The sequence below is a fragment of the uncultured Sneathiella sp. genome (assembly GCF_963976355.1).
GTDB lineage: Bacteria > Pseudomonadota > Alphaproteobacteria > Sneathiellales > Sneathiellaceae > Sneathiella.
Window position 1 is genome coordinate 55286 of record NZ_CAXBKA010000003.1, and the last position, 115343, is coordinate 170628.

The following is a 115343-nucleotide window of genomic DNA, read 5'->3' on the forward strand; positions in this document are numbered from 1 at the left end:
GGAGGAACCGGCGAATATCAACAAGATATTTTACGCCGTGATCGGGCTCTGTGTGCTGGTCGCCCTGCCCAAGGTTCTGACGCTGCTCGATATTCTCCTGTTCAAGCAGGGCCGGTTTGAATTGGCTGATTTTTTCGTATTCTACACATTTTTTGGCGTGGTTGGTTATGTGATGATGATCTTGCTCGCCAAAAAGCTTCGTGGCTTTCTGATGCGGGATGAGGATTACTATGATTGAAGGCCTCAATCCCGGATTAATCCTGATTTTAGGCGCGCTGCTTGTCCCGCTCACCAGCGGCTTTATCCGCTCGCTTCTTATACTGGCCCTGCCTGTCCTCGCCCTTGTCCAGATTTATACGCTCGGCCTTGGCACATGGGGCCATTTTGAATTTCTGGGGCTGTCTCTCGAGATCACCCGCATCGATCCCCTCTCGCGGATTTTCGGCACGATCTTCTGTATCGCCGCCTTTATGGGGATGGTCTACGCCCTTCATGTTAAGGACACGATCCAGCATTTTGTCGCCCTGATCTATATCGGATCGGCCATCGGCGCCGTCTTTGCGGGCGATATGATCACCCTCTTCGTCTTCTGGGAACTGACGGCGATCTCCTCCGTTTTCCTGATCTGGGCAAGCCGGACAGAACGGGCCTATCGGGCAGGAATGCGTTACCTGATTATCCAGGTGACATCCGGTGTTATCCTGCTCGGCGGGATCATCGTCTATTATCAGGATACCGGTTCGATCGCCTTTGACTATATCGGCCTGACCGGCATTGCAGGCGGCCTGATCCTGATCGCATTCGGCATCAAGAGCGCCTTTCCGCTTCTTCACAACTGGGTACAGGACGCCTATCCCGAGGCGACCGTTACAGGCACGGTCATCCTCTCCGCCTTCACGACCAAGCTGGCCATCTATGCGCTTGCGCGGGCGTTTCCCGGAACCGACATCCTGATCCCGATCGGCGGCGCCATGATCATTCTGCCGATCGTCTATGTGGTGCTGGAGAATGACCTCCGGCGGGTCCTCGCCTATTCCCTTAACAGTCAGCTTGGCTATATGGTCATCGGCGTCGGCATCGGCTCGGAACTGGCCCTCAACGGTACAGCGGCACATGTCTTCGTCCATATCATGTACAAGAGCCTCCTCTTCATGTGCATGGGGGCCGTCCTGTTCCGGACCGGCACCGTCAAGGTGACCGAACTTGGCGGGCTTTATAAATCAATGCCGGTTACCACTATTTTCTGCCTTATCGGCGCCGTTTCAATTGCCGCCTTCCCGCTGACGGGCGGATTTGTCTCTAAAGCCATGATCCAGTCGGCGGCTCTGAACGGCGGGCTTTTCGTTCTCTGGCCGGTCATGCTGTTCGCCTGTGCAGGCATAATGGATCATTCAGGCCTTAAGGTGCCGTTCTTCACCTTCTTCTCCAAGGACCGGGGCATCCGGGTGCAGGAAGCGCCCGCGAATATGCTGATCGCCATGGGCATCGCCGCCTTTTTCTGTATCGGGATTGGCGTCTTTCCGGGTCTGCTGTTTGAGTTATTGCCTTATGCACCGACCTACAATCCCTATTCCTTCGGGCATATCGTCTCGGCATTGCAGCTACTGCTCTTCGCCATCCTTGCCTTCATGCTGCTGATACGCTTCAAGGTTTATCCGTCGGAGCTCAGATCAACAAACCTCGATTTCGACTGGTTCTACCGGGTTCCGCTGAAACGGCTGATACTGGCGATTGGTCGCCTGATACTGATCGTCTGGAACTGGTCACTCGGCATTGCCAATGACGTTCTTCGTTACTTCATCGGACTAGTGAGCGAAACACACAGCAGCGGAAAAGTCATGGCGCGCACAACGGCTTCAAGCACAGCGGTGGTGATTATCGTCGCATTGCTGGGCGTGCTGCTGGTTTTCCTCTATCAATTCCCGCAGTAGCCGTGATTTCGGAGGAAAGGATCAGTTCAGTATCGGGCGCTCCCCGCTGACAATCCGCTTCTTCGGCATCCATCTGGTGACCGAGCGACCATCTGCCGTAAACCGGACTTCCTGCGCGGAATTCGGCGCCGCATCGAGGTCGGAACGCCCGTTTTCATCATAGGGATGAGCCGGCTCAGTCGCCTTGTCCCCTCCGGCCAGTCTAGGGATACCCTTCCGATAGGCGGACGCCATATCCGCCAGCATTATTTCCGCATTCCGCCCCCGTGCGACAGCAGAGCGGATTGCCGTGTCCTGGGACAGGATCAGGTCCAGCTCGATCATACCCTTGTCCTTAAAGCTTTCATAAAATGACTGAAGAAACTTCTCCACCTCCGTACTCGGCGCAAGCGGCTCGCGGATCATGAAGTTGTTCTCAAGCGCCAGAAATATATCCGGCTCAATCGGTCCCGATACTGTCGACAGAAATGTGGAGGGCATCAGCTTGCGCTGCTTATGGGACGCGGCATAAATGGCTTGCGACAAATACAGCAACTTCATCATAAACGGCGTCTCAGACACCTGCCCGGAAGCCCATGTCCGGGTTTTCAACCAATGGATAATATCGAATGTGGAACGGGTGACAGGACGCATCAAGGTTTCTCATCATGTTATCATGACGCCCAAACTAAAGGCGAATGGTTAATCCGGACTTAATGCCGGGCCTCTATGTTGTTAAAAATACAACATAAAAAGACGATTCCCGGGAATCAGCGTCAATACTACCTTTAAGGGTTTATTCTGTTTGTAAAATCCCTCAAATTGCCGTAAGAATACCCTGACTTCGAACTGGAGTAGATTAACTTGCAAAGAGAGAACAATACATCGTCGCTGGCCGATCTCTCGAGTCCTGCCCTTGTTGAGCTTGTCCGATATTGGCAAAACCTCGATCCGGCGGCGACCATCCCGCATCGTCAATATTTCAATCCCGTCGATGTGCCCCACTGCCTTCGGCATATCGTGCTGATGGATGTGCATGAGACGAAACCGCAATATTACATCCGCCTGGCCGGGTCTGCCGTTAATCCGGTGTATCAGAAATCTATCACCGGCTGCTATCTGGAGGACATCGTGAGGGCGGAGGATTTAGCAGATGTGCTCTTCGACTACGATCACACAGTTGCCAACCAGGTGCCGGTATTCCGAGTCAACTCAAGTCGGCTCATCAATGGAAAAATGCGTACCTATGAGAGAGTGATCCTGCCTATGACCTCAAACGGGATTGCAGCAGACAAGTTGCTGGTTGGTATAAATTTTTTCGATGTTGCGGTGCATCTGGTCGACCGCCCCGTCTTCAAGATTTAGTCCTTAGAACATACTTGCCCTGCCCCTCTTTCTTGGAGTAGGCTAATCTGCAACGGGACGCTCCAACCACGGGAGACACATCATGCAGATGAACGGTGAGGAACTGATCAACGCGCCACGGGCAAAGGTCTGGGACGCGTTAAATGATCCGGAAATTCTGCGGCAATCCATTCCCGGATGTCAGACTGTTGAGAAAGTCAGCGATACGGAATTCACAGCAACCGTAAAGGTCAAGGTCGGTCCGGTTTCGGCCAACTTCAAAGGCAACGTCACCTTAAGTAATATTGACGCCCCCAACGGCTATACCATTACCGGTGAAGGCAAGGGTGGCGCCGCCGGTTTCGGCAAAGGCAGCGCGGATATTTCCCTTACGGATTCAGATGACGGGACCCTTCTTTCCTATAATGCGAATGCATCGGTAGGCGGAAAGATGGCTCAGATCGGCTCCCGCCTGATCGACGGTACGGCCAAAAAACTCGCCGGTGAGTTCTTCGCAAACTTCAATGAGCTGGTGAGCAGCGGAGAGAGTGCCGCGAGTGCTTCACCGGAAGATACGCCCATTGAGGCGGCAGCGGAATCTGCGGCGATTGAATCGGTGCCCGAATCATCGACCCCGAAACCTGACACTCCGCCCGCTGCCGAGAAAGCCCCCTCACCCGACTGGATGAGACCCGGAATACTGATCCCGCTCGGCATTCTCGCGGCAATCATTCTATTTTATCTGGCGGGCGGTTAGAGAGAATTCCTGTAAGTGCTTTACTGCTCCGGGCTTCGCGCTAGATCAAATGAAAGTCCGGTAGAAATAAAAAGAAGTGACTAAGAAGTCTAACAATTCGTCAGAAATATTACATGGCGTTTGACCAAGGGAGGAATATTATATGACATCGGTGACCATGACAGTAAACGGGAAGCAGGTGAGCGCGGACGTTGCGCCCAATACGCTCCTCGTTCATTTTATCCGCGACAACCTCCGCCTGACGGGCACCCATGTCGGCTGTGACACCAGCCAGTGTGGCGCCTGCACGGTACATGTGGATGGCGACAGCGTTAAATCCTGCACCATGCTGGCCGTTCAGGCTGACGGTGCAGATATCGCAACCATAGAAGGTCTGGCAAAAGGCGGGGAACTTCACCCGATGCAGGCCGCCTTCCGGGAACACCATGGCCTGCAGTGCGGTTTCTGCACGCCGGGCATGATCATGAGCGCGGTTGACCTCGTCAAACGCAACCCCAACCCCTCTGAAGAGACAATTCGCACCGAACTTGAAGGCAACATCTGCCGATGCACCGGTTATCATAACATTGTCAAATCAGTCAAAGCAGCTTCGGAGAATATGGGAGGGTGATCAATGTCTGTCGAAAATGGAATTGGCGCCTCAGTCAGGCGTAAAGAAGACCAGCGGTTTATCACGGGGAATGGTCATTACCTCGATGATATGAACAGGGCAGGCCAGGCATATGGATATTTCCTGCGCTCCCCGCATGCATTTGCAAAAATCAACAATATCGACCTGAGCGCGGCCAAATCGGCGCCGGGTGTCGTCGATATCTTTACCGGCGCGGATATGGTCGCCGACGGGATCGGCGGGCTGATCTGCGGCTGGGGAATTACCAGCAAGGACGGAACCCCCCATAAGGCACCGCCCCACAACAGTATGGCCGTCGATGCCGTGCGACATGTCGGGGATCAGGTGGCATTTGTCATTGCGGAAACCCTGCAACAGGCAAAGGACGCCGCGGAAATGATCGAGGTTGACTATGATGTCAGGACCCCGGTCACCAGTATCCGCAAGGCGCTTGCTTCCGGTGCGCCGCAAATTCATGAAGAAGCACCCGGAAACCTTTGTTATGACTGGGAACTTGGTGACAAGGCCGCTGTCGACTCCGCATTCTCAAATGCGGCGCATGTCTCGAAGATCGACCTTGTGAACAACCGCCTCTCACCCAACCCGATGGAACCACGTGCCGCCCTCGGCGAGTATGACGCCGGCAGCGGCGAGTTGACACTTCATACGACCAGCCAGAACCCGCATGTGGCCCGGCTGATCATGTCCGCATTCCTCGGGATTGCGCCGGAGAACAAGCTGCGGGTCGTTGCGCCGGATGTCGGCGGCGGTTTCGGCAGCAAGATCTTTGTTTATGCCGAAGAAACCACGACAATCTGGGCTGCAAAGAAAATCAATCGCCCAGTCAAATGGACGGCGGATCGCTCGGAAGCGTTCCTGACGGATGCCCATGGCCGCGATCACGTTACCCATGCGGAACTCGCCATGGACAATGACGGCAAGATCCTCGCCTTCAAGGTCTCGACCCAAGCAAATATGGGAGCTTATCTCTCGACTTTTGCATCTGCTGTCCCGACCTATCTCTATGGCACCCTGTTGAGCGGGCAATATAAAATTCCGAGCATATATGTCGAGGTGCAGGCCGGATTCACCAACACAACCCCCGTCGATGCCTATCGCGGGGCCGGTCGGCCGGAGGCTACCTATGTGGTCGAGCGTATGATGGATACGGCGGCGCGGGACCTTGGCATGGACCCGACGGAGTTCCGGCTGAAAAACTTCATTCAGCCCGATGCCTATCCCTATGAAACACCGGTCATCATGACATATGATTCCGGCGATTATCCGCTTTCCATGAACAATGCGAAAGAGATGATCGACTATGACGGCTTTGCGGCCCGCAAGGCGCAGTCGAAGGCCAACGGCAAGCTGAGAGGTATCGGCACCGCTGCCTATATCGAGGCCTGCGGCATTGCGCCATCAGCGGCGGTCGGCTCGCTCGGGGCCGGTGTCGGCCTCTGGGAATCCGCGGAAGTCCGCTTCAATCCGACCGGCAGCGTGACCGTCTTCACGGGCAGCCACAGCCATGGGCAGGGGCATGAGACGACCTTTGCCCAGATTATCGCAGACAAGCTTGGCGTTCCCATTGACAGTGTCGAGGTGGTCCATGGCGATACCAGCAAGGTCCCCTTCGGCATGGGAACTTACGGATCCCGGTCTCTGGCCGTTGGCGGTTCCGCCATTTCAAAGGCTATCGACAAAATTGTCGAAAAGTCGAAAAAGATCGCGGCCCATCTGATGGAAGCCTCGGTCGAGGATATCGAGCATGAGCATGGCGTCTTCTCGGTTGCCGGAACGGACAAGCAGATGACCATGGGCGAAATCGCTTTCGCAGCCTACGTCCCACATAACTATCCGGCTGATCTGGAACCGGGGATGGCGGAAAATGCGTTCTACGATCCGCTCAACTTCACCTTCCCGGCAGGCACCCATATTGCAGAGGTCGAGATCGACCCGACAACGGGAGAAGTCGAGATTGTCGACTGGGTTGCTTCCGATGACTTCGGCAACATCATCAACCCGATGATTGTGGATGGCCAGGTCCATGGCGGCGTCGCGCAAGGCGTGGGTCAGGCTCTTCTGGAAGGGGTGATCTATGACGATGAGAGCGGTCAGCTCCTCACCGGGTCCTATATGGATTACTGTATGCCCCGGGCGGATGACCTGCCGAGTTTCCGGGTCTCCACGACCAACACCCCCTGCCCCAGCAATCCGCTTGGCGTCAAGGGTTGCGGGGAAGCAGGAGCCATTGCGGCTCCCGCGGCGCTGATGAATGCCATCATCAATGCAATCGGCAAGGATATTGATATGCCGGCGACGTCTGAAAAAGTATGGCGCGCCATCAACAGCAATTAAGAAGGGATAAACCAAATGTATTCATTCGATTATGAGCGCCCTTCAGGGGTAAGTGAGGCCGCCGCCGCCATTGGCGAGGACGATCGTTTCGTTGCGGGCGGACAGACACTGATTCCTACCTTGAAACTCCGTCTTGCAGAAGCCGGCAAGCTGGTTGATCTTGGGGGTATCGCCGATCTGAAAGGCATCTCGGCCAACGGATCGGAAGTGAGCATTGGTGCCATGACCCGTCATGCCGATGTCGCCACCTCCGCCGAGGTCAAGTCGGCTATCCCCGCGCTTGCCCATCTCGCCAGCCATATCGGCGATGCACAGGTGCGCAACCGCGGCACGATCGGCGGATCGATCGCGAATAACGATCCGGCCGCGGATTATCCGGCCGCCCTCGTCGGTCTCGGGGCAACTGTTCATACGAACAAACGGAGCATCTCGGCGGAGGATTTCTTCGTCGATCTGTTTGAAACCGCGCTGGAGGACGGAGAAATCGTTACCAAGGTCTCTTTCCCCATACCGGAGAAAGCGGGCTATGCGAAATTCCCGAACCCGGCATCCCGTTTTGCACTCACGGGCGTCTTTGTCTCCAAATCGGCAAATGGTGTCCGCGTCGCCGTAACCGGCGCAGGGCCTTGCGTTTTCCGGCAAACGGCAATGGAGGCCGCGCTTGAGAGTAATTTCTCTGCTGATGCGGTTTCCGGCATCAAGACGGAGGCATCGGGGCTGAATGCGGACATTCATGCATCCGCCGAATATCGTGCAAACCTGATTTCGGTTATGGCGGCGCGCGCGGTCAAGGCCGCGTCATAACGCGTTATCTCAAGGCATAGCGCAAAGACAAGGGGAAGTTTTGGCTTCCCCTTTCCTGTTCTTTATCTTAACTGCTGATATCAGGGGCCGGATCGGCGGCACATTTATAATCAAAGACCCAGGGGAAAGCCCATAGAAATGCCAGATACGCACCCTCAATCCATCGACGCCGTACAGGAAATGCTGCAAGGGGCCGACTATGTCGCGGATAGAAGCCTTGCGACTGTACTGTTTCTGGCGCTTAAAATGAGGCGCCCTCTCTTTCTTGAAGGCGAAGCCGGGGTTGGCAAGACCGAGATTGCCAAGGTTCTTGCGGAGCAGCTTGGCCGCCCGTTGATCCGCCTGCAATGCTATGAAGGCCTGGACATCAGTTCCGCTGTCTATGAATGGGACTATGCCCGCCAGATGATTGAAATACGGTTGGCGGAGGCAACGGAAACTGCCGACAAGGACCGCCTCAGCAGTGATATATTCTCGGAAAAATTCCTTATCAAACGGCCTCTTCTCAAGGCGCTTGAGAGCAATGTAGGCGGTGCGCCGGTACTGCTGATTGACGAGCTGGATCGGACAGATGAACCGTTCGAAGCATTTCTTCTGGAAGTGCTGTCCGATTTTCAGGTCACCATCCCCGAGTTCGGCACGATCAGGGCAAAGGAACCGCCAATCGTTATTATCACGTCAAACCGGACGCGCGAGATACATGATGCCCTGAAGAGGCGCTGCCTCTATCACTGGGTGGATTATCCCGACGCCGAGCGGGAGAAGGAGATCATTGCCCGAAAGCTGCCCGATATCGACAAGCGGCTGTCCGAGCAGATTGTCCTGTTTATCCAGGCGCTGCGGCAGGACCCGAACTTGTTCAAACTGCCCGGCGTCGCCGAAACGCTCGACTGGTCCTCCGCACTGAAGGAGCTGGATATCATCTCGCTCGATCCCGATGTCATCAACGACACGCTTGGCGTCCTTCTGAAATACCAGGATGATATCGTCAAAATTCAGGGCAGCGAAGCGGCGGAGATCATTCGGAAAATTAATACGGAACTCGGTACAAAATGAGCGACCCGGGAGCACATGCGGGCGGGACTTTCACGGAGAATATCCTGCATTTTGCGCGGACATTGCGCCGTACCGGCCTGCCCGTCGGTCCCGGCCGGGTAATTGAGGCAATCCGCGCCGTAGAGGTTGCCGGTATACGCCGACGGGATGATTTTTACTGGACGCTGCATTCGGTGTTCGTCAACCGCCGCGATCAATGGGATATATTCGATCAGGCCTTCCATGTCTTCTGGCGCAATCCGGAAATCCTCAAGAAGATGATGGACATGATGCTGCCGACAACCTTTCTCGACAGCACAAAACGAGACGATCAACCCGAGCTCAACCGCCGCCTTTCCGATGCGCTCGCTCCCTCACCCGCACCAGACCCTGAAAAGGAAAGCGAGAGCGAGGAAATCGAAATCAACGCAACGCTCACTGCGTCAGACAACGAACTCCTCCAGTCCAAGGATTTCGAGAGCATGACGGCGGAGGAAATGGAAATGGCGAAAAAGGCCATGGCAACCATGCAGCTTCCCATCCTGAGCGTTAAGACGCGGCGGCATCGCGCCGATTTTCACAGTGGTGCGATAGATATGCGCCGCACTCTGCGGGCCAGCCTCAGAAGCGGCGGCGCCAGCATCCCCTTGCGCTTTAAATCCCGCGTCACCCGCCATCCGCCCCTGGTCATTCTCTGTGACATATCCGGATCCATGACCCAGTACAGCCGGATGCTGCTGCATTTCATGCATGCCCTCACAAATGACCGGGACAGGGTCCACACATTTGTATTTGGCACCCGCCTCACCAATATAACGAGATATATGAAGTATCGTGATGTCGATGCGGCGCTGGATGCGGTAAGCGAGAAGGTTGAAGACTGGTCCGGCGGCACGCGGATCGGCGCAACGATACGGGAATTTAACAAATTCTGGTCCCGACGGGTTCTCGGGCAAGGTGCTGTCGTACTGCTTATTTCTGACGGGCTGGACCGGGATGCGGGAGAAGGACTTGGTATCGAGATGGAGCGGTTACATAAATCCTGCCGCCAGTTAATCTGGCTTAATCCGCTGTTGCGCTATCAAGGATTTGAGCCCCGCTCCAAAGGAGTAAAGGCGATATTACCCCATATTGACCAGTTTCGTACGATCCATAACCTCAACAGCCTGAAAGATCTGGCCGATATTCTATCCGAACCCATGGGCGCCCAAATCGAGAGAAGGAGTTTTGCCGCATGACCGATGCCCTTTCCACTCTGCCCGCCGACGATATCCTCAGCCAGGCCCTCGCCTGGAAGAAAGACGGACACGATGTCGCCCTGGCCACTGTCATCAGCACCTGGGGCTCTGCCCCTCGTCCCGCCGGAAGTCAGCTTGCCATCGATGAAACCGGCCAGATGGTCGGCTCCGTCAGTGGTGGCTGCGTTGAAGGCGCTGTTATTCAGGAGGCCTTGGAGATTATCGGCAGCGGCATCCCGAAAACCCTTGAGTTTGGGGTCAGCAATGATGAAGCCTGGGAGGTCGGGCTTGCCTGCGGCGGAAAGATCAGTGTCTTCGTTGAGAAACTCGACTGAGGCGGCGTCATGAAAACGACTCTTCTGGAAGAACTGCAACAGGCGCGCCTGGCAAAGCGCCAGGTCGTACTCGCAACGAACTTAAACTCGGGAGAGCAAAGCCTCCTCTATCCTTTTGAGAATGAAGATAATTCAGAAATAGCGAAAGCAGCAAGAAATGCGCTTCGATATGACAAACCCGCTACCTTCGAAAGCGAAGACGGCCCGGTTTTCCTGAACATCTTCAATCCCCAGCTCAGGCTTTTTGTTGTGGGCGCGGTCCATATCGCCCAGATGCTTGTCCCGATGGCCGCATCAGCGGATTATGATGTTACCGTCATCGATCCGCGGCGGAGTTTCGGCTCCGACTTCCGTTTTCCGAATGTCACGCTTGATGACCGCTGGCCAGACGAGGCTTTTGCGGATCTCAGCATTGACCGCCGATCCGCCATTGTGACGCTTACCCATGACGCCAAGCTTGATGACCCGGCGCTGCAATGCGCACTGAAATCGGATGCATTTTACATCGGTGCACTGGGAAGCGGCCGTACCCATGCCAAGCGGCAGCAGCGCCTGCTCAGTGCGGGCTTTTCCGAATCACAGTTCGCCCGTATACATGGCCCCATCGGCCTTGATATTGGCGCAAAGTCCCCGGCGGAAATTGCCATTTCCATCATGGCGGAAATGACGGCCGTCCTCCGGCAGAAGGATGCCCGATGATTTTCGGCCGCATTCCTATCCGCGAGGCGAAAGGCATTATCCTTGCTCATGCGGTCGAGATAGCACCGGGAAAGCTTCTGAAGAAAGGGCATGTCCTTACCCAGACGGACATTAAATCCATTGAAAACAATGGAGTAGAGACAGTTATTGGGGCCCGGCTTGAAAACACCGACATGGCGGAAGATGACGCCGCCGCTGCGATGGCCGCCCCTTGCGCCGGAGAAAATGTCACCAACAAGCCGCCTTTCACCGGGCGCGCCAATCTTTTTGCCACCATGCGCGGTGTCGCAGTGGTAAATGAGCAGCTCGTGACCGACATCAATCATATTGACGAGGCGATCACGATTGCCACAGTCAAAAACCATGACATCGTAGACAATGGACAAATGCTCGCAACCGTCAAGATCATTCCCTTTGCAGCCCCGAAAGAAAAGGTAAAAGACGCAGCACAGCGGGCGATGCAGGCAACGGCACCCATTCTCTCGGTCCGCCCCTTTCGGAGAAGAAAAATCGGTGTCGTTTCAACCCTCTTGCCGAATACGAAAGACAGCGTTGTCCGAAAGTCCGAAGATATTCTTGAGGACCGCCTACGAGCATGTGAGAACGAAATTGATCTCCGCCGCCAGTGCGATCACCATGAAGAACCGTTGTCCGCGACTATCGCCGAGTTGAAAGCGGAAGGATGCGAGACCATTCTGATCTTTGGGGCCTCCGCCATCATGGACCGGAATGATGTTGTTCCGCTGGCACTAACACTCGCAGGCGGGACGATCGATCATTTTGGAATGCCGGTGGACCCCGGAAACCTGCTGTTGCTGGGGCATCTTGACGAGACATTGGTCATTGGTCTGCCGGGATGCACCCGTTCCCCCAAACTGAACGGTTTTGACTGGGTACTGGAGCGGCTCCTGGCTGATATCCCCGTCACCGCCTCCGATATCATGGATATGGGAGCGGGTGGCCTGCTGAAAGAAATTCCGAGTCGGCCGCAACCGAGAAACCAAAAGATGCAAGCGAGCCGGAAAAACGGAAAGTCAGTTGCGATCCTCATTCTCGCGGCTGGACAATCGAGACGTATGGGGGCCGAAAACAAGCTGTTCGCGGAAATCGGCGGAAAGCCGATGCTCCGCCACACTGCCGAGCAGGCCCTGCAATCAAAGGCAGACGGCGTTTATGGTGTCATAGGGCATGACCATAAGCGGGTTGCGGCCCTTTTCGATGACATGGGAGTCAAAAGCTTCCACAATCCGGATTATGAGGAAGGTTTGAGCAGCAGCCTGAAAACCGGCTTTCACGCCCTTGCCGATCAGTATGATGGCCTGCTTATCTGTCTTGGCGACATGCCTCTGGTAAAATCAAATCTTTTCAATGCGTTAATAGACGCTTTTGATGTAGAGGAGGGCCGCGCGATCATCGTTCCGACGTATCAAGGGAAACGGGGAAATCCGGTTCTAATCGCCAGCAACTTCAAGAGCGACATTCTGACCATAACCGGCGATATTGGCGCAAAATCCCTGATAGTGGAGAATGAGCCACTGGTATTCAATGTCGAAGCCGGGAAGGACAGCATCTTCACGGATATTGATACGCCGGACGCCCTCGCCGCCCTTCAACAGAAATGAGTGAATTGCGTGATTGACGAACTGTATCAGAAAAACCTGCTGCGGCTTGCGGCAAATGCCGTGGGCGATGGCACCCTTGAAAATCCCGATGCGACGGAGACCCTGGACAATCCGACCTGCGGCGACCGGATCACCATGCAAGTCAAGCTGAAGGACGGCAGGATAACTGATCTGAACCATCAAAATCGGTCCTGCGTCCTATGTCAGGCCGCCGCGTCGCTCATCGGCGAAAATGCCATTGGCAGAGAAGTATCGGAGATTTCCATGACGCGGGATAACCTGCAGTCCATATTGCAAGGGGAAACGGTTCAGGTTACACCGGATTGGAAAAAACTGGAGTTTTTTAATGTCGTCTCGGCCCATAAAAGCCGACATAACTGTATATTACTGCCTTTCGATGCGTTGATTAAAGCATTGGAAACGGCGAAAACGAAAGCCTGACATGCGTCGCAAGAACCCAAAAATGAAAAATATCCCGAACCTTCCCTCCCCCTGTACCGGCATTTGCAGCATGGATATGCAAAATCTATATTGCAGGGGATGCTTTCGCACCCGAAATGAGATTGGCGGCTGGGCCCTGATGAGCAATGAAGAGAAGATGGACGTCCTCAAAGAGCTTCGCCTGCGCCGCAGGGAATCCCGCAATACAGAGAGTTTGCCTTAATTTTGCCCCTTTCCAACCGCTTAATGTAGGCGTCGTCTGATATAAGCGTGAGTCTATCCTTGAGTAATGGGGGCGCAAATGTATCTAAAAACCTTGAGCGTACTGACGGTAACCTTTCTGTCTTTGCTATTCCTCATAATGGCGACCTTTATGCCTGCCTCAACGACAATCGTTGCCTCGAAGTCCGATGATCCTGACCTGAAATGCCTGGCGCAGGCCGTTTACTTCGAAGCGCGCGGCGAGCCTTTCAGTGGGCAGATTGCCGTCGCCCAGGTCGTGCATAACCGGGTGCAATTGAAGAGGAAGTCATACTGCGCCATCGTATTCGAGGGCAGTTCGCGGCGCAACGCCTGCCAGTTCTCCTTCGCCTGTGATGGCAAATCGGATACGGCAATGGATAAGTCGTCGTGGCAACGCGCCCTGATGGTTGCCGGTCTTGTGAAAGACGGAAACCTCCGGGATCTTTCCGGCGATGCGACTTTCTACCATGCAACTTATGTCTCACCTGGGTGGTCGAAGAGCCTTAAACAGACAACCAGCATCGGTAATCACATCTTCTACCGGAAAATGTAACCGGCATTACCAGATAGTGATGATATGAAGAAAAGCGGCAAATGAGCCGCTTTTTTTATGCCTGCTAAAATTTTCCACGATTTATTTATTTCGTGACGTCAGTCACATGCCAATCCGGAAGAAAAGGCTATATTGGAATTGCAATTATATCGGATTGATATATTTTCTTCCGAAATATAGAACGGCCTCCGGGATTGCGACCGATACGCGTCCTGAACATCTGACGGAATAAACGGCTTTATGGATATTCGAACCCTATGCCTCGGCGTTCTCACCATGGGAGATGCCTCGGGATATGAAATCAAGAAGACATTCGAGGAACGGCTGGGACTGATGTTCCACGCAAGCTATGGCTCCATCTATCCGGCGCTGAACAAGCTGACGGAGGAAGGACTCGTGTCTTGCCGGGCTTTTGCACAGGAAAAACGGCCCGACAAGAAGATTTACTCAATAACGTCATCCGGCCGTTATACGTTCCTGGATGAAATCATGAAAAAGCCCGCGGCGGATCGCTTTCGCTCGGAATTTCTGGTCACTTTGATGTTCGCCCATCTGTTGCCGGTCTCCACAATTGCCGAGCTTATAGATGAGAGGATTCTGGAAAGTCAGCGCAAGATCGACTCAATGAGCAGTGATTGTGCCGATCTCCCGACAGACCGGGAACAGTTCCTGTGCGGTTACGGCCGCGCCGTATATCAGGCGGAAATTGATTACCTGCAGGAAAACCGCCACCTGCTGGAAGCCGACGCCCTTATGGGGACCCGTGCCGCTGAATAATGTGACCCTGGACATGCTCGATAACAAAGAGGTATCACTGTGAACCGCTCAATCATCATTGCTATTGTCATCGCCGTTGGCGTGACGGCCTGGATTGCGTCCGGACAGATCAACACCGGCGGCGATGAGGCGAACGGTGCGGGAGACGCCTCCGCTGCAACGCAGGAGAATGCCGCCGCAAGCGACAACGAAAATGCGGAAAACCCCCATAAGATCATGGGCGTCCGCTACCTCAACTTCACAGCGCAGCCGCGGCAGCGCGAAATCATTGTCCATGGTCGGACTGAGGCGAACCGGGTCGTCGAGCTTAAAGCAGAGATTTCAGGCAGGGTCAACAAGGTCCATGTCTATGATGGCGACCGGGTTAAGGCTGGCGATCGTATTGTCAGTTTTGATGTAAAAGACAACGAGGCGCGCCTGCAGGAGGCTCAGGCTCTCGTCCGGCAGCGGGAAATTGAATATAACGCTTCCCAAAAGCTGAACAAGAAGGGGTTTAGTGCTGACACCACGCTGGCAAGCGCCAAGGCCCTTCTTGATAGCGCCAGGGCGCAGGTGACGGCGATGAAAATCCGCCTGAACGATCTCGTAATTAATGCGCCCTTCGACGGATATATCGAAGAGAGAAACGCCGAAGTCGGTGATTTCGTCAAGGACGGCAATCCCATAGCCACCATTGTAGAGAGCGATCCGCTGCTGATCACGGGGCAGATTTCCGAGCTTCAGGTCGGCAATATCTCCGTTGGCGGGGAAGGCTCCGCGAAACTGGTAACAGGCGAGACCGTGACCGGTAAAATCAAGTTTATCGGCAGCATGGCGGACCCTGAAACGCGGACATTCCGAGTTGAGCTTGAAGTGCCGAATGAAGGGTACAAGCTGCGCAGTGGCGTGACGGCGGAAATCACCTTCAAAACAAATTCAGTCGAGGCGCATTTCCTCTCCCCCGGATATCTTACCCTGAATGACTCCGGTGTTCTCGGACTCCGGGCCGTAGGTGACGACGATATTGTCAAGTTTTATCCGGTCAAAATACTCGCCGATACGCCGGACGGGATCTGGGTGCAGGGACTGCCGGAGACGGTTCGTTTGATCGTTGTCGGGCAGGATTTCGTCCGCGATGGAGATAAAGTCCAACCTGACCTCTATGTCGCCGAGGCGTCCCAATGAACGCGATTATTGATGCGGCAATCGGCAGGGCCCGGACTGTCATCTCCGCCCTGCTGCTGATCCTTGTCGCCGGGGCCTATGCCTATATCGATATCGCGAAGGAATCGGACCCGGACATCAACATCCCGATCATCTATGTCTCCATGACCCATGAAGGCATTTCCCCGGAAGACGGAGAGCGGCTGCTGATCCGTCCGATGGAGCTGGAACTCCGCTCCATCGAAGGCGTGAAGGAAATGACGGCCATTGCCTCAGAGGGGCATGCGTCCGTCACGCTTGAGTTTGATGCCGGTTTCGATGCGGATAAAGCGCTGCAGGATGTCCGCGAAAAGGTCGATCTCGCGAAGACGGAGCTACCGCAGGAAACGGACGAGCCCACCGTCAACGAGGTGAATTTTGCCCTGTTCCCGGTCATTGTCGTGACCTTGTCGGGCGATGTCCCCTTGCGTACCCTGATCAAGCTGACAAAGGACCTTGAGGATCGGGTTGAGGGCCTCCCGGGTGTTCTGGAAGCCGATATTGGCGGTGACCGCGAGGAAGTGCTGGAAGTCATTATCGATCCCGTCAAGCTGGAAAGCTACAAGATCTCGAACGCGGAACTCGCGAATGCGGTTGTCTCCAACAACAAGCTTATTGCTGCGGGTTCCATGGATACCGGCAAGGGGCGCTTCTCCATCAAGGTACCCGGGCTCTACAAAACCGCCGATGATGTTCTCGACATTCCGGTGAAGGTCAATAACGATGGCGTTGTCACCCTCAGGGATGTGACGGACATACGCCGCACCTTCAAAGATGCCGACAGCTACGCCCGCCTCAACGGCCGGCAGGCGGTCGCACTGGAGATCAAAAAGCGGGTCGGAGAGAATATCATCGAAACGATCGAGGATGTAAAACGCGCGGTCGCCGAGGAGCAGAAATACTGGCCTGAAAATGTGGTCGTCACCTATACGCAGGACCGCTCCGGCGATATCCGGACGATGCTATCTGATCTTCAGAATAACATTATAAGCGCGATCATCCTGGTGATGATCGTCGTGATCAGCGCGCTCGGCGTGCGGACAGCGGGCCTTGTCGGACTGTCCATTCCGGGCTCCTTCCTGATCGGCATTCTTTACATGTATATCATCGGGCTGACCATTAACATCGTTGTCCTGTTCGGCTTGATCCTCGCGGTCGGAATGCTGGTGGATGGCGCCATCGTGGTGACCGAATTTGCCGACCGGAAGATGGCGGAAGGTATTAACAAAAAGGAAGCCTATAGCCTCGCGGCCAAGCGCATGGCCTGGCCGATCATCGCCTCGACCGCAACCACCCTCGCGGTGTTCATGCCGCTGATGTTCTGGCCGGGCGTTGTCGGGGAGTTTATGAAATACCTCCCCCTCACCCTGATCACAACGCTGACCGGCTCCCTTCTGATGGCGCTGATTTTTGTGCCCACCCTGGGATCGGTCTTTGGCCGTCCCGGCTCGACAAACTCAGGGACGCTTGCCGCGCTCGCGGCGGCGGAGACCGGCGATATCCGGTCCATCGGTGGCCTGACCGGCCGTTATGTCAGGTTTCTCTCCGTCTGCCTGCGCCATCCGGTGAAGATTGTTCTGCTGGGCGTCCTCACCTTGGTTGGCGTTCAGGCCTATTACGCAACCCATGGCAATGGCGTCGAATTTTTCCCGAAGGTCGAGCCGGAAATGGCGCTTGTCTATATTCATGCGCGCGGCAATATGTCGACTGACGAGAAAGACATACTGGTCAGACAGGTTGAAAAGGAAGTCCTGAAGCTTGATGATTTCGAGGCGCTTTACACCCGTACGGGCAGCCCGGCGCGAGGTCAGCAGGATATATCGGAAGATGTGATCGGCACTATCCAGATGGAATTCAAGGACTGGCAGGAGCGTCGCTCTGCAGACGCGGTTTTCGAGGATATCCGCGAACGAACCAGTCATCTTACCGGCATTATGGTGGAAACGCGCAAGCCTGATAACGGGCCGCCAACGGGTAAACATGTTCAGATACAGCTGTCGTCCCGCAACCCCGATCTGTTACCGATCGAGGTGCAGAAAATCCGCAATCATCTCGAAGACAATGTGGCGGACCTGATCGATATCGAGGACAGCCGTCCCATTCCCGGCATTGAATGGCAGGTTACGGTGGATCGGGCTCAGGCTGGCCGGTTTGGCGCCGACATCCAGACGGTTGGCAAAACCATTCAGCTTGTCACCAACGGGATCAAGGCAGATGAATATCGTCCCAATGACGCGGACGATGAAATCGATATCCGGCTCAGGTTCCCCGATAACAAGAGAACCATGGACCAGCTCGACAATCTGCGGGTCATGACCGAAAGCGGCATGGTGCCAATCTCCAATTTCGTCAAGCGTGAGGCACGCCAGAAGGTCGGTAACATCAACCGCGCCGACGGAGAGCGGATCATGACCGTCAAGGCGAACGTCGTCGCCGGTGTTCTGGTGGATGAAAAGGTTCGGGAGATTCAGACGTGGCTGGAAAATGAGGCCAATATCAACCCGGAAGTCTCCTATGTCTTCAAGGGCGAGGATGAGGAACAGAAAAAGGCGCAGGAGTTTCTCGGAAAAGCCTTCGCCGTTGCCCTCTTCATCATGGCGATCATTCTGGTGACACAGTTCAACAGCTTCTATCACGCCTTCCTGATCCTGACGGCCGTGATCATGTCCACCATTGGTGTATTCGTTGGCCTTATCATTACCGGGCAACCTTTCGGCATTGTCATGACCGGGGTCGGTGTGATCGCGCTGGCGGGGATTGTGGTGAACAATAATATCGTGCTGATTGACACCTACACGCATCTGCAGCGTCAGGGTATGGATGCGATGGAGGCGGTGCTTCGAACCGGCGCCCAGCGTCTACGGCCTGTTCTGCTGACTACCATCACGACGATCTTCGGGCTGTTGCCGATGACCTTGCAGGTCAATATCGACTTTATCAGCCGCGGCGTCGTGGTCGGCGCCCCCTCCTCCCAATGGTGGGTGCAGCTGTCAACAGCCGTGGCCTTTGGACTTACCTTCGCTACGCTGCTAACGCTCGTGATGACACCGGCACTTCTGTTGCTGGGGGCAAATGTTAGCGGAGCGCTGGAACGGCGCCGCATTCGGAGAGCCGAGAAAAAAAACAGCGCGGCGCAGCCCGAACCGGCGGAATAGCGTCAGCCAGATTGAAGCGGGGACGCTGAACCTTATTCAGCTGTCTCCGTCTTCCTTGTCTTTTTTCCCATTGCTGTCATCAATTGCTTCTTCAGGAACGTCTTCTGTATTGGATGCTTTGCGTGCCTCCTGCTCCTGCAGGCGCCGATGGCTTAGGATGGAAAAGGGAATGGTTGTCATATAGATAATGGCGATCAGCGATAACAGCTGCCAGGGATAGCTCGCCAGTACAGCCGCCAGTCCACCGACAAGCAGTAGGATCAGCATGATAAAGCGCCGGGCGATACGGATCCGCTTTATCGAGAAGGTCGGAATACGGCTCGCCATCATGAAGGCCATGAACAGCATCCAGGCGGCATTCAGAATGGGTGAGCGAAAGAAATCATCACCGGTATAAAAGCTGATGACCATAAAGAGCAGAGAGATAGAAGCTCCCGCCGGTGCCGCGATACCTGTAAAATACCGGCTGGCCCAGGCGGGCTGCTTTTCCTCCAGCATCGAGTTAAACCGCGCGAGCCGGAGGCCGCAGGAAACCGTGAAGATCAGCGCAATAATCCAGCCAACCCCCCCCAGCCCGCTTTCTAGCGTCCAGAGAAACAGAACCAGTCCGGGGGCCACGCCGAAACTGACGAAATCCGAGAGGGAATCAAGCTCGGCGCCGAACTTGGAGGCGCTGTTCAGCAGCCGCGCCATCCGTCCGTCCAGACCATCCAGGACACCCGCTGCCAGAATGGCGATCACCGCCAGTTCCCATTTTTCATCAAGAGCAAAGCGCACGGACGTCAATCCCGCGCAAAGCGCCAGCATTGTCAGGATGTTTGGGATCAGGGAATTGAGCGGCATGACCCGCAGGCGTCGGCGATGCTGTATAGGCATTTAGCGGACCTCCACGGCCATCGGCGCCTCATTTTTCGCATTGAGATCGGCAATGATCGTTTCCCCGCCAACCATCGACTGTCCCAGGCCGACCATGGGTTCTACCCCTTCCGGCAGATATATGTCTGTCCGGCTGCCAAAACGGATCAGGCCAAAACGCTCACCTGTCCGCACCTCCTGATTATCCGTGAGGTAACAGACGATACGCCGCGCAACCAGCCCGGCAATCTGGACAAAGACAATGTCGTTTCCCTTGTCATCTCGCAGGTGAACCGCGTGACGTTCATTCTCTTCCGACGCCTTGTCGAGCGCCGCATTGAGGAATTTGCCAGGACGATAGACCTGCCGGATGATGGTCCCGCCCAACGGCACCCGGTTGACATGAACATTGAAGACATTGAGAAAAATGCTGATACGCAGACGGGCGTCTGGCCCCATGCCGAGTTCCTCCGGCGGAACTGCCCGTTCAATCATCTGGACGACGCCATCGGCAGGGCTGACAATCAGGCCCTCCCTCGTCGGAACATTACGGTCGGGATCACGGAAGAAATACACGCACCACAGCGTCAGGATGACCCCGATCCAGCCCAAAAGCGGCCAGGTGAACAAAAACAGCGCGAGGGTGACGGCCGCAAAGATGGCGATAAATCGATGCCCTTCCTTGTTTATCGGCACCAATACTGACTTCAACGTATCCATAATAGTTTCCCTTCGACACGCGGACTGCTACTGAACCTAGGTCATAACGCATGTCTCCGTCAAAAAGAACAAAAAGATGAGTGCGTTACCAACAGCTGAATTCTAACGCCTATTCCCTGATCTGCTCAAGTTTCTCCTGATAGTTCGCTGCTTCCTGCTGTCGCGCCCACATGGTCGCATATTTTCCGCCTTGTGCCAAAAGGTCGTGATGGCGCCCCCGCTCCTCTATCCGGCCGTTTTCAAGCACGATAATCTCATCCGCTTCGACAACGGTGGACAGACGATGGGCGATGATCAGGGTTGTACGGTCCTTCGATACTTCGGCAAGACTCGCCTGTATTTCCTTTTCTGTATGGGAATCAAGTGCCGACGTCGCCTCGTCAAAGAGCAATATTCTCGGTTGCTTCAATATCGCCCTTGCAATGGCAACCCGCTGTTTCTCACCGCCGGAAAGCTTCAATCCGCGTTCACCCACCATCGCATTATATCCATCCGGCAGTTTCTCGATAAAACCGTCAATACTTGCAAGCCGCGCCGCGGTTTCAATTTCCGCCTCGCCAGCACCCGGCCGTCCATAGCCGATATTATACCGAATCGTGTCATTGAAGAGAACCGTATCTTGCGGCACGATTCCAATGGCCGCCCGAAGGGAATCCTGCGTCACTTCGTCAATTGCCTGCCCGTCAATGGTAACCTTGCCCCGATCAACATCATAAAAGCGGAAAAGGATGCGTGAAATCGTTGATTTCCCGGCGCCTGACGGCCCGACAATTGCGGTGGTCTTGCCGGATGGAACCTTGAAGGACACGCCATGTAGAATCTGACGATCTCCTTCATAGCCGAAATCGACATCATGAAACTCAATTTCACCACCCCCGGAAACGAGTGGTACGGCATTTGGTGCATCGTCAATTTCGCGCGAGACAGTCAGCAATTCAAACATCTTTTCCATGTCGACCAGACTTTGCTTAATCTCCCGATATACAAAGCCTAAGAAATTGAGTGGCTGCATCAAAAGCATCAGGAAACCGTGAATTGCCACAAAATCTCCCACTGTGTACTCGCCGTCAACTACCCCCTTCGCCGAGAGAATCAATACGGCGACCAGTCCGATGCTAATAATCAGGCCCTGCCCGATATTAAGATAGGCAAGCGTCGTGTTGCTCTTAACGGCTGCTGTCTCGTAAGAGGCAAGCGCTCTGTCAAAACGGCGGGCTTCATGTTCTTCATTGCCAAAATATTTTACCGTCTCAAAATTGAGCAGGCTGTCGATGGCCTTGGTATTGGCTTCGCTGTCCTTCTCGTTCATCATTCGGCGGAATTTGAGCCGCCATTCGGTCACTGCCAAGGTAAAGTAGATATAGCCACACAGGGTCACCAGGGTAATCACCGACATCAGCCAGCCATATTCAACCAGCAATATCCCGCATACAAAGATGATTTTCAGGATCGTCGGCACAATGTTGAACAGCATGAAGCGCAGCAGGAAATCTATCCCCTTCGTCCCCCGCTCAATCACCCGGCTTAAGCCGCCGGTTTGCCGGTCAAGATGGAACCGCAAAGAGAGCCGATGCAGATGCCGAAATGTATTGAGCGCTACCTGACGGATGGCATGCTGCCCGACTTTGGCGAACACCGCATCACGCAGCTCGGAAAAGGATTGCGTTAAAACGCGGGCAACGCCGAACGCAATAATCAGTCCGATCGGCATGACGACAATCGGGTTCACATCACCGGTCAGGTCATCAACGATGAATTTCATGAGATAGGGTGTATAAACCGACGCCACCTCGGCCATGACCAGAAGGCTGAAGGCCACAACCACACGAATTTTCAGATCGCGCCGCCCTTCAACCCATAAGTAGTCCATCAGAGACCGCAAGGTTTCAAAGTGACCGCGTCTCTCCTGATGGGAATGAGTATCGAATTTCTGGCTGCTCATAATCTATCCGCTGTGGCTGCTGGTTCCGCTAACATAGCGTAATCACCAACGATAAAAGACGGGAAATCGGTTTTGGTAGAAAAATTGTGACCGCGGCCACATTTCGGGGGAGGAACTGAGCTCTATTGCTTGTCCGGCAAGTTGAAAATCTGCCCCGGAAATATCAGGTCGGGATCGCGAATCTGGTCCTGATTGGCCTGATAGATCACTGTATATTCCATCCCCTCGCCATAGACACGCCGCGCGATCCGCCACAGGCTGTTCCCCGGCTGCACAATCGCGCTCAGACCACCACTTGCCTGCGCAAGGACAACGTCACTGGCCGGCGCCTTCTGAAATGGGAGTTCAACACGCGAAATAACCGTCCCGCCCGTATCCAGTTGGTCAATACGAAGCGTGTGGTTGCCTGCCGGAATGGATTGATCCGGCACAAGCGACCAGTTACCGTCCGCATCGATAATAGCGGTGCCGACTGGCTTGTTATCTACATAAATTATAACACTGTTTCCCGGCTGTCCCCGCCCGGACAGTTCCAACGTGCCCTTGTCGTCATAATTCACCGAACCGAGGGAGAGTTCCTTAGCAGCGGAAACATCGCCTTTCGCCTCGGGAACCTGCAGCAATTTGACAGTTTGACCATTGCCAGCCACCTCAACATCCTCTTTTGGGACCATCATCGCGATGGCGGGCGCGCGCTCTTCAAGGGGAACCGCGCAATCCGGCACATTCATGACGACAAGGGTACCGGATTCGAGCTGTTGTCCGTCCGGATTCTGTGCGCTGAGATTAACCGTCTGAGAGCCGGAAGGAAGCGGCTTGCTGGAGGTAAAGACCCACTCGCCGGAGGCGGAGGCCGTCGCGGCTCCTACTTTCTCACTACCAATGAATATCTCCACTGCAGCCTCCGGGACTGCACGGCCCGCCGCAACAAGGTCACAATTGCGGTCTATACGGATAACATCGAAGCTGGGCCGTAGAAGCGCCATCTGCTGACCTTCCGTCCTGGAGGTATCGTCTAGCTCCTTGTCGATAACCTTAGGGGAAACAGACGCCTGCTCCGTATTTTTCTCGGTGGAGGTTTCAGCCGCGCTATTTTCCGTCGCCGCCTCCGCGCTGTCCGTGCCGGCCGTCGATGAAGGAACTGGCTCAACCGGGCCTTGCGGCGTCGATCCGGAGAACATGTCACTGCGGTAGAGAAACAGACCCGCCACCAAAAGTAGCAGTATTGCCAGGATACCAAATACGCGCACCAGTGCCTCACTCAATTAACCATATGTGACGCTATTATGAACGTCCGAGGCTGTTCACGCAATCTTTAGTAAAATTCATGGAAGTTCAGGGGCCGGAACTCGTCACCTTATTTTCTATCGGCGGAATGCTTTTCAGATATGCGGCAATTGCAGCCCGATCCTCTTCCGTCAATTTGGACAGGCTATGATCGATTGCCTCGGCCATTGATCCCTGGACATTATCGAAATCGGGCATCATGCCGTCACTCATGAAACTGACAATATCCCCTTCTGACCAATCGCCGATCCCGGTGGCGTCATCGGGTGTAATATTGGGAACCAGTTCCCCCTCCGCACCATTTGCCGCACCGGCCAGATAAAGGCTGTTATCCGATCCGCCGAGAAAATTGCGCGGCGTATGACATTCCCCGCAATGGGTCAGAGCTTCCACCAGATATCCCCCGCGTGTCACCTGTTCAGACGCCCGGGCAGGGGGCACATAAGGCCCCTCATCAAAGAAAAGAAGCCGCCATCCCCATTGCAGCCAGCGCCAGGAGAACGGCGGAGACACATCATGGGACCTGTTCTCCTGCACAACAGGAGGTAAAGACATCAGATGCGCCTTGATCGCCAGAGCATCCTCGTCCGTCATCTTGGTATAGCTGGTATAGGGAAAGGCAGGAAAATAGGGATGACCCGATGGTCCTATCCCCTCTTTCAAGGCTTTCAGGAATTCTTCATCCGTCCAGCCGCCGATGCCGGTTTCCGGATCGCCTGTAATATTCGGTGTATAGAAAATCCCGAACGGGGTTTCCAGAGGCCGCCCACCGGCGAATGGCTTGCCGTCGTTCTTGACATCGGTATGGCAGCCATAACACCCTCCGGCCGCCGTAAGATAGGCACCCTTGTCGCTTTCTTCCTGGGCCCGGCTCTCCTGAACCCCAACAGTCAGCAGGAGAGCCGTGGCACCAAATAGGGAAAAAGCGACCCCTTTGATCGAGAACCGCTTTTGTCCAATTCGAAACAACATTCCAAAAACCTGCTAATGTTTATTCCTTCGGCTTGCGGAACTGTTTATGACAACCGCCGCATGTGCCGCCGGTTTCCTTCAATGCAGCTCCGATCATTTCGACATCACCGGATTGAACTGCGGTTACCAGCTGTGCGCTGGCCGCCTGGATTTCCTTTATGTCCTGCTGGAAATCCGCTGTGTATTGGGCATCCCATATTTCGGGCTTGGCACGTGAGGCTTCGACACCGGAACCTTCTGGGAAGAGGTTAGCCATATTCGCCGCGATCTCGGCGATTTCTTTTGCATTGTCGTTCAGGGATTCGGAGTAGTTGGCCTCTCCCTTCACAACCTTCGAGATCGCACCCATATTTCCGCCAAGCTTCTTCATTTCAGCAATCCGGAAGTCTGCTTCCTTATTGCCTGTGGATTCGGAATGCGCGCTGGCAATGCCAAGGAACATGGCACCTCCGGCCAGGACGGCAATCGCGGTTTTGGTGAGCATTACTTTCATCTTTCAACTCCCTTGCAGTTTAAACCTCTAAACAAAATCACAGCATCCGTCCGGCACTCCGAAACGACGCAGTTACTCCGGTACTGTCACAACCATTTCCTCGCCGCCATATCCATGTAGCTTGTCATGCGCCCGGACACGCACTTTTTTGACATTCATTGGAAGGGACAGAGTCATGGAACGGGTGAAGGGTTGTTCTTCCACATGCGGATGCATGAGCACCCGGTTGCCAAGGCTATTTCCGTCCAAATCGAGAACCTCCCATCGGTCCGCATAATGTTCCCATCCTTCGTCGGCATGACGGACGGTCACGCTGAACCGGAAAACATCGGCATCGACCTTCACTACCTTGACGTCGATCACATCCGCCTCTCCCGCGAAAACAGAGCTTGACGCAAAGATCAGGACACAGCAAAAAATGACGGCAAATATATTTCTCATATCCCGTTTTTTACCAATATAGTCTGACCTATGACCAAAATATCTTCCCTTTGCGTTTACTGTGGTTCGCGGATGCCCTCGGACCCTTCTCATATTGACGCGGCAAAAGCCCTCGGACAAGCCCTCGCCGAAAATGGCATCCGGCTTGTCTATGGCGGCGGTCATGTCGGTCTGATGGGTGTCATCGCCGATGCCACGCTGGCCGCCAATGGACAGGTTATCGGGATTATCCCTCGTCATCTACATGATATTGAAGTAGGTCACGAGAAATTGACAGAGTTGCATGTCGTCGACAGCATGCATGTACGCAAGGAAAAGATGTTTCAGATATCCGACGCCTTTGCCGTATTGCCGGGCGGTCTGGGCACGCTGGACGAAACATTTGAAATGATCACGTGGCGTCAGCTTCGCCTGCATGACAAGCCGATCCTGCTGGTCAATCACAAGAAGTACTGGCAACCGCTGCTCGATCTCATGGAGCATATGATCGATGCGGGATTCGTCGAAGCAGAGGCACGCGGGTTTTTTACCGTGGTCGAAAGGCTCGAGGAGATCATCCCTGCCCTTATGAAAGAGCCGGAAGCGGAATTTAAGGCCGATATCTCAAAATTCTAGCGATAAAAGCCTGTTTTTTTGACGGAGAAGCTTGCACAGTTCGCCGTCGGTGATATTTTGCAGCCGCAGAATAAACAACCCACAGTCTAAGAAGGACGTCGATATGGCCAAAATTCAAGTCAAAAATCCGGTCGTGGAGCTGGATGGCGACGAAATGACCCGGATCATCTGGGATTTCATCAAGAGCAAACTCATCCTCCCCTATTTGGATATCGATCTTAAATATTACGACCTCGGGATGGAAGCGCGCGACGAAACCGATGACCAGATTACGGTCGATGCGGCAAATGCTATTATCAAATACGGTGTCGGCGTCAAATGCGCCACAATCACGCCGGATGAACAGCGGGTCGAAGAATTTGACCTCAAGAAGATGTACCGCTCTCCGAACGGAACGATCCGCAACATTCTGGGCGGCACCGTCTTCCGCGAGCCCATCATCTGTTCGAACGTTCCGCGGCTGGTGCCGGGCTGGACCGATCCGATCGTGATCGGCCGTCACGCCTTCGGCGACCAGTACCGCGCAACGGACATGGTTGTGAAGGGTCCCGGAAAGCTGACCATGAAGTTCGAGCCTGCCGATGGCGGTGAAGCCCAGGAATTCGAAGTCTTCGACTTCCCCTCCGGCGGCGTTGCCATGAGCATGTATAATCTCGATGATTCCATTCGCGGATTTGCCCGCGCCTGCATGAACTACGGCCTCAACCGGAACTGGCCGGTTTATCTCTCCACCAAGAACACCATCCTGAAAGCCTATGACGGACGCTTCAAGGACCTCTTCGAGGAAGTCTTCCAGAATGAGTTCAAGGCGGAATTTGACAAGCGCGGCCTGACCTATGAACATCGCTTGATCGACGATATGGTCGCTTGCGCCATGAAATGGTCCGGCAAATATGTCTGGGCCTGTAAAAACTATGATGGTGATGTCCAGTCGGATACGGTGGCTCAGGGTTTCGGATCTCTCGGGTTGATGACCTCCGTCCTGATGACGCCGGATGGCAAGACCGTCGAAGCCGAAGCGGCCCACGGCACGGTGACCCGCCATTACCGAATGCATCAACGGGGTGAGGAAACCTCCACCAATCCGATTGCCTCCATCTTTGCCTGGACACGCGGCCTGTTGCATCGCGCCAAGCTGGATGGTAATGACGATCTGAAGAAATTCGCCGAATCCCTTGAAAAGGTTTGTATTTCCACCGTTGAAGGGGGCGAGATGACAAAGGATCTTGCACTGCTGGTGGGCCCGGATCAGCCGTGGCTGACCACGAACCAGTTCCTCGACGCACTGGATTCAAACCTGCAAAAAGAAATGGCCTGATTAACCTCAAGTTATTCCAAAGAAAAAGCCGGCCTTTCAGGGCCGGCTTTTTTTACATGAGTCAAAATCCCGTGTCAGTCATCCGCCATCAACTCATCGTGACTGGCATCGCTTTCCGGATTACCCTGCAGCGCCTCCGAGAGGACACCGGCATTTGCCAGAATTTTCTGCTCAATCGCCTTCGCCACATCCGGGTTTTCCTTCAGGAAGGCTTTTGCCTGTTCCCGCCCCTGGCCGATGCGCTGACTGTCATAAGAGTACCAAGAGCCGGATTTTTCGACAATCTCCGCCTTGACGCCAAGATCGAGGATTTCCCCGGTCTTTGAAATCCCCTCGCCATACATAATGTCAAACTCGATCACCTTGAACGGCGGAGCCACCTTGTTTTTCACGACCTTGACGCGGGTCTGGTTTCCGACAACCTCATCCTTCGCCTTGATCTGACCGATCCGGCGAATATCAAGACGGACCGATGCATAGAATTTCAAGGCATTTCCGCCGGTCGTCGTCTCCGGGCTACCGAACATCACGCCGATCTTCATGCGGATCTGGTTAATGAAAATCACCATGCAGTTTGAGCGCGAGATGGAACCGGTCAGCTTGCGCAACGCCTGGCTCATCAATCGCGCCTGCAGGCCGACATGGGTATCCCCCATTTCGCCTTCCAACTCCGCCTGGGGAACCAGCGCCGCCACACTGTCGACCACCAGTACGTCAACCGCGCCGGAGCGCACCAGCGTATCAGTAATCTCAAGCGACTGCTCCCCTGTATCCGGCTGGGAAATCAGTAGCTCGTCCACATCCACGCCGAGCTTGCGCGCATACACCGGGTCCAGCGCATGCTCCACATCGATAAAGGCGCAGGTTCCGCCCTGCTTCTGCGCTTCGGCCACCACATGCAGCGCCAGAGTGGTTTTGCCGGAACTTTCCGGCCCATAAATCTCGACCACACGCCCCTTGGGGAGCCCGCCAATGCCGAGCCCGATATCAAGCCCTAGCGATCCGGTCGGTATCGCCGCCACATCCAGGGTCTCCTGCTGGCCAAGCCGCATAACCGATCCCTTGCCAAAGGCCCGATCGATCTGACTTAAGGCCGCTTCCAACGCTTTTTTCTTGTCCATGCCACCTGCTTCAACGAGCTTCAGAGCTGAATTTACCATCGATCTCCCCTTATTCCATAGGTCCGTAGCGTATGCAACTGCCGTAAATGTACATGTTTTGTTCTCATTTGCAAGAACTTTATACAACATTGAAAAATATACTAAATCATAGATAGTTTCTGATTTGTTCTAATCCAGATCATGAATGTCCCCTCCCCCTGATCCGGATTCTTTTATTTTTCATATGAGTATAGATTCGGATGGAGCTATTTTTCCATGAAATGGGGTTAAGCTATTGATATATATGAGGGCTGAAGGGCCCTCAATACGAAATTCATATATTTCAAAGGGTTATAGCTGTTCTACAAGGAAAGTTAGACTAGCGTTATCTCGGTATTTTAATGGACCTGCATGGCAAGGTCACAGCCCAATTGTGTATTGCGTGCGCGGTCGCGGTGGAAATAGCGGTTGGTATTATGAAATCAGACTAGACAGCCTTTCTAACGATATGAAGGAAGAGATAGCTGAAAGAATTGAGCGACATATCCGCTCCCTGTGTGCCGGATTACCGTCGGGCATCAATCCACCGCCCCCTTGCAAAGGCCCCAATATTACGGGCAATGTTTGAAAAGAATTTGCAAATTCCTGAATCCATAATCTGAAACTACCCCTGATCATGATCGCTGAGAGATCCAGATTCGGAATTAGACGAAGATCGTCGGCGGATCGTAACTTCCGTCATCTTGTTTTACAGCCTCAATGCAAAAGAGATCCGTACCCTTATTGGCAGCGGTAGGTCCAAAAGAGAGACTGTCATTATGGCCAAAATCCGAAAAATAAGCTCGCAAAAGTTGTGATTTCATATTTTAAACCTTGCTCACTTGCCATGTTGATAGGATAAAATAAGCTTGGGTCAATCGCGCCCGACTGAGGACCTTGTAAAATAAGAGATTTCAAATCGTTACCAACGGTAGAGCCCGTTTCCGCCCATAAGTTACCAGCATTTATTGGGAAACTTTCAGTCGCCGCAAGACGCCTTTAAATGGCCCTGCGAGCTTTGAGGTGAAATTATCAGAAGTGGAGCATATTTTGCACACGTTGAAGACTGCTTTTAAAAACTAGCTTTGCGTGTCGTCTTTGAACTGAGCCATTCCCATCCTCCCACTTACCGGGAATCTGTGCTATTTGAGGACCCCGGCATCAAGCGGGGGATCATAGGTTCTCAGAATGTATCCCAGAATGCTGTAGAATCCAACAGTTGCAATCAGGTCGAAAACTCCCTGATGCCCAAGGGCAACGCTTAGTTCGCGCTCCAACTCTTCTGACAGACGATAGTCATCAAACAGAGCATCGACCCCACGGGCGATCAGTCCGTCCTCTCCTTCCGTCGGCGTCCCGCGCAAGGCTTCAATCCGCTCATCGCTTATACCGAGCAGGCGGGATCGATGCACATGATGCGTCCATTCGTAAGAAGAGCCAAGGCGATAGGCAGCACGTAGGATCACGATTTCGCTACGCTCCCACCCAAGTGCACTGTCCTTGACAATATGCTGACGAAGCGGCATCCATGCACGCAAAAGAGCTGGATGGTGCGCCATGGTGCGGTACACATTGAGCTGTCCCGCGAAACCGTCTTTCAGGTCAGCGAGTTCGGGCGGCCAGTCGGCATCTGCAATTGGAGGACAAGGAGAGGTCATATAATACCTTTTTTGTTTATTTTGCGTCTCTGTACATTCTACTCTATTTTTCATTGCGTTGGTATAAACATGCGACACACGATCTGCCCAGATACCCGCGAAACAGCGATACGCGTCAATGAGTGATAAATCCAGCTTCACCCTAAAGATATCTTCACAACTATAATCAAGCGCTCCGACATTTTCTCATATTACCGCCGTTCCTGCAGAGGGGTGGAAGGCCAGAGCGCCCGCTTCCGTCGGCGTTGCCAGACCGCTATGGCAGTGGCCATACTTCTTTCAGCGACTGCCATTTTTCCTTCGATGTTGCTTGGACATCGACTTATGGTGCCAGTTTCGGATTGACGATACAGTGGCCAACAATTGTGATGGCATAAACGACAAGGGCAATAGATGGAGGAATAAAGGCACCGAACGTCCCGGCGGCGATCGTACTTGTCGGCAGCGCTTTATCATATCCAAATTTAAGCATTTCCGGAATGGCCAAGCGGCCCTTCGCCGCAGTTGTTGCAAGGCTGGAGCCCGACGCAGCGGCAAATCCCGCCGATGAAAAGTTTGACACCACGGCCAATCCGCCGGGAAGTCTGCTCAACTGCAGTCACGTCGCATAGCGGTCCTGTTAAACCGGCAAGATAGGCAATAGCGCCCATAAACAGGAACATCGGAACCGCGGACAAAGATCGTGATGCTGCAAAATCAAAGGGAAGCGAGCCCCTTGACCTTGGGGTCGCCCTCGTCCCACCCGCTGTTCTAGCCTGTGCGCCAGAAAAAAGCCTAGGAATATGATACCCCTTGATATCATTTCCTAGGCAAGTCAAGCAGTCGAGCAACCGGGAGAGTATGCCTCGACCGCGGGCAATCAAGAAGCGTGTAATTTCCTCGGCCTGCCCTCTCCCTCTTCCCTCGTATCATCGGATGACACGGCATGGGCATATTGGGCCGCCGCGGACTGAATAAACTGCCAAGCAACCCGGCCGGATCTTCCGCCGCGGGTTACGGACCATTCCAACGCATGATGCTTCAACTCATCCTCGTCAATCCCGAGGTTGAAATGCTGCGCATAGGTACGGACGATATCGAGATATGTCGCCTGGTCATGTTTGTGAAAACCGATCCACAATCCAAACCGGTCCGACAGCGAGATTTTCTCCTCATTGACCTCACCAGCATGTACGGCAGCCGCCTGCTCGTTTTCGATCATGTCGCGGGAAAGCAGATGCCGCCGGTTCGACGTCGCATAGAAAAGGACATTCTCCGGTCGCCCCCGCAATCCGCCATCAAGAACAGCTTTAAGGGATTTGTAGCTGTTATCATTCGCGTCAAAGGAAAGATCGTCACAATAAATGACAAAACGCCGGTCACTCGTTTCAAGTATCTCGAGAAGGTCAGCAAGGGAATGCACATCCTCCCGATATATCTCAATTAAAGCAAGAGCGCCGTGCTTCTGGCGGTTAATTTCCGCATGGACGGCTTTCACCAAGGAGCTTTTGCCGGTTCCCCGGGCTCCCCAGATCAGAACATTGTTGGCAAGATAGCCATCAGAGAAATATTTCGTGTTCTCCCAAAGCACCTCCTTTTGTCGCTCTATTCCCTGAAGCAGGGATATGTCGATGTGGCTCGTCTTGTGAACCGCCTTCAACTCCCTTTTGTCGGCAGACCAGATAAAAGCATCCGCAGCCGCAAGATCAATGGCAGGCGCCACAGGAGGCATATGCGCCTCCAGCGCTATCGCGATCCTGTGCAGCAATTTCAAATGCTCCCGTTCCATCGGAATTGTCCTCACGTTTCTTCGAGCGGTCAAATTATGACGTGCGGTAAATTATATATTTAAAAAACTTAATTGTATACAAAAATATTATATAAATATATATAAGAAAGCCAGCGGAACGAGTGCCTGGCCTGCCCTTTCAGCAGATGTCTGGGCGGAAAGGCGAAAATGACAGGACCACTTGAAGGTGTTCGTATATTCGATCTGACAAGAATTCTTGCCGGGCCGAGCTGCACTCAGATACTTGCGGATCTCGGCGCAGAGGTAATTAAAATCGAGAGACCAGGGATCGGTGACGATACCCGTCGATTCGCCCCTCCGTTCATCCGGGATGCGGATAATAATGATACGACGGAAAGCGCCTATTACTTGGCTGTGAATCGCAACAAACAATCCATTACCCTGGACCTTACGCAAAAGGCAGGTCAGGATATTGCGCGGAAACTTATCGCCAAATCAGATGTCCTCGTGGAGAACTTCAAGACGGGTGGCCTTTCAAAATATGGCTTGGGCTATGACGATCTGAAGGATGACTTTCCCCATCTTGTGTATTGCTCCATTACCGGATTTGGCCATACGGGGCCGTATGCAACGCGCCCGGGATATGATCTCCTTCTACAGGGGATGAGTGGGCTGATGAGCTGTACCGGCGACCCCAAGGGTGAGCCTATGAAATCGGCCGTTCCCGTCGCGGATCTAATGGCCGGAATGTATGCGGCGGTGGGCATCAATGCGGCCCTCCGTCACAAGGAAATCACCAATGAAGGGCAGCATATCGATATCGGGATGCTAGACGTCATGGTCGCCTTTTCCTCGGTCATGGGCATGAACTATCTTGCTACCGGCAAATTGCCTGAGCGGATGGGCAACGCGCATCCGAATATTGTCCCCTATCAGGCATTCGAGACAGCGGATGGCAATATCATCCTCGCGGTTGGTAATGACGGGCAGTATCAGCGGTTTTGCAATTTCGCCAGCATTCCAGAGCTGGGCACTGATCCGCGATATGCGAAAAACAGCGGTCGGCTTGCCCACCGCGACGAGCTAGTGATGAAGATCAGGGCTGTGATCAAGGAAAAACCCTCCAACTATTGGCTGGAAGGGTTGCAAAAAGAAGGCGTCAGTTGCGGTCCTATCAACAATCTTCAGCAGGTGTTCGAGGATCCGCAGGTCATCGCTCGCGGGTTAAAAGCCGAAGTGGAGCACCCGCTGACGAAGGGGCGGCCAGTGAGTCTGTTAAGGAGCCCGCTGCGCCTGTCAAAAACACCGGTTAAGGAGCCGATAGCCCCTCCCGTTATCGGGAGTCACACGGATAGCGTTCTGACAGACTTGCTCGGTTTTGGTCGGGACGAAATTGATAATTTGCGCGAGGCCGATGTGATCTAGCGCTTCTTGCCTGCCAGGAGATGGAGCGAACCTCTGCATAAGAGGAAACCGCCGACGCTCCGGCAGAGGATGTTTTTATGCATGCTTTTGAAAATCAATATATACATAGAATATGGCCATTATAATATGAAAGCATCGCATCAAGCCGGATTTCTATGATTGGGTTGGAAAAGTGCCACGTAGTTCAAATGTAAAAGTAAAGGATGTTCTGGAACAGGAAATAATTTCAGGTGCGTTAAAACCCGGAGCGCGACTTGAAGAAGTTGCCCTGACCGAGCGTTTCGGCGTTTCTCGAACGCCCGTACGTGAAGCTCTCCTTCAGCTGTCCTCAACAGGCCTCGTCGAACTTCGGCCGCGGCGCGGCGCCATCGTTGCCACCCTCAGCCTCAAGGAACTGATTGAAATGTTCGAAGTTATGGCGGAGCTTGAAGGGCTTTGCTGTCAACTCGCGGCCACCCGCGCGGGAGCGGAAGATCGGGTTCGTTTACGCGAAATACATCAATCCTGTGAGCCGCTGGTTCGCAACCGGGATTTCGATTCTTACTATGACGCCAATGTTTTGTTCCATGAGACAATTTACGCGGCGGCCGGGAATGAGTATCTGGCGAAGATGACAATGGATCTTCGCACCCGCCTCGCCCCTTATCGCAGGCTTCAGCTTTCTCGGGGAAACCGCATAGAGGAATCCTATGCAGAGCACGGCCAGATACTGGTAGCCATCGAGGCTGCTGACCCGGCCAAAGCCGAAGAACGAATGATGGGCCATGTGAACAGTCAAAGCGGCACTGTCAGTAACTTTATGGCCTCCCTTCCCGTAGAGCTTCTGAAGGCCTGACGGCCTCGTCACCTGCGTCTTGCCTGCACGAGCCATTTTCGGTTGTGGGCGCCGGGAACATTGATTTTCAGCTTAAATCCCTCACTCAAGCTACTCTGATCCCTAGTTTAAAAAGACTGCGGCGAAAATGTGTTTGAAAAGGTGTCGATACAAGTCATGTGTCGGCGCCCCTCATATACTTCCCTCTGAGATATGTATCGCCGCTACTAATTGTCATTCTAGCGGATTGAATGAAGCCGGCATCCTATGCTTGATGCTTCCTCATGTTGATACGGGATAAATATAAATATCATTTTATTTAATAGTAAAAAATCAAATAAAAATATTTATATTTAAATTATATAAATAATATTAAAGTATAAATTAATTAATAAATTAATTTTGAATCATATTAACTTAAACTATATTTATAAGTTCTATAGTATATAAATTTTTATTCTTCTAGGAAATTTAATTATGATGAAAAATATTGGAGAAAAGCCGCATTTGCGGAACCGCTTCAAGAGTTTCAAGGCAAGAAAAATCGCTTTCGCGGCTGTCGGGATTCTAACCTTCCCGTCCATTACATTTGCGGCAACCGCGATAGACCCACAACATATTCAAGACAGCACTCAGGCAATAGCTCCGGGTAATGGGCTGGTTAAAAAAAGTCAGCAGCAACTATTAGTTGAACCACAGCTTAAAACCGGATCCCTCCAACCATCTGAGGCGGCAGTCTCCGGACGTGCGGATCTGTCTATGAATGCAGGATTTACCGTTGATCCTTTTACAGGTTCAGCTCGTCTCAATTTGCCGATTAAAGCTTCAAAAGGACCGGGTAGCTTTCTTCCAAGCTTTGCTCTTTCCTATAATGGAAGCAAGGCAGCAGAAGGAATATCTGCGTGGTCTGTTGCGGGAGCAGAAACCATCGGCAACTGCTTCGCACGCGAGGGCCTTTGCCTCGGAGATACTCCTCTGCTCCCGGTGAAGGGAAGTAAAACAGGAAGTCTTTACCGCCTCGCAGGCGATCCGCTTTCTCTGCTCCGCCAGACGGAAAGCGGTTATGCTCTGACACAATCATCCGGCGAGAAATATGAATTTGTCGCGGCCTCGAAAAAAGCCAGCATTTGGCGCCTGCAAAAAAAGACCGATCCTTACGGCAACTTCGTGGACTACGGGTATCTTGGCGATAGCAACTGGCCCTCTGTAATTTCCTATGGTCAGAAAAATGCCAGCCCCAGTCAGTTACAGACAATTGAATTTACATACAGCACTCAAAAGCCGACTAAACTACTGACAATTTCAAGCAAAGCTGGCAATGACACTGTCCGGAACTATCAACTTTCATACGACAAGTTCGGCAATCCAATTACTTATTCGGAATGCGCCCCGGATGAAGCAACGAAGGTGTCGTGCAATACCCTTTACCAATTCGACTGGATTACCTTTAACTCCTCAACTCCCGTTCTTCACACGGCGACGAATGCCTTGGGTGGCGTTATAGATATCTCCTATACCGACAACAAATCCGGAGCAGCTGTTTCATCCTTTAACAGTAAATCCGGCAAGGTTATCGCTGAGGAAATCCAATATATTTACGGGACAGAAATTCTCGGGAAGAACGGCAAACGGATCGGTTATCAGCAGGTTGCCGCCTATAACCCCGCAAAAGATGCAGTGACTGCCGTAATTTATGGAACGGGAGACCTGATGGGGCACGTGCTCTCTGTTGTGAACGGCCATCTTGGAAACAAGGCGTTTTCGTTAGAGGCTATCAAACCTGCAACCCAGATAAAAAACGACTTCAAAAAGATAACGACAAGCGTTGGAGATATTTTCGTTCTTAGCAAAAAAACACAATTCGCTCAGACAATCGATAATGATTTCGAAGTTCTGGCAGAAACAAGCTTTGATTATGACTCACTTGGACGTTTATCAAAAATTGCAGATAAAGATACGGAAACAGTTTTTACCTTTCAAAAATCAGACATCTATCCAAGCCTTGTCGCGTCAGAGAAAACCATCAATCTGACTGATAAGAGTACTATTAGTGAATCCGTATGGAGCTATACCTTCAAGGATAGCTATCTGGCGAAAATCGATATTACGGAAACAGAAGCTGACGATCCAAGCAGTACAGCCAAGGGAAGTTTCACATTTGACGCTTTTGGCAACGTTGTTTCTTCCGTCATTGGCGGCCGGACAACGAATGTTACGTACGACAACGTCTTTATGGCCTTCCCGACAGAGATTGTCCGGACAAGCGAGGACGGCACCAAGGATTGGTCAAAGGTAGCATATGATACAGCCTCAGGTGAAATTACCCGCCTCGAAAATAACCTGGGTAATATCATCAACGTTACACTGGATAAGTTCGGAATACCGACAAAAACGACGATGACTACCGAGTTGCCGAAAGACAAGGACAGCCCGGGAGTTCTCGTCCAAACGTCAGAACGCAATGAAAGCCAAACGGAAGACGGGCAGGTTCTTTTAACGGACAACCGCTCAATACGCCTTGGCAATCAGAAGGATGCTCATAGCTCTCTCACGCAAAAAACCTACCTCGACGGACTCGGTCGTATAACGAAATTGGAAGCGACAACACAGTCAGCAGACAGCAAGGCGACTACCACCTCGACGGTAACCAAACAGTATCTCAAAGGGTCCGTGATCTCAAAAATGACATTGCCGGATGGCAGTTGGTCGGAACGGGAGACTGACTATCTCAACAGGTTGCTTCGCGAAAAAGATCAAATTCGTGGGGAGGTCAAATACGAGTATGACACCTTCAATCAGGTCTCTGCGGTTATTCGCAACGGGCAAAAGCTCTCCTTTAAATACGATGATCAGGGGCGGCTTGTCGAACGTGCTCTGCCGGATGGAAAAAAATACACCTATCAATATGACGAATTATTTCTAGACCGGCCGACTCAGGTGACGCTTCCTGACGGCGAAGTCATCAAATACGAATACTATACGGATGGAAGCCGCAAATCGAAGGCTGTTGTTCTAAAAGGAGCTGACAACAAATCATATGAGTTCAAGACAAGTTTCACCTATAAAAACGATCAGCTTAGTTCAATCACCTATCCGGATGGATCAAAAATTGCCTATAACTACGATGGTCCGATTTTAGAAGATATACGCTGGACCACCAAACCACCCGCAAACTGGGATGATATTGAAAAGCCACTTGCCAAGTATCAGGGCACGTCGGACAACGATAACAACCTTATTCTTACACGCACACTCCATAACGGCGTTACCGAGCGTCGGCAGTGGGACACATACGCCCGCCTCAGCCATGTAACTGTCTCAAACAAAAAGGGGGGAACGCTTCTCGACCTCGATTACAGCCATGACGAGAAAACCGGCATGATTGAAAAGGTCCAGAGGACACAGGGCGAGCAGCTCCTTACCAAGGAGTTTACCTATAACACCCAAGGCTATTTGAACGATATCCATCGCAGTCTTGACGGCAAGAATGAAAAGTCCAGCTTTGGCTACAATGACGCGGGCAGCCTTATCAAAGATGAAAATGGTCTGCGCAACTACAATCTCGAGGATGGGTCAGCCTATAGGCTGGCGTCGCGATCAGACGGCCTGACCATCAAATATGATGCCAACGGCAATGTGATCGAGAAAAAAAGGGGACAGAATGTATCCAGCTTTACGTTTGATGCGCTGAACCTCCTGCAACAGGCCAACGTAACAAGTAACGGCAAAAATTACGTTTCCTCAATGTCTTATGATGAAACGGGACAACGGCTCATCAAGAAGGTCAAAACTGATGATGGCGAAACAACTACTGCCTATGTTGACCGTCTTTATGAAGTAACCTGGCGCGCAGATGGAACGGTTCAGCAAACCAAATATGTTCCTGATCCGCTCGCCATTATTGCCGCCTATACGGAAACTTTATCCGCCAAGGATTTGCTTGAATTCATTCCGGCAGTAACGCAGTCATTGGGAAATCCGGGCGATAAAAATATCGTTCCCGGCGAGCCGTCTTTACTTCAGAAGGCGATTGCCGAAACCTCTCTCTGGGTACAGCAAAACCTTTCCGGACAGGCAAGAGCGACGCTTGCGCCTGCTCTTATAGCCGCGATGGTTCTTGCCTTAATTATGCTTTTTGAAATGGCAATGCGGCGCCAACGGAATAAGGATGATACTGACCTTATAGTCGGCCGTTTAGCCAATACATTACCTGGCCGGACAACTTTCATGGTCAACCATCGGGTGATGGCGGCCCTCTCTCCGGTGATTATTGCCAGTTTCCTGATGCAGACCCTCATACCGACGGCCCATGCTGTGACTCTGGACGGAGACGGTATGCCTCAACCAAATAAAGCTGTCTATTTTCACGAGGGAAATGTTGGAAGTACACTACTGGTAACGGATGGAACCGGTGCCCAGACAAGCTCCATCGATTATGGTGTATATGGGGAAATACAGAACAATAGTTTCACAAGCGGAAAGGATGTGTTCCGTCCGAAATACGCAAGGATGGAATATGATCAGTCGCTTGCTCTTTACTACGATCATGCCCGTTATTACGATCCGGACATTGGCCGGTTTATAAGCGTCGATCCCGCTGCGGAAGGCAGAGACCCTTATATCTATTCGTCACCCAATCCGGTAAATTTCTTCGATCCGGATGGTCGCAAACCCATGCTGGATTCGGATCTTGTCGTCGAAAGCGGGATACCGGCACGCTCAAACGACCCCACGCAGTCACTTCTGAACACAAATCGTGACCAGGAGATCATTGATACCCCCAACAGCGTTCCACGAAGTGATCTGCCTGCATATCGTCAGCTTCTTTATGATCATGCAACGGCGACTGACAGTGAGCTTACCGACCTGGATGCTCCATACGAAGTTGATGAAGAAGATGTGTCCAACTACACGGTTGTTCCGCCGTCTTTCTGGTGGCTGTTTTGGAGCTTCAAGAAAAAGGTTGTGGACGTCGGCTCCCAAATAATGAGCATCGGCCAGGCAGCCCCGTCAAATGATGAAGCAAACCAAGAATCCGAACTTGCAGTCCGGCACCAAAACTTGATCCCTGTCGATGAGAACGAACAACAGGAATATCTGAATATCGAAAGCGATACCGATAGCGATGATAATAAGGAGAACCAAATTGATGAGGTAAAAGACGAAAACGAAGATAGCCTGGAAGACATACCACTGGATCTCAATTCACTGTTGCTCCCCAGGAAAGACGTATATTTTGATGAAGACAAAATTCTTTATAGTCTGTTGAAAAGAATCCGTCATTCCAACACAACGGCGACGAATACTTACAATATTGATCCGGGTATCCTCAACCTGGTGCAAAGCGATCCGTATCTTTCCATCGTGGACGATGAAACAAGACATAACTCTCTGGCAACACGCAACATGAAGGGGCTATCCTCGACTGGCGCTTTTCTGATTAGCTTGCTGGCATTCATCCCGATGGCTCTCGTGCGCCCGAGCTACAGTCTTTACGAAGATGAAGTGGATGTAAGCAATAATCCGCCCGTATATATCGAGATGATTGTTAACTTGCTGACGATTATCGGTTTCTCCGGCCTCAGCAAGCTCTTTTATTTTAATCAGGCTAACTACTGGAACGAAAATATTCTGAAAAAGGCGAAGGAGACTGATCAGGATGTCGGGTGGAAGGATTATCTGAAACTGGCTGCCCGACGGATGTCGTTTGGCGTCCTTTTCCAAGTGGTCACCTTTACAACATTTGGCATTGCCGGGCACCTCTTGCGTGGATTTACAATGTATACCGGTGTGGAGCTTGCCAGATCAGTACTGACCAACTTCATGATGTCTGTGCTCGGTAATCTTGCATGGATGCCGTTTTATATTTCGCTGAGGTCTGGCCTTAATGAATATCTGCAAGCCCAGAAAATTGAAAAGGCCAGAGAGCTTAACCTCAAAAACACGACGTACGAAAGTTACTCATGGGTCTATCGTTACATGTTCAAATACCGGCGCTTCCTAGGTGGCAAGGAAGGATGGGTGAACAGTAAATGGTGGACGCCGCTCAAGATACTTTCTTATTATTTCGTCTATCATATTGGAAACATAGGGTATTATGGCGGATTCTCATCAATTATGCTCATGAACGTCGGCTCCAAACTCAACTTCGCTTACGTTTTATATATGTATGAAAGAAATATGTTCAGGATATTCCTGTCACCCTCAGACAATTTCTACGGCTATATCACGCGGATTCCTGGATGGGCAAAATCGCTTACGATTACGCAAGAGAAGAGCAAGGAAAACCCCCGGACCAACTTCTTAAAATACATTATTGGCCCGACAAATGGCGTACGGATCTTCAGATATGATGATACGAGCTACCTTCCGCCCGCTCTTTGGCGTCCAAAAATGAAGTCTTTTGAAGTGGAACGGCTGAAACAAATTCTGCGCGATTATGATTTCACGGCTCCGACAGCCTTGCAAAACCAGAATATAGAGGTGGAATCTGAAAACAGTAATTCAAACGATGAGAATGCAGATGAACAATCTGTTCATTAAGCATCCTTTCGCACCTAGGCGCCTCGGTTAGGCGCAAAATAATATCGAAAATAGCGGGCATACCCCGCTATTTTCATTCCAATGTTTTTTACTATACACAGCAACCTAGTCAGCCATAAAAAAACCTTCCAGGCGCTAATGACACGGAAAGATAATGATGAGACCGTCAGCAAAGCAGAAGCAGCGCATATGGGATATCCGAATTTTCAAAATACATTCTATGCAGCTACACTGGAAACATCGGGCTCTTGCGGCGGCAAACCTATATCAACATTTGCTGTATGCGTTATATGCTCAAAGTACCTGGTGCGGCTGGCTACATCACCATACTTCTTAACGGCATCAATCCCGGACGAGAACTTCCTTTACCTTTGTCGCAATTTCTTTCAAGGAGAAAGGCTTTGGCAGAAAGTCAATTTTGCTGACATCAAAATCAAGATCTTTGCGGAATGCATCCTCGGCATAACCGGAAATAAAGACGACCTTCAAATCCGGCTTTTCCGCCAAGATATTCTTCACCAATGTCGGGCCATCCATGACCGGCATAACGACGTCGGTAATGAGAAGGTCGATCTCACCGTCATGATCATGGGCGACCTCTAACGCCATTTCACCGCAGTCCGCCTGCAGCACGGTGTAGCCCTTGTTCTCAAGCGCCCGTGCCGCAAAAAGCCGGACAGGGTCCTCGTCTTCCACCAGGAGGATGGTCCCCTTCCCTGTCAGATCACGGTGAACCGGCTGCTGTAGCGCATCGCCATTCTCCGCGGATTTGACCGCCTCCACATGGCGCGGCAGATAGATGCTGAAGGTCGTTCCTTTACCGTCCTCGTTATTTTCGGCGAAGATAAAGCCACCCGTCTGTTTGATGATGCCATAAACGGTACTAAGGCCGAGGCCGGTTCCCTCACCGACTTTCTTGGTGGTGAAGAAGGGGTCGAATATCTTGCCGATCACTTCCTTCGGAATGCCGGTTCCCGTGTCCGATACCCGTACCAGGCTATAGTTACCAGGCGGGATGAGCTCGTTAAACTCCTTCTGGTTTGGCCGGACCGTCACATTTTCCGTCTCGAACGTGAGCAGCCCATCTCCGGCCATGGCGTCGCGCGCATTCACCGCAAGATTGATAACCACCTGTTCAAACTGCCCCCGGTCGACCTTGACCAGCCAGAGATCACGGGCGTGATTGATTTTAAGCTGAATGGCCTCCCCGATCAGGCGCCTGAGCAGGTTGGACAACTCCGCCAGGACATCCGTCAGGTCCGTTACTTCCGGTCGCAAGGTCTGCTGACGCGAGAAAGCCAAAAGCTGCCGCACCAAGCCGGCTGCACGGTTCGCATTCTGCTTGATCTGATTGATGTCGGAATAGGACGGGTCACCGACCTGATGGCGAAGCAGCAACAGATCGCAAAAGCCGATCATCGCCGTCAGAAGATTGTTAAAGTCATGGGCGATGCCGCCGGCGAGCTGGCCAACGGCCTGCATCTTCTGACTTTGCGCGAACTGCACTTCCAGATTTCGCTGCGCCGATGTATCGATGACATGGACAAGCAGGCGCCCGGCATCAGGATCCTCACCGGCGATAGCGCTGATATAGAAGCTCGCGGCCCTCTCTGTAGTGCCCAGCAACTTGACCTCAACCGAGGGAGCGGCCATATCGCTAGCGCTCGCCTCTATCAGTTTTTGACGCAAAAGCTCGTGGTCACTCTCCTGCACCAGCGTTGTGACATGGCTGCCGATCGCCTTGTTGATCACGGAACCGGTCAGCGCCCGGAAAGCGGGATTTACCTCCTTGACGATACCCTCGCTGTCGAGCAGCAGGATGCCGATGGGGGCCGCCTCGAAAAAGCGGCGGAAATGCAGCTCCGCATTGGCGACACGCTCGCGCCATTCCTGCTCCTGCAAGAGTTCACGCACCACGGATCTTGATCCCAGCACCGTACCTTCGTCATCGCGAACAATTGTCTGGGTAACATGCACGGGGAGCAATGTGCCGTCGCGGCGGCGTAAGGTCAGTTCCCCTTCATAGAGCGGGCCGGTTGCCGAAAATATCTCCATCAGATCCAGCTGGTTCTCATTGATTTTGGCGACCAGATCCGTAAAGGCGACCTTGCTGTCTGTCAGCTCTTCCTGCTGATAGCCGAGCCAGTCGGCAAAGATCCGGTTGGCAAACTGAACTTTCCCCTCTCCATCCAGAGAATAAAAGCCGACAGGGGCATTATTGAAATACTCGGACAGTTTCTCACGGGCAATCCGTTCATCTTCTTCAAGCCGATGCTGCCGCGTCGTTTCCGTGATATACCAGATGATATTATCCGGCATCACCTCCATGGTATGTGCGAGAATGGAAAGCCAGCGCCCGGATTTCGTCTCGATGTCGATCCGCCCACCGGTCGTCCCTTCGTAAACCGCGGTTTTCAGGAGCTTGTCTATTTTTTCACCTGCCTCACTATCCGAGGCAAAATAATCCCCCAATGTCTGCGGCTGCTCCTTCTGAGAAAGTTCCAGAAGCGAGAAATAGGCATCATTTGCGTATACGAAGCGCCCGTCTTTGGTTGTCAGCAGCCGCCCTTCCGGACTGGTGGAAATGATATCGGACAGAAGTTCGAGGTTACCGCTCGCCGCCTGCCGCAGACCATGAAAGATCAGGTACCACAGGCCAATTCCCATGGCGGCAATAACCATGGCACTCAGGATAATGATATTGACAAGCCCCAGTTCCTGCCCCAGCAGGGCGGAAATAACGATCAGGGCCGCGAGAAGGAAAAAGGCCGCGGCAAGCTGCCGGGCATCCATGCCCAGGGAAAATTTCGGATTGCGCCGCCGTCTGCTATTCAATTTCTGCATCGGGCCCGCCTAGCGCTTCAGCTTTTTCTTGTTCAGCCGCATGACGTAGCCGATGATCTCGGCAACAGCCTTGAAATGTTCATACGGAATTTCGTCATCAAGCTCGCAAGCCTTGTGCAACGCACGGGCAAGCGGCGGGTTCTCGACGATGGGAATATCATTTTCGTTGGCGATTTCGCGGATTTTGGCGGCAATATTGTCCATGCCCTTGGCCACCACGACCGGCGCCCGTTCCTCTTCCGCCTTATATTGAAGCGCTACAGCAAAATGGGTCGGGTTGGTGATCACGACGTCGGCCTCCGGCACCGACTGCATCATGCGCTGGCGCGACCGCTCCGCACGAAGAGCCCGAAGCCGGGCGCGGATCATCGGATCCCCTTCCGTCTGTTTATACTCGTCCTTGATCTCCTGCTTCGTCATCCGCAGTTCTTTCATGTGATTGTAACGCTGATACATGAAATCGAGTCCGGCAATGACGCTCATCACTGCGACAACGCCTGCCAGCAGAAGCAGCGCTTGGTCCTGAATGAGATTCAGGACCTGCAACACGTCATAGGAGACAACGACAGGTAACTGGTCCATCGACGGCAGGACAAAAAGGATAGCGATAGTGCCGACAAGGGTGATCTTGAAAATACCCTTCAGGAACTCGACGATCGATTTCAGGGAAAACAGCCGCTTGGAGCCTTTCAGCAACGAGAGCTTTTCAAGCTTGGGTTTAATCCGCTCAGCCGAGAAAACCGGTCGATGCTGTATCAGGTTTCCGATCAGTCCGGCAATCATTAGCGTCCCGAGTGCCGGGGCCACAACCCAGATAATTTCCCAGCCCAGATCACCAAAAACCTGACCAAGATGAAACCGGTCCGTCGAAATTGTATGTGGTTGTTCGATAAATTTAAGAAGGTCATATGTCAGGCCATTGCCAAGACCGGCAATAAAAATCATGACGACCAGCGTGATCCCGATTGTCATGAACCAATGGCCGACCTCCTGCGATTTGGGCACCTGCCCTTTCTTGAAGGCATCTTCAAGTTTTTTCGCGGTCGGCTCTTCGGTTTTTTGGGCATCATCTGAATCGTCAGCCATCCGCCCCTACTCCCCGAGAAAACGCATCAGCGCTTCCTCGTAATAATTGATAAACCACATCATACTGGCGCCGATTGTAATCGCCAGAATTGCAAAAGAAAGAATAATCTGCAAAGGCATGGCTACAAAAAATATCTGCACCTGCGGCATAAGACGGTTGATCAGGCCAATCCCGATATAAAAGGTAATGCCGAAGACCAGAAAAGGCGCTGACATCTGGAAGCCAAGCTTGAATGATGCTTGAACAAAATCGGTTATCAGTATGCTTATATTGCCGAAATCAGGCGCCTGCCCGATTGGAAACAGACGATAGGTCGCAAACGTTCCCTCGATAAACAGGTGATGCATGTCGGTAACGAAAATCATCGTCAGGCCCATCAGGGTCAGGAACGTGCTTGTGATGGCGCCCTGGGTCATTTGCGCAGGATCGAAAAACTGAGCTGCCGCAAGACCGGACTGCTGCGCGATGATCGTCCCGGCGACATGCAGGCTGCTGAGCAGCAACCGCAACACACCGCCCATAACCAGACCAATCACAATCTCACCCAGCATGAGGAGGAGAAGCTCGATCGGTGTCCCCGGTTCCACCGGGATCTGATCGGCCGCGAAAGGCAAGACCAGCAAACTTACCGTAAGGGCAATGCCAAGGCGGACACGGGCCGGGACGAATGCTTCCCCGAATCCGGGGACAACCATGAAGGCCGCGCCGAGGCGGATAAAAACCAGAAGAAAAGCAAAAATATTAACACTGAGAAACTCATCCAGCATCTAGCGGCCACCGGTCGTCATGTGCCCGCTATACGCTGGGCAATCTGTTCCATGAGCCCGATCATCGAGGAAATCATAAAAGGCATGAAAACGATCAAGGAGAGAAAGATCGCCAAAATCTTCGGGACGAACACAAGGGTCATTTCCTGCACCTGCGTCAACGCCTGAACCAGCGCGATCACCAGTCCGACCCCGAGAGCGACAAGCATCACCGGTGAGGCAACGGCCAACAGGACCCAAATCGCTTCGCGTACTACGTCGACGACATCGGTTGGGCTCATATTGCGTCAATCCTTTTGCTGTAAATTAACCTTACAGCCTAGATTGGCATTTTTATGATGTCTTGATAAGCCTGAATTACACGATCACGAACCGCGACCACGGTTTCAAGGGTCGCTTCAGCGTTGCTGACCGCCGTCACGATATCCGCAAGGCCCGCATTTCCGGTAACAGCCTCAAGGCTGATCTGTTCGGAGGCGACGCCTGCATCCACGGCTTCGGTACCAGCCTGTGCCAGCATTTCAGCGAAACTCGGTCCGCCGACCGCAGTCGCCGCGTCAGAAGACGCAGCGTCGGGTTTTGCACCCAAGGCATTGTTGATTGCTTTTGAATAGGCCTGCGTTGCCGCAATTGCGCTCGTATCAGCCATTTTCTACTCTCCGCTCGTCCCTATTCATTACTGCTGCAAAATAGACAGCGTCCGCATGATCATCTTTTTCGATGCCTCGATCACCCCCAGATTGGCCTGATAAGACCGCTGGGTTTCCTTCATGTCCATCATCTCAACCAGAGAATTGACATTGGGCATCTTGACATAACCGTCGGCATTCGCTGCCGGATGGCTCGGGTTAAATTTCAGATCGAAATCAGTCCGGTCCTCAGTAATACGGCCTACCTTGACTTTCGTGACATTCGTCTCACGGTCCAGAACATTCCGAAAGGAGATGATTTTCCGGCGATAAGGATCTTCATCCGCCGTTTTACCCATACTGTCCTTGTTCGCCAGATTCTCCGAAATTACCCGCATACGCTGCCCCTGGGCATCCATGCCCGAGGCCGAGATTGTCATTGTTTTTAAAAGATCCATGTTATCGGTATCCTTTCTCGATCCGGTTAACGGCGACCAAGGGCTGTTTTCAACATCCCGAGATTTTTCTTATAGAGCGACGTCGTCAGCTCATACTGAATTTGCGTTTCCGCAACTTTCATCATTTCCTGTTCAAGCAAGACCGCGTTTCCGGTCGGAGTCGTCTCGCTTGACTCGCGGTTGATCACCGTCTCGTAAGACGTGATTTCATCCACAAAAATATGCCGCATATTCGTTCGGCTGATCTGCACGCCGTCGTCTTCTTTCGGCCCTTCGATCATTTCGCGAAATTCCAGCGGCTTAAGATCCCGCGCCCGATAGTTTGGCGTATCCGAATTGGCGATATTCTGCGCCAGCACATTCTGCCGGGCAGTTAGCCATTTCATTTTCTCCGTCAAGGCGGCGAAGATCGGAATTTTGTCCAAATTCATAGCAAAATCGCTTCTGTTCGCGGTTTTTCCTGACCCTAAACTAGAAGAGAAATGTTAACAGACCGTAAATTGCCGCCTCAATCACGGCTTTCGATCAAAAAAAACGCCCCCGGAAACGGGAGCGTTTTCATCATGTCATCAAGCGGGAGAAGTTCAGGCGGCTTCCCATGCTTCCGGCTCATAACTCAGGATGCGGTCTGCGAATTTCTCGACCAGCGCCTCATCGGCAAACTTGCTGCTGACCAGCATGTCATCAACATGGATGTCATCTTCGGCAAGTTTTACATCCTTTTTCGCGAGGTCGTCATTCACTTGGTCAAAAGAAACGACAGTGCGATCTGCCAGCAAACCGGCATCCGCCAGAATTTTCGTAGCGCCTTCAACGAGCGCGACCGGTTTATTGTCTTCCATGAAACCGCGCATGAAACGGGCGGTCTGCGGATCGGAGATCAGGCGATTAACATGGCGTGAACCGCCCGGAATAATAACAGCGTCAAAGTGATGTGACATGGAGGTTGCCAAATGCGCATTTGCCGGGAAGAAGTGGCCCCAGCCATTCCCATGCCAGCTGTTCACAACGCCTTTCTCCGGCGAGACGATCTTAACGTTCGCCCCGGTCAGGACCAGGCTTTTGTGCAGGCTCGTCATATGGGATTCTTCAAATCCGTTGGCGACAAGAATAGCAACGGACTTTCCATTTAACGCATTTTCCAAATCACTCATATACAGGTCACTCCTTTAATCTCTGGCATCCACCGCGCGCATTTCAATTTATTGAACGACGGGAGCATTCAATGTTGCAGGGCCGGTCCCATCTCAGGACAGCCAATCGTGTCAATACGACAATTGTTCAGTTTCTGTTGTGCAAATCGGAGCAGTTGCCCCTGTCAGTCTTGTGCACAGTGCCGTCGACAATCCAAATTGGCTGTGTTGCCATTGTCCGGCGATCGGGAACATAATCCTTCCCTATCAGAGTTGCAAGAGGGAAGTGACATCAATCGGCCTAATATTATACAAGATGTAAAGAAAAATTAATTATCATACGCTATCGTCTCCTAAACTGGTCTTATTCGACCGGAGAAACAGATGGCCCAGAACGAAAATGATCCGCAAAACAGCGCAGACGGTACGATCGCCGTGGCCCTCAGCTATGCGGACAATCCGGACGCCCTTGCCCGGGTGACCGCGAGCGGAAAAGGAGAAATTGCTGAACAAATCTTGCAATTGGCTTTCGCTCGTGGTGTAAAGGTGCGCACCGATTCTGATCTTGCACAAATATTGTCGGAAATCGAGGTAGATTGCCCTATCCCGTTGGAGGCTTTCGCCGCGGTTTCAGAGATATTGTCGTATCTTTACCGGTGCCAGGATTAACGTCCAGCTTAACAACAACAATATAATGGAAAACATGTCGACAATAAATTCGGATATTTCGGATCTGTTGAATGATATTTCGGTCTATCTGGAACAGACCCGGAATGGCATCATGGTCGATATGGCATCTCTGCCGGAAAAAATCGTCCGTGTTCAGGGCCGGGTTCAGAGTGCGCCAAGAGACGACAGGATTGAGCTCACCAAATTCATGAATCAGGTGATGCAGTCGCTCAACACGCTTTCCGATGAAATCCAGCAGCGGCACGATGCCCTGGGCCGCGATATTCACGCGATGGAAAGCGGCCTTAATAAAGAATAGTTTTCAAATCCGCCAAGGCCCGCTACTGTGTGTCCGACACGCGTAATTTGACCGGACGAAGACAAAAATGGCAGGCATATGGAACCCGTACAATACCTGAAATATATTGTCGGCCTGCTTGTTGTTCTTGGCCTCATTGCGCTTATCACCCTGCTTGCCCGGCGATTTGGCATGGTTCCGAGGGCGACACGCGATCCCTCCAGCCCAAAGCGACTTTCCGTTACCGACGTAATTGCTGTCGATGCGAAGCGGCGGCTTGTTCTGGTGAAGCGCGACGATCGGGAGCATCTGCTGCTGCTCGGGCCTGAGCGGGACCTGGTGGTCGAGCAGAATATTCCTTCGAAAAACACGGCTGAACAGGGCGAGATGACATCGCATGAGTAAATTATCCGTAATGCGCGGCTTGCGCTTTATAACAAAAAACAAGGGCTCCCTGCTCGGCCTAGCCTTTGCGGTTGCGATACTGGCCCTCCCGCTGGAGGTGCTGGCCCAATCCATATCCCTTGACCTGGGCGAGGATGCCGGGCCGCTGACAGGACGGATCGTTCAGCTGGTCGTCCTGATGACGGTCCTCAGCCTTGCCCCGGCAATCCTGATCGTCACAACCTCGTTCACGCGGCTCATCGTTGTGCTCTCGCTGCTTCGTAGTGCGCTGGGTGTCCAATCGACGCCGCCGAATGTCGTGATTATCTCCCTCGCGCTATTCCTGACGGCCTTCATCATGGCGCCGACCTTTGAAAGCGCCTATGAAAACGGGATTGTCCCGCTGATCGACGAGCAGATTGATGAGGCTGAAGCCTTCGAACGGACTATTGCCCCCTTCCGGACCTTCATGCTTCTGCATACGCGGGAGAAGGATGTGCTGCTGTTTATGGATCTAAGCGCGACACCAGAGACCGAGACACCCGAAGCGGTCCCACTCAAGGTCCTTGTGCCCGCCTTCATGATCAGTGAATTGAAGCGTGCCTTCGAAATCGGCTTCCTGCTATTCGTTCCCTTTATCGTAATCGATATGGTTGTCGCGTCCATCCTGATGTCCATGGGTATGATGATGTTGCCACCGGTAATGATTTCGCTTCCCTTCAAGCTGATCTTTTTCGTGCTGGTCGATGGCTGGAACTTGGTCGCGAAAAGCCTGGTCGAGAGTTTTGTCAATGGTGCGGGCTAGCGGACGAAAATCTGTTCGCCGATTGTCCCTAATGAAAAAGGCAGGGCTTTTCATTGTCCTGCTGGCCGCTCTCGCCGCTTATTTTGCACTCTCCCTACCCTTCTCCGAACCGCCTACCGATAGAGCAACAGCTTCTGCGCCCAACCTTGATCTCAACCATATCTTTGATGGAGAGATTAATCATCAGGGAAAGCCCGTGGGGTTCCATGTTGCTCCGCGGAACGGATCTGACAGCCATTCACGCATAAAGAAGATACTTTCCGAACCGAATCGGGTCGGCGTCTATACGGCCACGGTCGAGATATATGACCCTGCAGAAAATCGGTGGAAGGAAAAATTCTCCAGCTTTTTTCCGGATAACTTCTCAAGAGAGGAAATTATCGACAGCATCCTTCTTGCCGTCTCAACAAATGAATTACCCGACGGCGCAAGATGGCGCGGGCGATCCGGCCATGACTTTCTGATCGAGGGCTATCGCTCCCCGAACGGTCATATTACCACAGCCTACCCCCTTTATGTCGCCGACTGAAAGAGCCCGTATGCTTGCGATACTGATGAAACGTGACGAGAAGACGGGCTTTATCACCGCAAAAATATCACCAGAAAACAAACTTCTGGAACAATATCTTGAAACGGAAATTCAGGGAGATATTGCCCTCATCGATTATTTACTCGACAGAACGGCAAACGCACTCGGCGGGGGCTTTGAGATCACAGGGAATGCCTTCTCCCTGACGCTGACGCCGGACAAATACCTGATCGAGCCGCTTTTTGATGATGACAAGGGAGCGCAGGAAGGCGCGCGCGAGGACCTTTTCTATCTACTGGACCGCTGGCGCGCCTTCATATCCGGGAACAGGCCGATTTCTTAATGATTTATTAAGGGTTACTCTCCTATAAAGTGTCTATATGAAATATTATATTCGTATAAAGTTTATTTAAAATTGTATTGATTGGAGACAATCATGACTACAATACTGGGCTCCGCGATCAGCGGAATGACGGCGGCGGCGAAACGGGCGGAGGTTTCCGCACAGAACATTGTCAATATTGACAGTGTCGGCTCCCCCGGCGCCAAAGGCGAAAATGAATCCTATAAGGCGATTGAGCCGGTCCAGACCACCGATGAGACCGGAGCACCAACCGTGAAAGTTCGTGAACGTGATCCGGCAACGGTCAATGCATTTGTTCCCAACAACCCCCTTGCCAATGACGAAGGCCTTGTTGAAAGTCCGAATGTGGATCTTGCGAGCGAAATCATTAACCAGAACCTCGCGCTGCATAGCTACAAAGCAAATGTGAAAATGTTCGAAGTCTGGAACGAACTTCAGAAAGTAACGCTGGACATCAAAAGCTGACGGTCATTCAACCCGAAACCGCTAACGTCTTTATGTCCAGCGACGGCGTGAACAGCCCGGCCACACTACAGGCGCCCGCAAGCTCCGGCAGGACAACATGGGCGAGGCTTGCTCTGGGCCGCGTCGGCAGCCGGTAGGAAACCGGCTTTCCTGCCTCAATTTCCACATCGATATGCCGTGGATCGAGCGCCAACCCCTCCCCTGTAACCTTCATCCGCGCTTCCTTTGCGGTCCACAGCCAGAAGAATAGCTCCCGCCGATCCGCTCCGTCAAAGGATGCGAGATGAGCCTGCTCTGACGGGGTGTAATAATGCCGACTGAGATCATCGACTTCCACCTTGCGGTCAAACATTTCGACATCAATGCCGATTTCGCCGCTCCGGGTCACCACGAAAACGCCGGTATCCGCGGAATGGGACATATTGAAATAGAGTTGTTCGGTGGAGATAAACGGCTTACCGCGATGTCCCGTCTCAATGGGAATGCGATCTGCAGACACATCAAGATAGGTTGCAAGAATGTGTCGCATCTGACCATGAGCCCGCACATAACGGTGCCGATGAAGGTCAAATCGAAACCGTCCCGCACGCGCTTTTTCGGCTTCACTCAACGCCTTCCAGCACCGGTTCAGGTCGAGCCCGCCGTCTTCGCCGATATCGGCATAATAGACATGCGTATTTTCCCAGTCAAAATCCATCTAAATCGCTCATGCGAACCATTAACGCGTCCGCCAGGCCTGCGTTCGCTTCAGGATACCCTTCGACACCGCCAGATGCAGAATACGGGCGGCGGCATTGGTATAGAAAATCATCATCCCCATGGCGGCCGCTGGCGCGATATCGCCGGCATCGTCCATATTCAGCACGGCGACGGACGCGAGCGCCGTATCCGTTGAATAAAGAAAGACAACGGCCGAAACGGTCGTCATGGCATTCACGAACAGATAAATCGCAATATCCAGAATGGCCGGCATGCAGACTGGCACCGTAACCCGCATAAACAGCTTGTAAAATGGCTGTTTCAGGGACGCCGCGACGGATTCAAACTCGCTATCCATCTGCTTGAGGGCCGTCACTGCGGTCAAGTGCGACACCGTATAGAAATGGGTAATGGTGACGATCACCAGAATTGTCATCGTTCCGTAAATCACATTGAGCGGATTGTCGGGGTTATTGAAAAAGAAGATATAGGCAAGGCCCAGAACCATACCGGGGATGGCCATCGGCAGCATGGCCAGGAACTGGAACAGGCTCCGTCCGGTCCGGAACCCACGTGTCTTGTCCACCATATAGGCCCCAGTGAAGACGACAATCGTCCCGAAAGCAGCCGTCAATATGCCTAGCTTGATGGAATTGCGATAGGCATCCCATCCACCGCCATCCATCAGGTCGAAGCTGTAGTTTTTCAGGCTGAGGGAGAGATCATATGGCCAGAACTTGATCAGCGCGGCAAACTGGCAAACCCCCAGAATACCAAGGATAAAGACCGCAACCAGAGAACAGAACGCAAAGCATATCCAGTCAAAGCGCGGGTCGGGTTTTGGCTCATAGACTACAGACCGTGCCGAGAGCAACGCTACCTGCTTTTTCTGCACCTGCCGATCGACGGCGAAGGCGAGAAAGGCCGGCATCAGCAGAACCACGGAAACCACGGCGCCCATCTCAAAATTCTGCTGCCCGATCACCTGCTTGTAAATGTCAACGGCCAGCATGTTGTATTGCCCGCCAATGACCTTGGGCAGGCCGAAATCGGTTATCACCAGATTGAAGACGACAAAGGCCGCCGATATCAGGCCATAGCGCGCGCCCGGCACCGTCACGGTCCAGAAGGTTTTCCAGGCACTGGCCCGGAGCGACACGGCCGCCTCATAAAGCCGCGCGTCAGAAATGGCGAGCGCTGTGGTAATAATGATCATGGCATGGGGAAAGGTGAAGAACACGGACCCCAGAACGATCCCATAAGGTCCGTAAATGGATTCCCCCATCATCAGTTCTTTCAACATGCCCTGATTGCCGAACAGGTAAACCAGCGCAATCCCCGGCAGCAAGGACGGCACCAATATCGGCGCCATGGCAATCAGACGGAAGGCGCCCTTGAAACGCATACAGCTTCGGCTGAGCGCATAGGCGAATGCGAAGGCCAGACTGACTGTCACGATCGTACTGATGACGGAAATAAAGACAGAATTTCCGATAGACTGGAACAGGGACGGCGTCGAAAAATATGTCGCAAAGTTACTGAGACCGACAGACTTGACCGGCCTTAACACCACTTTGCGGAAAGTATTGGAATCGACCTCGGCCCACTCCGTCCCGGCCCTTCGCTCCGACCCGATCAGATAAACCGCTTCCGGCGTTGTCCCGCGGATCTTGTAGAGGACGGGACTTCTGAAACTGAAATCAGGGAACAGCGGCACCAGGCTTAATCGGCCGTCACTGCTGGCTGCCATCTCCTCTTGCGGGATCGCGTCAAGCTCCTCGTTCAGGGTTGCGGCAGAGAGAATTTCGCCACTGAAGTTACCCTGATCGTCACTCACCTGTAATTCAATTTGCGTTAGATCGAACTGAAATGTCGAGAATGCCTTCGAAAGCATGGCGTAGAGCGGGAAGGCCAGCGTCAGCACCAGATATAGCGCTATCACAAGGATAAAAGAGCGCATCAGCCAATCGTCACGTCCAAGCCTGGCGGCGAGTGGCCGCCCCTGAGGCAAATGATCCTGTGTTGTCACAGACATCAGTGATCACCTGCTTTGGCAGCGAATACCTTGAGCCGGTTCCCCGGAATCTCGATAGCAATATCCGTGTCTTCCGCAATCTCCAGCCGCCGGATGGCGTTAATGGAAAAGTCCGCGAAAATTTCGGTATCGCCCAATGTCTCGCTGGACAGGCGGGTCCGCCAGAAGGAGCCGAGAAACTCCATCTCATTGACGCGGCAGGCAATGGCATTTTCCGTCTCTGCGATCTTGTCGTGAAAATAGGCGCCATGAGGAACGACATCCTCCGGACGGACGGCTGCGATAACATCTGTGCCCACCGGAAAATCGTGATCGCCGCAAGTAAACACCTTCGATCCGATTCTGACGGTCGACTTGCCCTCTGCCGTCTTCTCGGCTGCCGTTGCCTCAACCTGGTTCATCTCGCCGATAAAATCAGCCACGAACAAGGTTGCCGGCTCCCGGTAGATTTCCGTCGGCGTGCCGATCTGCTCAATCACGCCATGATTCATGACCACAATGCGGTCCGCCATGGACAGGGCTTCCTCCTGATCATGGGTAACCATCACCGTAGTGATCCCGAGTTTGCGCTGAAGTTCCTTCACCTCATGACGCAGATGCACCCGGACCTTGGCATCAAGGGCGGACAACGGCTCATCAAGCAATAACAGGCCGGGGGACATGGCAATGGCCCTTGCAAGAGCAATACGCTGCTGCTGACCACCAGAAAGCTGGGCCGGGTATTTCTTCCCTTGGTCGGGAAGCCCCACAAGTTCCAGAAGTTCCTTCACCCGCGCTGAAATCACCGACTTTGACAGGCCGGCATTCTCGAGCCCAAAGGAGATATTTTTCTCAATTGTCAGATTAGGAAAGAGGGCGTAGGACTGAAAAACAATACCAAAATCCCGCTCGGCCGGCGGCAGGTTGGAGATATCCCTCCCCGCCTGCTCTATCCTGCCGGAGGTTTGCAGATCAAGGCCCGCGATAGCCCGAAGCAAGGTTGTCTTTCCGCAGCCGGATGGCCCAAGGAAACAGACGAACTCACCATCGGAGATACTGAGCGAAATATTTTTTAGTGCAATGAAATCGCCAAAGGCTTTCCATAAATTGTCTATCCGAAGATAGGATTCCTGTCCGTCGCCGTCAGTGCTTTTTTCCAGCAAAGTCTCCGCACCCATTATACCCCCTTATAATCATCCGGCGTCTGTTCGATCATTATAAAAAGAAGGCACCGCAATTGCGATGCCTTCTTTTCGTTTGCTGTGAAATCAGCTCTTCGGATCGGATTTGGAATCGTAACGCTTCTGCCATTCCTCAAGGATGGCCGCACGGTTATTCGCCGCGAATTCGAAGTCGTTATCGATCATTTTTTCCGTCAGATTTTCAGGAAAGAACTCAACTGGCTTGGCCACACCCGGATAGGCAACAACGGCATAACCGGTGTTATACATCACGTTTGCTTCCTTGGTGATGGTCCAGTCGACAAGCTTCTTCGCATCTTCAATATTATCCGTACCGGCGACAATGGCAGTGGCTTCCATATCCCAGCCAACACCTTCTTCCGGCACGATAATTTCAATCGGTGCCCCGTCGGCCTTGGATTTGGCGCCACGGAACGCGAAGGAAATGCCGATCGGAATTTCACCGGATGCCGCAAGTTTGCAAGGCGCGGAGCCGGAATGGGTATAACGAGCGATATTTTCATGCAGGGCATCCATATAGTCCCAGCCGCCCTCTTCACCGAACATCTGCAGCCAGCTGGACACGTCCAGGAAACCGGTCCCTGATGAGTTCGGGTTCGGCATGATGACATGGCCCTTATATTCAGGCTTGGTCAGGTCTTTCCATGAGGTTGGCGCTGTCAGGCCCAGTTTTTCGCCTTCGACAGTGTTGAAGCAGACAGAGGCAACCCAGGCATCCATGCCCGTCCAGGTCGGCGGGTTGCTCTTGTCGACAAATTTCTTGTCGAGATTCTCAACGCCTGCCGGGGCATATGGTTCCAGCATGCCTTCCGATTTCATCAGCAGAAGTGACGTCGCAGCGAGACCCCAGATCACGTCAGCTTGTGGATTGTTCTTCTCTGCCAGCAGCTTGGCGGTAACAACGCCGGTGGAGTCGCGCACCCATTTGATTTCAATATCGGGGTGGGTCTTGTTGAATTCTTCGGCGTAGCGTTTCAGGTCTTCCGCCTCAACCGCTGTATAAACGGTCAGCTCGCCCGCTGTCACGTTGCTGGCAACCAACAGCCCGCCAACAGACGCCAAAGCCACCTTCTTAAAGTCTACCATCGTTTCGCTCTCCCTTGGTAAGTAGTTTAGAAATAACTGAAATAAATCTGTCCCTTAGGATCATATCTGATCTTCATCCGGACGTTAATCTATCGATACTCATTTCAATACTGGCGTAATGTGACAAATAGAAGAAATCTATTATAATTATGGATATATAAATTTAATCGATATTACAATATTACGCAAAGACGTTGGGGGCGTCGCTTTTATTGACTATAGCATTATTCTGTCGGCCATGGCAGTGAATAGGTTTTAACGTTGGTAAAGAATTTCATTGCCTCCAGCACCCCTTCCTTGACGCCATTCCCCGAATCCTTCACGCCACCGAAAGGCGACATCTCGATACGGTATCCCGGTTGCTCCCAGATATTGACGGTCCCAACATCCAAGCCATCCACAAATCGCGTAATCCGATCAAGCCGGTTGGTACAGACGCCCGCAGAAAGACCGAACGGCGTCGAGTTCGAAATTTTCATCAGTTCGACATCGTCATTCGGCACGCGGACAATCGGGACAATCGGTCCGAACGTCTCCTCAAACACCAGGTCACTATCATGCGGGACGTTGTCGATAACGATCGGCGGCAGCAAGGCCCCCTTCCGTCCCGGATGATAGAGAATTTTCGCGCCCTGCTTTTCAGCTGCGAAAACGCGGTTTTCAAAAGTTTCTGCCGCCTGTTCATGAATAACACAGCCGAGCTGCGTATCCGGATCCTGAGGGTCGCCAAACTTTATTTTCTTTGCTTTTTCAAGAATATGCGGCACGATCTTATCCGCAATATTCTCCTGCACAAGAATGCGCTTGACGGCGGTGCAGCGCTGCCCGGAATTACCTGTGGCGCCAGCAACAGCGATTTCCGCCGCCCTGACCAACTCATCATCACTCAGATCATCGAGGATGATCAGCGGATCGTTGCCGCCGAGCTCCAGCGCAAGGCGCTTGTATCCCGCCTTGGCGGCAATCATCTTGCCGACGGGAACGCCGCCCGTGAAGGTGATGATATCAATATGACCATTGATAATCATCTCCTCCCCGATATCCTGCGGCCAGCCGGTAACGACCTGAAACATTTCCGGCGGCAACCCCGACTCATAAAGTATATCTGCAAGCGCAATCGCGGTCAGCGGCGTCTGCTCCGTCGGTTTGCAGACAACGCAGTTATTCGTGGCAATCGCCGGAGCGATCTTGTGCGCCACCATATTGAGCGGGTGGTTGAACGGGGTAATTGCCGAAATCACATTCACCGGTTCCCGCTTGGTATAGATCTTACGAGCTTTTCCATGGGGAGTCAGGTCACAAGAGAAAATCTGTCCGTCATCGAGAATGGCAAGCTGGCCGGCAAGAGTGAAAACATCATAGGCACGGCCGGTTTCATAGAGCGCATGCTGATGGCAGATCCCAAGCTCCAGCGTGATCACCGCCGCCAACTGCTCCCGCCGCTGACGGATAAGCTCTGCGGCGCGAAAAAGAATCTGCTGCCGCTCATAACGGGTTAATGTCGGCTTGTACTGCGCCGCAATCTCGAACGCCTCGCGCGCATGCTCTGCGGTTCCGGCGGGCACCGTTCCAATCACCTCATTGGTGTATGGATAGCGAACCTCAACAACATCTTCTGTGCTGACTTTCCGTCCACCGATCCGCATCGCTTCCTTGCGGATTGAACGCGCCCCTTTTCCTGCCGTCATCTTATTCATTCTGCAAAGGCCGTCGCGGCGGCGCGTGTCGCATAATAATAGGCATCGTAATTATGCAGCGCCGGTGCCTCCGGCAAATCCGGTATCGCCACATTGGAAATAAAGGGAATGACCTGTTCGCTCAATCCGCCATGGGATCGCAACGGCACATCGAGCGCCGTAAGGTCATGCCGATCCGCCGATGTCCCCAGCACCTGATTCTCCCCCGAGACAATAACGATATCCCCGATCCGGTCCGCAGGCAGATCAAACCGCGCGGCGGCGGCTTCCCGATCCAGCACGAGATCGACACCTTCCGTTGCCCGGACCATCTCGATCACCGCGGCCTTGTCGACATCCGGCTTAAGATAGGCGGTCGCGAAGGACCCCAAGGCCCCGTGATGAACCACATAAGGATCAGTGATCGGCAGGATGACCCGGGCTGCCCCCTCCCCGATTGATTGATCCAGCAGGTCCTGGAGATAGATCACGTCCGGCGATCCATCCGTCTTGTGTTTGGCTTTCATACCATGGTCGGCCGTTACAATGATCGCCGCGCCGAGGGAATCCAGCTTCGTGAGATAGGAATCAAACATCTCGTAAAAGGCGTTGGCGTCCTTCGTCCCCGGAGCGGCCTTATGCTGGACATAATCCGTTGTCGTCAGATACATCAAGTCCGGCATGAAGGACGTCATCAGCTTGACGCCTGCGTTAAAGACATACTCGGAAAGCTCCGTGGAGTAGACACTCGGCACCGGGATATCCAGTTCTTTCGAGGCGTTGTCAACGCCATGCTCCTCGCGGGTGGTGGTATTGGATTTCTCCGTTGAAAAACAGATCGCCCTTCCCTCATCAAACTTCAGGCCATGCCCCAAAAGCGCCCTTAGCTTGTCCTTCGCGGTCACAATGGCAATGCGGGCGCCCGCGTCATAGAAACTCTTGAAAATCGTCGGCACCCGCAGGAACTTCGGGTCATTCATCATCACTTCTTCGCCGGTCTCGGGATCGAGAAGAAAATTCCCGCAAATACCGTGTATGGCGGGCGGTTGACCCGTCGCAATTGACATGTTGTTGGGGTTGGTAAAACTCGGGATGACGCAATGGGCCAGTTGCATGGTGCCTTTTTCCCGTATGCGTTTCATCGTTGGCATCACTCCGGCCTCGATCGCCGCATCGATATAGGCAGGCTCGCATCCGTCGAGGCAGATGACCACTGCTGTGCGGCCCGGGAACGGGTAATTCCGGTCATTTACAGTGATACCGTTTCGGGACATTTTGTTCATGGATCAAAAAACTCCAGTTCAGAGAAAACCTAGGCCGCCAGCCGGGCACGCTCCTTCAGGGCGGATTCCGGCGGACAGGCGCTGTCTACGTTCATTTCAGCGAGCGACTCACGGGCGGCAACCACAACCTGGCGCATGACATGCTCATCCAGGCGGCCGATACAGCCAATCCGGAAGCTGTCCACAACCGTCAGTTTGCCCGGGTAGATAATAAAGCCCCGCCCCTTCATCAGGTCGTAAAATTGCGGAAAGCTGAAATTCGGATGGACCGGATTGAAAAAGGTGACAATGATCGGCGACAGCCAGCGATCTTTCAGAAGCGTCTCGAAACCCAGATCCCGCATTCCCGCAACCATGACATCCCGGTTCCGTTCATACCGCGCCAGCCGTCCGGGAGCGCCGCCTTCTTGCTCATGCAGGTTCAGCGCTTCGGTAAAGGCGGCGACGGTATGGGTGGGCGGCGTAAAGCGCCACTGCCCCGTTTTCTTGAAATTCATCCATTGCTGATGCACATCGAGGCTGAGGGAGTGGCTGTTTCCTTCCGCGGCTTCCAATGCCGACTTGCGGGCGATGATAAAACCAAATCCCGGCACGCCTTCTATGCATTTATTGGCGGAAGATACCATGGCCTCGAACCGGGTTTCCCGCGCATCAAGAGGCAGGGCGCCAAAGGCACTCATCGAATCGATCAACAGCTTGCGTCCCGCCGCCGCAACAATCTCGGCTATCTCCTGCACGGGGTTGAGGATGCCGGAACTGGTTTCACAATGCACGAGCACAACATGGGTAATGGCCGGATCGCTCTTGAGCGCCGCCGCCACCTCATCACCGCGCGGCGGCATATAATCGCCCTTGTCGATCACCAGATGATCGCGCCCGAGATACCGCAGTGATTCGACGATGCGCTTGCCATAGGCCCCGTTCACAAGGACCAGGGTCTTGCTGTCTCTCGCCAGGAAAGAACCGAGCATCGCCTCAACAGCGAAAGTGCCGCTGCCCTGCATCGGGACGCAGTCAAATTCCGCACCGCCATCCCCGGCAATGGCCAGCAGCTTCTGACACATGGCCGCCGTCATCGACCGGAAGTCACCGTCCCATGAACCCCAGTCCTTCAGCATGGCCTGCTTGACTTTCAGGGACGTCGTCAGGGGACCGGGCGTCAGCAGATAAGGCTCCCCCATATGCGGAGAAGGAAACGCCATATTCGCCACCTTGTCATGATCTGCTGCCATTGCTCCATACCCTTTCAGGCAAAAATTTTTCAGAAGTGATCCAAACCGTATGCCGCAACGTAATATTTGTAAAATCGTTATTTAAAATTGACATATAAATTTAAACGATAGTTTTAGGACCTGAGCAAACTTCGGGTTATAATTACGTTGGTTAGTATCTTTGATCGGATAAAACATGAGGTATGTTCAGTTACGCGCCTTTCACTATGTCGCCATTCACGGCGGATTTTCTCGCGCGGCAGAGGCTCTGTCTTTAACCCAGCCAGCCATATCGGATCAGGTACGAAAACTAGAGGCCGAGTATGACGTTTTGTTGTTCAATCGGCAAAAAAAGCAGATTACCCTCACAGAATTCGGGAAAAAGCTGCTCGAAGTCACCCATCGTATGTTCGATGTGGAAGATCAGGCATATGTTCTTTTGTCAGAATCGCGAGCCCTCAGCTCTGCCAAGCTGCGGATCATTGCCGATTCCGTTCAGCATCTTAACCCGGTGCTGGGACCGTTTCGCGAAAAGTACCCGGGCGTCTTTATTTCCGTCAGCACCGGAAATACGACCGAGATAGTTGACAAGCTCTGCAGCTATGAAGCGGATATCGGCGTCCTTGGCGAAATTCCTGAATCCCGTGAATTCGACATCATCAAACTAAGTTCGACCCCGATTATCGCCTTTGCGGCCAAAGATAATCCGGTCGCGAAACTGGACTCCATCTCCCTGGAAGAACTGGCCCGGCAGCCATTAGTCCTGCGGGAGAAAGGCTCAAAAACCCGGTACAAGCTGGAGCAGATTGCCGAATCCGAAGGCATAACCCTGACACCGACCATTGAGGCGGTGGGGCGCGAAGCCATTCGGGAAATCGTCGCGAGTGGCGCTGGTATCGGCATCGTCTCGGAGGCGGAGTTCGGACATGATGAGCGGCTTTGCAAGATTCCCATTTCCGGCTGCAAGCCTCTGATGGACGAAGCGCTGATCTGCCTCAAGGAGCGTGGAAGGGGCAATCTGGTGAGCGCATTCATGAAAATGACGCAGGACCAGCTACAGGCGGCGCCGACCTAATCCTGTACTGCCCTGTCAATAACCCGTTGCAGCATCGGCGCATAGTAGTCAAAGGATCTGGTTTTCTTGCCCGGCACCTTGGCTTCATCGTCCCATTTACGCACCTGGACAATGGCCTCGACATCCCCGTTGCGGGCAAATCTATCCGCGGCCTCGGGCGTCATTGGGCCGCCCTGCAGTTTCAGGCTGAGCACGGAAGCCTCTGACAGTTTGGCAAAATAGTCCGGGTCCGTCGCGCAAAGATACCGCTTCGCTGAAACATGATGACGCACACAGTCCGTCACCATCTTCGGGAAATACGGGGCGATAACCGCGGCCCCGGCCCGGTCATGGTGACTATCGATGCCGAGTTCCGCCGCGTTGTCCGGGAATTCGTTGGTGAAATGCCCGATATCATGGAGCAGCGCCGCGACGATCATTTCCTCGCTCGCGCCCGCCTCCTCGGCCAGCTGCGCGCTCTGATACATATGCTCGGATATCGTGACCGGCTCTCCGAGATACTCCTCCGCCCCGCGCCGTTCAAAAATGCCGGCGATAAATTCGACAACATTGTCCTTGGTGATTTCGGAAAAGTCGGGTTTCGTCATCGCTCACTCTCTGTTTCAGAATTCATTGCCTGATCCGGCTCATCGATGGGTCAACAAGCGGTTTCAGATGCACCTTGCAGGGAACACGGGTGAGCGCCACATCCAGCTCATATGTGCCCTCCAGCACGAAATCCGCATCGACGCCCGCTGCATTTCGAACATATCCATAGCCGATGGATTTTGCAATTGTGTGACCGTAACCGCCACTGGAAAGCCAGCCAACCCGTTCCCCATTACGGTAAATAGTTTCCCGCCCGAGCAGGACGACATCCGGATCATCCACGGTAAAGCAGGCAAGCATCTTTTTGACGCCGCCCTGCTTCTGCGCCTCGATGGCGGTGCGGCCCTTGAAATCACGACCGGTTTTAAGCTTGACCGCCCAGCCAAGCCCGGCCTCCAGCGGTGTGTGGTCAGGTCCGATATCCGATCCCCAGGCCCGATATCCCTTCTCCAGACGACAGCTTTCAATGGCACGATAGCCAGCATTTAAGAGCCCGAATTCCCGTCCCGCAGACATCAACGCGTCATACACAGCTCCTGCATGTTCGACTGGTAGATGCAGTTCCCAACCCAGCTCTCCCAGATAGGTAATCCGCAAGGCACGCACGGGGCATCTTGCAATGGCGATATTCTTGAATCTGGCGAACGGGAACCCGTCGTTGGACACGTCATCGGCCGTGACCGCCTCCAGAATTTTCCGGGCATTCGGCCCCATCAGGGACAGGACAGACGTTGTCGCTGTAATATCGCTCAGTTCCGCCTGCAGACCGGGCGGGATGTTGCGTGAAATCCAGTTGAAATCATGCGTGGCGAAGCCGGTTCCGGTCACGATGTAATATTCCTCCGGACCGATCCGTGCCGCCGTTAGATCGCATTCAATACCGCCATGATCATTGAGCATCTGCGTATATATAAGCGAGCCAGCCGGTTTCCTGACATCATTGGCGGCGATCCAGTCCAGCGCCGCCTCCGCATCCGGTCCCTTCAGGGTGAATTTCGCAAAAGACGTCTGGTCTATCAGCACCGCCGCCTCCCGCGCCGCATGATGCTCCCGCGCGACGGCGTCAAACCAGTTGGGCCGCCCGAAGCTGTATTGATCCGCCGGGACTTCCCCGGCGTTAAGATCGGCAAACCAGTTCGGCCGCTCCCACCCCAGCTTCTCACCGAAGCAGGCGCCCGCCGCCTTCAACCTCTCATAAAGCGGCGATGTCCGGTTCGGGCGCCCGCTTGAATGTTCCTCATGCGGCCAGGCCATGGTGTAGTGCTTGCCATAGGCTTCAATGGTGCGCGTACGGACCCAGTCCGTATCGAAATGCACGCGGCCGAAGCGCCGGATATCGACAGCCCAGAGATCATACGGCGGCTCACCTTTTACAACCCATTCGGCGAGCACCATGCCCGCCCCGCCGCCGGACGCTATTCCGAATGCATTAAAACCTGCGCCGACAAAAAAATTCTTAAGCTCCGGGGCTTCGCCAAGAATAAAGTTTCCATCCGGCGTAAAGCTCTCCGGTCCGTTCACCAGTTCCTTGATCCCCGCCGTTTCAAGCGCCGGTACCCGGCCAAGCGCAAGCTCCATCATCGGCTCGAAATGCTCGAAATCGGAGGATAGCAATGTATAGTGAAAATCCTCCGGGATCCCGTCCACCGCCCAGGTAATCGGGTTCGGCTCATACCCGCCCATGACGAGGCCGCCAACCTCTTCCTTGTAGTAAGTGAGCCGATCCGGGTCCCGCAATGTCGGCAGGTCGCGCGGCAGATCCTTGATCGGCTCGGTGATGATATATTGATGCTGAAGGGAGACCAGAGGCACATTCACGCCGAAGCGTCCGGCGAACTCCCGCGTCCATTGCCCGGCGCAACAAACAACGATTTCACATTCAATAAACCCGCTATCGGTCTGAACTCCCTTGATTTTACCCTCTTCAATCCGGATATCGGTGACGGCGGTATCCTCGAAAATCGTGGCGCCTGCCATCCGTGCTCCCTTTGCCAGCGCCTGGGTGATATCGGAGGGGTTCGCCTGTCCGTCCGTCGGCAGATAGGCGCCGCCGATCACATCGTCGACCGTCATGATCGGCCATAGCGCCTGTGCCTCAGAGGGCGTGAGAAGCTGCATTTCCAGCCCGAAGGACTGCGCCGTTGTCGCCTGTCGTTTGACCTCCTCCCAGCGCGCCTCATTACAGGCAAGGCGCAACCCGCCATTCATCTTCCACCCGGTTCCGAGGCCGGTCTCTTTCTCCAGCCGGTCATAAAGGTCAACGGAATAGCCGAGAAGCTGGGTGATATTGGCGTTGGAGCGAAGTTGACCGACCAGCCCGGCCGCATGAAAGGTCGTGCCTGAGGTAAGTTTCTTGCGCTCCAGCAGGACTGTGTCCGTCCAGCCGAGCTTGGCCAGATGATAGGCGGTCGAGCAACCGACAATACCGCCGCCGATCACAACGGCCTTCGCAGTTTTGGGGAGTTCTTTCATGAATGTCTCTTATATCTGGCGGAATTCGTCATAGGCCTGTTCAAATCTTTTTATATTTTCTTCTGTATAAGCCGCATAGTCAAAACTGAGCTCGGACATAATTTCAGAAACCATGCTCCACATAGTCTCCCGCAGGAGGGACGCTGTCTTCATCGCCATAAAATGCCGCCACCGCGCGGCATCCAAGGGGGCGTTGAAATAACTTTCCAGCATATCTTTCTGCATGTCTTCGGAAAAGCCGTTGTTGGAGGCCAGCCCGCCAAGATCAAACAACGGGGTATTAAATCCGGCATAGTCCCAATCGATGAGCCAGAGCCGCTTTCCATCGTCGAGAAAATTCGCCGCCAGTAAATCATTATGCCCGAAGACTGTTGTCGATGTTCCGGCTGCCTTTTCCAGATCTGTTGCAATCTCCCTCAACTTGGGGAGCTTTCCAATATGCCAGCTGCCTTCCCTTTCAAGGGTTTTGGCATAATCCCGTAGAATAGCGAAAACATCGAAATTCATGGACGGACCATCCAGATAATCCGGAATCCGGGTATGGGCGGTCTGTATCAGGGGAATGATCTTCTGAAGATAGTCGGATGTCCGGACATCTCCCTCGCGCATGGTTGCCCCCTCAATATACTCCAGCACCAATATGCCCGGCTCCGCATAGAGAACCGCCGGGGAAACGCCCGCTGCCTGGGCCGCCCGGCTCGCCGCCAGTTCATTTTCACGAAAGACATGATGATGCGGAATATCCGATCCGAGCCGCACGACGGCACATCGTTTCGCATCCCGCACCAGATAGTTCTGGTTGGTCAGCCCGCCATTGAGGGGCTCTATCCGAACACGACCCTCCCAGATCGGGAGTTTTGATATCCTTGTCTCCTCCGACGACATGCCATCCATCTATTTAACAAAACTGTCATAGTACTATCACTGTTCTGATACCGAGGAGCCATAGTTTTTTCCCCGATTGAAGAATCACAGAGGGGAGAGAGAACATGGTCGCCATTTCCGTCAGGAACCTGGACAAGACATTCGGTAAAAACAAAGCACTCAAAAATGTCTCCGTAGAACTTGACGAAAAGGAAATGGTCGCGCTGATCGGCGCCTCGGGCTCCGGCAAGTCCACCCTCATCCGCCATATTGCCGGTCTGGTTGTCAGTGACAAGGGTCGCGGTGAAATCAATGTCTTTGGAACCGCCATTCAGAAAGACGGGACACTCGCCAAGGGCGTGCGTAAACATCGCCGGGAAATCGGTGTTGTTTTTCAACAATTTAATCTCGTCGGACGGCTGACCGTTCTGACAAATGTCCTGATGGGTGTTCTTGGTGTGGCCCCAAGCTGGCGAACCCTCCTCGGTATCTTCACCAGCGAGGAAAAACAAAAAGCCATGAATGCCCTCGGCCGCGTCGGGATCGCCAGTCATGCCGCGCAACGATCCTCCAACCTCTCCGGCGGACAGCAGCAGCGGGCCGCGATTGCCCGTACAATCGTACAAGGCGCCAAGCTGATTCTGGCGGACGAGCCGATCGCCTCCCTCGATCCCGCTTCGTCACGCAAAGTCATGGACAATCTGGCGCATGTAAATCGCGAAGACGGCGTTACCGTCCTCGTGTCGCTGCATCAGGTCGATTACGCCATCAAATATTGCCCCCGGACCATTGCCATGCGCGAGGGTGAAGTCGTGTTCGACGGCCCGAGCCATTGCCTCACCCCTGAATTCCTACAGGAAATATATGGTGCCGACAGCATCGAGTTGCTGTCGCCTGAAGAGCAACGCCGCAAGGCAGAGAGCAAGAGAGCCGACCAGCCCGCCCAGCCTGCCGCTGACGGGGATCTGGTTCTGGCCTACGCAGCGAGGTAGCAACCTCAACCAATAACCGCCTGTCAGGATACAACCTTTCAGGCATTTTTTCTCATGGAGACGACTAGATGATACGCAAATTCCTATCCGCCGCCGTGGTTGCGGCGACAACCCTGACAGCCACAGCCGCCTTTGCCGACTTCAAGCCGCTGGAAGGCGATCCGGAAGAAATCAACTTCGGCATCATTTCCACAGAATCAACGTCAAACCTGAAAGAGCAGTGGCTGCCTTTCATGGCGGATATGGAAAAGGCACTCGGTCGGAAAGTGAACGCATTCTTTGCCCCCGACTATGCCGGTGTTATCGAGGCCATGCGCTTCGGCAAGGTACAGATCGCCTGGTTCGGCAACAAGTCCGGCATGGAAGCCGTTGATCGCGCCGGCGGCGAGGTCTTCGCACAGACATCCAAGGCCGACGGGTCACAGGGATATTATTCCCATATCATCACCCAGGCCGACAACGACAAAATCAACAGCCTTGAAGATATTTTCAAATGTGACCAGTCCCTGAATTTCGGCATTGGTGATCCGAACTCGACATCCGGCTTTCTGGTCCCGACATATTATGTCTTCGCCAAGAATGACATTGATCCGAAGAAATGCTTCAAAACCGTCCGCAACGCCAACCATGAAACCAACCTGATGGCCACCGCCAACAAGCAGGTTGATATCGCCGCCAACAACTCCGAGCAGATTGGCCGCACGAAGCTCAAGGCGCCCGAAGCTGCCGAGAAGATCAAGGTGATCTGGACCTCCCCGCTTATTCCTTCAGATCCAATGGTTTATCGCAAAGACCTCTCAAAGGAACTGAAGTCGGAAATCAAGGCATTCTTCCTTTCTTACGGTCGTTTTGGCGATACGGAAGCCGCCAAGAAAGTTCTCGCCAATATCAGCGACGGTCAGGGTTTCTTCATGGAAAGCAACAACACCCAGCTTTACCCGATCCGCCAGCTCGCCCTGTTCAAGGACAAGATTAAAATCATGAATGCAGAGGGTGCCTCTGCGGCAGAAAAAGAAGAAAAGGTCACGATGATCGACAAGCAGCTTGCCGATCTCGACATCATGGTCGCCAATCAATAACCCGGTTGACCGGAATTCGGGCGTCGGAGTTTTCCGGCGCCCCTTTTGTTTCCCGCCTGCCAATTCTCCGTGCAAATCACCAAGGGCCCTCTCATGACAACAGTGACGCACCGTAATTCCGATCCGCAAACACCTCCTCGCGACCTGAAGCGTTCTATTATTTCGCTTGTCGGCTGGGCGTTGTTCTTCATGCTGCTCGCCTGGTCATGGGAAGATGCGGACATGCGGCCCATGGATCTGTTCAATGATGCGGCCAACATGGGGCAATTCGCATCGGGCTTTTTCCCGCCGGATTTCACCGAATGGAAGATGTATGTGTCCGAAATCATTGTCACCCTCAAGATCGCTGTCTGGGGAACGGTGCTGGCGATCGTCTTTTCCATCCCCTTCGGCATCATGTCATCAGAGAATATTGTCCCCTGGTGGATCTGTCAGCCGACACGCCGCCTCATGGATATGTTTCGGGCGATTAACGAGATGGTATTCGCGATGCTTTTCGTGGTTGCCGTCGGTCTTGGTCCTTTTGCCGGTGTTCTTGCGCTGTGGGTGCATACGACCGGCGTCCTTGCAAAATTGTTCTCCGAGGCGGTCGAATCCATCGACCCCCGCCCGATCGAAGGCATTCGGGCGACCGGCGCCAATGCCCTTCATGAAATCATTTTCGGTGTCATTCCGCAGGTGCTTCCGCTCTGGATTTCCTATTCCCTTTACCGGTTTGAATCGAACGTCCGCTCCGCGACCGTGCTGGGTATCGTCGGCGCCGGCGGAATTGGTATGCTGCTTTGGGAATATATCCGCGGCTTCTATTATGCGGAAACCGCCGCCGTCATGATCCTGATTATTGTCTCGGTCAGCCTGCTTGATCTATTGTCACAGAGATTACGCAAACTCGTCACCTGAGCAGACCTTTAGAATGCCGGAAGATTTCAAGCGCTACGCCATCTATTTCGCGCCCCAGAGAGAATCGCCTCTCGCAAGCCTTGGCAATCAATGGCTTGGGGTCGACCCCGGAACGGGAGAGGTTTTAGACCGGCCCCGAATTGACGGCATCAGTTCCCAGGATATCAAGCTCATAACAAAGGCTCCATCCCGCTACGGTTTTCACGGCACCTTGAAACCTCCTTTCGTCCTTCGCGACAACCGGACCCTTCAGGAACTCGATATCAACATTCAGAAGCTGGCGGAGAAGGTCGCGCCTTTCGACATCCCCAAGATGACTGTCCGGGCGCTCAGCGACTTTCTCGCAATCGTCCCGGCCTCGCCGGTTGAGACGCTGAACACACTTGCTGATCGCTGCGTGAAGGAACTGGATGATTACCGAAAGCCTGCGAGCGATGAGGAAATCATCCGCCGCAGGAAGAACCTCACAGCGCGTCAGGAAGTCCTTCTCATGCGATGGGGATACCCCTTTGTCATGGAAGAATTCCGCTTCCATCTGACCCTTACAGGTCGTCTCAGCGCAGCCGAATGTGCCGCTCTTGAAAGAAAGCTGACGGGATATCTGGCCACCGCGTTAGAAGAACCGGTTCCCGTTCGGGATATCTGCCTCTTTGGCGATCCCGGGAATGACCGGCCATTTCGTCTGCTGAAACGATATCCGTTACGGGGCGGCCGCGAGGTCCCGGAAGTTGAGCGCCTTTAGGAGTGCCGACACGCCGTCCGCCACGCTTCCGCTGTTTTCAATGATGACGGCCCCGTCGATATCCGTGATTTCAGGCGCCAGACGGCTCAGCCGCGCTTTAATTTCCGTCGCGCTTTCCCGGCTTCGAAGGGATAAGCGCGCCGCCAACAATTCTTTCGGCGCCGTAACCACAACGATGCGGGCGGGCGCGAACCGCTTCCGGGCCTCAACGGCGATCTGCCGGGAGACATTGACGACAACATGGCGGCCTTTTTGCCTCTCCGCCTCATAAGCCACAGGAATGCCGTATTTCAGGCCATGCGCCTCCCAGGAGAGGCAGAATGCCCCCTCCTCCAGCAGCCGGTCGAATTCTTCCGGGGTTGCACTGTCATGGTCTTCATGATCCGGCGCCGCAGGCCGGGTAATCACACGGCGGGCGAAGACATAGCGGTCATCCCCGCTCAGCTTTTCCCTCACCCGGTCGAGCAATGTATCCTTGCCCGCCCCGCTCGGCCCGACCACAAGAAAGAGCGTCCCGACCTCAGCCAATACGCCGTCCTTTCGACCAGACACCCCGAATGACGGGGTGATGCGGCGTGTGATGGACATGCACCAGATCCGCCCTTTTGCCGACGGAAAGCTCACCGCGGTCCGCAAGGCCGATACTCTCGGCCGGCGTCTTGCTGATCAGCCGAATGGCATGGGGAAGCGTGATATCTTCAAATTCATCGACGAGTTGGAGCGCACTGAACAGCAGGCTGTGGGGCACATAATCGCTTGATATCACATCGAGATAGCCAAGCCGTGCCAGCTCCCGGGCCGATACATTGCCTGAATGTGATTTTCCCCGCACGATGTTCGGCCCCCCCATCAAGACTTGCAGCCCGGCGTCATGAGACGCCTTTGCCGCTTCCACAGTTGTCGGAAATTCGGCAACCCGGATGCCATCTTCCACCGCTTCTGCCACATGGTCAACCGTTGCGTCGTCATGGCTGGCGAGAACGATGCCATGGAGGCGGGCAAGCTCAACCACCAGCTTCCGATGTTTTTCGCTGTGGCGCTCGTGATCGCGCTGACGGCTCTCGATGAATGCTTTCATTTCGCCATCGGAAAGGCCGTATTTTCCCTGATAATAGGTATAATAGGCATCAAGGCTGACAAACTGGCGCTGTCCCGGCGTGTGATCCATGACGGACAGCATGCGGATATGCGGATTCCCGATCTGGCAATCAAGCACGGTCGGCAGATCAGGATAGCTCACCTCGCACCGCAGATGCAGAAAATGCTCCGCCTTCAGAAGGTTCTTGGCCTGCGCCTCTCCGATACCGTCAATCATGTCGTTGAGCCGCGCCATGCGGGCGCTGCCCTGATTGACATCGCCAAGACCCATGGCGTCAAGGACGGTTGTAATTCCGTTCATCGCCATCTGTCCGTCATGAGCGATAACCGCAGAGACAGGTGGCCATTCCGCCTTGGGGCGCGGTGTCATATGTTTTTCGAGATTATCCGTATGGAGTTCAACGAAACCCGGCATCAGGTAGTCGCCTTGCAGATCAATAGCCGCCCCGTTGCGGGAGGCGCCCGTATCTATCGCGGTGATAAAACCATCCTCGACGGAAATTGTCCCCTCAATGACATCATCGGCAAGGACAATTCGGGCATTGGTAAAAATCTGCTCAGCCATCATTTACGGCCCTGAATCTGGTAATTTCAAACTCGGACGTACAGACGGCCTCCCGGACATCCTCATCATGGAAAATGCCGATCAGAGCGGTGCCGCGCGTCTTCGCCTCCGTGATAAGATCAAGCACAACGGCGCGGTTGCCCGCATCCAGCGATGCCGTCGGTTCATCCAGCAGCATGATCGGATAGTCGGCGACAAATCCGCGGGCGATATTGACCCGCTGCTGTTCCCCGCCGGAAAATGTGAGGGGTGAGAGAGACCAGAGCGCCTCTGGTATATTAAGCCGCGTCAACATGACGGCTGCTTTCTGCCGTGCCGCCTCCATCTCAACCCCCATGGCTTTCAGCGGATCCGCGACGATATCCAGCGTTGCCACGCGCGGAATGACCCGCAGGAACTGGCTGACATAGCCCATGGTCTGCCGTCTGACATCCAGAATTCTGTGCGGCGGGGCGCTGACCATATCGACCCAGTCCGCGCCGTGCCTCACCCGGATGGAGCCTTCCTGACAGATATAGTTGGCGTAGATCATGCGCATGAAAGTACTTTTACCGGCGCCGGACGCCCCCGTAAGCGCAATGCAATCGCCCTTGTTCAAGGTGAAATCAATATGTTCAAAAACCGGAATGACGGTGCTGTCCTGCACATGCAGGGTAAAGCTTTTGCCGACATTCTCCGCTCTCAGCATTTCCATGAACCTTTGCTCCTACACCTGCAGTATTGAGGACACGAGCAGCTGACTGTAGGGATGTTGGGGATCGTCCAGTACCTGATCCGTCAGGCCGCTCTCGACAACCTGCCCGCCTTGCATGACCATCAACCGATGCGACAGAAGCCGGGCTACCGCAAGATCATGTGTCACAATCATGACGGAAAGCCCGAGATCGGACACCAGCCCCCGCAAAAGGTCCAGAAGTCGCGCCTGTACCGAGACATCAAGGCCGCCGGTCGGCTCATCCATGAAGACAAGGCGCGGTTTCGAGACGAGATTGCGGGCGATTTGCAGACGCTGCAACATGCCGCCGGAGAAGGTCGAAGGAAGATCATCTACCCGATCATCGTCAATCTCCACTTTTTCCAGCCAGTTGAGACCTGCCTCGCGAATTTCGCCGTAATGCCGCCAGCCAACGCCCATCAGACGCTCGCCGATATTTGCGCCGGCGCTGACTGACATCCGAAGCCCGTCGCGCGGGTTCTGATGAACGAAGGCCCAGTCCGTGCGCATGAGAAACCGCCGCTCCGGCTCCGTCATACCGTAAATATCGCACCGGTCGTTCAGGCGTGTTTTATAGGAAACCCGGCCCGAATGCGGCGGCAACTGGCCGGAGACCGCATTCAGCAAGGTGGACTTGCCGGACCCGGACTCCCCGACAACGCCCAGCACTTCACCCGGAAACAGGTCAAAACCGACATTCCGGCAGCCGACCCGGTCACCATATTTCACGGTGAGATTTTCAACGGACAAAAGGGAATTCATCGTCATTACTCCGCCACCTCCCGCGATGCTCTCTCCGCATCGGGAGACTGCGAACCGCTATATCCCTGCTCCTGCCGCGACTTGCAATAGTGACTGTCAGAGCAAACGAACATCCGCCCGCCCGCATCATCCAATATCACTTCATCCAGAAAGCTGTCCGTCTCGCCACACAGGGCGCAGGGTTCCTCCCATTTCTGGATGGTGAAGGGGTAATCCTCAAAATCGAGGCTAACGACCTCGGTATAGGGCGGTATCGCGTAAATACGCTTTTCCCGTCCCGCCCCGAACAGCTGCAGCGCGGGCATATTATTCATTTTCGGATTGTCGAATTTCGGGGTTGGTGACGGGTCCATCACATATCGCCCGGCAACATTCACCGGATAGGCGTAGGTTGTCGCAATATCCCCGTGGCGGGAGATATCCTCGTAAAGCTTCACATGCATCAACCCGTATTCCTCCAGCGCATGCATTTTCCGCGTTTCAGTCTCCCGCGGCTCCAGGAAACGGAGCGGCTCCGGGATCGGCACCTGATAGACCAGTATCTGGCCGTCGGTCAGCGGTGTTTCCGGAATGCGGTGTCGGGTCTGGATCAGGCTCGCCTTTGCCGTCTCTTCCGTGGTTTCGACATTGGTCGTCTTTCGGAAAAAGTTGCGGATGCTGACCGCATTCGTCGTATCATCGGATCCCTGGTCGATGACCTTGAGAACATCCTCCGGGCCGATTACGGCCGCAGTTACCTGAATTCCGCCTGTGCCCCATCCGTAGGGCATCGGCATTTCGCGGCTGGCGAACGGCACCTGATAGCCAGGGATAGCGACCGCCTTCAGAAGTGCGCGGCGGATCATCCTTTTTGTCTGCTCATCCAGATAGGCAAAATTATAGGCGGCGCTTTCAAAATTGCTCATGATCCTATTCCGCCGCCTCCAGTGTTGCCTGATTGCGCAATGCGTTGGCGCGCAACCGCCGCACCAGCTCGAGTTCCGACTGGAAATCCACGTAATGCGGCAGTTTGATATGCTCGACAAAGCCGGTTGCCTGAATATTGTCGCTATGGGAGAGGACAAACTCCTCATCCTGCACAGGCGCGCTTTTCTCCTCGCCGAGCTCATCTGCCCGGAGTGCCCGGTCGACCAGCGCCATGGCGATGACCTTGCGCTCGCAATGGCCGAAGGCGAGACCATAGCCACGCGTGAACTGCGCCGGCACTTTTTTGGAGCCCTGAAACTGGTTCACTGTCTCGCATTCGCTTACCAGAATATCCCCGATCTCGATCGCAAAGCCGAGTTCCTCGGGCACAAATTCAACGGCGACATGGCCGATACGAATTTCCCCGACAAAGGCATGGTTACGGGCGTAGCCGCGCTGCGTGGAATAGCCGAGGGAGAGAATAAAGCCTTCATCGCCCCGCGCGAGATTTTGCAAGCGCACATCCCGGCCCGCGGGAAACTCCATCGGCTCCCGGGTCAGGTCACCGACGGTTGAACTCTCGTCGCTCTCTCCGGGAACGGCCGTTTCGATCAATCCCTCTTTATTCAGGAGTTCCAGAACCCGCGGAATATCCTCATCAACAGCCTCTTCCGCCTCTTTGGCCTGCTCTGTCTCAAGCCCTTCCGCCGCCAGCGCAAAATCGAGAAGCCGGTGTGTGTAGTCGAATGTCGGCCCCAGTATCTGTCCGCCCGGCAAGTCCTTGAATGTCGCAGATACCCGCCGATCCAGCGCCATTTCGGCTGTATCGATCGGCGTGCTGTATCCAAATCTTGGCAATGTCGTCCGGTAGGCGCGGATCAGGAAAATCGCCTCAATCAGATCACCCCGCGCCTGCTTGATGGCCAGTGCCGCAAGTTCCCTATCGAACAGGGACCCTTCCGCCATCACCCGGCTGACGGCATGGCTCAACTGCTCTGTAATCTGTTTCAGGCTGAGCTCTTTGATGGCCGGATCACCGCGACGCTCCTCGGCCAAATATCGATGCGCATTCTCGATGGCTTTTTCGCCACCCTTGACCGCGACATACATGCCTAAACCTCTACTTTCGTGCTGCGCGGCAATGCCGCTAGTTGGCTGTCGCTGGTGAGTATCCAGTCGAGCCCGCGCGGAAAGAGCGCCTGATTGGCGGAAACATGAGACCAGAGGGATGCCGGCTGCTCTTCCACGCAGAAACGGCGCGGCGCATCGAAGCCCGGACCGGAGAATAACGGTCCCTCCCCTTCGATCAGCCTTTCACTTTCCAGAATGACCGTGGCGGAGCGGTCGGGATATTCCGCGGACCCGAGCGACAATTCCTCTGTGATGCTAAGGTCCCGTTCGGCCGACATAACGGCGAAGACTGCCTGTCGAGGATCATCAAGGATAGGACAACCCGCATGAAAGCGAAGATAAGCCCTTGCCTCTGCCGTATCGCATTCCGGCGCGAGCCAGACCGGCGTATCCATATCACCTAGCGTGAGCAGCACCGCAACCGTGCCAACGTTCAATCCGCGTGGCGGGCTTATGGACACCGGCAAGGAATGAATTTTTGCCGGCCGAGCCATTGCATCCAGCACGACACGAAAGCAGGCGGTGGCGTCGAGAACGTTATTTTCAAACCCACCAGACAGTGGCGCAGTGTCTGACGTCATCATGCCGTATCCTCACCGCGCACCATCGTGTAGAAATCCACTTTCGTAGCGGCCGCCTTTCGTGACCGCGCCTCCCGCGCCCGATCGAACTTATCGGCAAGTGGCCGGATAACACGCGCCTGAATATCATTCCCCGCAGGAGAGGTTTGAAAAAGGGCATCGAATGCAGCGGCAAGCTCCGCATGGCGCCGGTCCCGGCCCGTGACATAGGCATGGCCAACCATGCCGTCCGACAGCCGGACGGCGCATCGCGTCACTGTCATTTCACCGAGATTAAACCGCTCTCCGGTTCCCCCGGCACGGCCTTGGGTCATCACTAGACCGGTTTCAGGCGGGCGCAGGAAGGCGTAGTCAACGCCCTCTCCCTCTCTCGCCCAGTGATGTTCAAGATCATCCACGCTTGCCCGGGCAAGCACGCCCATCCAGCTTTGCCGCGCTTCGTGATTATTCTCTGTCTTTCCTTTGGACACACATCCCCCTCACCGGAAACGCTCTGGCGATTTCTTTCATCATGAGGGGGATAGTGAGAGAGTTATGTGTCGTAACAGGAACAGATTTGTGAACTTTATATGACAGTGTCAGCTGCCCTGCAGCATCCCGAGGCCCTTGCCAAGGATCGGGCCGGTCGGTTTGCCCGTAGGAGAGCCGCCAAGCGGCTCAAAGGTCACTTCATACAGCTGTTGCTGTTTAGGTGCCGGCAGGCTTGGCCCATCGACAACAGCGGGCTGAACACCCGGCAAAACACCGAGCGAAACCGGGCCGGTTTCCGGCGACGGCAGAGTCCAGAGTTGCATGGTTTTACCGGTTGGCACTTCGACATCCGAGACAAACCTGATCTGTGCTTCGGAGTTTCCGTAATCTTCGACGATTGCCTGCGCAACGCCGTTTGCATCCACCAGCACGGCAACAATAACAGGCTCCGGTCGATTGAACGGAAGATAGCTGCCGATAATGATTCCGATAATGGTCGCGGCAATCGCGGGCCAGAAAACCTGCTTCGACAGCCAGGGTGATTTCTTCTTACTGGCGGTCATCGGCACAACCTTTGACGTGGCGGAAGCGGCTTCCTGCTCTGGCCCGAGCGCCTGCCTCACTTCATCTGCGAAACCTTCCCTCAATGTCTCGCTGGCGGCGCTGAGATCCAGCGGCAAAAACCGGTCCTGGGATTCGCCGACTGCTTTTGCGAGGTCAGGATTGTTTTCCATTTCCGCTTCAATGGCCTCAGCCTCCAGCGGTTCGAGCAGACCCAGAACATATTCGTCGGCAAGGCGGGCGATGCCGTCTTTGTCTGTAATCATGACAGGCACCCCCTTAACGACACCAGACTTCGCCGGACCCAGGATTTCACCGTCCCGAGCGGCACTTTAAGCCGCGCAGAAATCTCGCCATGGGAGAAACCGGCGACATGCGCCAACAGAATGGCTTCCCGTCCGGACGCATCCAGAGACGCGAGACAGTCTTTCAGTTTTGTCGTGCCCGGCAAAACCTCCCAGCCTTCCAGAGGAACCGTCTCCTGACGGGCGTCCTGCATTGTCGTCAATTCATCCGGGGGCAAGGCCGTCAAACGTGTTTCATCCCGCAGGATGTTACGGCAGCGGTTGCGCAGTATCGTATAGAGCCATCCCTTGGCCGATCCGGACTCCGCCCGGTACTGGGAGGCCTTACGCCAGACCTGCACCATTGTATCCTGCACGGCTTCCTCAGCTAGGTCCCGACGCGTCAGCATACGCATGGCGACACCCAGCAACCGCCCGCCTTCATCGCTCAGGATCATATCGATGCCACGGTTGTCGCCTGAAGCGCAAATGCCGACGGCCTCTTCAACGGAGCAGGTTTCTGAACTGGCGGTCTGGGTCACATAACTGTCCTTTTTTACCGGGCAAACGGCTCGATATGCTCACCAGAACAAATCATGAGGCCGCAAACTCCCCTCTAATATGCACTCAAATGGCCCTGTAAATTCAAGAAAAAATAAAAATTTTATTTTTTTGCATCCAAATGCGCTGCTGCTGTGTCTTCAGGTCAGAGCCGTCGAAACGCGTCGCTCTTCGTGATCAACAACTGAACTACAGAAAGGTTCTCACATGTTACGTTTGACAATTGCAACTTCCGCAGCTCTCGCATTTTCTATTTCGGCGGCTTCGGCCGCGCCAGCTATCGGACTGGTCGGAGATAAAACGCTGGTAATGTTCGATACGGACACGCTTGCCGTCTCCGGCACCATGGATGTCTCCGGCGTTGACAGCCTTGTCGGTATCGATCTGCGCCCGTCCAACGGCATGCTGATCGGCGTGACCCCGGATAACACCGTTGTCACCATTGACACCAAGTCCGGCGCGGCGAGTGAGCTTTCAAAAATGGACAAGGCCCTTCCCATGAATGGTGGCCCTGTCATCGTTGATTTCAACCCGGCCGCCGACAAACTGCGTTATATGTCCGGCACGACGAACCACCGCGTTAACGTCGATACGGGTGCCGTCACGGTTGATGGAAGCCTTGCCTATGAAGAAGGCGACATGCACAAGGGAGAAATGCCGGAAATTGCCGCCGCTGCCTATATCAACAGCTATGGCAAGCCGGAAAAAACAGCCATGTATGATGTCGACTCCAAGATCGGCGCCCTGATCCGCCAGACATCCCCGAATGACGGCACGCTTGCCGCAATCGGCAAGTTCGGCTTTGAAGGATCCGGCGCTTATGCCTTTGATGTTCAGACAACCTCGGACATGAAAAACACGGCATGGCTCGTGAACCAGAACACCCTCTACACCATTGATCTGGAAACCGGCAAGGCAGACAGCAAGGGCATGATTGAAGGGGCCTCCGGCGAAATCCGCGATATTACGATTCTCCCTGCGATGTAGTAGTCCGCTGCGTAGTAATTCGCTTTTTTCGTCCTGGCGCGGCCTTCGGGCCGCGCCTTTTTTGTTTCTCGAGAGACCTGGATTGCATTCCTCTTTGACTGCTTGTTCCTTTCCCCTATAACCGTCCTTTCGGAAATCATACAATCAAGGCATCTATGGGCACCGGCTCCAGAAAAATTGTGGCGATCGTCGGGGCGGGACCGGCGGGACTGATGGCGGCGCAGGTCCTCAGCCAGCATTCTTCTGTTGAGGTACATCTGTTCGATCATAAACCATCGGTCGCCAGGAAGTTCCTGATTGCCGGACGCGGCGGCCTCAACCTCACTCACTCAGAGGACATCGCGCACTTCACCCGGAAATATGCGGAGAATTCGACCCGGTTTTCAGAATATCTCAACCGCTTTTCACCGGACGACATGATCCGCTGGGCCAGCACGCTCGGCATAGAAACCTTCAAAGGATCAAGCGGCCGCATCTTTCCAACCGGCCTGAAGGCAACGCCTCTGCTGCGGGCCTGGCTGGCGCTTCTGGACGAACAGAACGTACAACTTCACCTGAAGCACTCCTGGATCGAGACCAGAGAGAACAGGACATTGATTTTCCGCACGGCTGTGGGAAAAACCGTCGAGTTTGACGCCGATGCTGTCCTTTACGCCATGGGCGGCGGAAGTTACGGCCATCTTGGCTCCGACGGGGCATGGATCGAAGCGATGCACAACCTAGGCGTTGAAGTCGCATCGCTAAAGCCCAGCAATTGCGGCTTTAATGTTGATTGGAGTGATTTCTTGCTCTCCAAGTTCGAAGGGGCTCCGCTTAAAAACATCCGGCTTTCCTATCAGGGGCGATCGGTTCCCGGCGATCTTGTCATTACCAGAACGGGCCTCGAAGGCAGTGCAATATATGCCCTCAGCAGGCCTTTACGCGATGCCTTGGAAACAACTAGTACCGTCACGCTTGATCTGGACATCAAACCCTCTCTGGCAGAAGAGGAAGTCACTCGGCAGCTCTCCGCTCCGCGCGGGAAAATGTCCCTATCGAACTTCCTTCGCAAGAAACTCAGGCTCTCGCCGCTGCAGACTGCCCTGCTCCATGAGGTCATGCCCAAACCCGATTTAAATGATCCAGGCAAGCTTTCAAAAGGCATAAAGGCGCTGCCTGTTACACTTGTCGGGATGCAGGGGATCGCCCGCGCCATCTCCTCAGCTGGCGGTGTGACATTCGGGAGCCTCACAGACAAACTGATGATTAAAGGTATGCGCGGGCAATTCGTTGCAGGTGAAATGCTGGACTGGGAAGCGCCGACGGGAGGCTACCTGTTACAGGGTTGCTTCGCCACCGGCGCTGTCGCTGCGGACGGGATTGCTGAATATTTAGAAATCCCTTGAAGAAAAATCGTCAAGGCTCCGCTGATTATTGCTTGCTGCCTTACGATAGGTTTCTTCTCTCATCGCAGCAATAATATCCAGCCGGGACAGACCTATATCCTTTAACAGATAGTCGGGCTGATCCAGCAAATGCTTATAATCGTGCCGATTTGCCCAGTATCGCAATATCTCTGTCAACTGCCCAGCAAGAAAGCTTACGGCAATTACAAGAAAATTCCGTCTTTTGCCAGTGTGTTCCTTACCACCGACGGTCGAAGCGTAAAACTTTTGTTGCATAACTCGATCCTATTATTAAATATGTTATCATTCCCGGCATAGCTTGCCGTTGTTCTGTAATTGCCGTGGAGATAGTGACCGACCGTTGTTGTCACCGTTGTAATGGCAGTGTTATTCTCCCTTTTTGATCGTTGTATTTTACTCGGCGGAGTTTTTGATGCATCCGGACCTCCAGGTTTCGCTTCTCGGCGAACCGCGTGTCACCTTTGAGGGCACGGATGCTCCTCTGCCGGCCTCGCGCAAGGCACGGGCCCTTCTGGCATATCTGATCGCCACCGCACGTCCCCATCGGCGGGAACGTTTGTGTGAGCTATTCTGGGATTTGCCTGATGATCCGAAAGCCGCCTTGCGATGGTCCCTAAGCAAGCTGCGCCGGATAGTCGACAGTCCAAACCGGCCCCGGATTATTGCGGACAGGGAAAGAGTTTACTTCGATACCGACGGCGTCAAAGTCGATATCAGGGATATCCATGCCCTGCTGAGGCAAAAAGTAGAGCCGATATCCGCCGAAAAACTTGAGATGATGGCCCTTCAACTGGATCAGCGCTTTCTGGACGGACTTGACGGCGCCGGAGACGACGCTTTCGATTCATGGCTGCTGTCAGGGCGGGAAGACGCCCGGCTCGCGCAGGCCGCCGTTCTGAAACAACTGGCCACGCATCCTGACCTGCCACCGGTCGCGGTACAAAAATGGACACGCCTTTGGCACGATATTGACCCGAACGCGGCAGAAGCGCATGAGCAGGAGACCATCGCATCAAAGCAGGATCCACAAGCCGCGCTCACTGCTACATCACGAGCTTCAGCCGCGAAGAACATGAAGCCGGATGCAACGACAACTGCTCTGCGCGCGCAACGGATCAGTTTTTGTGAGGCGCGGGACGGCACCAAGATTGCCTATGCTTCGGTCGGGTCCGGTCCGCCCATCCTGAAAGCCGCTAACTGGCTGAACCATCTCGAGTTCGACTGGGAAAGTCCGATCTGGGGGAAAAGTTTTGCCTCTGTCGCCCGTTACCGCAATTTTATTCGCTATGACGAGAGAGGTTGCGGCCTCTCCGACTGGGATGTTGCGGAACTTACGTTCGATGCGTTTGTGGAAGATCTGGAAGCTGTAGCCGACAAGGCGGGACTGGACAGGTTCCCGCTTCTCGGCATTTCGCAAGGATGCGCCGTTTCGATCGAATATGCCGCCCGCCACCCGGAACGGGTGTCCGGGTTGATCCTGATCGGTGGTTATGCTGCGGGATGGCGGCATCTGGCGAGCCCGGAGGAACAGGCACGCCGTGAAGCCGTGCTTAAACTGACAGAAGTCGGCTGGGGCACCGATAATCCGGCCTATCGGCATATTTTCTCGCAAACCTTTATGCCGGAAGCCAGCGCCGACGATCTCGCTTGGTTTGATGAGTTTCAACGCCAGACAACTTCCGCGAAAAACGCCGCCCGCTTTCAGGACGCCTTCGGCTATATCGATGTCAGGGACAGGCTGGCCGACGTCAAGGCGCCGACAATCGTCCTGCATTCCAAATATGATCAGCGCATACCGCTGGACATGGGCCGGGCCGTTGCCTCGGGAATTCCGGACGCCCGTTTTGTTCCGCTGGAGAGCCGAAATCACATTCTGGTGGATTATGAACCGGCATGGCAAGTCTGCCTCGAGGCGATCGAACAGTTTTTACAGGAAAAAGAGATTTAGGCGGGCCCCTCGCCTATTTAACGCCGGTATCATGCGCATGGGCGTCCCCAAGCTGCAGCAAAGGAGCCGCATCGATGTCTGCGGCATCCAGCATTGCGGCAACCCGTTGCAGGGACGCAATCAGCATTGTCTTCTCCCATACGGCCAATGGTTCGAACTGTTCGGCAAAGCGCTGATGAAGGGCTTCCGGCGCCTGGGAGAGCGCCTCCGCGCCGGCATCTGACAGGCTGACGAAAACTTTTCGTTTGTCACTGGTTCCCCGCGTCCGGCGGACATATCCCATCGCATCCAGCCGACTGACGATCATGGTCACCGTTGCCTGAGCCATATAAACACGCGCCGTAATTTCGCCAACCGTCAGTTCCGGCGATTCTTCAAGAGCCTGCAGGACGATCAACTGGGATGTCTTGAGGCCGGTCGCCACCCGAAGAGCTTTTCCATGCAGTTCCGTCGCGCGTAAAATCTTGCGAATAGAGACAAGCGCTTCGTTCAGCTGATCCATATGCGTTATCCTGTGCGGTCCTCGGGCACTATCAGGTAACGATACATAGCTCAAAATTGATGAATCATCTTCCATAATTTCTCAATTACTGAAATTTAAATCAAATATCAATGTATTTTTATTACGTTCGAACGCTACAACCGACCCATTTAGTAGCTTTAGGCACGCTATTTAAAAATATATTATTAAATTTTGGTGACTTGGTTGACATGAGAGCCATGGCTGGTTATGTCATACGCAATAAAATTATATCGATAATTGATATATTTAATGTGAGGGAAGTTAAGTCCAATGAGTGCAAAGAAAGACCGTGACCCGGAAGTTATTCTCAGGCGCCCGTCCCCCGAAGACGGCGTTGCCATTAATGAACTGGTGGAGAAGTGCAAACCTCTCGACGAGAATTCGGTCTATTGTAACTTGCTGCAGTGCTCGCACTTCAGCGAGACCAGCTCTTTGGCAGAAATCGATGGGGAAGTTGCCGGATTTGTGTCCGGTTACACAATCCCGGAAGATGAAGAAAGCCTCTTCGTCTGGCAGGTTGCCGTTGCACCGGAAGCACGCGGCCTGTCCCTCGGCAAACGCATGATTTTCGATATCCTGCACCGCTCTTCTGCAAAGAAGGTGAAATATATCAAAACGACGATTACGCCTGATAACAAGGCGTCCCACGGCGTCTTCAACTCGATCGCCCGGGAAATGGGTGCGGACGTCGATAAGGACATCCTGTTCGACGAGGAAGAACATTTCGATGGCCAGCAGGATACGGAAATGCTGTGGAATATCGGACCATTCAAGCGGGCGGACATCATGTCAGCCCTCACCAGCGCGGCATAGAACCGGAGCAATCCCATAATCCAGTCAGTTTAAGCGGATGCATCCGGAACCCGGAGCGCAACACCATAGCTTATGAAACGACTGTTTTTTTAACCCAACAAAAAAGTGAGGTCGCCATCTCTATTTTTGAAAGACGTGAATCGCAAGTTCAAAGTTATGCCAGATCTTTCCCTGTCGTGTTCGACAAGGCACAAGGAGCTATCCTGACGGACGAAAAAGGCAATGTATTCATAGACTTCCTCGCGGGGGCCGGCAGCCTGAACTATGGTCATAATGATCCGGATATGCGGGATGCCCTGGTGGAATATCTGGGTTCCGGCGGCATTACCCATGGCCTGGATATGCATACACGGGCAAAGGCCGCTTTTCTGGATGCGTTTGAAACGCATATTCTCAAGCCGCGCGACATGGATTATGTGTTGCAATTTACCGGCCCGACCGGCGCAAACGCCGTTGAGGCCGCGCTGAAACTGGCCCGCAAGGCCAAGGGACGGAGCAATATCATCAGCTTTACCAACGGCTTTCACGGGGTGACACTGGGTGCCCTTGCGGCCACAGGGAACGAACATCACCGCGGCGCAGCGGGCGTGGATATGCCGGGCGGCACGGCCATGCCATATGACGGCTACCTTGGTAAGGATACGGACAGCACGGAATATCTCGACCGCGTCTTGGGCGATCCATCCAGCGGCGTTGACCTACCGGCAGCCGTGATTGTCGAATGCGTCCAGGGTGAAGGCGGACTGACCGCCGCCCGCATGGAATGGCTACAAAACCTGGAAAAGGTATGTCGCAAGCATGACGTCCTGCTCATCGTCGATGATATTCAGGCCGGTTGCGGACGGACGGGCACTTTCTTCAGCTTCGAACCCGCCGGTATTAAACCGGACATGGTAACACTTTCGAAGTCCCTTTCCGGCTTTGGCCTGCCCTTTGCGGTCACTCTGATCAACCGGGACCTCGATATCTGGGAACCCGGCGAGCATAACGGGACGTTCCGTGGCAACAACCATGCCTTCGTGACGGCCACGACCGCCATCGAGAAATTCTGGAAGGATGAGAGCTTCGCAAACAGCGTGAAGGATAAAGGCGAGAAATTGCGCAAGGGATTTGAAGCAATTCAGAAAAACTGCGCGGAACATGTCGTCGAACTTCGCGGTCGCGGCATGATGCGCGGAATTGTCGTCAAGTCCGGCGATCTTGCAGGACGTATCGTGGAGGAGTCCTTCAAGCGCGGACTGGTCATAGAAACCTCTGGTGCGCATGGTGAAGTCGTGAAATGCCTCGCCTCTCTCACCATTACGGATGAGGAACTGGACCGTGGTCTGGAGATTCTCGGTCAGGCATTTGCCGTAGCGATTAACGCAGAAAACCCGGATCTGATCGCCGCAGAATAACTGAAGCAATACGACTAAATATATTTTCAGGAGACTATTATGATCGTTCGCACGCTTAAGGAGTGTGAAAACACGAACCGCACCGTAAAAACCGATACCTGGCAGAGCGTTCGTCTTTCCCTGGCGGATGACGGGATGGGATTTTCCTTCCACATTACGACGATCTATGCCGGAACGGAAACGCCCATCTGGTACAAGAACCATTTCGAGACGGTTTACTGTATTTCCGGCAACGGCGAGGTGGAAACCGTCAGCGATGGCAAGATCTACAAGATCGAGCCCGGCACCGTCTATATTCTGAACAAGAACGACCAGCATCTGCTGCGGGGCGGAACCGAGGATATGCAGCTCGCCTGCACCTTCAACCCCCCTCTCAATGGCCGTGAGGTCCATGATGCGGATGGCGCCTACAAACTGAACGATGAAGCGCTGCAAGACGCTTGATGCGCGGAAACGGGAAATCAATGACACGTAAAATGAGTCAAGGCTCTGCCGGCGATATAGGCTCAGAGGGCCAGAAGGCACATACCGTCCACAAGATTGGCGGCACCTCGATGTCTGACATCGACGTTGTATTCAATAACATCCTGATCGGAAACAGGAAGGGCAACGCCCTCTATAACCGGATTTTTGTTGTTTCGGCCTATGGCGGTATCACCGACATGCTGCTGGAAAACAAGAAAACTGGGGAACCGGGCGTTTTTGCGCTCTATGCCGGTTCGGAAAATGACTGGGCCTGGGGCGATGCGTTGTCCAGGGTGCAAAGTCATATGCTGGAGCTTAATGCCGACGCCTTTGACGACGAGGCAGATCGCAAACTCGCGGACCGTTTCGTGCAGGAACGGGTCGAGGGCGTTCGAAGCTGCCTGATCGATCTGCAGCGCATCTGCGGATATGGCCATTTCAAACTCAAAGAACATCTGATGACCGTGCGGGAAATGATCAGCGGCATTGGTGAAGCCCACAGCGCGCATAATACAATGCTGCTTCTGCGCCGCCGGGGTGTAAATGCGGAGTTTGTCGATCTTTCGGGCTGGCGTGAAAGCGAAAGCATGAGCCTTGAAGACCGCATCCGCGGCGCCTTCGCCGACATTGACGTCAGGAAGGTGTTGCCGATTGTTACCGGCTACACCCAGGCTGCTGACGGCCTCATGGGAATTTACGGGCGCGGATATTCAGAAGTGACATTTTCCGCAATCGCCTGTGTTACCGGCGCCAAAGAAGCTGTCATCCACAAGGAATTCCATCTTTCCAGTGCCGATCCTCGGATTGTTGGTGCCGGCAAGGTACAACCCATCGGACGGACGAACTATGATGTTGCCGATCAGCTGTCCAACATGGGCATGGAGGCAATTCATCCTCGTGCGGCAAAGGGTCTACGGCAACAGGGCATTCCCCTTCGCATCGTCAATACGTTCGAGCCGGAGCATCCCGGCACCGTTATTGATGAAAACTGGACACCGGAAGAGGCCCGTGTCGAGATCGTGACCGGTCTTGAAAACGCTTTTGAGGTGGAAATTTTCGACCAAGATATGGTAGGTATTCCCGGCTCTGGCGAGATTGCGCTCACGGCGTTCCGCCGCTTCAAGCTGCCGCTTGTCAGCTGGAGCATGAATGCCAACACGATGTCCTTCTATGTGTCGGCACCGATGAAGCAGATTCGCCGTGTGATTGAGAATATCCAGAAGCATCAGCCCGGTGCGGACATTCAAACCCGCAAAGTCGATATCGTTTCGGCTATCGGCGCCAATCTGAGGGGCAAGAACCTGCTTGGCGATGCAATCTCGGCAATTGAAAGCTCCGAGCTTGAACTTCTGGCTTCCCATGTCACGGGACGCGGCGTCGATATTCAGTTCGCCTTCCCGGATGGCAGCTACAATCAGGCTGTCGAAATCCTGCATAAGGCGCTTATCGAAAACGCCGACTGCAAATTGGTCGAAGCCAAGAGATCTGCCGCCTGATAGTCGGCAGCCCCTGCCCTATAACGTGATCCTTTACCGCCCCGGATATCCGGGGCGGTAAAGAGCATAGCATCTCTTCATACTAAATCACTTTCTCAACGATGAATGGCGTCGCAGCCGGTTTCGCGAACCTCATCAACCCGGCGTCAAGCCCCGTAAGCGTTCGGAGCGTCGACGCAGCATCTCGAGGGTGGTCAACATCAGGATTGACAGCACCACCAGAATTGTCGCCACAGCGAGGATTGTCGGGCTGATCTGTTCGCGCAAGCCCGTGAACATTTGCCATGGGAGCGTCTTCTGCCCTGCCGAGCCCACAAACAGGACGACCACGACTTCATCGAATGAGGTAATGAAGGCAAACAGGCCGCCGGAAATCACACCCGGCAGGATAAGCGGCATCTGTACCTTGAAGAAGGTCCGCACCGGATTGGCACCAAGATTGGCGGCGGCCCGAGTCAGACTGCGATCGAAACCGACGAGCGTTGCCGTCACCGTGATGATAACGAACGGAATACCGAGGGCGGCATGGGCCAGCACAACACCGAAATACGTCCCCTGCAGGCCAACACGGCTGTAGAAGAAGTACATCCCGGCCGCGGAAATAATCAACGGCATGATCATCGGCGAGATCAGGATCGCCATAATCGCCCTTCGAAAGGGTACAAACGGCTGACTAAGCCCGATTGCCGCCAGCGTCCCCAGCGAAACCGATATCAATGTCGCAACAGGCGCAATCGCAAAACTGTTTTTAAGTGCGCCCTGCCAGTCGGAATTGGTGAAGAAATCTTCATAATGCTTGAGCGAATAGCCCGCCGGATCAAAATTCAGCATCTCCGGCGTAAAGGTGAAGAAATTCTCGGCATTAAAACTGAGCGGCATCACGACGATGATCGGCGTGATCAGGAAAATAAAAATCGCCCAGCAGATAACCACAAAGGTATGATGCCACAGGACCTGTCCCGGCGTCGCATAAGAAGGCAGCCGCCGACGGTATTGCCCTGTTGCAAGCCAGAAGACAAACCAGGTAAAAACCCAGCCAAAAATGGCCCCGATGATGGCCCCTGCAATCTGCGCTTGTAGATAACCGACTATCAACCCGAGAATGACCATGACAATCTGGGAAATACGCCGGGATTTGGCGATTTTCACAATACCGAAGGCAACGATACCCCCGAAAACCAAGCCGCCGATTACGCCAATCAGCGGAATATCCTGCGTCATGCCAAACAGCAAACCGAATACGGCGGCGAAGAAGGCACCTCCTCCTGCTACGAGCTGGTTTGAGGGAACGACGGTTTGTTCTATTTTTTGCGTAATCATGACTTCACCCCCCCAACTTGACGTTATCAATGCCGACTATTCGGTCATATACCCAGTACAGCAGCAACACGACGGCAAGCAGGATCGTGCCGAGAGCGGCAGCAAGGCCCCAGTTGAGAGAACTGGAAATGTGATAAGCGATCCGGTTGGAAATAAAGGTCCCTGTTGTCCCGCCCACGATTTCCGGTGTGATATAATAACCGATCGAGAGGATGAACACGAGAATTGAACCGGCGCCAATGCCGGGAATGGATAGCGGGAAATATACTCGCCAGAAAGCCGTCCAGTTTGTTGCGCCCAACGATTTTGCGGCGCGGGTGTAGGTTTCCGGGATCGTCCGCATGACCGAATAAAGTGGCAGCACCATAAAGGGCAGCAATATATGTGTCATGGCGACAATCGTACCAAACTGGTTGTTGATCAGCACCAGACGCCCGGCCTCATCCACAATATTGAGCCAGACAAGGGTATCGTTGATCACACCCTGCTGTTGAAGCATCACTTTCCAAGCTGACGTCCGGACCAGCAGTGACGTCCAGAACGGCAATAGAACCATGATCATGAGCAGATTGGCTTCCCGCATGGGACGGTTCGACATCAACCATGCGATCGGATAGCCGAGCAGAATGGCGCAGCCCGTAATCACGAGAGACATAAACAGGGTCCGCATGAACAGGACGCCATAAATCCGTTCGTTATCGGGCCGAACCGAATATCCTTCAAATTCCTTTTGGAGGTCTATAGCATTCAGAAAATATCCCTCGGTATAGGGCGGAGAGTAGGTTCTGATGGTCTTCCAGACATCTTCAGCCCCCCAGTCCTTGTCGAACCCGATAAAGGCTTCCTTGAAATTGATAGTCTCGAAGTCCGGAACGGCATTCGCGCTTTTCTGAATAAGATCCCCCGCTTCGGAAGCGTCTTCAAGCGCCACCAGATCATCATACAGGGCGACATAAATAAAATCTTCCAGCTCTTCTTCATCGGGATTGTCGCCGTCTGCGATCAGATAGTCCCGCCAGGCGTTATAGGCCCACATGGCTCGTGGCAGCAGATCACTGGCATCCGAATTATCCGCGAGAGATTGCCAGGTGGCGATTTCACTCCAACTAGGATCAATATTTTCAAACTGTTCTCTGTAAACTTCCACATCGAGGCGGTCGACGCGCCGTCCGGATTTCCGGAAAAGGGATGACATCCCTGATTCCTCGTAATTGAGGCGCGTCCCAAGACGCGTATGTTCCTTTTTTTCCGCCGCCACGAACATATCGACGTAAAGCGCAGAAAAGACTTTTTCACCCGGAACGACCGACTCAATATCTCCGCCCGAGTCGATCAGAGCAACGGTCTGGGGCAGCGTTTCCTCAACAATCTTGTTTTCCACCGAGCGGAACAGCATATCCGCGATAGGCGCGATAAATGTAATCAGAATGAATGCCAGCAATGGGGAAATCAGCAGCAGAGCCCTTAGCTTTTGCATCCGCAGAGAACGCATGAGGCTGCGCTTTAGGGGTGTCCCATCAGCGGCTAGTACGGGACCATTATCGGTGGAATCGCTCATTCTTCAGTCGCCATTTCTAGTTCACAAAATTGGCCGGTATCTCCCTGCCGGCATATAAAGAGAGCAGGTGCGACGCACCTGCTCTCTTTTGTCTTACTGAGCCAACCAGGCCTGGAATTTCGCGTCGATATCGTCGCGATAATCTGCCCAGAACTCGTAATTATATAGGAACGTGTTCTTGGCATTGTTGGGATCAGTCGGCATATGCGGTGCCATTTCAATACCGAGCTCGGCATGCTTGCCAACCAGCGGTGCGGATGACTTCCGTGCCGGACCGTAAGAGATATATTTCGCCTGATCGGCAAGACGCTGTGTATCCGTCGCGAACTTCAGATAGTCCATGACGCGGGCCTTGCGCTCATCGCTGAGGCCAGCCGGAACAATCCAGCCGTCAAGGTCAAACACCTGGGCGTCCCAGAGCATGGCGACAGGCTGGTCCTGCTCTTCAATGACTGAAAACAGCCGGCCGTTGTATGTTGAACCCATTACGACTTCGCCATCGGCCAGAAGTTGCGGCGTATCGGCGCCAGCTGACCACCAGATTACATCATCCTTGATCGTACCTAGCTTGGCAAGGGCGCGTTCCTGCCCTTCCTCCGTGGCGAGGATATCATAGACATCTGCCTTGGCAACACCGTCGCACAGCAGGGCCCATTCCATATTGTTGATCGGGCGTTTTTCCAGTGACCGTTTGCCGGGCCATGTTTCGGTATCGAAAATAGCGCAAACGTCCGTTGGCTTTTTATCGCCAACCATGTCTGTGCGGTACCCGAAAGTCGTGGAGTAAACAATCTGCGGAATGAAGCAGTCAGAAACAATCAGATCGCCGAAGTCTTCACTCGCCGGTGTGCCGTCCGGTGCGGCTGCCAGGACTTTGTCATGGTCAATTTCCGCCGCCAGCCCCTCGTCACAAAGACGAATGGCATCGGAGGCGACAACGTCCACAAGGTCCCAGGTCACATTACCGGCTTCGTCCATTGCACGCAGCTTCGCAACTGCTTCATTGGAGCTTTCGTCATTAATAATTTTAATGCCGGTCTTCTCCATGTACGGCTCGTGATAGGCTTTCATCTGGGAATTTGAGTAAGCACCACCCCAGGACACAATGGTCATTTCATCTGCCATATCGGCCGCAGTTACCGCTGTCGCCGTGACAGCCGTAAACGCTATCGCAATCGACAGCTTCGTAAATACCTTCATAAAATCCTCCTCTGGAATTTTTCAGTTAGTTTATTTTGATACTAATTGATCTACGGGATATCCCGGCGCAGTCAGCCCGCCCAGGGCCGCCGCCAGGGGTTTTCCTGCCATCAAGCATCAAGTGCCCGGCAATCTTCCGCCAGCCACCCGATCTCAATCTGCTGACCCGGCTCAAACCGGATTTGATTGGCAGCATTGCGTGTCTTCACAATGAAGTCTTCTTTTCCCGCGACCCTCAGTCGTGTTCGAAAGATGTCGCCCATATAGATAAACTCAAGCACTTCCGCATTGAGCGTATGGGCGTCTTCACCAAGACGATCACGGCCGAATTCAACCCTTTCCGGGCGAATCGAGACTTTCGTGCGCTCTCCAACCTTGCTGACATTCACAGGCGTCGTGTCAATCAGTCCGCCATCATCAAGCCGCACCAGCGCTAGCTCGCCACGGATTTCCTCGACAACGCCCTCAAGCGTGTTGTTCTCGCCAATAAACTGAGCGACGAAACTATTTTCGGGTTCCTCATAAAGCTGATCCGGCGGCGCCAGCTGCTGGATTCGCCCGTCATCAAACACCGCAACACGATCTGACATGGTCAGGGCCTCCGTCTGGTCATGGGTCACATAGACCACTGTAATGTCCAGATCATCGGCAATGCGCTTGATTTCAAACTGCATATGCTCACGCAGCTGTTTATCCAGCGCGCCCAGCGGCTCATCCATCAGGACCAGGCTGGGATCAAAAACCAGTGCCCGCGCCAATGCTATCCGCTGTTGCTGCCCTCCAGACAGTTGCGCGATACGGCGCGCACCGAAGGCCCCCATCTGCACCATTTCAAGCGCGCGTTTGACTTTCTCTTCACGCTCGGACTTGCTCATTTTGCGAATTTCAAGCGGAAAGGCGAGATTCTCGTTCACCGTCATATGGGGGAAAAGCGCATAGTTCTGAAAAACCATGCCAATCCCGCGCTTGTGTGGCGGAATATTGTTAATGCCCTGCCCATCCAGCCGGATATCACCATGCGTCGCCGTTTCGAAACCCGCCAGCATCATGAGACATGTTGTCTTTCCCGATCCTGATGGTCCCAGCATTGTCAAGAATTCGCCTTTCGGCATCGCGAGGTTCAGGTCTTTGACAACCAAAGTCTCGCCATCATAACTCTTCTGCACACGATCGAATTCGACGAACGCGTGCCCCTCCGCTGTATCAACCAAATTGGTCCCCTCTTGTTACATCCAGTGGATAAAAAATATCCATCATTGCACCTTCCTGTCTGATCTAATTACAGCAAGATTCTGTAAATAACACAACCGTATAAATTTATTTTTTTATGAATCGGTCAAAAAAAATCGAACAATCGTTTGTATAACAGGAGATACAGGACATATCCGATCAGTATTCTGATTACATGAATACGTTAATATGTATCCATTATTCTGTTGAATTAGAAAAACTTTTCAGACTTTGACCTAAATTACACTTAGGTATTTATAATATCATAGGAATATTATATGTATCCCGGAAAAATTATTATAAAGCTACGGAACATGCTTTAAGTGAGCGCTATCGGAGAAAGACAGTCTCGTTCCAGTGCGACATAAATTGACCCAATCGCGCCGTCGCCATGCTGCCAACCGCACCGAGAACGTCACAAGCGTAATCTCTTCATCTCTGCCGGATGACCATACTAGCGATCATATCTCGCCATGCTTCCCTCGAAGATCAAATACAGAGGGCGTTTTTTACTTGCTATATTTAGGGAAGTATCCGGAAAATTAGACAACTATATCTTCCAAATAATTGTTCTTATTAATTATCGATATAGAGGAGATGTGGCGGTGCTGTCAGACGAATGCGACTTGGTCTCCGTATGGCGCAGAATGGCACAAAGGTGCCACGCTAAGTTGCCACCACTGGGCCAGTGCGGTGGCTCTTTGAAGCTTGAATGTTTCTCTGTTGTTTACGTGGCGCTCATGGTTGAAGTGATTGTGGACGGATGCGTGAATGGAAACAAATTTTTGCAGACTTCGCAACCGCCTGAATTTCAACATCGGCTGTTCGCGTCGTCGGAACGGGAGATGTGAGTTTTCGCAGCGATTATTCTTCCACCGACCAACCTCTTGAACCTCAGCGTTTCCGATGGTCTTCATAGCGGCACGATATGAGCGTAATCTATCTGTTACCATTTCCTGTGGTTTCCCATATCGCTTCATAAGTTTCTTGAGGAACACCAGGGCTGCTTTGCGATTCCGGCGTTTAGAAACAAAGCATTCCAGCACTTCGCCCTCGTGGTCAACGGCCCGCCATAGATAATGGGTTTCGCCATTGATCTTCACAAATACTTCGTCCAGGTGCCATCGCCAGTTGGAATAATTCTGGGACGGAAAAATACGTTTCTTCCGGATCTCACCGGCGAACAGTGGACCGAATCTGTTCCACCAATAGCGGACTGTTTCATGACAGATATCGATGCCCCGTTCATGGAGAAGGTCTTCAACGTTGCGAAGCGAAAGCGGATATCGGACATACATCATCACAGCCAGACGGATAATCTCGGGTGATGTTTTAAAATAGCGAAAGGGGCTCTTATTTTTCATGCCCGGAGGCTAGTCGACGATCAAATAGCCATCAAGTAATTTTCTTCTGACAGTGCCCTAAAAGCTAATTGACGAGCACACCCCATCCAGCCATTTTCTACTTACCAAAACACTCGGAGGATAATATCTATAATCAGATATCACCCTCCGAGAAAAGTTGCAAAATAAAACATCTATATGGCGATGCTTTAGAACAATTTAATGGGAGGATTAAACCGTTTACATGCAACTATTAAAGAACCTTGGGACACTCTTAGGCTAGTAGCAGAAGCTCCAGTTTTCCTTATTGCCCTAAGATTGAGCCTTAGCCCAATCGGAAGGGATCACGGGCAGCGCCTGAAAGTTCGACAAACACTGACTTTGTTTCCGTAAATTCCTTAATTGAATCTACGCCATTTTCCCGGCCAATTCCGCTTTCCTTGAAGCCACCAAAAGGCGCCGCGAAGGAGACGACGCGATAAGCATTTATCCACACTGTGCCCGCATTCAGCTTATGGGCAACTCGATGCGCACGATGCACATTCTCTGTCCAGACAGCGGCGGCAAGACCAAACCGGGTGTCATTTGCTATTGCAACTGCGTCTTCTTCATCTTCAAATGGAATTACAGCAAGGATCGGACCAAACACTTCTTCCTGGGCGATCCGCATACCATTGTGAACCCCGGTGAAGATGGTAGGCTGGATAAAAATACCGCCAAGCTCCGGATCTTTTTGACCCCCATAAGCACAAGTTGCCCCCTCGGCTTTGGCTACATCAATATATTCCATGACTTTCCCGAACTGCGGCTCGTTCGCCACAGGCCCCATTTCTGTTGCTTCAGCCATCGGATCGCCAAGCTGGATACTCCGTGTTTTCTCAACCAACATATCAACGACTTTATCGTGAATATTTTTTTGGACCAACAACCGAGAGCCCGCCATGCACGTCTGGCCCGTCGCACCGAAGATGCCGGCAATAGCACCGTTCACGGCCACTTCGATATCCGCATCATCAAATATTATATTTGGCGACTTACCCCCCAACTCCAGTGAAACTCGTGTGAGGTTTTTAGCGGCCGACGCGGCAATACGTTTACCCGTCTCGGTGGCGCCGGTGAACGCTATTTTATCTATATCAGGATGCTCAACGAGGTGAGCTCCAATGGAGCCTTGTCCGGTAACGACGTTAAACACTCCGGGAGGAAAGCCCGCTTCATCCAAACGCTTCGCCAACTCAAGGGTCGAAACCGAAGTGTATTCGGATGGCTTCACAACAAAGGTACAACCAGCTGCCAACCCTGGCGCCAGTTTGAAGATAAGAAGCAGGACCGGAGAATTCCAAGGGGTAATAGCGCCAACAACGCCAATTGGTTCACGCCGTGTGTAAATAAAGAAGTTGGACCGATCAGACGGTATTGTATCCCCCTGGAGTTTATCGCCCATACCAGCAAAATAATAGAACCATTCCGGCAAATACTGCCATTGGCCCAGCATCTCCCGATAAAGCTTGCCATTGTCACGACATTCGCATTGAGCCAGTTCCTCTGCATCCCGCGCAATGATATCGCCCAACTTGCGGAGTAAACGGGCACGCTCCGTAGCGGTCATACTGCCCCAGGGACCAGTATCAAAGGCCTTCCGTGCCGCCGCCACGGCCGCGTCAATGTCATCGTTACTCCCATCGGGGACAATGGCCCATGGCTTCCTTTTATAAGGATCATCGCTTTCCATGGTCTTTCCGGAAGCACCGGGCACCTCTTTCCCATCAATATACATACCATATTTTATCATGTCTTCTGCGGTTGGCGCGGTATCCGACATTACTGTCCTCCTCATTTAATCACGGTAACAGGCTAATTTTAATTTAATCCAGCCTGCGGTTTTCATTTTTATCAGTGGATCCAGACACACCGGTCAATCCGTTGCTCTTGGCACATTCCACAGGTAGTAGACGCCTTCTTTTTTATTGAACATGCATAGGAGGCAGCCTAAAGAATCAAATATATTCTTTAGACTGTTTCGACCTATAACATGACCAATCCCGTCAGGTTCCATTGGCCGTAATTTGCGAGGTGTTGATCCAATCGACAAATGATGAAATTTTTTCCTCTCCCCCAAGAATATTCATCGGCATCATGTCGGGGCAGGATGTTTCCCTAACATATGTGGCAGAAGATCAAATATTCATATCGCTCATGCCATGTCTTATTCTACGTCGCATATGTTTCTGTCATGATTACGCTGGCTACCCCCCGAAATTTCCTCAGGGGCTCTTTAAATTCCTTTCGTTTGCGCAATACGTGCCTGTGGCTACAAGTTTTTCTCTAATGCGGCGAAGTACCGCAAATTGAAGAAAAACGAGGAGGCGAATGTGTTGTCCGACATCACATCCAACGAACTTGCAGAATTAGAAACAGGAATTCATAACGTACGTGACGGAACTTCCATTACCTTTGCGCACCTGCCCAAGGAGGGGGCGCCACGTATTGCGCTGGTGCATTCCCTCGCTATGGACCACAGATTTTGGCTACCTGTCATCCAGGAATTGCACAACAAGGCGGAGGTCCTGGCGATTGACTGCCGGGGGCATGGCACGTCAGATAAAGCCGCAGGGCCCTATAACCTTGAACTTTTCGCGAATGATCTGGCTGACGTTCTTGACCATATTGGATGGGACAGATCGTTAGTTGGCGGAGCTTCGCTGGGTGGCGCTGTGGCGTTGCAGTTCGCCGTAAAATTTCCGAACCGGACGTCAACGCTTGGATTGATTGACACGACATCCTGCTATGGACAAACAGCACCTGACGACTGGGCAAAACGCGCTGCCGCAGCGCGATCGACGGGTTTGGAAAGCATGACGGATTTCCAGGAAACCAGATGGTTCTCGTGCAAATTCCGAAAAGAGAACCCGGATATCGTCAAATTCTGCGTTGATACTTTTATCGGCAATGATCTCGATACTTATTCGGCAACCTGCCGTATGCTTGGTGGATTTGATTTACGCGCGCATCTTAAAGAATTAACGATGCCGACTGCCGTCATTGTTGGCGAAGAAGATTATGCGACACCATTGGAAATGGCTGAATTTCTTCACAAGGAAATTTCCGGTTCCACGCTCGAAGTCATCAAGGATGGTCGACATCTGACGCCGCTGGAACATCCAGCACTCATCGCAGACAGATTGCTTACACTCGCCCGAAAGGCCTAATTATGAAATTCACAGGTAGTATTGCCGTGCCTGCCCTCCCCGCAGCAGTTTTTGACAAACTGAACGATCCCCAGTTCTTTGCCTCATGCGTGCAGGGAGTTGAAGACCTGGAAGAGATTGATCCAACTCATTACAAAGCCGTTCTGGCGACAAAAATTGCTTTTATCCGGTTTCGTTTCGATATCTCGGTCGAGATCGTTGAGCAAGTCCGGCCGGAACGCGTGGTGGCCAAGTCGGAAGGAAAACCTATCGGCAGCGCCGGAAGGCTTTCTTCTACATCATCAGTAACTCTCTCTGAAACTGAAGGTGGAACCGAAGTTGCCTACGAGATCGATATGGTAATGGCCGGAAAGCTGGGCTCTATCGGCCAGCCAGTGCTGAAATCAAAAGCGCGCGAAATGGAAAAGGATTTTGCCGCAAATCTCATTGCTGCCTTTACCCATGAGGAAGCCACGACATGACGTATGAAATTCTCAAACCGGAAACACTCCAGGATGCTATAAACCTTTTGGATACGGAAGATCCGATGGTTCGCCCTTTTTCAGGCGGGACGGCCCTTATGCTGATGATGAAATCAGGCATTTTCAGTCCGTCCCGGCTTGTTGTCCTGCGGGATATCCCGGGGTTGTCAGGCGTCAAACTGCTGGAGGACGGTAGCCTATGGATCGGCGCCCTGACGACTTTGGCCGAAATGGAAAAATCCGACCTGGTTGCAAAACATGTCCCTGTGTTAACCAATGCGCTACGCCATCTTTCCAACCGGCGGGTCCGGAATGTTGCGCGCGTTGGCGGGGCTCTTGCCCATGGTGATCCACATATGGATTTGCCCCCCCTTCTCTCGGCGCTGAATGCCGAAGTAATCGTGGAAGGCAGCAATCAGAAACGCACCATTGCCGTGCAGGACCTAATTACAGGCTATTACGAAACAATTCTGGAACCAAATGAGTTGATCGTTGCCATTAGCATTCCTTCCCAAGACGGGTGGCAGAGCGCCTATCGCAAATTTACAGCCCGCTCGGCAGATGATTGGCCCGCGCTTGGCGTAGCGGTTTCACTTTCCCGGAGCCAAAATCAAATTCAGGACCTTCGACTGGTCGTCGGGGCCGCAACCGAGCGACCGACACGGCTGGGCCTGTCAGAAGACATTTTGCGTCAGGAAGGAATTTCCGGGCTTGAACGCGCCATCGAGTCGGCGATGAGCTCCGTCGAGTTCATGGATGACGCGCATGGATCCCGTCGATGGAAAAAAGCCTTGCTGCGCGTTGAGTTGCAGAGGGCAGTACAGGAAATTCTGGACAGACATAAATAAAGGGCGACAAGAAAATGACTACTACAGAAGTTGGCCGTTCCCTTCCGCGACTAGAAGCGCGCCAGAAAGTAACCGGCCATGGCAACTATACCCATAACATCAAGCTTCCCGGTATGGTTCATGCCAAAGTATTCCGCAGTACCGTTCCCCATGGACGCATCCTCTCAATAAACACATCTGATGCAAAAGCCCATCCAGGGGTGACTGCTATCATTACCGGTCAGGATATTCTGAAGATCATACCAGAACCCTACTATGGCCCGGCCTTCCATGACCAGCCGATCCTGGCCCTCGGTAAGGTGAGATATGTTGGTGAACCCGTGGCCGTTGTTCTTGCTGAGGATCCACGAATCGCAGAGGAAGCAGCCGAGTTGATTTTTGCGGACTATGAAGAACTTCCGGCTGTCTATGACGAAACGGAGGCGATGACGTCGGAAGCAATTGTTCATGAAGAGCTCAAACCCGCGGGCACCTTCCCCGACCTCAAGCACCTGATTGGCCGGAAAAACACGAATATTGCCCTTGATTTTCATTTGAAGCGTGGAGATACAGACGCCGCCTTCGCCTCCGCTGCGCATGTCTATGAGCACAGCTTCCAGACGCAGCAGACGATGCACACGCCGTTTGAACCCCTGATTTCTCTCGCCGAGCCAGGCGATGAAAGGATTACAATCTACTCTGCATCGCAGAGCCCGTCCTTCGCCCGCTCTGAAGTGGCCCGTTTGTTGGGATGGTCCGAAAATCGTGTACAGGTCAAAGTGGGACACCTTGGCGGAGGCTTTGGTGCGAAACTTTATGTCAAACTGGAAGCACTGGTGGCAGCTCTGGCTATTCTCTGCCGTCGTCCCGTTCGCCTGTCCCTGTCAATGGAAGAGCAATTCTATACCATTACAAAACACGCGAGCACATTTCATATTAAAAGCGCCGTCAACAAGGAGGGACGGATTACTGCCCGAAAATGCGAAGTGATCTGGAATGGCGGTGCCTATGCGGATATCGGCCCGCGGGTAACACAGAAATCAGGATTTACTGCAACCGGACCCTATGACATAGAGGCAGCGGATATTGACAGCTATGCACTTTACACAAATCGCCCGCCTGCTGGCGCTCTGCGCGGCTTTGGCATTCCCCAGCTTGTCTGGGCCTATGAAAGCCATACGGACCTGATCGCACGCGACCTCGGGATAGACCCGGTGGAATTCAGACGCCGCAATATCCTTCGCGATGGCCGTCCCCATGTAACCGGAACCATCATGAAAGACGCCGCGATTGAAGGCGTTCTTGAAACCTTGGCTGACCGGATGAACTGGGATGCGCCTTTCGATCACGGGTCTGGAACGATGAAGCGCGGCCGCGGAATCTCCATCGGTTTTAAGGCCTGCGTTTCTCCCACAACCTCAGTTGCCTCCGTGTCAGTATCAGCGGATGGCAGTGCGACGCTATATCTATCGACAGTCGATATGGGTCAAGGCTCTGACACCGCCATGTCGCAAATCGTCGCGGAAGTTTTGGGCGTCGAGACGGAAGATGTGCGCGTCGTAAATCCGGACACGGATATTACCCCCTATGACATGGCAACACTTGGCTCACGCTCCACCTTTCATATGGGCAATGCCGTTCAAAAAGCGGCCGAGCATGCGCGCGAGCAGCTGGTGGAAATGGCACAAAAGGTTGGCGTACCCCAAACAAACTCACTCAATGTCCCTGAAATTTTTCGTCACGCCTATGGAATGCAGGCGGGCACGGTGATCGGCGTCGGTACCTATATTCCGACATACACGTCACCTGATAAAGATGGATTATCCGACAATGTAACACCGTTCTGGATGATTGGCGGAACCGGCGTGGAAGTTGAGGTCGATACTGAAACCGGCCGGGTAACCCTGTTGAAGATGGTGAATGCTGCCGATCTGGGCAATCCGCTAAATCCGCGAATAGTCGAAACGCAGCTATCCGGTGCAGCAATTATGCAATTGGGCTTTACGGTATCAGAGGAAATGATCCTTGACGGCGGCCAGGTCACAAATGCGTCCCTGGCAGATTACAAAATACCAGGCATTCGGGACATTCCACCGCATATCGAAAACCACATCGTCGAAGCCTATACTCATGACGGACCGTTCGGTGCGAAAGGTGTTGGTGAAAGCGCTACATTCGGGGTTTCCCCGGCAGTTGCAGAAGCCATTCATGATGCCTGCGGCGTTCGCCTGACTAAATTGCCGATGACGGCAGAAGTCCTCTATCAAGCTTTACATGGAGAACAGGAATGACCAAACGTTCCATTAATTTTATTTTGAACGGCCAAGCTGTTGAGACGTATGTATCACCAAAAGATACAGTAGTGGATCTACTCAGAAATCTGGATCATTTCGGTACGAGAGAGAGCTGTGGGCAAGGCCTCTGCGGTTGTTGTACCGTCCTTGTGAACGGGACTTCCGTCTCCGGTTGCCTGGAACTTGCTGAACTTGTCGAGGGGAAAAAACTGGACACGATCGAAGGACTTGACGCGGGCGGGGAACTCTCCATCGTTCAACAGGCTTTTATCGATGCAGGTGCCTTTCAATGCGGATTTTGCACATCCGGGTTCATCCTGATGGTGGAGCAGCTCCTTGATGAGAACCCGAGCCCGACCTCCGATGACGCCCGTGATTACCTCAGCGGCAACCTGTGCCGTTGTGCGGCTTATCCTGAAATACTAGATGCCGTTCAATTGGCCGCAGACAATAGAAAGAAAATACAGAAAGAACCGGCCTAAACCTTGATATCAAAACTCTTGACGAACCAGTCGCGAAAGCTTTCCACCCGTTTTAACCCCTCACTGCGGGCCGGTATAACGAGGTGGTACCTGAAATATGACCGATGACGGATATTAAACGGTTCCACCAATCGGCCCGCTGCCATATCCGGTCCAACAACCGAGGATCGACCCATCATAATGCCAAGGCCGTCAATCGTTGCATGAAGCGATGTAATCAGATAGTCGCTGCTGATCTCATTCGCGAATTTCAGACCGCGTACACCTACCTTGGCGAGCCAGAACGGCCATTCGTCCTGTAAAATCAGAGAAGACGTGCGGATGACTGGGTAATGGATAAGATCTTCCGGCCGCCGTAACGACGGATTGTTTTTAAGCAGATCGGGGCTGATGACGGGAAAGACTTCCTCCTCATCCATGGCCATCGACGTGACCCCTTCCCAACCGCCTGTACCATGCCAGATAGCGACATCAAAATCGTTATGGAACTGCGCTTCAAAAGACTGAATTGTTTTAAGATTGAGATCAATATCCGGATATTCTCTCTGGAATTCCGGAAGTATCGGCAGCAGCCTTTTAACCGCAAATGTACCGAGACATTGAACGGTCAGGGTTCTCTCGTCTGAGCTTTCTGCAGCACGATCTGTCGCGTTCGAAAGCGCAAATATCGCCGCCCGAACCGATTCCTGATACGCCTCCGCGGCTTTTGTCAATGTCAGATTATTATTACTGCGGATAAACAGACGTGTACCAATTATTTGTTCTAGATTTTTTATCTGGTGACTTATCGCTGTCGGCGTCAGATTCAACTCAACCGCGGCCTGAGTAAAACTCAAATGTCGCGCAGATGCCTCGAAAGCACGTAAGCTCATTAATGATGGTAACCTGGTGCGCATATTATAATGTACCTTATTAATCCTTTATTTATAAATACTTATGGACTAATTGTCAATTTTTAGTTTAATTTTTAAGGGAGCAACATTTTAGCATTTTCGGTTAATGTAGTGCCCGTCAGAAGCGTCTTGTCAAGACAAACCGGCCAAGCCTAAAATTTGTTCATCTTCCTCCAAAATTTCTTTCAAGGAATCATTTTAATTCAATGAGTTAATGTCACCTCTGTAGCTTAGAACTAAGAAAAGTATGGAGGTAAACGTGGCTCACAGTCTCAATTTTGGCAATTACGACTATATTATCATTGGTGCCGGCTCTGCAGGCTGCGTTCTTGCTAATCGCCTGTCAGCTGACCCAAATTGCAAGGTTTGCCTGATCGAAGCTGGCGGCAAGGACAGGAATCCATGGATTCATCTGCCTATTGGATATTTCTATACATTCGATAACCCATCAACTGATTGGCGATTTAGAACGGAGCCGGAGCCGGGCCTAAACGGCAGGGTGTTGAAATATCCGCGCGGTAAAGTCCTGGGCGGATCTTCTTCTATCAACGGCATGGTGTATATTCGCGGCCATGAGCGGGACTACGACAGCTGGGCCCAAATGGGGAACAGGGGCTGGAGTTGGGATGATGTTCTTCCCTATTTCCGGCGCTCGGAGGATCATGAGAAAGGCGAATCTGAAAAGCACGGCGCTGGCGGTGAACTACGAGTAGAGGGATTGCGGGCCAGCTGGGAAATCCTTGATGCGTTTCATGATGCCGCAATAGAAAGGGGCATGAAATCTCGTGCCGATTTTAACGAAGGCAATAATGAAGGGATCGGGTATTTTCAGGTCACGCAAAAAGGCGGCCGCCGTATGAGCACCGCTCGGGCATTTCTACGCCCAGCAAGAAACCGTCCGAACCTCACCGTTCTGACGAAAATGCGAGCTGACAAGCTCATTTTCGAGAACAAGCGCGCAGTGGGCATAGAGTTGACGGGTTCCAAGGGAACGGGAAAGGCAACGGCCCATCGCGAAGTGATCCTTTCTGCCGGAGCCGTCGGCTCTCCCCATATACTTCAAATTTCCGGTGTCGGCGACCAAGAGGCCCTTTCAGACATTGGCGTCCCCGTGATCGCAAACCTGACCGGTGTAGGGCGAAATCTACAAGACCACCCGGCATTGCGTACTGTATATCGTGTCAGCAATACGCGGACATTGAACGAACAGTCCCGCAGCTGGTTTGGCAAGGCAAAAATGGGACTGGAATGGCTTGCTTTGCGCAGGGGTCCATTAACAATCCCCCCTGCCCTTGTGTGCGGTTTTGCCCGTTCCAAGCCAAACCTTGAAATTCCGGATCTGCAAATCGTGTGTTATCCCCTCAGCTTTGACGCAACCGGCGATCCACCGCATCCTTATCCTGGTTTTACCGCAGGTGTTTGCATGGTAAAACCAAAAAGCCGCGGAGAAGTAATGGCAAAAACTTCTAACCCGGCAGACGCACCTGCAATTCGCCTGAACTTCTTCTCTGACCCTGAGGACCTGGAAGCTGGTGTTGCGGGGGTCGAATTAATCCGACGGATTTGCAGTGCTCCCTCAATGGAACGCTATAAGCTTGAGGAAACCATTCCGGGGGCAAAGTTCCAGAGCAGAGAAGAGGTCGCCGCGAGTATCGGGAATTTTGCTGCGACAATTTTTCACCCTGTCGGCACCTGCAAGATGGGTCAGGACCCGAATGCCGTCGTCGATGATCGGTTACGCGTGCATGGCCTTCAAGGGTTACGCGTGGTTGATGCGTCTATTATGCCGACTATTATCAACGGAAACACCAATGCAACAACCATCATGATAGCGGAGAAAGCCTCCGACATGATCATTGAAGACGCCAAAGCCACGGAGAAAATATCGGCGTGAGACAAAAAACACGTATCCAAAACATTGTCGACGAAGCTCCCGGAATCCGGTCTTTCTTTCTCGAACCCGTGGACGGCGCCCAACTTGCGCCATTCACACCGGGCGCCCATCTGGATGTCTTTCTTGATGAAGGCCTCATTCGTTCCTATTCCCTTATCAACACGACTGATGAAAACCGCCAGTATCATATCGCAGTAAAGCAGGAATTGGACGGACGCGGCGGGTCGGAGCAAATGCATCAACTCGAAATCGGGCAGGAACTAGAGGTTAGCGAACCACGCAACAACTTCCCGCTTGCCGATCCACCAGGACGCAGCATTCTTGTTGCCGGCGGTATCGGTATTACACCGATCTATGGGATGGCAAAATATCTTACTAACTTAGACGCCCCTTTTAAGCTGCACTACCTTGCCCGAACCGCTTCAGATGCGGCTTTTCTGGAGACACTCGGCGCTGAATTCGGAAACCGGTTTGTACCGGCGCTGGGGTTTGATGTTCAGGCGGTTACATCACATCTTGAGGAACTGCTGAGCACAGAGGCACCGGGCACCCATCTGTATATCTGCGGACCGACACCCTTAATGGAACTAGGCCGGAAAATTGCCGCTGAATACCCGGCGATTATTCTTCATCTCGAATATTTTACGGCGGATCCAGCCTTGGATCAACTTCCCAAAGGGGCGTTTCAGATTAAGCTGGCAAAATCAGGTCGGACCATCACCATTCCGGAGGGACGCTCGATCGTGGAAGTTCTGGCAGAGAATAAACTCATTGTCGAAACGTCCTGTGAACAGGGCATCTGCGGCGTTTGCATGACAAAAGTCCTGGGAGGAACACCGGATCATCGTGACATGCTCATGACGGACGAGGAGCATGCCGCAAACAATCAGATGACGATCTGCGTATCGCGGTCTATAGGGCCGCTTCTCGTCCTCGATCTATAAACTTCACGAATGAACTGCCGTCAAAGCCGATCAGCAGAAATCAGAATATTGGCAAAAAAATAGCGGGACCGCAAAATATGCGCGCCCCGCCTTTTTTAAACTAAAGCCTTATATATGGCTTTAACCTGTCGGAGTTATTGACCTTCGTCTTTCAGCAGACGGTCGAGCACCCTTTGGTAACGCGCCGGACCCGCATCAACCGTAAGCAGGACTGGTTTCACGGACTCTCCAGCCTGATCCATGACAACCTGCTGGGCTTCAATGACCGGCACATCCTGATCGGCAAACGCAAAAGTCCGCATTTCATAGATGTTATTGCGAATTTTCCTGTTCTGCTCATCACCCGTCAATACATTCCAACGTGACGCTGTGTAGTGATAATGGGTGGTTCTGTCCGTCTCCGGCGTGAGAAGATGAATAGCAAAATATCCTGTCCCCTTCTCTTTGGGTTCCCCGACCTTGCTAACGCCGAATTCGAGAATGAGGTTACTTGGCGCGTACCATGTAATCGAGTTCCATTGGTCCCCGCGTTCGTAGCCATCAGGGCTCATCATCTGAAGAATGCCAGGGGATTCCGCATCCGGACAGTTACGACTTACCGTAACCGTATCACCGTCCTGTTCGACTTCGACATCGGCGGCGACCGTGTCTGCGTTCCCAAGGATACCGGCATGCACATAGTTGATGTGGCTAAGGTCAAGCAGGTTATCCACAACAAGTTCATAATTTGCCTTGACGTTGATATAACCCGGACGCGTTACGTGCAGTTCAGGTTGGTCATCCAGGCAGCTGTAGTCCGGGATTGTATCCGGATCCGCAGGGTTGTCCCCCATCCAGATCCAAATCAGCGTATGACGCTCTACCACCGGGAAGCTCCTGATATGTGATGCATTCGGGATCGTGCAATTACCATGCGGGTTCTTTACACAATGACCATCTGGGCCATACTCCAGGCCGTGATAGATGCATTGCACACGATCACCCGGCAGCAGCTTACCCATGGAAAGTGGCGCCATTCGGTGTGAACAACGGTCGATTATCGCCGCGACATTTCCATCTTCCTTACGGAAAAACAAAATAGGTTCATTCAGAATTGTCCGATGCATAAGTTGACCCTCATCCAGGTCACTTGAGAACATTGCGACATACCATGTATTGCGCAGAAACTTCGCTTCCTTCACAGGTCCTTTTCCGACGTTCGTCCGCGGAAATTCGACCTTTTCAACTGCGGCGAAGGATTTAGTGGCTGATTGATCGGAGCTCATTATATTCTTTCTCCCATGTCTCTAATGTTTTTAACGTATAAATTTGAATGGTATTCTATTGAATTGCGCTTGATTCACCATTGAAAATTCATAATGAACTGCTTCAAAGAAATTCATCCGAAAAATGAAGCCCGGGATCCGACCGTTTGATTTTGTCTGCCTTACGGCATCCAACTTCACGATCGGATCGGTCCCGGGCCCCAGTCGATGCTCAGATATTATAACTCCGTAACGGCGTCATATATCTTGGCTAGAAGCCAGTTTAGTTGGTGCTAACCTGTTGCAGTGCTTTTTGCAATTCCTGCCACACAGGTTCAGTTTTCTCATTTTCTGAAAGATATTTATCCCCAATCGGCGAAACGGTGGCAAACAACTCTTGTTGGGCTTCCGGGTCCAGTTCGACTATCGTCACGCCAGCTGCCGCCCACTCTTTATCTGCTTTCTTGGCATACTCGATACCAATTTCTGTCGCCTCGTCCTGAATATCCTGCGCGGCCTCCATTACAATTGTACGAAGGTCTTCAGGCAGTTTATCTAGCCAAGCTGAACTTACGGTAACCACCCCAAATACCATGCCCGTTTTGTCTTTGAAGACATGTTTTGTTGTGTCGTAGAACTTCATGCCGCCCATAACCACCATGCTGGTCCGTGCTGCGTCTACCGTTCCCGTCTGGATGGCGGAGAGCGCTTGCGTAAAGTCGACGGAAACACCAACCATGCCCAATTTTGCCGCCAGTTCCTGTTCCAGCTTGGTAGCCAGAACACGGACTTTCAGTCCTTTAAGGTCATTCAGGTTCTTAATGGGTTTCACCGATGCAATGGCCGTGGGACCGTAAACCCAGAGGTTCCCCACTTCGACACCAGCGGGTTTGGCCAGGTTAAGATATATTTCCTGAAAGTTAGGAGTTGTGACAGCAGCATGCGCCTGTTCCACACTTTTAAAGATTCCCGGTGCGTCCAAAACCTGAAAACCCGGGTTCAACCCGGCCAGATAGTTAGGCGGTGTGACAAATACTTCCTGCGTTCCAAACTGCATACCCTCAATCTGACGACCAGCAGAACCTAGCTGACCTGCGGGATAAACTTCGGGTTCAATGCGACCGTCACTACGTTTGCCTATTTCTTCGGCAAATCGTTTGGCAACGGCATGAATTGGGTCGTTAATCGTCAAGAACCCGATCTTCATCTTGTATGTTTCAGCCACGGCCATGTTGCCAAAGCCGGCCAAAACCATCGTGGAAAGTGCGAAGGCGGCTAACCCCTTCTTCGCACTCCTTAATATAACTGATTGCAACATTCTTTCCTCCTCTTCTTTTTTAGAAAATATTCAACAAAAATAATGACATAGATGGAAACAGGGTAATAAACGCAAGGCCGACCCCATAAACGACCAACAACGGCATTACACCCTTGTAAATTTCATGTGCAGGCACCTCGAGCGATGCCTGGGCGACAAAAATATTCAACCCGAATGGGGGAGAAAACATGCCGATACTCAGATTGACTGTCATGATTAAACCAAAATGAACAAGATCAATGCCGAGACTCTGGGCGATTGGCGCCAATAGCGGCGTCAGAACCAAGATGGCCGATACCGGATCAAGAACGCATCCAACGATCAGCAGAAGCACGTTCACTATCAGCAGGTACGACCATTTCGATAAACCGAGTTCCTGGATGGTTGAGGCGATATGAGCTGGTATACCCTGTGTTGTTACAAGCCACGAGATGACGCCCGCAGCGCAAACCAATAGCAGTATTTGTCCCGTCAAAGCCGCAGAGCCGATAGCAATGCGCCAAACTTCAGCAAAAGACAGGTCCCGGTATATAAACAAAGAAATAAACAATGCATAGACGCAGGCTATACCTGCGGCTTCAGTGGGAGAAAACACGCCGGCATATATACCGCCAAGAACGATTGCTGGCATCAACAATGCCCAAAAGCCCCGGCGAGAAGTCGTCATCACACGGCGAAAATTGAACGATTGCCCCTCCCGGATGCCTAATCTGGCTGCATATAGATAGGAATAACCTCCTAACAGGATTGCCAGAAAAATTCCAGGGATCACACCCGCCAGAAAAAGGTCGGCAATCGACTGCTCCGCCGAGGCGGCATACAGGATCATTGCGATTGAAGGCGGGATGACAATCGCGATACCCCCTGCTGCCGTTACAAGCCCGCTGGAAAATCGGGTGCTATATCCGCTATCCTTGAGGATGGGATACATCATTCTGCCGACGGCTGCCACTGTGGCGGGAGAGGATCCACTAACTGCGCCGAAAATGGTACTTGCTCCCACGGTTGCCATCGGAACAGACCCGTGGTGTTTTCCGAATATCGCCAAAACCCAGTCTATGATGCGTGTGGACATAGAACCGCGCGCCATAAGCTCGCCTGCAAATATGAAATAGGGAATGGCCAACAGGGAGAATTTATCAATACTGCCGAAAATAACCTGCTGTACGACAGCAAGAGGGATGTTGTTTCCGGACAGGATCCATATCGAGAGTCCGAGCAGGAACACGAAAATCGTTCCACCAGCAAACAAAAAGGCAAAGGAACTGATAGTGACAACCCACATTAAGGACATACTCCCTGTTTCATCGTCGCTGCGGCTTCGTTAGGTGAGCCAGCATTAAAAAAGTCTTCATGAATTCGGCAGACGCGACCTAAATTATTATTATCCGTTTAACTGAAGAATTAGCTTCAGACGAACCTATGACTAAATCGCGATGCATTCATGACGCTATTGCATAACTCGAAGCCCCGGAAACTCGTACTGAAATATTTTGGTGCGCGCCCCCAAGATATTTCTTTTGGGTAAGTCTGTTCGTAATGCGTTAGAATGTGTTTAGTAAAATATACAAAAACACAATGTTGAAGGGGTGAAGCCGATCCGTCCTCTTGTCATTGCCAAGAAAGGATCCGGGACAAACGATGAAGCATCTTGAAATTTTCGTAGGGTTTTTCTGCGCACTACTAATGTTTATTGCGGTAGGGATAAACTTTACAAATGTTGTCGCGCGCTATGTCTTTTTAAGCCCTTTTGGGTGGGTCGAAGAATTCCTGGTCTATATTAATATTTGGATGGTGTTTCTTGGCGCCGGTATTATTTCTCTGCGTAATCAACATCTGAAGATGGATATTCTCCGTAGTCTGGTACCAAAAATGTTTGATCGCCCATTAGATTTAATCATTGCCGTAGTGACAACGTACATTTGTGGTCTTGTCGTCTGGATTTCCTATAGTTTCGTGACGCGTGTGTACACGATGGGGCAACACTCAATAATTTTGGATATCCCGATGTACATCCCCCACCTAGCCGTTTTGGCCGGTTTTTCCCTGATGACCGTTGCAGCTCTCTATCATCTTATAAATGTCATTCGAAACGGTAAATCTTATCCCGCGATAATGACATCAGTCTCAGATGCAGAACCAATTAGCAAAAAGCGGCCCCAATAGCGGGTGCTGTCAGACGAATGCGACGTCGTCTCTGTATGGCGCAAAATGGGATAACGGTGGCCCTACTATGCAGCACCAAGCTGCTGCCACTCGGCAAGTGCGATGGTTCTTTGAAGCTTGTATATTTTTAGCTTGGTTAAGTGACGCTCATGGTTGAAGTGGTTGTGGAATGATGAGTGGATTGAGACGAACTTCTGCAAACTTTGCAAGCGCCTGAATTGCAGCATAGTCTGCTCTCTTCGTCGAAATGGGAGGTGTGAGTTTTCACAGCGATTGTTCTTCCAACGACCTGTTTCTTGCGATGCTTCATTTCCAATTACCTTCATCGCGGCACGATAAGAACGCAATCTGTCCGTTACAATCACTTGAGGTTGACCGTAGCGTTTCATTATTTTCTTAAGAAAAACATGGGCTGCCTTGCGATCGCGCCGCTTAGAAACAAAGCATTCCAGCACTTCCCCCTCGTGGTCGACGGCACGCCACAGGTAATATGTCTCGCCATTGATCTTCACAAATACTTCGTCCAGGTGCCATCGCCAGTTGGAATGATTTGGGGAGGGATAAATACGTTTCTTTCGGATCTCGCGCGCAAACAGGGGGCCAAATCTATTCCACCAATAGCGGACCGTTTCATGACAAATATCGATGCCCCGTTCATGAAGAAGGTCTTCGACATTGCGAAGTGAAAGCGGAAACCTGACATACATCATCACCGCCAAGCGGATGATCTCAGGTGAAGTTTTGAAATAGCGAAACGGGTTCTTGTTTTTCATTCCAGGATTTTATGGAATTACTAAAATATGGCCAAAGCCCGATTTTCCTCTGACAGTGCCCCCGGGCGGTATGGGCTAAGATTTAGCTGGAAGGTTTTTTACCAAGCTGGCCTTTGGCCCGTACGCAATTCAACGTGTTCCGCCACCAAATTCTCGAAGAAAGATGCCAATCTCTCAACCATGTTCTTCCAATACCGTAGAGTTTGGAGTCTGACCGTCGGACGCCGACCATGAGCAATCTGCCCCCTTGTGTCTAAAAATCTGTTGTAGTTTGTAGTGAAAACAGAATTTGGCATTTTCCGCCACCGAATTTGATCAAAAGGATGATTCATTCCAATGCTGAAATACATTACCGTTACCGCGTGGAGTGAGGGGTGATTTAATCTATCGGCCGTCGCGCCAAACAAACGTTGCAATTCATCGTTTGTAGCCGTTGGATAGACCAATCTTGCACTTTCACGAAAAATATCCTCAAAAAAACTGTTCCATGGCTGCGCACAAAACTACAACACCGCTCCGTGAAATTGCCTGACCTTGACGATTTGCCGGTTTCCCTCTTCCTCCCCCTGTCAAAGCAGTATGCCCATTTATAATCTCATCAACATCCCTGAGAGACTGTTGAAGCGTTACCATTGCGCTTGAAGACATATCTCCTCCTTATTGTTGGTTAACTCCTTTTACCTACGGCATCTCCTCCCACCAGTTTGGCCAGTTTACCTTCCAGGGTGTCCGTACTGATTTTACAACGATGCGTTGCTCCTCACGCTCAAGACGATCCTCTCCAAGACGCTCGAGTGCCGCCTCGACGAGCCAAGGCTCCAACGCCATGCGGGCGGTTTCCCGATATTGATCAAGTGTCTTGCCCATACGCAAGAGTTCAAGGGCTCTGTTCAGAGTACCGGGCGTGAACCGGATAATGGTGAGTTCGGATAGCTGCAATGCCTCATCCATCTCTTCGCTTTTACTTGCCTCAATCGCTGTCATTGTCTTCCGGGCAGCCGAGAGGTCGCCCTCCAGCCCACGCTTGGCAAGCTGTAGCAGGAAAGCTTCTGCGGCTGTGACTTTCCGCTCGATCCCTTCCTCCCGGATGGTCACCATCTGGCCCAGCACAGCCTCATAGGGAGCCTGCTTGTGGCGTCCCTTGGGGCGGCCCTTAGGATTGCCACTCTGACCTTTTCTGAACCGTGTCGCGGCTGGCGGTTTTTTATACCCGGTGCCGCCATCACTGCTATCCCTGTCACTGATCATTCTTCTATTCCTTTTGGCCAGGGAAGACTGTCCGGATCTCCTGTATTACTCCGGATCTCAGAGATGTCCTTTTCAGATAGCCTTTTAGTCCCCCGGCGACGGCTCAGCGCCGCCTGTACCGCCCAGGGTTCCAGCAACAGATGTTCCATAGCATTATCTTTGTCCTGATACTTCGGATTGGGCGCGGCAACCCTTAGCAACAGAAGCGCTTCATTCGCATTGTCGGGACAATGGGAGTAGCGAACCGTCACCGCCTGCGGCACCTTCCGTTGGTTCTCCGCCATGAGATACCTGTCCCGTTTTGCAATCCATTTCAGCACCTCACGCTGCGCCGAGCGGTTCCCCTCCAATGCCTGCTGTAGCGTATGTTGCTGCAATGCCTCTTCGACGGATATTTCCCGCGGCTTTCCGTCGCGATTGACTGTCAACCTCTTATCCAGGATCACTTCAATGGCAGAAGTTGTCGGGGTCGCCGCCTTTGATTTCGGGCGACCCTTGAGATTACCGCTCTGGCCTTTCCGGAACCGCCCCGAGACAGGAGGGTTGCCTCTTGTCGGTTTATCCGTCATAGACCCTCTCTTTCTTCAAGGCGCGGCTCCTTGCCGGTCAGGCTGGACCATCGCTCGATGGCGACATCGACATAGGCCGGATCAATCTCGACACCGCGGAAGCGGCGCCCTGCCCGTTCGGCCGCTATCAGCGGTCGTGCCCGAGCCCAGAAAGATATCAAGGACAAGATCACCGTGTTTGGTAACGTCTTTAATGGCATCTGCGACCATCCCCGTCGGCTTGACGGTGGGATGCAGCGCAAGATCCTCCCGTCGGCTGCCGCGGAAGGAATTGACCGAGGCATAATCCCAGACATTGGTCCGGTTGCGGCCATGCTTGCCAAGCTCGACCATGTTAAGATGCGCCGCCTCCCCGACCCGATAGACAAACACCAGTTCATGTTTGGACCGGTACAGCGAGCCCATGCCCGCATTGGACTTGTTCCAGATACAGAGATTGAGGAAGGCGCCATAGATATCATGGGCAACAGCGGTCACATCCTCCATATGCCGCCAGTCCATACAGACAAAGTGAACGGCCCCGTCGCGGGAGACAGCGGCGCAGGCACCCAGCGTTTCTTTGAGGAAGGTCCGGAATTCGGTTTCACTCATCTCGCCCGATGCCATGGCGAACTCCCGATGCCGGTCGCCGGTATTGGCATGTCCGCTGATCTTGACATTGTAAGGTGGATCCAGGAAGGCTGCATCGATTTGTGTATTTGCACCAACGACCTTCTGTAAAAAAGCGAGGTCACGGCCATCGCCGCAGCCAATGCGGTGATCGCCGAGTATCCAGATATCCCCCAATTTGGTTCTTGGGGTTTCCGGGACAGTCGGAATGACCTCATCGTCAGGATCCGCCTGCCCCTCCAGGATCACATCGATCTCACCGGTCGAGAAGCCGGTCAGGGTCACATCCATATCGACATCAAGCGTGGCGAGGTCAGAGAGTTCCAGCTTCAGGATTTCCATATCCCATCCGGCATTAAGCGCGATCTTGTTATCCGCGAGGCGAAGGGCCCGCTTCTGGATCTCCGTAAGCCCTTCGAGTGTAATGACCGGCACTTCATTCAGGCCCATCGCCTTTGCCGCCAGCAGCCGCCCGTGCCCGGCAATCAGGTTGCCTTCCGGATCGGCCAGGATCGGGTTGGTAAAACCGAACTCCTCGATTGAGGCTCTGATCTGCCCGATCTGCTTTTTCGAATGGGTGCGCGCATTCCGGGGATCCGGCACCAGATCGCTTACCGGGCGATAGGTCACGCTCAACGGGTTTTCAGGCGTTGGCTCTTTGCTCATACCACTATTCCAATAAGTTATTCGCGGTAAATACATCCAAGCTAGAGAAGAATCCAACCAATGCCAACCTTTATAGCCCTCAACCGGGGAGAAAGACTGGACTTCTCTGCAGAAAGGAGCGTCACTGTCGCTGTGCCTGTTTGCCGGGCTGTTGTCGGTAGGGACGGAATGGTTCCGCTCGATAACAGGAGGATAAACTTATGGCATCCCAAACGCCCAAATCATCTGGCAGCAAGCAGGGCAAAGCAACCAATGCGCCATCTCGCAAAGCCGCAACCGCCAAACCTTCCAAACTTGACCGGATGATCACTCTTCTTCGTCAGAAGAATGGTACTTCTCTCGAGGAGCTCTGCAAGCTCACCGGCTGGCAGGCGCATTCCGTACGGGGCGCAATTGCCGGCTCATTGAAGAAGAAGGGCCATGTGATTACGTCGGAGAAGATCGACGGCGTCCGCCGCTACCGGATCGGAGATCCGCAATGAAAAGCGCTTCCAGTCTTGAGGCAGATGTCAGGTCATTGGAGGCGTTTGGATTACGTGATCTGCGTAATCTCTGGGCCGCCCGTTTCGGACCACCGCCGAAGTTACGCTCCGAAGAGCTGTTGCGCCTGATGCTGGCCTGGCGCCTGCAGGCGGAGGCTCAGGGTGGGCTCTCACCCGGGACACGACGCCTGCTCTCCCGGCGCGGGGCTATTGCCCCCGAAGGTCGTGCCCTGGGTGACGGGGCCATCCTGCGGCGGGACTGGCAGGGCCGGCGGATCGAGGTCGTTGTCAGGGGCGATGGCTTTCTCTGGGAGGGGAAGACATATCCCAGCCTTTCCTCCATTGCCCGCGCAGCGACCGGCACCCGCTGGAACGGGCCGCGTTTCTTCGGATTGCGCGAGGCGGAACAATGAAGCCGCCTTTAAAACGCTGCGCGATCTATACGCGCAAGAGCTCCGAGGAAGGGCTTGAACAAAGCTTCAACAGTCTCGATGCCCAGTATGAGGCCTGTGAGGCCTATATCAAGAGTCAGGCCAGCGAAGGCTGGCGGGCCCTTCCCGGTCGCTATGACGATGGCGGTTATTCCGGTGGCAGCATGGAACGGCCCGGCCTAAAACAACTGCTCAGCGATATCTCATTAGAAAAAATCGACATCGTGGTGGTCTACAAGATTGATCGGCTGACCCGCTCGCTTGCGGATTTTGCCCGCATGGTGGAGCTGTTCGAACAGCATGACGTCAGTTTCGTGAGTGTCACACAATCCTTCAATACCACTTCCAGCATGGGGCGGCTGACACTCAATGTGCTTTTCTCCTTTGCCCAGTTTGAACGGGAGGTCACCGGCGAACGGATCCGCGACAAGATTGCCGCCTCCAAGAAGAAGGGCATGTGGATGGGGGGTAGCCCACCGCTCGGCTATGATCTGCCGGAAGCCGGCTCCTATACTTTGCGGATAAACAAAGCCGAGGCTGAGACAATCCGCATGATTTTCACAAGATATCTTGAGCTCAAATCCGTTCACGCCCTGGTAAGAGACCTAAAAGAAAAGGGTATTCGATCAAAGACCCGGACAACGCTGAAAGGAAGAACCATCGGAGGCCAGCCCTTTAGCCGTGGGGCGCTGTATCATCTGTTGCGGAGCCGTGTCTATCTCGGAGAGGTTCCCAACAAGGATCAATCCCATCCCGGACTGCATGAGGCCATTATCGATACAGAGCTGTTCAAGGCGGTTCAGGCACAGCTGGATGAGAACAGCAGGCGTCGCAAGGCGACCGGAAAGAGTGTTGCCAACTCGCCGCTCGCGGGGCGTCTTTTCGATACAGACGGGCAACCGATGTCTCCGACCTTTGCCTATGGGCGTCGTGGCAAGCTGTATCGCTATTATGTGTCCGCCTCCTTGCAGCGCGGGGTAAAGAGTGATCAACAAGATAATACGCCGCGACGTGTTTCCGCCAGCACGTTAGAAGCCCGGCTACTGAAAGCGATGACCCGTCTTCTCCCCAACTTGCAGGAGGACCCGCTTGAACTTGTAAATCGCATCGAGATCCATGCAAAGCATGTCGATCTTTGTCTGCCACTCGAGCATATTGGCAAGTTCCGAGAAAACCTTCATATCGGGGAACAGGCTGTCCCCGACCTCGCGCAATCAGACCAGCTGCGGTTGACCCTGCCCTGGCGGATACAAACGCGGGCCGGCAGGACCGACATTCTTGCCGGAGACAGAAACACGCCGCAGCCGGATACCTCCCTGATCAAAGCCCTGCGCAACGCGCATGCCATGCTTGACCAAAATTCAAGACGAGGACCAACCCTTCAGGCAGCCCCCACCTCCCCCTGGCGGCGCAACCTGGTGCGTCTTGCTTTTCTGGCGCCTGATATCCAGAAAATCATTCTCGAAGGGCATCAGCCGGATCATCTGACACTGGCTATATTGATGAAGAACGAGATCCCGTTGCTCTGGTCCGATCAGAGGCTTAAATATGGGATTGAAAGCACGAATTGAGGTCAGATTAAGCGCCGCACGGGAATTTCCTAATCCATCTGTTAACAGGCTTAAAACTCCCTGTTAATTGCAATAACAGGCCCTGTTATCAGGCTAAATCACCCTGTTATGGCCAATAACAGGAAAGTGGCAAATTTCGTCCGTAACTCGCTGATATTACGTAAGAAAATATTCTATCTTGCGCGAACGACCACCATTTTTACCCTGTTAACGGCCGTTTTTATCAAAAATTCCCTGTTAACTGCCTGTTATCGTAAAACTCACCCTACCATCAGACGGCCGGAGACTGGCGGGCAACTAGGCATCGGATAACCCTCATCTGACGGTCCGGAGACGATGCCAGGAAAGGGATTGGCGGCGAAATATAGCCCTGTTACGGGCGGTTACGACGCCAGGCAGGAACGGAGACGAATTTTCAGGGGTGGGTGGCGGTGAGCGAGGGATTCGAACCCTCGATGGAGCTATAAACCCCATACTCCCTTAGCAGGGGAGCGCCTTCAGCCACTCGGCCAGCTCACCGGAGGCGGCAATATGGCAGATTTTGGTTCCCTGTCAAAGGGTTTAGTTGCAATTTTTTTCGTAAAATCAGATCACGGCGCCTATCGGCCCATGATC

The 115343-nt window shown here is 53.1% G+C and carries 110 protein-coding genes and 1 tRNA gene (2 of these 111 running past the window's edge); 53 read left to right on the top strand and 58 right to left on the bottom strand.

The genetic code is table 11. The features are described 5' to 3' along the window. Both AAC599_RS07265 and AAC599_RS07270 read left to right on the top strand, forming a co-directional pair. On the top strand, window positions 1-238 hold the 3' portion of the coding sequence (locus tag AAC599_RS07265) for a hypothetical protein (protein WP_340149739.1). The gene continues 35 nt to the left of window position 1, outside the view; 238 of the gene's 273 nt are visible here — the last part of the coding sequence; the start codon falls outside the window, past its left edge; it ends in the stop codon at window positions 236-238. Then, window positions 231-1931 (top strand): Na(+)/H(+) antiporter subunit D, encoded by a 1701-nt coding sequence (locus tag AAC599_RS07270; RefSeq protein WP_340149740.1) that lies wholly within the window; start codon window positions 231-233, stop codon window positions 1929-1931. Before AAC599_RS07265 ends, AAC599_RS07270 begins: the two co-directional genes overlap by 8 nt. 21 nt (window positions 1932-1952) lie before the next feature. On the opposite strand, the gene AAC599_RS07275 is transcribed toward AAC599_RS07270, so the two are convergent. Next, window positions 1953-2564, bottom strand: coding sequence for a hypothetical protein (locus AAC599_RS07275; RefSeq protein WP_340149741.1), 612 nt, complete (start codon window positions 2562-2564; stop codon window positions 1953-1955). 210 nt (window positions 2565-2774) lie between these two features. Between AAC599_RS07275 and AAC599_RS07280 the strand changes: the two genes are divergently transcribed. The 16 genes from AAC599_RS07280 to AAC599_RS07355 all read left to right on the top strand — a co-directional run bounded on the left by AAC599_RS07280 (window position 2775) and on the right by AAC599_RS07355 (window position 19060). After that, entirely contained in the window at window positions 2775-3275 is a 501-nt protein-coding gene (locus tag AAC599_RS07280; RefSeq protein WP_340149742.1) for a PAS domain-containing protein, read from the top strand. An 82-nt stretch (window positions 3276-3357) separates the two neighbouring features. After that, window positions 3358-4011, top strand: coding sequence for a carbon monoxide dehydrogenase subunit G (locus AAC599_RS07285; RefSeq protein WP_340149743.1), 654 nt, complete (start codon window positions 3358-3360; stop codon window positions 4009-4011). A gap of 142 nt (window positions 4012-4153) precedes the next feature. Continuing rightward, window positions 4154-4621 (top strand): (2Fe-2S)-binding protein, encoded by a 468-nt coding sequence (locus AAC599_RS07290; RefSeq protein WP_340149744.1) that lies wholly within the window; start codon window positions 4154-4156, stop codon window positions 4619-4621. Between the two features lie 3 nt (window positions 4622-4624). After that, window positions 4625-6976 carry a xanthine dehydrogenase family protein molybdopterin-binding subunit gene (locus AAC599_RS07295; protein WP_340149745.1) on the top strand — a complete coding sequence of 784 codons (2352 nt, stop codon included), beginning with the start codon at window positions 4625-4627 and terminating at the stop codon, window positions 6974-6976. A gap of 15 nt (window positions 6977-6991) precedes the next feature. Then, window positions 6992-7780 (top strand): xanthine dehydrogenase family protein subunit M, encoded by a 789-nt coding sequence (locus tag AAC599_RS07300; RefSeq protein ID WP_340149746.1) that lies wholly within the window; start codon window positions 6992-6994, stop codon window positions 7778-7780. A 138-nt stretch (window positions 7781-7918) separates the two neighbouring features. Beyond that, window positions 7919-8836: a MoxR family ATPase gene (locus AAC599_RS07305; RefSeq protein ID WP_340149747.1), complete on the top strand. Its 918-nt coding sequence runs from the start codon at window positions 7919-7921 to the stop codon at window positions 8834-8836. Next, the gene (locus tag AAC599_RS07310) at window positions 8833-10053 is read left to right on the top strand and encodes a VWA domain-containing protein (protein ID WP_340149748.1); all 1221 of its coding nucleotides are present in this window, start codon (window positions 8833-8835) and stop codon (window positions 10051-10053) included. The genes AAC599_RS07305 and AAC599_RS07310 overlap by 4 nt, the downstream gene beginning before the upstream one ends. Next, the gene (locus AAC599_RS07315) at window positions 10050-10388 is read left to right on the top strand and encodes an XdhC family protein (RefSeq protein WP_340149749.1); all 339 of its coding nucleotides are present in this window, start codon (window positions 10050-10052) and stop codon (window positions 10386-10388) included. Before AAC599_RS07310 ends, AAC599_RS07315 begins: the two co-directional genes overlap by 4 nt. Window positions 10389-10397: 9 nt before the next feature. Next, window positions 10398-11087 (top strand): XdhC family protein, encoded by a 690-nt coding sequence (locus tag AAC599_RS07320; RefSeq protein ID WP_340149750.1) that lies wholly within the window; start codon window positions 10398-10400, stop codon window positions 11085-11087. Beyond that, window positions 11084-12709 (top strand): molybdopterin-binding/glycosyltransferase family 2 protein, encoded by a 1626-nt coding sequence (locus AAC599_RS07325; RefSeq protein WP_340149751.1) that lies wholly within the window; start codon window positions 11084-11086, stop codon window positions 12707-12709. Before AAC599_RS07320 ends, AAC599_RS07325 begins: the two co-directional genes overlap by 4 nt. Before the next feature lie 9 nt (window positions 12710-12718). Continuing rightward, complete coding sequence (locus AAC599_RS07330) at window positions 12719-13150, top strand: iron-sulfur cluster assembly scaffold protein (RefSeq protein WP_340149752.1); 432 nt, start codon at window positions 12719-12721, stop codon at window positions 13148-13150. Between the two features lie 22 nt (window positions 13151-13172). Further along, the gene (locus AAC599_RS07335) at window positions 13173-13373 is read left to right on the top strand and encodes a DUF1289 domain-containing protein (RefSeq protein WP_340149753.1); all 201 of its coding nucleotides are present in this window, start codon (window positions 13173-13175) and stop codon (window positions 13371-13373) included. A 78-nt stretch (window positions 13374-13451) separates the two neighbouring features. Then, a complete protein-coding gene (locus AAC599_RS07340) occupies window positions 13452-13946 on the top strand; it encodes a cell wall hydrolase (protein WP_340149754.1) in 495 nt (164 codons plus the stop codon). Window positions 13947-14186: 240 nt separating this feature from the next. After that, window positions 14187-14723 (top strand): PadR family transcriptional regulator, encoded by a 537-nt coding sequence (locus AAC599_RS07345; protein WP_340149755.1) that lies wholly within the window; start codon window positions 14187-14189, stop codon window positions 14721-14723. A 39-nt stretch (window positions 14724-14762) separates the two neighbouring features. Continuing rightward, window positions 14763-15887, top strand: a complete 1125-nt coding sequence (locus AAC599_RS07350; RefSeq protein ID WP_340149756.1) for an efflux RND transporter periplasmic adaptor subunit — start codon at window positions 14763-14765, stop codon at window positions 15885-15887. Continuing rightward, window positions 15884-19060 (top strand): efflux RND transporter permease subunit, encoded by a 3177-nt coding sequence (locus AAC599_RS07355; RefSeq protein WP_340149757.1) that lies wholly within the window; start codon window positions 15884-15886, stop codon window positions 19058-19060. The genes AAC599_RS07350 and AAC599_RS07355 overlap by 4 nt, the downstream gene beginning before the upstream one ends. A gap of 36 nt (window positions 19061-19096) precedes the next feature. Here the strand turns inward: AAC599_RS07355 and AAC599_RS07360 are convergent, their stop codons facing one another. The 7 genes from AAC599_RS07360 to AAC599_RS07390 form a co-directional block, all read right to left on the bottom strand. Continuing rightward, on the bottom strand, window positions 19097-19936 hold the full coding sequence (locus AAC599_RS07360; protein WP_340149758.1) for a phosphatidylcholine/phosphatidylserine synthase: 840 nt from the start codon (window positions 19934-19936) through the stop codon (window positions 19097-19099). After that, window positions 19937-20638, bottom strand: a complete 702-nt coding sequence (locus AAC599_RS07365) for a phosphatidylserine decarboxylase (RefSeq protein WP_340150296.1) — start codon at window positions 20636-20638, stop codon at window positions 19937-19939. It abuts the gene before it with no gap. Between the two features lie 106 nt (window positions 20639-20744). Continuing rightward, the gene (locus AAC599_RS07370; RefSeq protein ID WP_340149759.1) at window positions 20745-22577 is read right to left on the bottom strand and encodes an ABC transporter ATP-binding protein/permease; all 1833 of its coding nucleotides are present in this window, start codon (window positions 22575-22577) and stop codon (window positions 20745-20747) included. A gap of 122 nt (window positions 22578-22699) precedes the next feature. Further along, a complete protein-coding gene (locus tag AAC599_RS07375; protein WP_340149760.1) occupies window positions 22700-23827 on the bottom strand; it encodes a LysM peptidoglycan-binding domain-containing protein in 1128 nt (375 codons plus the stop codon). 85 nt (window positions 23828-23912) lie between these two features. Continuing rightward, a complete protein-coding gene (locus AAC599_RS07380) occupies window positions 23913-24836 on the bottom strand; it encodes a cytochrome c (RefSeq protein ID WP_340149761.1) in 924 nt (307 codons plus the stop codon). A 19-nt stretch (window positions 24837-24855) separates the two neighbouring features. After that, a complete protein-coding gene (locus tag AAC599_RS07385) occupies window positions 24856-25329 on the bottom strand; it encodes a cytochrome c (protein WP_340149762.1) in 474 nt (157 codons plus the stop codon). A gap of 72 nt (window positions 25330-25401) precedes the next feature. Continuing rightward, on the bottom strand, window positions 25402-25770 hold the full coding sequence (locus AAC599_RS07390; RefSeq protein WP_340149763.1) for a hypothetical protein: 369 nt from the start codon (window positions 25768-25770) through the stop codon (window positions 25402-25404). A 30-nt stretch (window positions 25771-25800) separates the two neighbouring features. Between AAC599_RS07390 and AAC599_RS07395 the strand changes: the two genes are divergently transcribed. Then, window positions 25801-26385, top strand: coding sequence for a TIGR00730 family Rossman fold protein (locus tag AAC599_RS07395; protein ID WP_340149764.1), 585 nt, complete (start codon window positions 25801-25803; stop codon window positions 26383-26385). 103 nt (window positions 26386-26488) lie between these two features. Further along, complete coding sequence (locus AAC599_RS07400; protein ID WP_340149765.1) at window positions 26489-27703, top strand: NADP-dependent isocitrate dehydrogenase; 1215 nt, start codon at window positions 26489-26491, stop codon at window positions 27701-27703. A 74-nt stretch (window positions 27704-27777) separates the two neighbouring features. Here the strand turns inward: AAC599_RS07400 and recA are convergent, their stop codons facing one another. The 4 genes from recA to AAC599_RS07420 all read right to left on the bottom strand — a co-directional run bounded on the left by recA (window position 27778) and on the right by AAC599_RS07420 (window position 32268). Continuing rightward, window positions 27778-28863 carry a recombinase RecA gene (gene recA / locus AAC599_RS07405; RefSeq protein WP_340149766.1) on the bottom strand — a complete coding sequence of 362 codons (1086 nt, stop codon included), beginning with the start codon at window positions 28861-28863 and terminating at the stop codon, window positions 27778-27780. A gap of 1121 nt (window positions 28864-29984) precedes the next feature. Beyond that, complete coding sequence (locus AAC599_RS07410) at window positions 29985-30500, bottom strand: carboxymuconolactone decarboxylase family protein (RefSeq protein ID WP_340149767.1); 516 nt, start codon at window positions 30498-30500, stop codon at window positions 29985-29987. Between the two features lie 322 nt (window positions 30501-30822). Beyond that, window positions 30823-31092 (bottom strand): TRAP transporter large permease subunit, encoded by a 270-nt coding sequence (locus AAC599_RS07415; RefSeq protein WP_340149768.1) that lies wholly within the window; start codon window positions 31090-31092, stop codon window positions 30823-30825. A 267-nt stretch (window positions 31093-31359) separates the two neighbouring features. Continuing rightward, complete coding sequence (locus tag AAC599_RS07420; RefSeq protein ID WP_340149769.1) at window positions 31360-32268, bottom strand: ATP-binding protein; 909 nt, start codon at window positions 32266-32268, stop codon at window positions 31360-31362. A 168-nt stretch (window positions 32269-32436) separates the two neighbouring features. Between AAC599_RS07420 and AAC599_RS07425 the strand changes: the two genes are divergently transcribed. From AAC599_RS07425 to AAC599_RS07435, 3 genes are all read left to right on the top strand, one after another. Continuing rightward, window positions 32437-33654 (top strand): CaiB/BaiF CoA-transferase family protein, encoded by a 1218-nt coding sequence (locus tag AAC599_RS07425; protein ID WP_340149770.1) that lies wholly within the window; start codon window positions 32437-32439, stop codon window positions 33652-33654. 172 nt (window positions 33655-33826) lie between these two features. Further along, on the top strand, window positions 33827-34489 hold the full coding sequence (locus AAC599_RS07430; RefSeq protein WP_340149771.1) for a GntR family transcriptional regulator: 663 nt from the start codon (window positions 33827-33829) through the stop codon (window positions 34487-34489). A gap of 456 nt (window positions 34490-34945) precedes the next feature. Further along, window positions 34946-41011 (top strand): RHS repeat-associated core domain-containing protein, encoded by a 6066-nt coding sequence (locus AAC599_RS07435; RefSeq protein WP_340149772.1) that lies wholly within the window; start codon window positions 34946-34948, stop codon window positions 41009-41011. A gap of 342 nt (window positions 41012-41353) precedes the next feature. Here AAC599_RS07435 and AAC599_RS07440 read toward each other — a convergent pair whose 3' ends face one another. From AAC599_RS07440 to AAC599_RS07475, 8 genes are all read right to left on the bottom strand, one after another. After that, the gene (locus AAC599_RS07440) at window positions 41354-43855 is read right to left on the bottom strand and encodes a PAS domain S-box protein (protein ID WP_340149773.1); all 2502 of its coding nucleotides are present in this window, start codon (window positions 43853-43855) and stop codon (window positions 41354-41356) included. Between the two features lie 9 nt (window positions 43856-43864). Next, complete coding sequence (flhB, locus tag AAC599_RS07445) at window positions 43865-44941, bottom strand: flagellar biosynthesis protein FlhB (RefSeq protein ID WP_340149774.1); 1077 nt, start codon at window positions 44939-44941, stop codon at window positions 43865-43867. A gap of 6 nt (window positions 44942-44947) precedes the next feature. Then, window positions 44948-45709, bottom strand: coding sequence for a flagellar biosynthetic protein FliR (gene fliR / locus AAC599_RS07450; RefSeq protein ID WP_340149775.1), 762 nt, complete (start codon window positions 45707-45709; stop codon window positions 44948-44950). Window positions 45710-45726: 17 nt separating this feature from the next. After that, window positions 45727-45990, bottom strand: coding sequence for a flagellar biosynthesis protein FliQ (fliQ, locus tag AAC599_RS07455; RefSeq protein WP_340149776.1), 264 nt, complete (start codon window positions 45988-45990; stop codon window positions 45727-45729). A 38-nt stretch (window positions 45991-46028) separates the two neighbouring features. Further along, entirely contained in the window at window positions 46029-46358 is a 330-nt protein-coding gene (locus AAC599_RS07460; RefSeq protein WP_340149777.1) for a flagellar hook-basal body complex protein FliE, read from the bottom strand. A gap of 27 nt (window positions 46359-46385) precedes the next feature. After that, a complete protein-coding gene (flgC, locus tag AAC599_RS07465) occupies window positions 46386-46796 on the bottom strand; it encodes a flagellar basal body rod protein FlgC (RefSeq protein WP_293959848.1) in 411 nt (136 codons plus the stop codon). Between the two features lie 26 nt (window positions 46797-46822). After that, window positions 46823-47227 carry a flagellar basal body rod protein FlgB gene (gene flgB / locus AAC599_RS07470; protein WP_293959846.1) on the bottom strand — a complete coding sequence of 135 codons (405 nt, stop codon included), beginning with the start codon at window positions 47225-47227 and terminating at the stop codon, window positions 46823-46825. 153 nt (window positions 47228-47380) lie between these two features. Continuing rightward, the gene (locus AAC599_RS07475) at window positions 47381-47950 is read right to left on the bottom strand and encodes a DJ-1/PfpI family protein (protein WP_340149778.1); all 570 of its coding nucleotides are present in this window, start codon (window positions 47948-47950) and stop codon (window positions 47381-47383) included. A 363-nt stretch (window positions 47951-48313) separates the two neighbouring features. On the opposite strand from AAC599_RS07475, the gene AAC599_RS07480 reads away from it, so the two are divergent. The 7 genes from AAC599_RS07480 to AAC599_RS07510 all read left to right on the top strand — a co-directional run bounded on the left by AAC599_RS07480 (window position 48314) and on the right by AAC599_RS07510 (window position 51443). Then, on the top strand, window positions 48314-48598 hold the full coding sequence (locus tag AAC599_RS07480; RefSeq protein ID WP_340149779.1) for an EscU/YscU/HrcU family type III secretion system export apparatus switch protein: 285 nt from the start codon (window positions 48314-48316) through the stop codon (window positions 48596-48598). Between the two features lie 34 nt (window positions 48599-48632). After that, window positions 48633-48917: a hypothetical protein gene (locus AAC599_RS07485; protein WP_340149780.1), complete on the top strand. Its 285-nt coding sequence runs from the start codon at window positions 48633-48635 to the stop codon at window positions 48915-48917. A 78-nt stretch (window positions 48918-48995) separates the two neighbouring features. Next, window positions 48996-49301, top strand: a complete 306-nt coding sequence (locus tag AAC599_RS07490) for a flagellar biosynthetic protein FliO (RefSeq protein WP_340149781.1) — start codon at window positions 48996-48998, stop codon at window positions 49299-49301. Further along, window positions 49294-50085: a flagellar type III secretion system pore protein FliP gene (gene fliP, locus AAC599_RS07495; RefSeq protein WP_340149782.1), complete on the top strand. Its 792-nt coding sequence runs from the start codon at window positions 49294-49296 to the stop codon at window positions 50083-50085. Before AAC599_RS07490 ends, fliP begins: the two co-directional genes overlap by 8 nt. 31 nt (window positions 50086-50116) lie before the next feature. Further along, a complete protein-coding gene (locus AAC599_RS07500) occupies window positions 50117-50614 on the top strand; it encodes an EndoU domain-containing protein (protein ID WP_340149783.1) in 498 nt (165 codons plus the stop codon). A gap of 10 nt (window positions 50615-50624) precedes the next feature. After that, window positions 50625-50957: a hypothetical protein gene (locus tag AAC599_RS07505; RefSeq protein WP_340149784.1), complete on the top strand. Its 333-nt coding sequence runs from the start codon at window positions 50625-50627 to the stop codon at window positions 50955-50957. Between the two features lie 93 nt (window positions 50958-51050). Beyond that, a complete protein-coding gene (locus tag AAC599_RS07510; protein ID WP_340149785.1) occupies window positions 51051-51443 on the top strand; it encodes a flagellar basal body rod C-terminal domain-containing protein in 393 nt (130 codons plus the stop codon). 7 nt (window positions 51444-51450) lie between these two features. Here the strand turns inward: AAC599_RS07510 and AAC599_RS07515 are convergent, their stop codons facing one another. The 7 genes from AAC599_RS07515 to AAC599_RS07545 all read right to left on the bottom strand — a co-directional run bounded on the left by AAC599_RS07515 (window position 51451) and on the right by AAC599_RS07545 (window position 60635). Next, a complete protein-coding gene (locus AAC599_RS07515; RefSeq protein ID WP_340149786.1) occupies window positions 51451-52140 on the bottom strand; it encodes a 4'-phosphopantetheinyl transferase superfamily protein in 690 nt (229 codons plus the stop codon). A 21-nt stretch (window positions 52141-52161) separates the two neighbouring features. Continuing rightward, window positions 52162-54177 (bottom strand): putative 2-aminoethylphosphonate ABC transporter permease subunit, encoded by a 2016-nt coding sequence (locus AAC599_RS07520; RefSeq protein ID WP_340149787.1) that lies wholly within the window; start codon window positions 54175-54177, stop codon window positions 52162-52164. Continuing rightward, entirely contained in the window at window positions 54177-55334 is a 1158-nt protein-coding gene (locus AAC599_RS07525) for a putative 2-aminoethylphosphonate ABC transporter ATP-binding protein (protein ID WP_340149788.1), read from the bottom strand. Before AAC599_RS07525 ends, AAC599_RS07520 begins: the two co-directional genes overlap by 1 nt. 90 nt (window positions 55335-55424) lie before the next feature. Further along, window positions 55425-56444, bottom strand: a complete 1020-nt coding sequence (locus AAC599_RS07530; RefSeq protein ID WP_340149789.1) for a putative 2-aminoethylphosphonate ABC transporter substrate-binding protein — start codon at window positions 56442-56444, stop codon at window positions 55425-55427. 224 nt (window positions 56445-56668) lie between these two features. Beyond that, the gene (gene phnY, locus AAC599_RS07535; RefSeq protein WP_340149790.1) at window positions 56669-58132 is read right to left on the bottom strand and encodes a phosphonoacetaldehyde dehydrogenase; all 1464 of its coding nucleotides are present in this window, start codon (window positions 58130-58132) and stop codon (window positions 56669-56671) included. 5 nt (window positions 58133-58137) lie between these two features. After that, entirely contained in the window at window positions 58138-59403 is a 1266-nt protein-coding gene (phnA, locus tag AAC599_RS07540; protein WP_340149791.1) for a phosphonoacetate hydrolase, read from the bottom strand. A 29-nt stretch (window positions 59404-59432) separates the two neighbouring features. After that, window positions 59433-60635 (bottom strand): 2-aminoethylphosphonate--pyruvate transaminase, encoded by a 1203-nt coding sequence (locus tag AAC599_RS07545; RefSeq protein ID WP_340149792.1) that lies wholly within the window; start codon window positions 60633-60635, stop codon window positions 59433-59435. 175 nt (window positions 60636-60810) lie between these two features. Between AAC599_RS07545 and AAC599_RS07550 the strand changes: the two genes are divergently transcribed. Then, the gene (locus AAC599_RS07550) at window positions 60811-61689 is read left to right on the top strand and encodes a LysR substrate-binding domain-containing protein (RefSeq protein WP_340149793.1); all 879 of its coding nucleotides are present in this window, start codon (window positions 60811-60813) and stop codon (window positions 61687-61689) included. On the opposite strand, the gene AAC599_RS07555 is transcribed toward AAC599_RS07550, so the two are convergent. From AAC599_RS07555 to AAC599_RS07565, 3 genes are read right to left on the bottom strand one after another with little or no spacing between them, the layout of a single operon-like run. After that, window positions 61686-62276, bottom strand: a complete 591-nt coding sequence (locus AAC599_RS07555; protein WP_340149794.1) for an HD domain-containing protein — start codon at window positions 62274-62276, stop codon at window positions 61686-61688. The two genes, AAC599_RS07550 and AAC599_RS07555, sit on opposite strands and share 4 nt — an antisense overlap. 22 nt (window positions 62277-62298) lie before the next feature. Beyond that, on the bottom strand, window positions 62299-64749 hold the full coding sequence (locus AAC599_RS07560) for an FAD-dependent oxidoreductase (RefSeq protein WP_340149795.1): 2451 nt from the start codon (window positions 64747-64749) through the stop codon (window positions 62299-62301). A 9-nt stretch (window positions 64750-64758) separates the two neighbouring features. Beyond that, complete coding sequence (locus AAC599_RS07565; protein ID WP_340149796.1) at window positions 64759-65634, bottom strand: choline kinase family protein; 876 nt, start codon at window positions 65632-65634, stop codon at window positions 64759-64761. 104 nt (window positions 65635-65738) lie between these two features. On the opposite strand from AAC599_RS07565, the gene phnC reads away from it, so the two are divergent. The 4 genes from phnC (at window position 65739) to AAC599_RS07585 (ending at window position 69326) form a co-directional block, all read left to right on the top strand. Further along, window positions 65739-66605 carry a phosphonate ABC transporter ATP-binding protein gene (gene phnC / locus AAC599_RS07570; RefSeq protein WP_340149797.1) on the top strand — a complete coding sequence of 289 codons (867 nt, stop codon included), beginning with the start codon at window positions 65739-65741 and terminating at the stop codon, window positions 66603-66605. A 68-nt stretch (window positions 66606-66673) separates the two neighbouring features. Continuing rightward, a complete protein-coding gene (phnD, locus tag AAC599_RS07575; RefSeq protein ID WP_340149798.1) occupies window positions 66674-67684 on the top strand; it encodes a phosphonate ABC transporter substrate-binding protein in 1011 nt (336 codons plus the stop codon). 93 nt (window positions 67685-67777) lie between these two features. Next, window positions 67778-68584 carry a phosphonate ABC transporter, permease protein PhnE gene (gene phnE / locus AAC599_RS07580; RefSeq protein WP_340149799.1) on the top strand — a complete coding sequence of 269 codons (807 nt, stop codon included), beginning with the start codon at window positions 67778-67780 and terminating at the stop codon, window positions 68582-68584. A gap of 13 nt (window positions 68585-68597) precedes the next feature. Next, on the top strand, window positions 68598-69326 hold the full coding sequence (locus tag AAC599_RS07585) for a DUF1045 domain-containing protein (RefSeq protein ID WP_340149800.1): 729 nt from the start codon (window positions 68598-68600) through the stop codon (window positions 69324-69326). On the opposite strand, the gene phnN is transcribed toward AAC599_RS07585, so the two are convergent. The 10 genes from phnN to AAC599_RS07635 form a co-directional block, all read right to left on the bottom strand. Further along, on the bottom strand, window positions 69285-69914 hold the full coding sequence (gene phnN, locus AAC599_RS07590) for a phosphonate metabolism protein/1,5-bisphosphokinase (PRPP-forming) PhnN (protein WP_340149801.1): 630 nt from the start codon (window positions 69912-69914) through the stop codon (window positions 69285-69287). The genes AAC599_RS07585 and phnN overlap by 42 nt on opposite strands. Further along, window positions 69847-70992, bottom strand: a complete 1146-nt coding sequence (locus tag AAC599_RS07595) for an alpha-D-ribose 1-methylphosphonate 5-triphosphate diphosphatase (RefSeq protein ID WP_340149802.1) — start codon at window positions 70990-70992, stop codon at window positions 69847-69849. Before AAC599_RS07595 ends, phnN begins: the two co-directional genes overlap by 68 nt. Continuing rightward, window positions 70982-71683, bottom strand: a complete 702-nt coding sequence (gene phnL / locus AAC599_RS07600; RefSeq protein ID WP_340149803.1) for a phosphonate C-P lyase system protein PhnL — start codon at window positions 71681-71683, stop codon at window positions 70982-70984. Before phnL ends, AAC599_RS07595 begins: the two co-directional genes overlap by 11 nt. A 12-nt stretch (window positions 71684-71695) precedes the next feature. After that, entirely contained in the window at window positions 71696-72472 is a 777-nt protein-coding gene (gene phnK / locus AAC599_RS07605) for a phosphonate C-P lyase system protein PhnK (protein WP_340149804.1), read from the bottom strand. Further along, on the bottom strand, window positions 72472-73371 hold the full coding sequence (locus tag AAC599_RS07610) for an alpha-D-ribose 1-methylphosphonate 5-phosphate C-P-lyase PhnJ (RefSeq protein ID WP_340149805.1): 900 nt from the start codon (window positions 73369-73371) through the stop codon (window positions 72472-72474). The genes phnK and AAC599_RS07610 overlap by 1 nt, the downstream gene beginning before the upstream one ends. A gap of 4 nt (window positions 73372-73375) precedes the next feature. Further along, on the bottom strand, window positions 73376-74482 hold the full coding sequence (locus AAC599_RS07615; RefSeq protein WP_340149806.1) for a carbon-phosphorus lyase complex subunit PhnI: 1107 nt from the start codon (window positions 74480-74482) through the stop codon (window positions 73376-73378). 2 nt (window positions 74483-74484) lie between these two features. Next, entirely contained in the window at window positions 74485-75087 is a 603-nt protein-coding gene (phnH, locus tag AAC599_RS07620) for a phosphonate C-P lyase system protein PhnH (protein WP_340149807.1), read from the bottom strand. Next, complete coding sequence (gene phnG, locus AAC599_RS07625) at window positions 75084-75554, bottom strand: phosphonate C-P lyase system protein PhnG (RefSeq protein ID WP_340149808.1); 471 nt, start codon at window positions 75552-75554, stop codon at window positions 75084-75086. Before phnG ends, phnH begins: the two co-directional genes overlap by 4 nt. A 108-nt stretch (window positions 75555-75662) precedes the next feature. Beyond that, on the bottom strand, window positions 75663-76382 hold the full coding sequence (locus tag AAC599_RS07630) for an anti-sigma factor (protein WP_340149809.1): 720 nt from the start codon (window positions 76380-76382) through the stop codon (window positions 75663-75665). Beyond that, window positions 76379-76942, bottom strand: a complete 564-nt coding sequence (locus AAC599_RS07635; protein ID WP_340149810.1) for a sigma-70 family RNA polymerase sigma factor — start codon at window positions 76940-76942, stop codon at window positions 76379-76381. Before AAC599_RS07635 ends, AAC599_RS07630 begins: the two co-directional genes overlap by 4 nt. A 226-nt stretch (window positions 76943-77168) precedes the next feature. On the opposite strand from AAC599_RS07635, the gene AAC599_RS07640 reads away from it, so the two are divergent. Both AAC599_RS07640 and AAC599_RS07645 read left to right on the top strand, forming a co-directional pair. Then, window positions 77169-77948 (top strand): DUF4394 domain-containing protein, encoded by a 780-nt coding sequence (locus tag AAC599_RS07640; protein WP_340149811.1) that lies wholly within the window; start codon window positions 77169-77171, stop codon window positions 77946-77948. Between the two features lie 179 nt (window positions 77949-78127). Next, complete coding sequence (locus AAC599_RS07645) at window positions 78128-79333, top strand: TIGR03862 family flavoprotein (RefSeq protein ID WP_340149812.1); 1206 nt, start codon at window positions 78128-78130, stop codon at window positions 79331-79333. Here the strand turns inward: AAC599_RS07645 and AAC599_RS07650 are convergent. After that, window positions 79319-79609 carry a DUF1127 domain-containing protein gene (locus AAC599_RS07650; protein WP_340149813.1) on the bottom strand — a complete coding sequence of 97 codons (291 nt, stop codon included), beginning with the start codon at window positions 79607-79609 and terminating at the stop codon, window positions 79319-79321. The genes AAC599_RS07645 and AAC599_RS07650 overlap by 15 nt on opposite strands. 157 nt (window positions 79610-79766) lie before the next feature. On the opposite strand from AAC599_RS07650, the gene AAC599_RS07655 reads away from it, so the two are divergent. After that, on the top strand, window positions 79767-81302 hold the full coding sequence (locus AAC599_RS07655) for an alpha/beta fold hydrolase (RefSeq protein WP_340149814.1): 1536 nt from the start codon (window positions 79767-79769) through the stop codon (window positions 81300-81302). Window positions 81303-81315: 13 nt separating this feature from the next. On the opposite strand, the gene AAC599_RS07660 is transcribed toward AAC599_RS07655, so the two are convergent. Continuing rightward, complete coding sequence (locus AAC599_RS07660) at window positions 81316-81804, bottom strand: MarR family transcriptional regulator (RefSeq protein WP_340149815.1); 489 nt, start codon at window positions 81802-81804, stop codon at window positions 81316-81318. A 291-nt stretch (window positions 81805-82095) separates the two neighbouring features. On the opposite strand from AAC599_RS07660, the gene ectA reads away from it, so the two are divergent. Genes ectA through AAC599_RS07680 form a run of 4 tightly spaced genes read left to right on the top strand, consistent with a single transcriptional unit; the run spans window position 82096 to window position 85996 of the window. Beyond that, window positions 82096-82638 (top strand): diaminobutyrate acetyltransferase, encoded by a 543-nt coding sequence (gene ectA / locus AAC599_RS07665; protein ID WP_340149816.1) that lies wholly within the window; start codon window positions 82096-82098, stop codon window positions 82636-82638. Next, complete coding sequence (gene ectB, locus AAC599_RS07670; RefSeq protein ID WP_340149817.1) at window positions 82578-84035, top strand: diaminobutyrate--2-oxoglutarate transaminase; 1458 nt, start codon at window positions 82578-82580, stop codon at window positions 84033-84035. Before ectA ends, ectB begins: the two co-directional genes overlap by 61 nt. Window positions 84036-84074: 39 nt before the next feature. Next, a complete protein-coding gene (locus AAC599_RS07675; RefSeq protein ID WP_293959789.1) occupies window positions 84075-84479 on the top strand; it encodes an ectoine synthase in 405 nt (134 codons plus the stop codon). 20 nt (window positions 84480-84499) lie between these two features. Beyond that, window positions 84500-85996, top strand: coding sequence for an aspartate kinase (locus tag AAC599_RS07680; protein WP_340149818.1), 1497 nt, complete (start codon window positions 84500-84502; stop codon window positions 85994-85996). 135 nt (window positions 85997-86131) lie between these two features. On the opposite strand, the gene AAC599_RS07685 is transcribed toward AAC599_RS07680, so the two are convergent. The 6 genes from AAC599_RS07685 to AAC599_RS07710 all read right to left on the bottom strand — a co-directional run bounded on the left by AAC599_RS07685 (window position 86132) and on the right by AAC599_RS07710 (window position 94469). Further along, complete coding sequence (locus AAC599_RS07685; RefSeq protein WP_340149819.1) at window positions 86132-87316, bottom strand: ABC transporter permease; 1185 nt, start codon at window positions 87314-87316, stop codon at window positions 86132-86134. Between the two features lie 4 nt (window positions 87317-87320). After that, window positions 87321-88874 carry an ABC transporter permease gene (locus tag AAC599_RS07690; protein WP_340149820.1) on the bottom strand — a complete coding sequence of 518 codons (1554 nt, stop codon included), beginning with the start codon at window positions 88872-88874 and terminating at the stop codon, window positions 87321-87323. 93 nt (window positions 88875-88967) lie between these two features. Further along, window positions 88968-90074, bottom strand: coding sequence for an extracellular solute-binding protein (locus AAC599_RS07695; RefSeq protein ID WP_340149821.1), 1107 nt, complete (start codon window positions 90072-90074; stop codon window positions 88968-88970). A 110-nt stretch (window positions 90075-90184) separates the two neighbouring features. After that, entirely contained in the window at window positions 90185-91285 is a 1101-nt protein-coding gene (locus AAC599_RS07700) for an ABC transporter ATP-binding protein (protein WP_340149822.1), read from the bottom strand. Between the two features lie 630 nt (window positions 91286-91915). Continuing rightward, on the bottom strand, window positions 91916-92668 hold the full coding sequence (locus AAC599_RS07705; protein WP_340149823.1) for an IS6 family transposase: 753 nt from the start codon (window positions 92666-92668) through the stop codon (window positions 91916-91918). Window positions 92669-92972: 304 nt separating this feature from the next. Then, complete coding sequence (locus AAC599_RS07710; protein ID WP_340149824.1) at window positions 92973-94469, bottom strand: aldehyde dehydrogenase; 1497 nt, start codon at window positions 94467-94469, stop codon at window positions 92973-92975. 553 nt (window positions 94470-95022) lie between these two features. Here AAC599_RS07710 and AAC599_RS07715 point away from each other — a divergent pair. The 5 genes from AAC599_RS07715 to AAC599_RS07735 are packed head-to-tail and all read left to right on the top strand — an operon-like array spanning window position 95023 to window position 99920. Further along, a complete protein-coding gene (locus tag AAC599_RS07715; RefSeq protein WP_340149825.1) occupies window positions 95023-95856 on the top strand; it encodes an alpha/beta hydrolase in 834 nt (277 codons plus the stop codon). Between the two features lie 2 nt (window positions 95857-95858). Further along, a complete protein-coding gene (locus AAC599_RS07720; protein ID WP_340149826.1) occupies window positions 95859-96317 on the top strand; it encodes a carbon monoxide dehydrogenase subunit G in 459 nt (152 codons plus the stop codon). Further along, entirely contained in the window at window positions 96314-97165 is an 852-nt protein-coding gene (locus AAC599_RS07725) for a xanthine dehydrogenase family protein subunit M (protein ID WP_340149827.1), read from the top strand. The genes AAC599_RS07720 and AAC599_RS07725 overlap by 4 nt, the downstream gene beginning before the upstream one ends. 14 nt (window positions 97166-97179) lie before the next feature. Then, complete coding sequence (locus AAC599_RS07730; protein WP_340149828.1) at window positions 97180-99435, top strand: xanthine dehydrogenase family protein molybdopterin-binding subunit; 2256 nt, start codon at window positions 97180-97182, stop codon at window positions 99433-99435. Beyond that, a complete protein-coding gene (locus AAC599_RS07735) occupies window positions 99432-99920 on the top strand; it encodes a (2Fe-2S)-binding protein (protein ID WP_340149829.1) in 489 nt (162 codons plus the stop codon). Before AAC599_RS07730 ends, AAC599_RS07735 begins: the two co-directional genes overlap by 4 nt. On the opposite strand, the gene gcvA is transcribed toward AAC599_RS07735, so the two are convergent. Beyond that, window positions 99917-100816 carry a transcriptional regulator GcvA gene (gcvA, locus tag AAC599_RS07740; RefSeq protein ID WP_340149830.1) on the bottom strand — a complete coding sequence of 300 codons (900 nt, stop codon included), beginning with the start codon at window positions 100814-100816 and terminating at the stop codon, window positions 99917-99919. The two genes, AAC599_RS07735 and gcvA, sit on opposite strands and share 4 nt — an antisense overlap. A 256-nt stretch (window positions 100817-101072) precedes the next feature. Here gcvA and AAC599_RS07745 point away from each other — a divergent pair, with 256 nt between their 5' ends. Together AAC599_RS07745 and AAC599_RS07750 are read left to right on the top strand one after the other, a co-directional pair. After that, on the top strand, window positions 101073-102707 hold the full coding sequence (locus AAC599_RS07745; protein ID WP_340149831.1) for a GMC family oxidoreductase N-terminal domain-containing protein: 1635 nt from the start codon (window positions 101073-101075) through the stop codon (window positions 102705-102707). Further along, complete coding sequence (locus tag AAC599_RS07750) at window positions 102704-103651, top strand: PDR/VanB family oxidoreductase (RefSeq protein WP_340149832.1); 948 nt, start codon at window positions 102704-102706, stop codon at window positions 103649-103651. Before AAC599_RS07745 ends, AAC599_RS07750 begins: the two co-directional genes overlap by 4 nt. 134 nt (window positions 103652-103785) lie before the next feature. Here the strand turns inward: AAC599_RS07750 and AAC599_RS07755 are convergent, their stop codons facing one another. The 3 genes from AAC599_RS07755 to AAC599_RS07765 form a co-directional block, all read right to left on the bottom strand. Further along, window positions 103786-104916, bottom strand: coding sequence for an aromatic ring-hydroxylating dioxygenase subunit alpha (locus AAC599_RS07755; protein ID WP_340149833.1), 1131 nt, complete (start codon window positions 104914-104916; stop codon window positions 103786-103788). A 262-nt stretch (window positions 104917-105178) separates the two neighbouring features. Next, window positions 105179-106213 carry a TRAP transporter substrate-binding protein gene (locus AAC599_RS07760; protein WP_340149834.1) on the bottom strand — a complete coding sequence of 345 codons (1035 nt, stop codon included), beginning with the start codon at window positions 106211-106213 and terminating at the stop codon, window positions 105179-105181. 19 nt (window positions 106214-106232) lie between these two features. Then, the gene (locus AAC599_RS07765) at window positions 106233-107498 is read right to left on the bottom strand and encodes a TRAP transporter large permease (RefSeq protein ID WP_340149835.1); all 1266 of its coding nucleotides are present in this window, start codon (window positions 107496-107498) and stop codon (window positions 106233-106235) included. 356 nt (window positions 107499-107854) lie between these two features. Between AAC599_RS07765 and AAC599_RS07770 the strand changes: the two genes are divergently transcribed. Then, window positions 107855-108379, top strand: coding sequence for a TRAP transporter small permease (locus AAC599_RS07770; RefSeq protein ID WP_340149836.1), 525 nt, complete (start codon window positions 107855-107857; stop codon window positions 108377-108379). Window positions 108380-108444: 65 nt separating this feature from the next. On the opposite strand, the gene AAC599_RS07775 is transcribed toward AAC599_RS07770, so the two are convergent. From AAC599_RS07775 to AAC599_RS07790, 4 genes are all read right to left on the bottom strand, one after another. Beyond that, a complete protein-coding gene (locus AAC599_RS07775; protein ID WP_340149837.1) occupies window positions 108445-109152 on the bottom strand; it encodes an IS6 family transposase in 708 nt (235 codons plus the stop codon). Window positions 109153-109833: 681 nt separating this feature from the next. Continuing rightward, the gene (locus AAC599_RS07780) at window positions 109834-110400 is read right to left on the bottom strand and encodes a DUF5681 domain-containing protein (protein WP_340149838.1); all 567 of its coding nucleotides are present in this window, start codon (window positions 110398-110400) and stop codon (window positions 109834-109836) included. Further along, window positions 110397-110969, bottom strand: a complete 573-nt coding sequence (locus AAC599_RS07785) for a DUF5681 domain-containing protein (protein WP_340149839.1) — start codon at window positions 110967-110969, stop codon at window positions 110397-110399. The genes AAC599_RS07780 and AAC599_RS07785 overlap by 4 nt, the downstream gene beginning before the upstream one ends. Window positions 110970-111050: 81 nt before the next feature. After that, complete coding sequence (locus AAC599_RS07790) at window positions 111051-112244, bottom strand: DNA methyltransferase (protein WP_340149840.1); 1194 nt, start codon at window positions 112242-112244, stop codon at window positions 111051-111053. A gap of 200 nt (window positions 112245-112444) precedes the next feature. On the opposite strand from AAC599_RS07790, the gene AAC599_RS07795 reads away from it, so the two are divergent. Genes AAC599_RS07795 through AAC599_RS07805 form a run of 3 tightly spaced genes read left to right on the top strand, consistent with a single transcriptional unit; the run spans window position 112445 to window position 114728 of the window. After that, complete coding sequence (locus AAC599_RS07795) at window positions 112445-112726, top strand: DUF3489 domain-containing protein (protein WP_340149841.1); 282 nt, start codon at window positions 112445-112447, stop codon at window positions 112724-112726. Next, on the top strand, window positions 112723-113139 hold the full coding sequence (locus AAC599_RS07800; protein WP_340149842.1) for a DUF2924 domain-containing protein: 417 nt from the start codon (window positions 112723-112725) through the stop codon (window positions 113137-113139). The genes AAC599_RS07795 and AAC599_RS07800 overlap by 4 nt, the downstream gene beginning before the upstream one ends. Then, complete coding sequence (locus tag AAC599_RS07805) at window positions 113136-114728, top strand: recombinase family protein (protein WP_340149843.1); 1593 nt, start codon at window positions 113136-113138, stop codon at window positions 114726-114728. Before AAC599_RS07800 ends, AAC599_RS07805 begins: the two co-directional genes overlap by 4 nt. A 426-nt stretch (window positions 114729-115154) precedes the next feature. Here the strand turns inward: AAC599_RS07805 and AAC599_RS07810 are convergent. After that, window positions 115155-115247: transfer RNA gene (locus AAC599_RS07810), tRNA-Ser, on the bottom strand. Between the two features lie 80 nt (window positions 115248-115327). After that, window positions 115328-115343, bottom strand: the 3' end of a protein-coding gene (locus AAC599_RS07815; RefSeq protein WP_340149844.1) for a hypothetical protein. Its footprint extends 254 nt past the window's final position; the window shows 16 of its 270 coding nt (coding positions 255-270); its start codon lies beyond the right edge, outside the window; the stop codon is at window positions 115328-115330.

Excerpts from the sequence above, each read along its gene's own strand:
- AAC599_RS07270 (WP_340149740.1), top strand. The coding sequence starts at position 231 with ATGATTGAAGGCCTCAATCCCGGATTAATCCTGATTTTAGGCGCGCTG.
- AAC599_RS07275 (WP_340149741.1), bottom strand. The coding sequence starts at position 2,564 with ATGCGTCCTGTCACCCGTTCCACATTCGATATTATCCATTGGTTGAAA.
- AAC599_RS07285 (WP_340149743.1), top strand. The coding sequence starts at position 3,358 with ATGCAGATGAACGGTGAGGAACTGATCAACGCGCCACGGGCAAAGGTC.
- AAC599_RS07290 (WP_340149744.1), top strand. The coding sequence starts at position 4,154 with ATGACATCGGTGACCATGACAGTAAACGGGAAGCAGGTGAGCGCGGAC.
- AAC599_RS07295 (WP_340149745.1), top strand. The coding sequence starts at position 4,625 with ATGTCTGTCGAAAATGGAATTGGCGCCTCAGTCAGGCGTAAAGAAGAC.
- AAC599_RS07300 (WP_340149746.1), top strand. The coding sequence starts at position 6,992 with ATGTATTCATTCGATTATGAGCGCCCTTCAGGGGTAAGTGAGGCCGCC.
- AAC599_RS07305 (WP_340149747.1), top strand. The coding sequence starts at position 7,919 with ATGCCAGATACGCACCCTCAATCCATCGACGCCGTACAGGAAATGCTG.
- AAC599_RS07310 (WP_340149748.1), top strand. The coding sequence starts at position 8,833 with ATGAGCGACCCGGGAGCACATGCGGGCGGGACTTTCACGGAGAATATC.
- AAC599_RS07315 (WP_340149749.1), top strand. The coding sequence starts at position 10,050 with ATGACCGATGCCCTTTCCACTCTGCCCGCCGACGATATCCTCAGCCAG.
- AAC599_RS07320 (WP_340149750.1), top strand. The coding sequence starts at position 10,398 with ATGAAAACGACTCTTCTGGAAGAACTGCAACAGGCGCGCCTGGCAAAG.
- AAC599_RS07325 (WP_340149751.1), top strand. The coding sequence starts at position 11,084 with ATGATTTTCGGCCGCATTCCTATCCGCGAGGCGAAAGGCATTATCCTT.
- AAC599_RS07335 (WP_340149753.1), top strand. The coding sequence starts at position 13,173 with ATGAAAAATATCCCGAACCTTCCCTCCCCCTGTACCGGCATTTGCAGC.
- AAC599_RS07340 (WP_340149754.1), top strand. The coding sequence starts at position 13,452 with ATGTATCTAAAAACCTTGAGCGTACTGACGGTAACCTTTCTGTCTTTG.
- AAC599_RS07345 (WP_340149755.1), top strand. The coding sequence starts at position 14,187 with ATGGATATTCGAACCCTATGCCTCGGCGTTCTCACCATGGGAGATGCC.
- AAC599_RS07355 (WP_340149757.1), top strand. The coding sequence starts at position 15,884 with ATGAACGCGATTATTGATGCGGCAATCGGCAGGGCCCGGACTGTCATC.
- AAC599_RS07360 (WP_340149758.1), bottom strand. The coding sequence starts at position 19,936 with ATGCCTATACAGCATCGCCGACGCCTGCGGGTCATGCCGCTCAATTCC.
- AAC599_RS07370 (WP_340149759.1), bottom strand. The coding sequence starts at position 22,577 with ATGAGCAGCCAGAAATTCGATACTCATTCCCATCAGGAGAGACGCGGT.
- AAC599_RS07380 (WP_340149761.1), bottom strand. The coding sequence starts at position 24,836 with ATGTTGTTTCGAATTGGACAAAAGCGGTTCTCGATCAAAGGGGTCGCT.
- AAC599_RS07385 (WP_340149762.1), bottom strand. The coding sequence starts at position 25,329 with ATGAAAGTAATGCTCACCAAAACCGCGATTGCCGTCCTGGCCGGAGGT.
- AAC599_RS07390 (WP_340149763.1), bottom strand. The coding sequence starts at position 25,770 with ATGAGAAATATATTTGCCGTCATTTTTTGCTGTGTCCTGATCTTTGCG.
- AAC599_RS07395 (WP_340149764.1), top strand. The coding sequence starts at position 25,801 with ATGACCAAAATATCTTCCCTTTGCGTTTACTGTGGTTCGCGGATGCCC.
- AAC599_RS07400 (WP_340149765.1), top strand. The coding sequence starts at position 26,489 with ATGGCCAAAATTCAAGTCAAAAATCCGGTCGTGGAGCTGGATGGCGAC.
- recA (WP_340149766.1), bottom strand. The coding sequence starts at position 28,863 with ATGGTAAATTCAGCTCTGAAGCTCGTTGAAGCAGGTGGCATGGACAAG.
- AAC599_RS07410 (WP_340149767.1), bottom strand. The coding sequence starts at position 30,500 with ATGACCTCTCCTTGTCCTCCAATTGCAGATGCCGACTGGCCGCCCGAA.
- AAC599_RS07420 (WP_340149769.1), bottom strand. The coding sequence starts at position 32,268 with ATGGAACGGGAGCATTTGAAATTGCTGCACAGGATCGCGATAGCGCTG.
- AAC599_RS07425 (WP_340149770.1), top strand. The coding sequence starts at position 32,437 with ATGACAGGACCACTTGAAGGTGTTCGTATATTCGATCTGACAAGAATT.
- AAC599_RS07435 (WP_340149772.1), top strand. The coding sequence starts at position 34,946 with ATGATGAAAAATATTGGAGAAAAGCCGCATTTGCGGAACCGCTTCAAG.
- AAC599_RS07440 (WP_340149773.1), bottom strand. The coding sequence starts at position 43,855 with ATGCAGAAATTGAATAGCAGACGGCGGCGCAATCCGAAATTTTCCCTG.
- flhB (WP_340149774.1), bottom strand. The coding sequence starts at position 44,941 with ATGGCTGACGATTCAGATGATGCCCAAAAAACCGAAGAGCCGACCGCG.
- fliR (WP_340149775.1), bottom strand. The coding sequence starts at position 45,709 with ATGCTGGATGAGTTTCTCAGTGTTAATATTTTTGCTTTTCTTCTGGTT.
- fliQ (WP_340149776.1), bottom strand. The coding sequence starts at position 45,990 with ATGAGCCCAACCGATGTCGTCGACGTAGTACGCGAAGCGATTTGGGTC.
- AAC599_RS07460 (WP_340149777.1), bottom strand. The coding sequence starts at position 46,358 with ATGGCTGATACGAGCGCAATTGCGGCAACGCAGGCCTATTCAAAAGCA.
- flgC (WP_293959848.1), bottom strand. The coding sequence starts at position 46,796 with ATGGATCTTTTAAAAACAATGACAATCTCGGCCTCGGGCATGGATGCC.
- flgB (WP_293959846.1), bottom strand. The coding sequence starts at position 47,227 with ATGAATTTGGACAAAATTCCGATCTTCGCCGCCTTGACGGAGAAAATG.
- AAC599_RS07475 (WP_340149778.1), bottom strand. The coding sequence starts at position 47,950 with ATGAGTGATTTGGAAAATGCGTTAAATGGAAAGTCCGTTGCTATTCTT.
- AAC599_RS07480 (WP_340149779.1), top strand. The coding sequence starts at position 48,314 with ATGGCCCAGAACGAAAATGATCCGCAAAACAGCGCAGACGGTACGATC.
- AAC599_RS07485 (WP_340149780.1), top strand. The coding sequence starts at position 48,633 with ATGTCGACAATAAATTCGGATATTTCGGATCTGTTGAATGATATTTCG.
- AAC599_RS07490 (WP_340149781.1), top strand. The coding sequence starts at position 48,996 with ATGGAACCCGTACAATACCTGAAATATATTGTCGGCCTGCTTGTTGTT.
- fliP (WP_340149782.1), top strand. The coding sequence starts at position 49,294 with ATGAGTAAATTATCCGTAATGCGCGGCTTGCGCTTTATAACAAAAAAC.
- AAC599_RS07500 (WP_340149783.1), top strand. The coding sequence starts at position 50,117 with ATGAAAAAGGCAGGGCTTTTCATTGTCCTGCTGGCCGCTCTCGCCGCT.
- AAC599_RS07505 (WP_340149784.1), top strand. The coding sequence starts at position 50,625 with ATGCTTGCGATACTGATGAAACGTGACGAGAAGACGGGCTTTATCACC.
- AAC599_RS07510 (WP_340149785.1), top strand. The coding sequence starts at position 51,051 with ATGACTACAATACTGGGCTCCGCGATCAGCGGAATGACGGCGGCGGCG.
- AAC599_RS07515 (WP_340149786.1), bottom strand. The coding sequence starts at position 52,140 with ATGGATTTTGACTGGGAAAATACGCATGTCTATTATGCCGATATCGGC.
- AAC599_RS07520 (WP_340149787.1), bottom strand. The coding sequence starts at position 54,177 with ATGTCTGTGACAACACAGGATCATTTGCCTCAGGGGCGGCCACTCGCC.
- AAC599_RS07525 (WP_340149788.1), bottom strand. The coding sequence starts at position 55,334 with ATGGGTGCGGAGACTTTGCTGGAAAAAAGCACTGACGGCGACGGACAG.
- AAC599_RS07530 (WP_340149789.1), bottom strand. The coding sequence starts at position 56,444 with ATGGTAGACTTTAAGAAGGTGGCTTTGGCGTCTGTTGGCGGGCTGTTG.
- phnY (WP_340149790.1), bottom strand. The coding sequence starts at position 58,132 with ATGACGGCAGGAAAAGGGGCGCGTTCAATCCGCAAGGAAGCGATGCGG.
- phnA (WP_340149791.1), bottom strand. The coding sequence starts at position 59,403 with ATGAACAAAATGTCCCGAAACGGTATCACTGTAAATGACCGGAATTAC.
- AAC599_RS07545 (WP_340149792.1), bottom strand. The coding sequence starts at position 60,635 with ATGGCAGCAGATCATGACAAGGTGGCGAATATGGCGTTTCCTTCTCCG.
- AAC599_RS07550 (WP_340149793.1), top strand. The coding sequence starts at position 60,811 with ATGAGGTATGTTCAGTTACGCGCCTTTCACTATGTCGCCATTCACGGC.
- AAC599_RS07555 (WP_340149794.1), bottom strand. The coding sequence starts at position 62,276 with ATGACGAAACCCGACTTTTCCGAAATCACCAAGGACAATGTTGTCGAA.
- AAC599_RS07560 (WP_340149795.1), bottom strand. The coding sequence starts at position 64,749 with ATGAAAGAACTCCCCAAAACTGCGAAGGCCGTTGTGATCGGCGGCGGT.
- AAC599_RS07565 (WP_340149796.1), bottom strand. The coding sequence starts at position 65,634 with ATGTCGTCGGAGGAGACAAGGATATCAAAACTCCCGATCTGGGAGGGT.
- phnC (WP_340149797.1), top strand. The coding sequence starts at position 65,739 with ATGGTCGCCATTTCCGTCAGGAACCTGGACAAGACATTCGGTAAAAAC.
- phnD (WP_340149798.1), top strand. The coding sequence starts at position 66,674 with ATGATACGCAAATTCCTATCCGCCGCCGTGGTTGCGGCGACAACCCTG.
- phnE (WP_340149799.1), top strand. The coding sequence starts at position 67,778 with ATGACAACAGTGACGCACCGTAATTCCGATCCGCAAACACCTCCTCGC.
- AAC599_RS07585 (WP_340149800.1), top strand. The coding sequence starts at position 68,598 with ATGCCGGAAGATTTCAAGCGCTACGCCATCTATTTCGCGCCCCAGAGA.
- phnN (WP_340149801.1), bottom strand. The coding sequence starts at position 69,914 with ATGTCCATCACACGCCGCATCACCCCGTCATTCGGGGTGTCTGGTCGA.
- AAC599_RS07595 (WP_340149802.1), bottom strand. The coding sequence starts at position 70,992 with ATGATGGCTGAGCAGATTTTTACCAATGCCCGAATTGTCCTTGCCGAT.
- phnL (WP_340149803.1), bottom strand. The coding sequence starts at position 71,683 with ATGGAAATGCTGAGAGCGGAGAATGTCGGCAAAAGCTTTACCCTGCAT.
- phnK (WP_340149804.1), bottom strand. The coding sequence starts at position 72,472 with ATGACGATGAATTCCCTTTTGTCCGTTGAAAATCTCACCGTGAAATAT.
- AAC599_RS07610 (WP_340149805.1), bottom strand. The coding sequence starts at position 73,371 with ATGAGCAATTTTGAAAGCGCCGCCTATAATTTTGCCTATCTGGATGAG.
- AAC599_RS07615 (WP_340149806.1), bottom strand. The coding sequence starts at position 74,482 with ATGTATGTCGCGGTCAAGGGTGGCGAAAAAGCCATCGAGAATGCGCAT.
- phnH (WP_340149807.1), bottom strand. The coding sequence starts at position 75,087 with ATGATGACGTCAGACACTGCGCCACTGTCTGGTGGGTTTGAAAATAAC.
- AAC599_RS07630 (WP_340149809.1), bottom strand. The coding sequence starts at position 76,382 with ATGATTACAGACAAAGACGGCATCGCCCGCCTTGCCGACGAATATGTT.
- AAC599_RS07640 (WP_340149811.1), top strand. The coding sequence starts at position 77,169 with ATGTTACGTTTGACAATTGCAACTTCCGCAGCTCTCGCATTTTCTATT.
- AAC599_RS07650 (WP_340149813.1), bottom strand. The coding sequence starts at position 79,609 with ATGCAACAAAAGTTTTACGCTTCGACCGTCGGTGGTAAGGAACACACT.
- AAC599_RS07655 (WP_340149814.1), top strand. The coding sequence starts at position 79,767 with ATGCATCCGGACCTCCAGGTTTCGCTTCTCGGCGAACCGCGTGTCACC.
- AAC599_RS07660 (WP_340149815.1), bottom strand. The coding sequence starts at position 81,804 with ATGGATCAGCTGAACGAAGCGCTTGTCTCTATTCGCAAGATTTTACGC.
- ectA (WP_340149816.1), top strand. The coding sequence starts at position 82,096 with ATGAGTGCAAAGAAAGACCGTGACCCGGAAGTTATTCTCAGGCGCCCG.
- AAC599_RS07675 (WP_293959789.1), top strand. The coding sequence starts at position 84,075 with ATGATCGTTCGCACGCTTAAGGAGTGTGAAAACACGAACCGCACCGTA.
- AAC599_RS07680 (WP_340149818.1), top strand. The coding sequence starts at position 84,500 with ATGACACGTAAAATGAGTCAAGGCTCTGCCGGCGATATAGGCTCAGAG.
- AAC599_RS07685 (WP_340149819.1), bottom strand. The coding sequence starts at position 87,316 with ATGATTACGCAAAAAATAGAACAAACCGTCGTTCCCTCAAACCAGCTC.
- AAC599_RS07690 (WP_340149820.1), bottom strand. The coding sequence starts at position 88,874 with ATGAGCGATTCCACCGATAATGGTCCCGTACTAGCCGCTGATGGGACA.
- AAC599_RS07695 (WP_340149821.1), bottom strand. The coding sequence starts at position 90,074 with ATGAAGGTATTTACGAAGCTGTCGATTGCGATAGCGTTTACGGCTGTC.
- AAC599_RS07705 (WP_340149823.1), bottom strand. The coding sequence starts at position 92,668 with ATGAAAAATAAGAGCCCCTTTCGCTATTTTAAAACATCACCCGAGATT.
- AAC599_RS07710 (WP_340149824.1), bottom strand. The coding sequence starts at position 94,469 with ATGTCGGATACCGCGCCAACCGCAGAAGACATGATAAAATATGGTATG.
- AAC599_RS07720 (WP_340149826.1), top strand. The coding sequence starts at position 95,859 with ATGAAATTCACAGGTAGTATTGCCGTGCCTGCCCTCCCCGCAGCAGTT.
- AAC599_RS07725 (WP_340149827.1), top strand. The coding sequence starts at position 96,314 with ATGACGTATGAAATTCTCAAACCGGAAACACTCCAGGATGCTATAAAC.
- AAC599_RS07730 (WP_340149828.1), top strand. The coding sequence starts at position 97,180 with ATGACTACTACAGAAGTTGGCCGTTCCCTTCCGCGACTAGAAGCGCGC.
- AAC599_RS07735 (WP_340149829.1), top strand. The coding sequence starts at position 99,432 with ATGACCAAACGTTCCATTAATTTTATTTTGAACGGCCAAGCTGTTGAG.
- gcvA (WP_340149830.1), bottom strand. The coding sequence starts at position 100,816 with ATGCGCACCAGGTTACCATCATTAATGAGCTTACGTGCTTTCGAGGCA.
- AAC599_RS07755 (WP_340149833.1), bottom strand. The coding sequence starts at position 104,916 with ATGAGCTCCGATCAATCAGCCACTAAATCCTTCGCCGCAGTTGAAAAG.
- AAC599_RS07760 (WP_340149834.1), bottom strand. The coding sequence starts at position 106,213 with ATGTTGCAATCAGTTATATTAAGGAGTGCGAAGAAGGGGTTAGCCGCC.
- AAC599_RS07765 (WP_340149835.1), bottom strand. The coding sequence starts at position 107,498 with ATGTGGGTTGTCACTATCAGTTCCTTTGCCTTTTTGTTTGCTGGTGGA.
- AAC599_RS07770 (WP_340149836.1), top strand. The coding sequence starts at position 107,855 with ATGAAGCATCTTGAAATTTTCGTAGGGTTTTTCTGCGCACTACTAATG.
- AAC599_RS07775 (WP_340149837.1), bottom strand. The coding sequence starts at position 109,152 with ATGAAAAACAAGAACCCGTTTCGCTATTTCAAAACTTCACCTGAGATC.
- AAC599_RS07780 (WP_340149838.1), bottom strand. The coding sequence starts at position 110,400 with ATGATCAGTGACAGGGATAGCAGTGATGGCGGCACCGGGTATAAAAAA.
- AAC599_RS07785 (WP_340149839.1), bottom strand. The coding sequence starts at position 110,969 with ATGACGGATAAACCGACAAGAGGCAACCCTCCTGTCTCGGGGCGGTTC.
- AAC599_RS07790 (WP_340149840.1), bottom strand. The coding sequence starts at position 112,244 with ATGAGCAAAGAGCCAACGCCTGAAAACCCGTTGAGCGTGACCTATCGC.
- AAC599_RS07795 (WP_340149841.1), top strand. The coding sequence starts at position 112,445 with ATGGCATCCCAAACGCCCAAATCATCTGGCAGCAAGCAGGGCAAAGCA.
- AAC599_RS07800 (WP_340149842.1), top strand. The coding sequence starts at position 112,723 with ATGAAAAGCGCTTCCAGTCTTGAGGCAGATGTCAGGTCATTGGAGGCG.
- AAC599_RS07805 (WP_340149843.1), top strand. The coding sequence starts at position 113,136 with ATGAAGCCGCCTTTAAAACGCTGCGCGATCTATACGCGCAAGAGCTCC.